The organism is Sulfuricella sp., from assembly GCA_041651995.1.
GTDB lineage: Bacteria > Pseudomonadota > Gammaproteobacteria > Burkholderiales > Sulfuricellaceae > Sulfurimicrobium.
Genome location: JBAZID010000004.1, coordinates 57,672 through 173,014 on the forward strand (window position 1 = coordinate 57,672; position 115,343 = coordinate 173,014).

The following is a 115,343-nucleotide window of genomic DNA, read 5'->3' on the forward strand; positions in this document are numbered from 1 at the left end:
ATTCAGGCCGGCACTGACGAAACGCAGGCCGGGGCTGTAGCGTTCAGGCGGAGTATAGGGTCGATGGCCGGCGATGATGTAACCCCACTCGCCGAATGAAGGCACCAGCGCATGGTAGGGCGCTGTTTTGAGACCGACGCTGCGCAAAGTCTGGTCTATGCACCAGAATGATTTGCGGGCGTAAAGCGGGGAAGTTGCCTGGATCACGGCCAGGCCGTGCTGTGAAAGATGTTTTTCCAGCAGACGATAGAAGGTATTGGTGTAAAGCTTGCCCAGCATGAAGTTGGTGGGATCGGGAAAATCCACCACAATGAAGTCGTAGAAATCATTGCTCTGGTCCAGCCACTGAAAACCATCGGCATTGACGATGCTGACTTTGGGAGAGAGTAGCGCATCTTGGTTCAGGGCGCGCAGCATGGGCAGACGTTTGAAGAGATCTGTCATGTGAGGATCGAGATCCACCAGGGTAATGTGTTCGACGCCTGGATATTTGAGGATTTCACGTACGGCCAGGCCGTCGCCGCCACCCAGCACCAGCACCTGGCGCGGCTGCTTGATGGCCTGCAGGGCAGGGTGGACCAGCGCTTCGTGGTAGCGGTATTCGTCGCGCGAGGAAAATTGCAGGTTGCCGTTGAGGAACAGGCGGATATCGTCTTTCCAGCGGGTCAGGACGATGCGCTGGTAGAGCGTGGTTTCGGTGTAGATGATCTCGTCGGCGTAGAGATTTTCCTCCGCCAGGCTGGTCAGGCGCTCGGCCCCCAGCATGCCGCTGAACAGCAAGGCGGTCACCAGGAAGCACTGCGCGGCCAGGGCTTTTATCCCCGCAAGCTGGTTGCGGAACAGCCAGATCGCCCATGCCGCCACCAGTGCATTCATCAGTCCGAACAGTAAACTGGTGCGGATCAGGCCCAGATGCGGTGCCAGCAGCAGGGGAAAGGCCATGGATACCGCCAGCGCGCCGAGATAGTCGAAAGTCAGCACCTGGGATACCAGGTCCTTGAGACCGTAGTGCTGCCTGAGAATGCGCATCACCAGCGGGATTTCCAGGCCCACCAGCGTTCCGGTCAAGAGCACCAGGCCATACAGCACCAGCTTGAAAGGCCCGCCGGCCCAGGCAAAAACCATGAACAGCAGAACGGCGGAGAAGCCGCCCACCAGCCCCACCAGCAACTCCACCTGGATAAAGCGCGCCACCAGTCCCTTGACGACAAAACGGGAAAGATAGGAACCGATCCCCATGGCAAAGAGATAGGTACCGATAATGGTGGAAAACTGGGTGACGGAATCGCCCAGCAGGTAGCTCGAAAGCGCGCCGGCAACCAGTTCGTAGGCCAGCCCGCAGGAAGCGACGACAAAAACGGAAATCAGCAGGGCGATGCTCATGGGCGTTTAGTCAATAGAAACCCCGCCATTGTAGGTCGGGTTTTAACCCGACATGTCGGGCTGCACCCGTTAAGGGCATCCCCGCCGGGAATGGATGCTTCGCATCTCGTTCCGGCGAGAAAGCCCGACCTACATCTATGGAATTCAACTCAGCCATGGATTGCGGAAGCGACAATCAGTGCGATTCCCAGGCACATGGAGGCAACCACGATGGCGAGCGACATGTTTTTTTCCTCGACAATTTCCTTCCACAAGTTGTAAGGCGTGAATTTGTCGATGATGATGAAACACATCCAGAAGACAAATACGCCAAGGAACGAGTAGAGCAACGAATTGACGAGATAAACAGGGTTCAGGATTTCCATGAAAAGCTCCTTGTGAATTACTTGTGATAGGCGCTGCGAGCCACGCCTGGCTGGGGTTTGCTTTCGCTGACGCTCCACACGCTCCAGCCATGATACTGGGCGTAGCTGAACAGGCTGAGTGCCAGAAGTCCTGCTGCAACGTAGGTTTTGAACATTATTATTTCTCAGTCATCATCTGAATCATCGTCAGATGAAGATGCGTAATCGCTTTCCGCCCAGCGCCGGCTTTCGAAGGAATGGCTGCGCCACCACTTCAGCAGCGGGAAAAGGGCCAGCCCCAGCAGGGTGAGGAAAAAATTGCTCCATTGCGGCACATCCCGTACCACCACCAGCCGGTCTGAAATCTGCGCTCCGCCACCCGCGGGCGTTTCCGCCTGGATTTGCAGCAAATACTCTCCTGCCGGCACGTCCGAGAGGACAACTTCGTCGCGTGAATTGCCTTCGGACCAGGATTCTCCGCCATCCCGGCCGTAGTAGTAACTGATGTCGCGCCCGAAGGCGAAGCTGCGTCCACTGTTGCGCTCGATCAGTTCCATGTCCAGATAAAGCCAGTCATTGCTCAGGCTGGTCTGGTTGCGCACCACCAGATTGCCAGTGCCGCTGACGGGAAACACCTCGGTGGTGAGCGAACTCGCCGCGCCGTTGCGCTCGAATTCGAGGCTGTTCTGGTACACCGTCCTGTTCTGCGAGGTGATCATGAATCCGGTCTGGATCAGCAGCGCACTCAGGGTAAAGGCAGCAAAGGCTTTCCAGTAAGGCAAGACCTTGCCCCGATGCGGTGAGGGCTGGTTAGGGGCAACGCCAATCGGCCTCTGCAGGGGCTGTTCCAGCTTGAATGCGGCGGCAATTTCTTCCGGCTCGACATATTCCGCCACTGACCAGGTGATTTCCTTGCCCGTTTTTTCCTCGCTCAGCATCAGCGGCGGGGCAACATAATCCGACACCTGTGCTTCCTCTCCAACCGACACCCGCCAGTTGAACTCGCCCAGCACATAAGTGACCTTGGCTGTGGCGGTCTGGAAATGCTGATATGCCGTGCCGAGAAAAATGGCTTTGGGCTTGGTCAGGCCGGGCGATACGATGGGCGTGCGCGTGGTGGTCTTGATGAAATTCCAGTGTCCGTCGTATTCGGACAGCCAGCGGAATCCTTCCTTCTCGCTGTAAAGCAGATATTCGCTCCAGGGGTAATCGACGTTATCCACCGTCACCTGGCGGCGCAGATAGCCCACCACGTCATAATCCGCACCACGCAGATGACCCTGGCTGCCGGGGAGCAGTTTGGGCGTATGCGTGTTCTGGATGCGAAAGCGCGAGAGGATCTGGTGATTTTCATGCGCGGCATCCACCACCGAACCGCAATTTCCGCAGGCGACGCTTTCCGTGCCCGTAGCGCGAATTTGCAGTGGGGCGGCGCAACTGGGGCAGTTGAAGGATTTGACCTGTGCCTTGCCTGCCATGGCCTCGCGCTCGCGCAGCCCGGTCATGCCCAGCGTGCCGAGCTCTACTTGCTCGCCGATAAACAACAATGGCGGCGCCTCGCTGTAATCGAGGGTGGCAAAATTCTGCTGGTTGGAGAGATCAATGACAGGCGCTTCATAACCCGCGCCAACCTTGAACGGCAGCTCACCTTCGCCAGCGATACAGGTGGAGCTTTCCTTGTTGATGATCTGGAAAGCCTGCCCGTGCAATTGCAGGGAGTGCCCTACTTCAAGCTCATCGAAAGCAGGAATGTTTTCCGGCGCGGGGGTGGGGAAGGTCAGGACATATTTGCCATTGGTTTCGGACAGCCAGCCGCTTTGCTGGTTGTCGAACAACAGATGCCACTCGTTCCATACGCCCTGCTGGTAGCGCAACTGGATGCGGCCGATCAGCGCGAAATGACCATTCTTGTAACGGCCTTCCGCGCCCAGTTGCAGGGGGGAAGCATCCTCCAGCAGATCCGCCATCCGGCCCAGGTTTTCCAGGTCCAGATCGTGGCGGATCAGGGTGCTTTTGCAATAGCCGCACACCGCCAGGATCGAGGCGGTGGAACGGAATACGACTGGAGCGCCGCAGGAAGGGCAGTTGGCGGTTTTCATTTACTTGTTTTAACCACGGAGATCACGGAGTGCACGGAGAGTAAAAGAACTGTTCATCTTCGTGCTCTCCGTGTACTCCGTGGTTAATAGCTTTTTAAACCAGCTTCTTCAGCAGTTCGGCCTTCTTGGCCTCGAACTCTTCCTGGCTGAGGATGCCTTTGCTCACCAGCCCGTGGAGCTTTTCCAGCAGGGCGGGGATATCCTCCGGCGCCTGTGCGGCCGGGGCAGCAGGCTGCGCAGTTTGCGTCATGCCGGCGGCCATTGCCTGACCCATGGCGATGCCGGCACCCAGACCAACGCCGGCACCCGCCACGCCGCCTTCGTTGGCAGCTGCAACGGGAATGGCATTGGCCGTCTGATACTGGGTATATTTGCCGAGATCGCCCACCATGTTCATGCCGATGCGTTGATCCAGCACGTGCTGCAATTCCTCCGGCAAGGAAATGTTCTGCACCACCAGGTTATCCAATGCGAGGCCGTAGCGGTCGAACACCGGCAGCATTTTTTCTTTCAAACGTGCGCCGAATTCATCCTGATTCGCCGCCATGTCGAGGAATGGCACGCCGGATTCGGCGAACAGGTCGGTCATGGAGCCGATCAGGGTATTGCGCAACTGGCCGTCGAGATCGTCCACGGTATAGGTTTCGCGCGTGCCGCTGACTTCGGTATAAAACTTCTTCGGGTCGGTCATGCGATAGGAATAGATGCCGAAGGCACGCAGCCGGACGATGCCGAATTCCTTGTCGCGAATGGTGATGGGATTGGGCGTGCCCCATTTGCGGTCGAGTTGCAGGCGGGTGCTGAAAAAATACACATCGGACTTGAAGGGGGACTCAAAAAACTTGTCCCAGTTCTTCAGGTAAGTCAGGACCGGCAGGGTTTGCGTGGTGAGGGTATGTCGTCCGGGCTGGAACAGGTCCGCCACCTTGCCTTCATCGACGAACAGGGCAAGCTGGGATTCGCGCACCGTGAGCGAGGCGCCGTTCTGGATTTCCATGCCGGACATGGGGAAGCGGTAAGCCAGGATGCCATCTTCAGGCTCGGTCCAGTGGATGACATCAATAAACTGCTTGGCGACGAAATCGAACAGGCCCATGGTGCGCTCCTCAGATTGAGATTTTTGCCCATTCTACCCATAAAGGACGGCTATAATCCAACCATCATGAAACCAATCGATAGCATCGACGGCCTGCACTTGATGGGCAATCTTTACGGCTGCGGAGGGGAAGGCCAACTGCTGCGGGAAATTAATGCCCTGCGCAGTTTCTGCCTTGAACAGGTCGGCAACTGTGACCTGACTGCGGTAGGTGAGTGCTTTCACCAGTTCGGCGCTTCAGGTGGCGTTACCGGGGTGGTGATTCTGGCCGAATCCCACATTTCCGTTCACACCTGGCCAGAAAAGCGTTTCGTGACGCTGGACGTATTCGTCTGCAATATGCAATGCGACAACCGGGCCAAGGCACATCAGCTTTTCGATGCGCTGGTGGCGGCCTTTGAGCCGGAGGAGAAGCGCTATTACGCGGTAGAAAGATTCTGACTCTTTACAGCTGTAAAAAAGTGACTTTCCGCAAATTCAGGGCTGATCGATGCCGCCAGGCTTCTCATCGGGATGACGCCTCAGCCTGCGCCGATCCAGCCACCAGGCCAGCAGCGGTAACAACAACAATCCTCCCGGCAGCAGAATGGCGGCCACATAGGGGCTCAGGTGGATCAGGCTGCGTATCTGTTTCCTGATAAGGCTGCGATCCTGGCTGGTCCAGTGAAAGCCGTTACGCTGTTTCATGAGCAGCGGCATGAAGCCGCGTATTTCAGTGAAATCCGCCAGCAGTTCCGAGCGCTGCCGATTCTGCAGCGTGACAAGCTGCGAATAGCCGCGCTGAATAGGATAGATAGCAATGGCGGGTACGTCACCGAGCCGGCGAATCAATTTTGCTGTCTGTTTGGGCACGGTTTATGGATACGCTTGAAGATTATGATTCAAGCATACCGCCCGCATGGATATTCGCGCAAGGATCGCTTCAGCAGCACACCAGGGCCAGCTCGCCCCAGTCCGTGGTGTAGCAGGGCGGCTTGCTGTGAAGCCAAATTCTGGCTGAAGCCCGCGCCCAGAGTGGCGGAGAGTGATGGTTTTGACTCGCGCATCCTGCGCGAACTGCTTCAGGTGGTGGAACAAAATGCCGAACTGATTGAAAGGAGTTGGAATGAGCACTTCCGCTAAATCCGTGCGCTTTGACGACAACAGCATCTGGGTCGATCTGTCCGATGGACGCATCATCGCTGCGCCCCTCGCATGGTTCCCACGACTGCTGCACGCCACACCCGAGCAGCGTGGGCGGGTGGAGATCAGCTTGAAGGGCTTGCACTGGGACGAACTCGACGAAGACATTTCCGTCGCCGACTTGCTGGTGGGAATAGGGGATCTTTCTCAGCAGACGCCGATGGCGGTTTGATGCTCTCAGTCCACCGCCGGGCAGCACAGCCAAGCCGGGGGCGGTCGGCGAGGGCTGCGAGAACTGCTCAATGCTACGAATCTAGACCCGACCCTGTGCCTCCGCTGCGTCCGACGTTTGACAGCGTGCGTCCTGCGCAGCGCAGTAAATAACAAGTAGGTAGTCAAATAGTCAGGAGTAAGCAAACCATCTTCGATAGAAAATTGTTTATCTTGGTGAGCGACATGAAATTTATTTTCACAAGCATCCTTTTATTACTCCTCACCGGCTGCGCTTCCTTAACAGGTAAGAACGTATATCCATCTTCGTGGTCTGAGTTGGAGCTAAAACCAACAGCTGATGGTTGCCCCCGACTTTCTGGTACTTATAACAACTTTGGGAATGGTTTTTTTCCTCGTGAGCTCGGAAAGCCGCCAAGCCTGACGGAGATATTTAGACGAATGTCTCTGGCTGAAGGCAGCTTTAGCCCAAAGGCAACGGGACGTACATGGGATATACCGACTGAAGCAAGAGCTGTCTCTATTGATCAAACGCCAGAGACTTTAAAAGTGACTTTCTTTGGTAATGAAGGCCCATTGAGCAGCTTGAATTTCCGACGATACCACTACAGCCTTTCTGAAACCCGCTTTGATGACTTATTTACTTGTTATGTCAGCGAAAATGGAATACGCCTTCGTTTCTTTCCAGAGACGGATCGTAATGTATTACTCGTACCAAACCTGTATTTGGGTGGAGGCGCCACGCTCACCTTCCTCCTTCGAGCTACTGACGGCTCGCTGGTAGTGCAGTTACGTAGTGACTCATTGGGATTTTCCGCTGTTGTCGTTGGAACGTATCTCAGCTTCGATAGCATATGGTTTCGCTACCCCAAAGCAGAGATGAGTGAAAAGGATTAGTTCAACTGGCCATCCACACAGCATGCGTAGTTCAACGTTATTAAATGTCCGAAAAGGGTCGATCTCCGAACTTGACCTTAGCGGTTGCAATGTCTGTTTGTATGCAAGCAATAGCCATTAGCCCTGCTTGATTACTAAATGGATTTTCCAGTTCCCAGATTTGTTTGAATTGGCGAGCCAGGCTGGCCCCGAACATCGGCGGTATAAATAACAGTTTCTGGCAGTTTCGCCCCCCCGTTCACCCCCTAACCTCCGCCAACTCCCCCCAGTCCGTAGTGTAACAAGGCGACCGATTCCCCTGCTTCATTCCCCATCCCTTCATAATCCCCGAACTCGCCAGAAACAGCGTGTCCTTCCCCATCTTGCGGTTGATGCCATCCAGCACCTGCATCAGCCGTGCAGAGCGCTTCTCCGCCCCCTCGTCGCTGAACAGCGTGTGCTGCCGGCTGCCTGCCGGGCTGAGTTCCATCAGCATCACTCCCGCCTTGGCATAGCGGTAGCCGGGACGATAGATCTGCTTCAGTCCCCATTGCGCGGCACGAATCAGCTTCAGCGTGTCGTCGCTGGCTTCCGGCAGCGGAATGGTGATGCCCTGGCTGTACTGCGGGTCTTTTTCCCTGAACGGGCTGGTGCTGATGAAGACATGGATGGCCCCGGCGACGGAGGACTGGCGCCGCAGCTTTTCCGCTGCCCGTGTCGCATAACTGCTCACGGCTTCCCTTAATTCCGCCAGGTGCAGCACGGGCTGGCCGAAGGAGCGGCTGCACACGATCTGCTGTTTGTTGGGGGCGATTTCTTCCAGCCCCAGGCAGGAAATACCCCTGAGCTCCAGCACGGTACGCTCCAGCACCACCGAGAAGCGGCGCCGGATCAGTGCGGTGTCGGCCTGCTTCAGCGCCAGCACGGTGTGGATGTTCATGGCGGCCAGCTGTTCGCGCAGCCGTCTGCCCACGCCCCAGACCTCGCCCGCCTCAATATCAGCCAGCAGTTCATTCAGCCCGGATTCCTGGAGACTTCCCAGGTCGCATACGCCGTTCCATTCCGGCCGCTTCTTGGCGACATGGTTGGCGAGCTTGGCGAGGGTCTTGGAGGGTGCGATGCCGACACAGACGGGAATACCAATCCATTGCCTCACCCGCTGCCGGATTTCCTGCCCGTAGGTGGTCAGATCCCGGCTGAATCCGTCCAGCCCGAGAAAACATTCATCGATGGAATAGACTTCCTGGTGGGGCGAGAACTGCCTCAATAGCGACATCATGCGGTTGCTCATGTCGGCATACAGCGTGTAATTGGACGACAGGGCGATGATGCCGTGCTTCCTGGCAAGATCCTGCATCTGGAACCAGGGGGTGGCCATCTGGATCCCCAGCGCCTTCACTTCGGCGGAGCGCGCCACCGCGCAGCCGTCGTTGTTGGATAGCACCACCACGGGCTTGCCTTCCAGGGCGGGGTTAAATACCCGCTCGCAGGAAACGTAGAAGTTATTGCCATCGACCAGGGCGAAGCTGGCGTGCTGTTTGGCGTGAAACGGGATATTAGTCATACCTGCTTGATGATTCTGGTGACCACGCCCCAGATCAGCATCTCCTGGCCATCCCTGAATTCGATGTCCGGGTATTTCGGATTCTCGGCGATGAGCTTGACCAGGCCATCGCGCTGGAAAAAGCGCTTGACGGTGAGTTCGCCATCCACGGCGGCAATGACGATGCGGCCGTGTTCCGGCTTGATGGCGCGATCCACGATCAGCTCGTCACCATCGTCGATGCCTGCGTCCACCATGGATTGCCCCTTTACCCTGAGGAAGAAGGTCGCCTCCCGATGCTGGATGAGCTCTTCATTGAGATCGATGCGCTTCTCGACGTAATCGTCGGCAGGGGAGGGGAACCCGGCCCGGACGGAATGCCCCATGAGGGGAAATTTCTGCCTGGGCGGGTGTTCAGCGAACGCGAAGATTTCCATCCCGGACGGGATGCGGAACCCGGCCTGCCGCTGTTGCACGAAATCGAGCACCGCCGCCTTCTGGCTGATCGGCACCCGGATGGTGGTGGTGGGGTCTGGAGAGGGTTTGCGGCCTGCGCCGGCGCGCGCGCCGCCGCGTGTGGATTGATTCATGGCTCTATATTGAATAATGTAACGGTATTCAATATAGGGGGTGGCAGAGGGGTTTGTAAAGCAAATAATCATAAGTGCGCGTGGTCATTGCGAGCGCAATGACCACGCGCACTTGTTCAGGCCTTCCTTAAGCGCAAGCTATTGCTGCCGGCTCTTGCTAATCAAATCGTAAGCAAGCTGCACTTCCTTGGCCTGCTCGGTAGCCACCGCAATCATGTCTTCCGGCACCCCCTGACCCATCAGCTTGTCGGGGTGGTATTGGCTCATCAGTTTGCGATAAGCCCGTTTGACCTCCTGGTCGCTGCTTTCCTTGCTCACGCCCAGAGCTTTATAGGCATCGTCCAGCGAAGTGGCGGAAGCGGCCTGACCGCCGGCAAAGTGCGACTGGTTTAAAACCATGTCCAGCATGTGCTTGAATGCAGCCTGGTCATAACCCAGATGGCGCGCAATATCTATCAGCAAGCGCTCTTCAGCTGAATCAATACGCCCGTCAGACAAGGCCATAACAATGAGATAAACCAGCAACACCTGTTTCAGGCTGTGGGTATGGCCACAAACGGACATGAATCGCTTCAAATTCGGCTCAACATCAAAATCCGGGGTAGAGCCTTGCTTGAAAAGCGCAATGGCTTGCTGCCTGTGCTCGGCAGACATTCCCAGTTTTTGGATAAAATCTTCGACATGCGCAATTTCATCTTTGGAGATATGACCATCTGCCTTGGCAAGTTTTCCCATTAAAATGAAAACCGTTTCGATAAAAACGGTTTGGCGCTGACCGCTGCTGAGCGGGTTAACCGCGCCCATGCCATACGCGCGATAACGGGCGACAATACTTCCCAGGAAATAACCAGCAAATGCTCCGAAAATCCCGAAAAAGTAATACCCTATCAAAGCGCCAATGAGTTTAAACAAGGTAACTCCTGAGGTTGCGTGTGAAAATACCGATTATAAACGCACAGTTCAATTGCGTTAAACCGCGTCTGGACTATAGCTGACGATGAACCCCGAAGATTTGCAGCGCCTGCTCACCACCGCCATGCCCTATGGCAAATACAAAGGCCACCTGATAGCCGACCTGCCCGGACGGTATCTCAACTGGTTTGCTCGTGAAGGCTTCCCATCCGGCGAAATCGGCCGTCTGTTGGCGCTGATGCAGGAACTGGACCACAACGGCCTGTCTTCGCTGCTTGACCCCCTGCGAAAAGGATAAATTGCTCATAACATGAGTGATAGGGGATAATGGCGCCATGAATGAACAACAACCTGTTTCTCCACGCCGTCGCCAGCAAGAACTTCTGGCCATTCCGGAACGGCAGCGAACCGACGCCGAGTGGGATGAGCTTAACGAACTGGAGATCACTCTGGCTTCCGTGAACCGCGTGGAAGCTCGTGAACCCAATGTTCGCCGATCTCCCCCCCCCGCAACCAACGACCAGCCCAAATCCGGCGACAGAACGCAAGGCAAGAGGCCGGCCAGGAAGTTCCATAAGCGGCCACCCAAGGCCAATACACCTTAAATAAGGTGTAAAAAGGGGAGGGCTCGGCTTCCCCATTCCCAGAAAAACCGGACCAGCGCTCAGCACATGATAAAGCTGACCGTTGCTCGTAACCATGGAATGCCCCCAAGCAATGAGCAAGGTTTCAAATCTTTATACTATTCTCCGGAATCCCGGAACTGTTGCAGCCACTCATTCTGGCTCGTTTCATGCGGACGAGGTATTGGCTGCAGCGAGTTTGCGGCTTGCAAACCCTTCGCTAACCATTCTGCGTACACGCGACCAGGCACAGCTGGACGCAGCAGATGTCATATTCGATGTGGGCCGTGTTTTTGACCCTGGTACTGGCCGGTTCGACCATCATCAACTGGATTTCAGGGAAGCGCGGGCAAATGGCATTCCTTTCAGCTCATTTGGCCTGATTTGGCGTGAGCTGGGAACAGAACTTTGCGGATCGGCTGCCGCTGCGGCCAGGGTCGATCGCTTGCTGGTGCAAGGCGTGGATGCGATAGATTGCGGGGTTACCTTGAGCAGGGAAACACCACTTGCAACCGTGATGTCCATTCCCTCGATTATTGGCGGCTTCAATCCCGGCTGGCAGGATGACGCCTCTCCGGAAGCCAGGAACGAAGCATTCGAACGGGCTGTCAGTTGGGCAAGCAGCGTCCTGAAAAACGCTATCCGCGAAGCCAGTGGGCTGGAAGCGGCCCGGGCCGTTGTAAAACAAGGCCTGTTGCTGGAAGAAGGGCGCCTGCTGGTACTGGATAACGGCGTGCCATGGAAGGAAGCCGTATTGGGATCGCCCGAGCACCAGCATCTCCTGTATGTAATTTCTCCGGACACCCAGACGAAATGGCATGTGCACACCGTGCCGGATTACGCGGGGAGCTTCAGTAACCGGAAATCCCTGCCTGCCGCCTGGGCTGGCCTGGATGGCGAAGAACTGGACAAGGTTATCGGCATGACAGGCTGCGTGTTTTGTCACCGGGCACGCTTTGTCGCAGGGCACACAACGAAGGATGGCGCCTTGAAAATGGCGCAGCTGGCGCTGCAGGATTAAGGTATTACCCCGATGCACCCGAAGCACCCGCCAAATTTCCTTGCCGGCTACCCGGTCTCATTGGCAGAGCAAGTGCAGCGGCTGATCGAACAGGATTTGCTGGCGGGCATACTGCTAAAAAAGTATCCGCTTGCGCACGCGGTGCGTACCGACAAGGCACTCTATGACTACGTGCTGGAAATCAAAGGTACCTATCTGCGCAACGCCGGGCAACTGAGCAAGGTGGCGTTCGACAGCAAGCTGCATGTCATCCAGCAAGCGCTGGGCATGCACACCAGAAAATCGCGGGTGCAGGGCGCAAAACTCAAGTCCAGGCGCGAGATCCGCGTAGCGGCAGTGTTCAAGGAAATGCCGCCTGAATTTTTGCGCATGATCGTTGTGCACGAACTTGCGCACATCAAGGAAAGTGAGCACGACAAGGCTTTCTATCAACTGTGCCAGCATATGGAACCCGAATACCACCAGCTGGAGTTTGATCTGCGCGCTTATCTCAGCCTTCTAGAAGCGACTGGCCGGCCACTCTGGTCGTCCGCGACGGCCGAGTAAAGCCGGAAGCGCTTTCAATTTCTCACAGCAGGTTGTGGCTTTTTTGAATATCCGGCCAATCCACGATTTTACATAATATACATTATACGAAGTGGACGATCTGAAACTCGAAGGAGTAACAGACGTGACCCAACCCGAAAAATTCGATTCACTTTGCACTTTTACCCTGACCAATAGCCAGAAATGCGCGGCGGCTGATGCGGTAAACAAAATGCTGTGCTCGTGGGATCGTGACCTCAAGCGATTTGCTCCCGGCACCCCAGAGCATTCCGACATCGAGCGCATGCTCGAATCGCTCCGCGATCTTTACGGCACGCTCCAGTGCTACTACAAGCTCGGCCCTCATGCCTTCACCCTCGAAGCCCAAGCCATCGCCTGCGGCTCTGATCTGCTGGGGGAATCCTGCCATGACTGAACCCATGACGGCGGCGACTTTCGCCCGGCTGCACGGCCTTTCGGAACGGTGCATTCTCAAGCATTGCCTAGCTGGGCGCATTATCGGCGCCCGCAAGCATCCCCTCACCAAGAAATGGTTGATCTTCCCGCCTGCCAAGATCGCACCTTCGCCCAGGAGCTTGCTTTGAATGCCTCCCCACAAAAAGCGGCGCGCACCTGGTCGAAAGCGGCCCAAGTTCTCGCCAGTCGATTCCGAGGCTTTCCGGGTGGCCCGGTTCACTGCCGGCCTGTCTCTGGAAGCGGCTGCGGCCTTCCTGCAAGTCACCACGCGCACGATTCGCAACTGGGAGAGCGGGTCTGTTCGCATCTCTTACCCGGCCTTCCGGTTGCTGCGTGTTCGAGCTGGCATGGCCATGCCCTTCGATGGCTGGGACGGCTGGCATGTTGGCAAGGATGGCACGCTGTGGAGCCCTGCCCGGCAGTCATTCAGGCCCAAGGATCTGGAATGGCTGTCGCTGGTGTTTGCACAAGCGAGGCAGTGGCGCAAAGATCGGGGCTTGACGTGACAGTCACGGCAAAGCATTCCGGCGGCAGCGCAGCGGCCAGCGGGAGGCGTTGCCGCCCTTCCTTCGGGGTTACGGTTACCGCTAACTCTTGTGAGTCCCCCCCTCCCTATAACAATAGGGGGACTCGTTTCACTTTGAAACAAAACGATCTTGCCCTATCGCCTTTACTGGCGCGGCTTTCCGGTCATTTCCGGCCTTTAATAACTATACCGCACATTGCCAATGGGTTTGCGGCTAGGTGGTTGCCATGATTTCAGTCGGTCAGGCGGCTAAAAAACTCGGGGTTTCTGCTCGCCGGGTTCGGGTGCTGCTCACTACGGGGCGGCTTGCTGGCTACAAGGATGCTCGTGAGGTCTGGAAGGTTAACCCCTTCCTGATAATTTCACCGGGCAAGCGCGGCCCAAGGATGAAATGCAAACAGCCGCCGAAGGCGTCCGGTATGGCGCAGCGAAGCGAAGCCATAGAGACCGCCGGAGAGCGGTTCGGGGTATGCGGCAAGGGTGATGCGCGTGAAGCGGTTTAAGCGCCCTCTCCGTCCCTTTGCAGACGGGTTTCCCGGTGGTGGTTGTTTCGGTTCTGCCGGTTTCGAAGAATTATGCTAAAAAGGAGGGGTTTCTATTCCGTGAAACATTCATTTATGATGTGATTTAGTGAAAACATTTCACAACGCATGATTTCCGCAAGAATGTAGTAAAACAGCGCGTTTACCAGATAAACACCAGAATCGTCCGCTTATACATTATACGAAGTCGAATTAGGGTGCACCGGATACAATAATTGTTTCATTCCGGACGAAATTAACGCTTGCCGCTCAACTTTCCCGCCCTGCTTTCATTGATCTAAAGGCTGCGATCCTCTATTCTTTGCCCATTTCAAATTAAACAACATAACTTATGAGCATTAGCATCAAGACAGCGGATGAAATCGAAAAAATGCGTGTAGCCGGACGGCTCGCTGGCGAGCAGCTCGATTACATCGGGCAGTTTGTCAAAGCCGGCATCACGACTGCGGAGCTGGACAGGATTTGCCACGACTACACCATTGACGTTCAGCACGCCATTCCTGCGCCGTTGAATTATGCGCCTTCGGGCCATAATCCTTATCCGAAGTCCATTTGCACTTCGGTCAATCATCAGGTTTGCCATGGCGTGCCCGGCGACAAGGCATTAAAAAACGGCGACATCATCAACATCGATGTCACCGTGATCAAGGATGGCTTTCATGGCGACAGCAGCCGCATGTTCTATGTCGGGGAACCTTCCATCCAGGCCAGACGCCTGTGCGAGATTACCTATGAATGCCTGTGGCTGGGCATCAAGGTCGTCAAGCCGGGCGCGCGCCTGGGCGATATTGGTCATGTGATCCAGCGCCATGCCGAGAACAATGGTTTCAGCGTGGTACGTGAGTTTTGCGGCCACGGCATCGGACGTAATTTTCACGAAGAACCGCAAGTGCTTCACTACGGCAAAGCCGGAACCGGCCCCAAGCTTGAACCCGGCATGATTTTTACCATAGAGCCGATGATCAACGCAGGGCGGCGCGATATTCGCCAGCTCGGTGACGGCTGGTCCATCGTTACCAAGGATCACAGTCTCTCCGCCCAGTGGGAGCATACGATTCTGGTGACTGACGGCGGTTTCGAGGTGCTGACGGTCTCCCCCGGCATGCCGCCCATCCCCGCTTCCGTTTCCTGACCTCATGCCCGTAGCCGCCATTCCGGGGCAGGATGTTGCCCACTGGCGCGCCCTTATTCAGGCCGGGCGTGTCACTCTTGCCGATCAATTCATTGACCGCCCTCATGCCATGACTTCCTTGCAACAGCATGCGCAGTTGGTGGATGGCGTGCTGCAGGAAATCTGGCGGGCCGGCGATATGCCTGAATCGGCCGCACTGGTCGCGGTGGGCGGGTATGGCCGCGGCCTGCTTTTCCCTCATTCCGATGTTGATTTACTGCTTCTGCTGGCATCCGAACCCGACACTGAAACTGCCTCCAGGCTCGAGCAAATGATAGGCTTGTTCTGGGACATCGGCCTGGACGTTGGCCACAGCGTTCGGACCGTAAGCGAGTGTCAGGAAGAATCCGCCAAGGATGTCACCGTCCAGACCAATTTGCTGGAAGCACGCCTGCTTGCCGGCAACACTGCCGTTTTTGAGCGTTTGCTGCATTCATTGCATGCCACGCTGGACCGTTCTGCTTTTCTCCAGGCCAAAATTCTGGAACAGCAGCAGCGTCATGCGCGTTTTCATGACACAGCCTACAATCTCGAGCCCAACCTGAAAGAAAGCCCCGGCGGCCTGCGCGATTTGCAGACGGTGCTGTGGATCAGCCAGGCACTGAAACTGGGTGGCACATGGAAGGAGCTGGTGGCCGAATCCCTGATCACTGCCCAGGAAGCACGCCAGATCCAGCGTAACGAGCAGTACCTGCAAGGCTTGCGAATTCGCCTGCACTATCTGGCCAAACGTCGCGAAGATCGCTTGCTGTTCGATTATCAGACGTCCCTGGCCGGGCAGCTAGGCTTCAAAAACCAGAAAAACCGCTCCGCCAGCGAACTGCTGATGCAGCGCTATTACCGTACCGCCAAGGCGGTCAGCCTGATGAACGAGATTTTGCTACAGAATCTCGGCGCCCGTCTGCACTCCGCACCAGAAGCCCCTCCCCTCCTCCTCAGCGATCGCTTCCGGGCGCGTAACCAGTTACTGGAAGCCTGTGAAGAAGCTATTTTTCAGCGCGAGCCAGGCGCCATTCTCGAGTGCTTTCATTTATTGGAGAGACATCCAGAACTAAAAGGTATATGCGCCCCGACGCTGCGTGCCCTGTGGCGCGCCGTGCCTCGGATCGATGCTGCGTTCCGGCGCGACCCGGTCAACCGAGCGCGTTTCATGGCCATTATCCGCGAGCCCGCCGGGCTGACACATATCCTCCGCAGAATGAACCAGTATGGCGTGCTGGCCCGCTACATTCCGGCGTTTGGACGCATTGTCGGCCAGATGCAGCATGACCTGTTTCATACCTACACGGTGGATGAACATACCCTGATGGTGCTGCGGAACCTGCGCCGCTTTACCGTCCCGGAGTTCGCTCACGAATTTCCCTTGTGCAGCCGCCTGATCCGCACTTTCGAGCGGCCAGAGGTACTGTATCTGGCCGCCCTGTTTCACGATATTGCCAAGGGCCGGGGCGGCGATCACTCCCAGCTTGGCAGGGCGGATGCACGGCGCTTCTGCCGTGAGCATGGACTGAATCAGGAAGATACGGAACAGGTTTGCTGGCTGGTTGAAAGCCATCTCACCATGTCTTCCGTGGCGCAGAAGCAGGACATCAGCGACCCTGAAGTGATTGCCGCATTCGGCAGCAAAATGAGCGATGAGCGTCATCTTACCGCGCTCTATCTGCTCACGGTGGCAGACATCCGAGGCACCAGCCCCAAGGTGTGGAATGCATGGAAAAGCCGCCTGCTGGAAAGTCTTTATCACGCCACCTGCCGTTTCCTGTGCGGCGCGACAAGCACCGGGGAGCAACTGGATGAAAGGCAACGTGAAGCACTGGGCATTCTGCGCCAGCACGCCGTGCCGGAATCCGCAGCCCATAAGCTCTGGGGGAAACTGGACGAGGGCTATTTCATGCGCCATGAAGCGCAGGAAATAGCCTGGCATACGCGAGTGCTCGGGCGGCTTGAAATCGATGGCACACCCTTTGTCCGGGCGCGCCTGGCACCCAGCGGAGAAGGCTTGCAGGTGATGATCTATACGCCGGACCGGGAAGATCTTTTTGCCCGTATTTGCGGTTTTTTCGAGCGAGTGGGTTTCAACATCGTCGAAGCCAAGATTCACACCACGCAGAACGGCGATGCGCTGGATAGCTTTGTCGTGCTGGACGAGGAAAAGCGAGCGACGCATTACCGCGATCTGCTGAACTACATCGAATATGAGCTGGCCCAGGAGTTACGCCAGGCCAGACCGCTGGAAGCACCTTCGCGCGGCAGGGTCAGCCGGCATCTGAAGCACTTTCCCATCACCCCGCAGATCAGCATCAAGCCGGATGAAAAAGGGCTCCATCAGGTGCTGTCTCTCATAGCCGGCGACCGTCCCGGCCTGCTCTACGGCATTGCCCGGGTATTCCTCGCCCACGGCGTTCATCTCCATACCGCCAAGATCAATACGCTGGGTGAACGTGCCGAGGACACTTTTCTCATCTCTGGCGCGCTGCTGGATAAAACCATGGTGATGTTGCAGTTCGAAACCGAGCTGCTGAAACAGCTTCAGTCTTAACCTTCCCCCTGTGCGAGCATCCGCTACGCGGATTGCCTGCTTGACCCGCTTCAGGGGAGGCGCGTTCCCTGGCTTGATAAGGGTTCGGGGCTTTCGCCGTGCTCCAGCCGGTACAGCCACGCCAGCAGCTCGGCTACCGCCAGATATAGTTCCGGGGGAATGTGCTGGTCCAGATCAACCTGCATCAGCAGGGAAACCAGGGCCGGAGATTCATGAACGTACACACCAGCCTCTTTGGCGCGCTCGATGATGGCATCCGCCAGCAAGCCTCGCCCCTTGGCCACCACTTTTGGCGCCGACTGGCCGGCGTTGTAAGCCAGAGCGACGGCAGTGCGGCGATCATCCGGCTGCTTCATGGCTCAGGAAGTTCCAACCTTGATTTCAGCCAGGCGCAAGCCGGATGTCTCCATCCCTTGCTGCAAGGCGGCTTTCTGTTCGTTCATCAGTTCCACCGTTGCGGATTCTGCCGCCCCGAGCTGGATGCGTATGCCCTGCGGGTGCAGGATCAATCTGGCGTTGATTTCTCCCAACTGAGGCAGCACCAGACGCAAGCTGGTCTGCCACTCAGGCTGTTCGCCCCCCCTCCCCTCCTGCTCGCGGGCTGAACGCTCCTCGATCTGCCAGTCCATCGGCTGCCCCGGCCAGACTTGACCCTGCCACAGCACCTGGCGGGTATCCAGTGCTTCCAGTTGCTGGCGCAGGATGGGCACAGTTTCGGGGTGAACGGGCTGAGTGGCGGCAAGCGCTTTTCCTCCCATCAGGTCAATCGGGTTCTGGGGGAGAGAAGAAGTTTGTTCTGTCTGCGCCGGATTGACCGCTGCCGGAGATAAACGTCCTTGCGGCTCATGCAGCAAATCGGTCAGAGGACGTTGACCAGCAACCCATTGCGCCTGATGAGATTCATAAAACAGCCCGCTTTGTGTCAGCGCACCGCGAAGGCTTTGGGCAAAATCCAGTGTTTTTCCCGGTGCGCCGGAAAGCAGCGGAGCCGTCTGTGCAATGCTGGCTGCCCTTGCTTGCGCCGGCTCTGATTGCGCGGCTTTTTCCAGCAGCCCGCCAAGAAAGCGCGCTGTGTCACTCAGGGAAACCTGTGGCTTACCGTTCGGGCTAGTGGTAGCGGCATTAGCCAGGTCGCTTGCCATAATGAAAGTCAGGCGCGGTTTGGCGGTAACGAAAACCAGTTCCAGCGTGTCGCCGGGCTGGGTGTTCCTGGGCAGATTCATGTCCAGCGTTTTGTCGGCGATCAGCACCTGGAAACGGCCATTGGGCAGATTGGCCACCACGTGGGCGGGTACCTTTTGCCCTGGCGTGAGCTGAGGCAGAGCCAGTTGCTGCTGGGAAACTTCCAGCAGCGGCGGAGCCGAAGTCTTGATCAGCAGTTGCAACTGACTCAGGACATCGCTGTGAATCATGGCGTGCGGGCCTGGTGCATGGCCACGATCAGTTCCGCTTCACCGCGTGAAATACCGCAACCGGCAGCAAGCTCATCCACGCTCATTCCCTGTTGTGCCATCTGAATAGCCTGACTGTAGGGAGAAGATGGGGGTGAAGTTGAATGAGTGTGCTGGGGCTGGGGGATGGGCCGGTCTTCCAGTTGCTGGTGAATGGTCAGAATCTGTTCACGCAACTGCTCGATTTCCGCCTCGAGTGCGGCCATTCTGGGCTGATCCGCCCCGGCATCGGGCTTCCAGCGCCTGAAACCGCGATTCGTGCGCAACAGCAGCAGCATCTCGGCAACATATACCGCAAGCACGACCGCCACGATAATCAGCAATTCACGCCATGTAATGACAAAGGAATCCAAGATTACATCCTTCAGTCAGCCCGGAAAGGCTTTAAATTTTCTGGGTCAGCGAAGACAAATAGTTCGAAAAATCACGGCTCAGTTCCGGATGCTTGAGCGCATGTTCGACGGTCGCCTTGAGGTAGCCCAGTTTACTGCCGCAATCATAGCGCGTGCCATCAAACTGGTAAGCAAGCACTTGTTGTTCATGGAGCAGTGAGGCGATAGCGTCGGTGAGCTGAATTTCCCCCCCGGCACCAGCCGGGATATTCTCCAGGTGATGGAAAATGCGCGGCGTAAGGATATAGCGGCCCACCACGCCCAGCGTGGAAGGCGCCACGTCCGGCGCCGGTTTCTCGACAATGCTGTCAACCCGAAATACCTGCTCCGACAGGAGCTGGGCATCCACGATACCGTATTGGCCGGTTTCTTCCCGCGCCACATTCTGCACCCCCAGCACGGAACACTGGTAATAGTTGAATTTATCCACCATCTGCTTCATCACTGGCGTCCCGGCATCGATCAGGTCATCGGCCAGAATCACGGCAAAGGGGGCGTTACCGATCACCGGCTTGGCGCACAGCACGGCATGCCCCAGGCCCAGCGCCTCCGCCTGGCGGATGTAGATGCAGGAAATGTGGCTGGGTATGACCGAGCGTATCATTTCCAGCATTTTGGTCTTGCCCTTGGCTTCGAGCTCGGCTTCCATTTCGAAGGCCTTGTCGAAATGATCCTCGATCGCCCGCTTGTTGCGGCCGGTAATGAAAACCATATCGGTGATGCCGGCGGCAATGGCTTCTTCCACTGCATACTGGATCAGGGGCTTGTCCACCACGGTCAGCATTTCCTTCGGACTGGCCTTGGTCGCGGGCAGGAAGCGCGTGCCCAGACCGGCAACAGGGAAAACGGCTTTGGTCACTTTTTGCATGAGTTCTGATTATCCTTTAAGTAATTCGAGCAGTTCGTCTTCATCCAGAATCTTGATACCAAGCGCCAGGGCCTTGTCATATTTACTACCCGGATCGGCGCCGGCCACCACGTAGTGGGTTTTTTTCGATACGCTGCCGCTCACCTTGCCGCCCAGCGCCTCGATCGCTTCCTTTGCCTGCTCGCGCGAAAGATTGGGCAGCGCGCCGGTAAGTACAAAAGTTCTGCCGCTCAGCGCGCCATTCGCCGGCCCCGCACCCACCTCTTCCGGCCATTCCACACCCGCACCGCGCAGCTGTTCGATCACCTCGCGGTTATGTGTTTCAGCAAGGAATTCCAGGATACTTTGCGCCACCACCGGGCCGATGTCCGCCACCTGCTGCAGGTCGGCCATATCCGCTTCCATCAGTCCTTCCAGATTGCCGAAATGGCGCGCCAGCTCCTTGGCCGTGGCCTCGCCCACGTTACGGATGCCCAGTGCGTAGACAAAGCGGGCCAGCGTTGTGCGCTTGCTCTTTTCAATGGCGTCGAGGGTATTCTGCGCGGATTTCTCCGCCATCCGTTCCAGGCCCGCCAGTGCCGGCATGCCGAGCCGGTATAGATCCGCCGGATTGTGGACGATCTCCTTGTCCACCAGTTGCTCCACCAGCTTGTCGCCCAGGCCCTCGATATCCATGGCACGGCGGCTGGCGAAGTGCAGCAGCGCCTGCTTGCGCTGCGCCGGGCAATACAGGCCGCCGCTGCAGCGCGCCACGGCTTCTTCCGGATCGCGCGCCACATGGGAACCGCATACCGGGCAGGCCGTTGGCATGACAAAGGCCACGGCCTGGGCCGGGCGTTTTTCCGGCACCACGCCGACCACCTCGGGAATCACATCCCCGGCACGGCGCACGATTACCGTGTCGCCAATGTGCACATCCTTGCGCCGTATTTCGTCCTCGTTATGCAGGGTCGCATTGGTCACCGTCACGCCGCCGACAAACACCGGCCTGAGGCGTGCCACTGGCGTCAGTGCGCCGGTGCGGCCAACCTGCACGTCGATGCCCAGCACCTCGGTCAATGCTTCCTGCGCCGGGAATTTGTGCGCCACGGCCCAGCGCGGGGCGCGGGAAACGAAACCGAGCTGCGCCTGTTGCGCGAGCGAATTGACCTTGTACACCACGCCGTCGATTTCATAGGGCAGGCTGTCGCGCGTAACGCCAATAGCTCGATAATATTCCAGCAAACCGGACACCCCTTGCACCACCTTGCGTTCGGGGCACAATGGAAAATGCAGGGCGGCAAGAAAATCCATGGCTTCGGAGTGGCAGCTAAAATCCGGCCCGCCTTCCACCACCCCAAGGCCATAGGCAAAGAAGGTCAGGCGCCGCCGGGCGGTAATTTTCGAATCGAGCTGGCGCAGGGAGCCGGCAGCGGCATTGCGCGGATTGGCGAATTCCTTCTCCTCGCGTTCGCGCTGGTCCTGGTTCAGCCTGGCGAAATCCGCCTTCTGCATCAGCACTTCGCCGCGCACTTCCAGCAGGGCCGGCACATTCGAGCCGTGCAGACTGAGCGGAATCGACTTGATGGTGCGCAGATTCGCCGTCACGTCTTCACCGGTAAAGCCATCGCCCCGCGTTGCTCCACTGACAAGTAAACCATTTTCATATGACAGACTGATGGCAAGGCCATCGAACTTGGGCTCGACCGCATACTCGATCTGCTCCTGTCCCAGCGCCTCGCACGCACGCCGGTCGAAGGCCGTGGCGTCCTCATCTTCAAAAGCGTTGTTAAGAGAAAGCATCGGCGTGCGGTGCTGCACCTGCTCGAACTGGGGCAGCGGCGCCCCGCCCACCCGCTGCGTGGGCGAATCCGGGGTCAGCAGTTCGGGGTATTGCACCTCAAGCTGCTGCAATTCAACGAACAGGCGATCATATTCGGCGTCGGGGATGGAAGGCGCATCGAGGACATAATAGAGATAATTATGGCGTTCGATTTCCTCGCGCAGGAGCCGCGCGCGTTCGGCGGCTTCATGGGGCAAACTCATCAGGCAAACAATCTTCTGCTGCACGGGCCGCCGGGGCTGATGCCGCGCTGCTCCATCTTGTGGTAGATGGCGGCCAGCTGCTGGCGGATCTTGTCGATGCCGGCGTCGGTCAGTTCGCGGCGGTTGTCATCCACCATCAGGGCAGACAGCGGCCCGGCAAACTGGCGCGCGGCCAGCAGCATCTGGTTGAAAGCCTGAATACCCCCTGCCGCCTTGGGTACGTCGAACAGGAAAGTCACGCCATGGGTGGCAAGGTGTTTCATCGCATCCGCACTGAATGGTACGGGTTCGAGATTGCCAAGCGAGAACAGCTGTGCGCCATCATCATTCAGGAAATGGAAGCTGCCGTCAGGCATCAGTTTCATGCCGGCAGATTCAGCCAGCCCGCGCAGCTTGGTGCCGGCGAAGGGCGCGCCATCCCTGGAGATGACATTGAAGCCGATGAGCACATCCACATCGGCACAGAACTGGTCCAGATCGGCAGCAGCAGCCAGCGCAAGCTGTTTGTCAGGATAGTTGATCACTGCATAAAGATTGGCGGCAACGGCCTGAGTCATGTCGCAAAAAGCATCCAGCTCTTCGCCGCTAACCGGGCCATTGCGGTCGGAAAGTTGCAGGCATGCGGCCAGTTTTACAAATTCCGCGCCGGGCACAGCCTGGGCAATCGCTTCCCAGTTGGTGTGGTGGTGACGCTGCCCCAGCCAGCGCACTGGCTTGCTGATGGGCTTCATTTGTTGCAGCACCAGCACCAAGGCATGCGCCGATATCGGGTCGCTGGCGCTAAGGCCTGCAACATACTCGGTCGCAGCATCGGGTTCCAGGGGAATTTCAGGCATGGGTAGCGGAGTTGGCGCTGCTGCAAATGGCTCGGGCTCGGGTTCCGCTTCAATCCGGGTGTGCTCCGTTGCAGGAGGCAGCACTTCTGTTTCTTCGCTTTCCTCCGCGACGGGAGGATTCCAGGCGGGCGGGCTATCCTGCCCAAACTCATCTTCGTACTCATCCGGCACTTCGATAGCATCGCGAGGCATCGCGTCCAGCATGGGCTCGACACGCTCCGGATGCGGCTCCGGATGCAGCAATATGTCATCGTGCCGAGACGTAAAACGCTGTTCGGCCTGGCGCCGGTATTTACGTTCCTGCCAACGGTTGAATGCCAGCACGGCAAAAATCACCACCACGCCAATGGCCAACAGGCTTACTTGCAGTTCATTCATATTCGGATTCTTTGATTGTCCTGACTATTTTAAGCGAGATTATACCGCCGCTGCGTCCTTGAGACGCACTGCTTCTTCCAGATCCACCGCCACCACTCTTGAAACGCCAGATTCCTGCATGGTCACCCCTACCAGCTGCTCGGCCATTTCCATGGTGATTTTATTATGACTGACAAATACAAACTGTATGTTTTGTGACATTTTTTTCACCAATTCGCAAAAGCGCTCGGTATTGCTGTCATCCAGCGGCGCATCCACTTCATCCAGCATGCAGAATGGCGCCGGATTGAGCTGGAACATTGCAAACACCAGCGCCAGCGCGGTGAGCGCCTTTTCGCCCCCGGACAGCAGCTGGATCGAGCTGTTTTTCTTGCCCGGCGGCTGGGCGAACAGCGTCACCCCGGCATCGAGAATTTCTTCCCCGCTCATTTCCAGGCGGGCAGTGCCGCCGCCAAACACCGCCGGAAACAACTCGCCGAAATGGCGGTTCACGGTATCGAAAGTTTCCTGCAGGCGCGAGCGGGTTTCGCGGTCGATGCGGCGGATCGCCTGCTCCAGCGTATCCATCGCCTCGGCCAGATCGTTTGCCTGAGCATCGAGATAGTGCTTGCGCTCGCGGCTGCTGTTCAGCTCCTCCAGCGCAGCGAGATTGACTGCTCCGAGCGCCTCGATTTCCTCCGCCAGCCGCTCTACCTGGACCTGTAACTCTGCTGCCCTGGCGCGTTTTTCCAGCAATGGCAGCAAGGCTGCAAGATCCGCAGCGGCAGCAAGCAGCTGTTCGTTCCACTGCTCCTCCGCCAGGCGCGCCTCCTGCTCCCTGAGACGCGCCTGTTCCAGGCGGTCGCGCATGGGGTGCAATGCCTGTTCGCTGGACAAGCGCTGCTGTTCCAGTTGTTGCAGGGCCTGGCTGACGCCGGCCAGCACATCGCGCGCCTCGCCCAGGCTTTTTTCCCGCTCCTGCCGCTGTTGCAGGGCTTGCTGCAACAGGCCGCCAAGGTCAACCAGCGTCTGTTCGCCGGTTTCCTGTTCGAGCTCGCCGATGCGTTGGCTTAGTTGTTCGCGTTGACTGGCAAGGGTAGCCAGAAAGCGTTCCTGCTCGTCAATTTTGCCGGCACAGTTGCTCTGCCGGAATCCGGCTTCCTGCACGGCGCGTTCGGCAGCCTGCACAGTCTGGCGTTGGCGGTTCACGTCGCTTTCAAGCCCGCCGCGCTCGTGCCTGGTATCTTGCAGACGTTCCTGCAGCAGCGAAATCTGTTCCTGCTGCATCTCGATGTTGTATTCGTGCTCGCGCGCTTGCGCCATCTCGATTTCCAGCTGGGCCGCAATATCGCTGCTCTCATGCTCGATCTGTTGGCGGCGTTGCAGGAGGTGCTGCTGCTGTTGTGCAAGCCGCTCCACTTCCAGGTGCAGGCGGTGATGGCGCTGCTGGTAATCGGCGCATTGCCCGCGTGCGACGGCAAGCCTGGACTGAAATGCTTTCAGTACCGATTCTGCCGTCGAATAATCTGCCTGTCGTGCCTGTACGTCCAGGCTGCCCCGTTCCATCTCATCACCGAGCGCTTCGATCTCGCGCTGCCGGGACAGCACGCCGTGCAACTCGGACTGGGGCGCATAGTAATTAACGCTGGAGCGGGTAAAAACATGCCCTTCAGGACAAACCAGATATTCACCAGCATGCAGTTGCTGGCGCTTGCTCCAGGCCTCGCCGCAGTCTGCAACGGTATAAACACCATGCAGCCATTCATCCAGCACCGCTGCCGGGCCTTGCACCATTTTCCGCAGGGGAATGAGTTCCGGACTGCATGAATCAAAAACTTCCTGCCGCGCCTCATACAGCGCAAGCGGGGCCGGTGGCGCGTCGGCCAGCCAGGCTTGTGCATCAGCCCTATCCGGCAAGGCAACGGCCTTGAGGCGTTCGCCCAGTATGCTTTCAAGCGCGTTTTCCCAGCCCGGCTCGATGCAAACCGCCTGCCACAGGCGCGTTAGCACATCCAGCTTGTGCTTCTCCAGCCAGGACTTGAGCTTGTGGTTGTGTTCAAGGCGGCTTTGCACCTGTTGCAAGGCATGCAGTTTGGCTTCGATCCGGGTGGCGTGCTGCTGGGCCGCATGCACGGCATGCTGGGCCTCGCGTTGGGCCAGCTCCAGGTCGGGCAATTCCGTGCGCAAAGCCTCTTGCCGGGATTGTGCCTGTTCAAGCTGGGCGGACAGTTCCGCCAGTTCTTCCTGGCGGCCGGACAAGCCCGCCTCGTCCGGCTGCGGCAGGGTGGAGATTTCCTGCTGCAAGCGCAGGTATCGTGCATCCAGTTGCTGTGCGGTCTTTTGCGCGTGGCTGCGATGCGTTTCCTCGATCTGCAAGGCTTGCTCGGCCTGAGTCAGCTCGCGCTGAATTTCGCTTAAGCGGTGCTGGCAATCGCGAAATGCAGTTTCCGCCAGGGGCAGTTTATCTTGCGCTTCTTCGATGGCGAGTGCAGTTTCTTCCATTCGAAGCAGCGCGATTTCCTGCTCATCGCGCCAGTGGGCCAGGCTCGCTTCGGCCTGCTGTTGCTGCTGCCGCAACTGGTTTTCCTGACTGTGCCAGGCCTCAAGCTGATGGACAAGGCGCTGTTGCGTTTCGCGCTGGTGCTGCAAGGCCTGCTCCACTCTGGCCACTTCGGCATTGGCGGCATAAAGCTCACCTTGCGCGGCATGCAGCGCATCGCCAGCGGCATAATGCCCGGCGCGAGCGGCTTCGAGCTGGCTTTCGGCTTTGCGTAGCGCGGCAGATTCCGCCTCCAGTTCGTTGAGCAGTTTTTCCACCTGTTGCCGGGCGCGTTCCCGCGTCAGCGCGGCTTCCTGTTTTTTTACCAGCCACAGCAAATGCCGGGTGGTCTGCATCTCGGCCTGCAGGCGATGGTATTGCTGCGCCACCCCGGCCTGTGTTTCCAGGCGCTGCAACTGTTTGTCCAGCTCCTGGCGCACATCTTCAAGCCGGGCAAGGTTTTCGCGCGTGTCCTTGAGGCGTGTCTCGGTTTCGCGGCGCCGTTCCTTGTATTTGGAGATGCCAGCAGCTTCTTCGAGGAAAATGCGCAAATCCTCCGGCCGCGCGTCGATAATGCGCGAGATCATGCCCTGCTCGATGATGGCATAGGCGCGCGGGCCCAGGCCGGTGCCGAGGAACATGTCGGTAACGTCGCGGCGCCGCACATGCAGGTTGTTGATGAAATACTGCGATTCGCCATTGCGGTGTAAAACCCGCTTGACACTGATCTCGGCATACTGCGACCACTGCCCTGCCGCCTTGCCCAGGCTGTTGTCGAATTTGAGCTCCACGCTGGCGCGCGACACCGCTTTGCGCGTGGCCGCGCCGTTAAAAATAACATCCTGCATGGAATCGCCGCGCAAAGCGGAAGCACGGGATTCGCCCATTACCCAGCGAACCGCATCGATCACATTCGATTTGCCGCAGCCATTCGGACCAACCACACCCACCCGCTGCCCCGGCACCGGGATGGTGGTGGGATCAACGAAAGTCTTGAAACCGGCAAGTTTGATGTGGGTGAGGCGCAAGAGTTCTAAACAGCAGTATTTATGAGTGACGCGGGTGAAGGCAAAGAAGCTAGCTTCCCAGAACTTTCATGTTTCTGGGTTTTCCCAGGTAGTAGCCCTGGGCGTAATCGACCCCGATCTGGCGCAGCATTTTCAGCACTGCCTCGCTCTCGACCCGTTCGGCAATAATTTTCTTGCCCATGAAATGGCCAATTTCGGTGATGGATTTTACGACGGCGAAATCATATGGATTCTGGTCCATCTTATCCACAAAGGTGCCATCGATCTTGAGATAGTCCACTGGCAGATTTTTCAGGTAGGAATAGGAGGATTGCCCGCTTCCGAAATCGTCAAGCGAGAAAGAGCAGCCGCTCTGCTTCTTCAATTCGCTGATAAATTCCGAGGCGCTCGACAGGTGAGAGATGCCTACCGTTTCAGTGATTTCGAAACAGACCTTATTCATCGGAATTTTGTAAGTTTCCGCCTGGCTGATAACAAAATCGATCAAGCCTTCCTCATTGAGGGAAGCGCCAGACAGGTTGATGGTCAGCCCGCCCAACTCATCCAGCCTGTCGCGGCGTTCCGCCATCCAGCGAAAGGCGTGTTCAATCACCCAGCGATCAACGCTGGACATGCGGCGAAAATGTTCGGCCGCCATGATCAGGTCAACCGGAGAGATCAGATTCCCATTACCATCCGGCACACGCAACAACACCTCGGAGTGATGCACGGCCACGTTGTTTCCGTTGATACTGACAATAGGCTGGCAGCGTAATTCGAAGGTGCTTTTGTCCAGGGCTTCGTCTATCCGGCTTACCCATTTGACGGTGTTGATATGGCGCGCCAGATTGGCTTCGTCAGGGCGATATACCTGTACGTAATTACTGCCCTTGGAGCGCGCAATTCGGCAGCTTGCTTCGGCTGCCTGCATCAACGATTCAATACTTTCACTTTCGCGGTTGATTTCCACCACCCCGGCACTGAAGGATAGGGACAGGCTTTTATCCCCCGAAGTAAAGCGGTAGGCCCGGAAAGCGCCAGTCAGGCGGGAAGTCATGCGCAACGCATCATCAAGGCTACAGTTCTCGATCAACATGGCAAATTCGTCGCCACCGATACGAGCCTGCAAGCCATCTTCACCCAATTCCTGTTTAAGCAGCCGGGATGTCTCGACCAGCGCGCGGTCACCCCCTTCGTAGCCGAAGGTGTTGTTGACTACGCTGAATTGCTCCAGGTCGAGATAGCACAGGATCGAAGACATGCCTGAGTCATGCACCCTGGTCAGGGTTTCCGCCAGGCGTTTTTCGAATTCACGGCGGTTGATGAGGCCGGTCAGTTGATCGTGCGTGGTTTCATGCAACAACTGGCGATGCATCTTTTGCAGCATGGTGGACTGCGCACGGTCGACCAGTTGTTCGTTGGCGTCATCCAGAACCTCAAGCTCGCTGGCGCGCAGGGATTGCGCAAGGTCATCCTGGCTGAGTGTTTCTTCCCTCAATCCCTGAGCATTGACGAAAACGAATTTATCCAGATTTTTGGCCACCCAGGCCAGTCGTACGCGTTTTTGCTGCTCGCCGCGCCCCAGCATCAGCCAGTTGCCGACTTTCAGCCGTCGCACATGCCTCCTGAATTCGTCCAGGGTTTCGTCTTTTTGGACTGGCGGCTCTTCGCCAGCCAGCTGTTGCAGCCCGTTCAGAAATTTCCCCAGCTTGCTCGTCATGTTTTCCGGTTTTTCAAGCTTTGCGCGCTGTTCCTCGGTTTCACAGCTGGCCACAAGGTCGCGGATATTCCCTTCATAAGCCTTGTGCTGGACATGCACCAGCAGGCCAACTTCCTTCAGCATTTTCTGCAGCAGGCCCGGCGTAACCTCATCGGCAGAGGAGATTTCCGCAAGCAAGCCGTCAATTTTCTTTCTGACCGCATTTTCGACCTTGGAGTCCGCGCTGAATAATTCCAGCTCGGCGATCTGGTTGATCAGTTGACGAGCGAGGTGCGACTTGTCGTAAAACAGCGAATCGTCGCGCAACGCCATTTTGATCAGCGGGATCGAAAGCTGGTTGAGCCAGGGCTTGACCGTGTCAGCCACCAGATTGTCGGCCAGCACCGAATCAAATAGATTGCCGCCGATTTGCAGAATATTGGTTTCACGGCTCGGCACTTCCCTTGCTTCGTCGCTCGGAGCGGCATCCGCCAGTTCCGACTGGAGCTTTTGCATGAAATCGTGATGAAAACTGTCACCCTGCTGCTTGCCGGGCATATCCATCCTGATTCGCGAGAGTGCCGACAACACTTCGTCCGTCGTGAAGTGAAGCGGTTCAACAGGCTGGCTTGCCATCGTGGCTTCGCTGCCTGGGCCGGGTGCGGGTGCTGGAATGAACCCTCCGCCTTCCGCAGATGCCGCCTGATAAGGTGCCGGCCCCTGGCCGCCTGAGTGTGCCGTTTGTACCGGCTGCCTGGCTGGCTGGGACGCAGGCACCGAAAGTTGCTGCTGCAACTGGCCAAGACCCTGGATCAGGCGATACCAGTCCTGTGACGATTGCTGCATGGCTGCGGGTGCCGCCGATGGCTGATCAGCGCCTGAAAAAGGAGGGGCTCCAGCCCCGGAAGCCACGGGTGGCATGGGTGGCATGGGTGGCATGGGTGGCATGGGTGGCATGGGTGGAAAAGGCTGCGCCACAGGCGGCAAGGGATTGCCGGACGAGAAGAAGGTGTCCGCGGGCTGTGCGGGTGGCACAGGCTGCCCGGTGATGCTCTCCTCGGATGCCGGATTGGCTTGCTGCAAAGTTTCCGTCTCGAACGGCGGGGGCTGCACCGGTTCTGCCCTGCGTGCCGAATAGGCCTGCTGCGGCTGTTTCTTTCCCTGAGGACGCAAGACGGGTAACACTCCAGCGTCGATCAAAAGCCGGTTGAGTGCGGCATACAGCTCACCGGTCTGGCTGCACAACACATTCTTGAAGACCTTGCAGCTGCTTGATGCAATCTTGCGCTCAAGCCCAAGCGTGCCCAGCGCTTCCTGAAAAATCTGGCTGATGGTGCCCGGTCCAAAGGGGTTGTTTTCCTTGTCGACGGGCTGCTGGAAGATGACGCTGAGGCGCCGCTCCAGCGCGTTAAGCTCTTCCTTGTGTTCAAGCTCGGCCGCGCGAGCCATGTCTGTAAAGGAAAGCCAGTCCTCGAAAACATCGTCTTCAACCAGCGAGAGCGACAATTCGCCACCGCTTCCCGATGTCTGGGCGCTCTTCCCGGCATTGCCGGCCAGCAATGGGGTCTGCCTCAAACGCGCCTGCATCCGCATCAGAAATTCGCGGCTGAACTCTGCACCGTCCTTGGTGAAAACGCTCGATGCGTTGTAACAGGCATTTTTCTCGGCAATGGTGCGGCCTTCTCCTGCAAGGTTGAAAAAATACTCTATTACCTGTTCCTGAAAAGCCTTCGCAATGGGTTCGAGTTGCTCCTCGACCATCTGGCCGCATGCCCTGAGAAGAGATTCACCAGCCGGGTCAATTTTGCCTGGAACATCCGTGCTTTCAGATTTTTTCCGGGTACTGCGAGCCCGCCCGGGTGGGGGGTTCCTGGTGTATTCATGGAGGACATGAAGGGCTTCGAAATCGGGATTGATAAAAGCAATCCCGGCGCTTTCATGGTCTGCCCTGGCGACCCGCCCCTGAAAGTGCAAGGCTTGAATGCCGCCGGATGTGGGCACCGAACAGCGAATCTCGATAATCTGGCCACGAACCGGGGCAGAATCAGGAGGATAAGGGAAAGAGAGAAATATCCCCCCGGGGCAGAAATCCAGAATCTCGATCGCGCAAACTGGCTGCTGCGGAATGGTACACTCACCCGCCAGGAAAATGGTATTGCGCGTGAAAGCGCGCTTTTCCCTGCCTGGTGAAGCCGACTGCATCTCATCCTGTGTGTCGCCAATCATCCAGTACCCATCCTCAAGTTATCAACAGTTGCATAACATCACCCGGATCAAGCAGGAGCTTCTGTTTTACGTTAACCAGCGCCTACCTGCATGATAACCAAGGTTTGCACGTCAATGCTATACGCTTGGAAGAGGTTGCAGCAAAAAATCCAGGCCAGGGCACCAGACTGTCCGGACGTTTCGTGAGCGGGCACACGCGTTATAATGCCCTTCATTTGACCCTCCGGAACAAGCCATGCCAACTCAACCCAGCAAGGAACTCGAAACTTTCGACAACCCCTATCCGGAACGTGATTACCATATCCACATGGAAATTCCGGAGTTTACCTGTCTGTGCCCGAAAACCGGCCAGCCGGACTTCGCGACCCTGATTCTGGACTATATCCCTGACCAGAAATGTGTCGAACTGAAAAGCCTGAAAATGTATATGTGGTCCTACCGCAATGAAGGTGCGTTCCACGAGGCGGTGACCAATCATATTCTGAATGATCTGGCGGCCGCCACCGAGCCGCGCTTCATGCGCCTGACGGCCAAATTCTATGTGCGCGGCGGCATCTTCACCAACGTCGTGGCGGAACAGCGCAAGCCGGAATGGCAGCCTCTGCCGCACGTTGATCTGACTGCATTCGGGGCGAATTCGAACACGCGCGGGTAAGAATTTCGGGACAGGAGAACCATCATCGACCAAGCACCGATCCCGCCTCACCGGTCCCGCCTCACCCCTCACGCCTTTTTAGGCATTGATTTCGGCACCACTGGCGCCCGCGCCATGGTGATTGATGATGCGGGAGAAATCCTTGCCCAGTGCCGCCATGATTTCCACGGCGAACAATCCGGCCCGCTGTGGCGTACTGCACTGTTCGAGCTGATTTCGCAAATCCCTTTTGAGCTGCGCAATGTCCTTCGCGCCATTTCCATCAACGGCACCTCCGCCACGGTGCTTTTGTGTGATGCGGCAGGCGAGCCGCTGAGCGCTCCCCTGCTGTACAACGACACCTGTGCCAGCAGGGAAGCCGAAGCGCTCATGCAAATGGCGCCCCGCAATCATGTCGCCGCCACACCCGCATCCGGGCTGGCGAAACTAATATGGTTCAGCCGCCAGCCGGAATTCGGCGCAGCCGCCAGTTTCATGCACCAGGCTGACTGGCTGGGCTTTCTGCTGCACGGCCAGTTGGGGATCAGCGATTACCACAATGCCCTGAAATCCGGTGGTGACCCCGAAACGCTCGATTATCCCGCATGGGTCAAGGCACTTCCGGTTTCCGCCCTGCTGCCTCAAATCGTCGAACCCGGCGCTGTCATCGGCACAATCAGCAGTCGCATCGCGCACCATTTCGCCCTGCCCAGGGATTGCGTGGTGCGCGCCGGTACCACCGACAGCATTGCCGCTTTCCTTGCAACCGGGGCAGGCAAGCCGGGCGAAGCGGTCACCTCGCTCGGCTCCACCCTGGTCCTGAAGCTGCTTTCCGAGCGGCGCGTGGAAAGCGCCCAGCACGGCATCTACAGCCACCGCTGCGGGAATCTGTGGCTCACCGGAGGCGCATCCAACAGCGGCGGCGCGGTGCTGCGGGCATTTTTCGATGACGCCGGGCTACACAGCCTGAGCCAGCGCATTGATCCAGGCCAGCCCAGCGGGCTCGATTATTACCCCCTGCTCCAGCCCGGCGAGCGCTTCCCGCTCAATGACCTGGCTTACCCGCCGCGCCTTGTTCCCAGGCCGGATGATGACGCCATTTTCCTGCACGGCCTGCTGGAAGGTATTGCCCGTATCGAAGCCCGGGGCTACCAGTTATTGCAGGAACTGGGCGCCACGCCGCTGGTTTCCGTCCGGAGCGCCGGGGGTGGAGCCAGCAACCCGGCCTTCAGCGCCATCCGTGCTCGCCTGCTGGGCGTACCCATGCAAGCGGCGCTCCACGCCGAGGCAGCCTATGGCAGCGCCCTTCTCGCCAGGGATGGCACGCAATTGTTATACTCCGGCCATGACAAATCAATCTGAGCCACAGGGTATTTTCTACGCGGCAGACCTGCCTCTGAGCTGGACCGCTCTCAGCCGCCTGCAGCCAGTGCAAACCGAACAATGGCAGCACGATACGGCAGCCCTGCTGCGCGCGCTGGCGGTGATCGAGGCCCCCGTTGTCGAGACGGACAGGGATATTTCCTCCTCCAGCGTGAAATCCATGGAAAGGCTGGAAGCGAAGCTGGACCTGGCTCTCAGCCTGATGATGCAGCTTGTGCGCCAGCAGGCCGAACTACCCACGCCAAGCCCCGTCATCCTGCGCGCCAATTCTGTGGAATGGCTTGGCACGAGCCTCCCCGAACCAGCCCAATTGATTCTGGTTTCCCTCCATCTCAGCCCCAGGCTGCCCCAGGCGCTGCACATTCCCGCCACCGTGGCTGCCGTGGAGCAGCTGGAGAATGGCGCCAGGGTGCATGCAAATTTCACCCATCTGAGCCAGGAAGTGGAAGAGTGGCTGGAGCGCACCCTGTTCCGCTTCCATCGCCGCAGCATTCAGCAAAGCCACTCCCGGCAGCACGGCGAAAACTGAATATTTCCAGCATGCGCGCCCTGATTCGCGGTAAACGCTTTGGCATGGCAACGGACGAGTACAGCCTCGCCAGATTCGAGAATTTGCGCGGCCACACGATTGCGCTTGGATTCACCGCAGTATTTCTGCTGTGGGGGCTCTGGGCATGGGCCTGGAGCATCGCCCCGGCTCACGCGCCGGATACACTGGGCTGGTTCCTTGTAATGGGGGCTTTACTGGCCATCTATCCCATTGCCCTGCTCAGCGGTTTATCCCTGCGCGCCCTTCCCTGGCTGCTTTATGCGCTGCTGATGGCGGCGCAGGGCATGTTTCTGTATATCCTGGTATTGCTGGGCGCAGCGGCCCAGGGGAGCGCCGGTTTTCTCTTCTGGTTCCTTGCGCCCCCGCTGCTGGCATTCATTTTCGGCTGGCGCATCAATCTGACCGGCAGCCTTGTGCTGCTACTCTTTCCCAATCTGCTGGTTGCTGTATTCGGGAAATTTTCCGGCTTCGATTTGCTGCAATTCAATCTGCTCGCCCTCCCGGCCATGACCATCGCCCTCTTTGTCAGCCACCTGGCAGACCAATGGCTGCGCCAGATCCACGACCTGCACAAACAGATCGCGTGGCGCAACGTCGCCATAGCCTCGTCGGGAGAAGCGCTGCTGGTCACCGGCCGGAACGGGCGGATTGAGCACGTCAACCCGGCTTTTACCGGGAGCACGGGTTATACGCCGGAAGAAGTCATCGGCAACAAGCCCTCGCTGCTCAAAAGCGGCTTCCATGACAGCGCCTTTTACGAAACCATGTGGACCACCCTGCTCAACGGCCAGGTCTGGCGGGGCGAAATCATCAACCGCCACAAGGACGACACATCCATCACCCTGTGGACGAACATTTTTCCGGTTGCGGGCCGCGATGGCAGCCCGGAAAAGTTTGTCGCCCTGTCGAGCGACATCACCTCGCGCAGGCAACTGGAGGAAGAAGTCGCTCTCGGCAACGCCGAACTGGAAGCCATATTCACCAATGCCGGGGTGGGCATCGCGCTGCTCGATTCATGGGGGCGTTTTATCAAGGCCAATGATTTCTGGCTTTCGATGTTTGGATATTCCCGCGAGGAAACGATTGCTTCGCTCAATCACACGGACATTTCCAACGATGATGACGTGGTGGATCACCGGCACCTTTTCGTCGCCCTCGCCAGCGGCGAACTCCCCAGCCACCACAGCGACCGGCGCTTCGTATGCAACGGTGGCAGGGTATTCTGGGGCCACATCTCGATGACACCGGTTAAAAACGAGGCGGGCTATATCCGCGCCATCATCGCCATCGTGCAGGACATCGACGAGCGCAAGCTGCTGAAAGACAAGCTTGAATCCATGGCGCATTACGATGCGCTCACCGGCCTGCCCAACCGTGCCCTGTTTTTCGACCGCCTGGGACAAGCCATTACCCAGAGCAAGCGCAGCCAGGGCCAGTTCGCGCTGATGTTCGTCGACCTGGACGGCTTCAAGGCGGTCAACGATACTTTCGGCCACGACACCGGCGACGCCCTGCTCAAGGCCGTGTCGGAACATCTGCTGGAGTGCGTGCGGGAATCCGATACCGTGGCACGCATGGGCGGCGACGAATTCACCATCATCCTGCGCGCCATACGTGGCCAGGAGGATGCCGCCCATGTGGCGGAGAAAATTCTCGCCACGCTATCCCACCCCTACCACCTGCTCGGCCATGAATGCCGTATCGGCGCATCCCTGGGCATCGTGCTCTATCCCCGGCACGGCAAAAATGCCGAGGACCTGCTGAGCCAGGCTGACAACGCCATGTACGCCGTCAAGAAAGCAGGCAAGAACGCCTACCGCTTCGCCGAGGACAATTCCGCATGACCCCCCAAGCATTCATTCAAAAATGGAAAGCCTCGCAACTCAAGGAACGCTCTGCCTCGCAGGAGCATTTCCTCGACCTGTGCCGCCTGATCGGCCAGCCCACTCCCGCCGAATCTGACCCCGATGGCAGTTGGTACACCTTCGAGCGTGGCGCACGCAAGACCGGCGGCGGCGAAGGCTGGGCGGATGTATGGAAAAAGGGCTGTTTCGCCTGGGAATACAAGGGCAAGCACAAGGACCTGACAGCCACCTTCGCCCAGCTCCAGCGCTACGCCATCGCGCTGGAAAACCCGCCCCTGCTGGTGGTTTCCGACATGGAAACCATCGTCATCCACACCAATTTCACCAATACCGTACAGGAAATCCACACCATCGCGCTGGAAGACATCGTCGCGCCGGAAAACCTGCAAAAACTGCGCCGGCTATTCAGCGATGCGGACCAATTCCGCCCCACCCGAACCACCTTCGCCGTCACCGAGGAAGCCGCCCAGCGCATGGGCGAAGTCGCCAAACGCCTGACCGGGCACGGTGAAGCGCCGCAAACGGTGGCCCATTTCCTGATCCAGTGCGTGTTCTGCATGTTCGCCGAGGACGCCGGCCTGCTGCCGCAAAAGCTGTTCGAAACCGTGCTCGACAAATCCAACCCTGATGGTTCGAAGGCCCAGTCGCGCCTCGCCGCCCTGTTCCAGGCCATGCAGGGCGGCGGGGATTTTGCGCTGGAAAACATCCCCTGGTTCAACGGCGGCTTGTTCAAGGAAATCGCCGTCCCCGCCCTGGAAACCGCCGACGTGGTGGCCCTGCTGGATGCGGCGCGCATGAACTGGAGCGCCATCGAACCCGCCATCCTCGGCACCCTGTTCGAGCGCGGCCTCAATCCCGACATGCGCAGCCAGCTTGGCGCCCACTACACCGACCCGGCCACCATCATGAAGCTCATCCGCCCGGTGATCGAAGCGCCGCTGCTGGCTGAATGGCAGGCCGCGCACCAGGCCATCGGCACCGCCATGGAAAAATACCTGCAAGGCGGCAAAGGATCGCAGGCCGCCCTCAAGGAAGCGCAAGCCGCCTTCATCGGCCATCTGGAACGGCTGAAAGCCTACCGCGTGCTCGATCCAGCGTGCGGGTCGGGCAACTTCCTCTATCTGGCACTGAAAACACTCAAGGACCTGGAACACCGCGCCAACCTCGAAGCCGAAGCCCTCGGCCTGCAACGCCAGATCGGCATCGACACCGGCCCCGCCAACGTGCTGGGCATCGAACTCAACCCCTACGCCGCCGAACTGGCCCGCGTCACGGTGTGGATCGGCGAACTGCAATGGATGCTGGGCCACGGCTACTCCGTGCCGCGCGACCCGATTCTGCGGCCACTGGATCATATCGAGCAGCGGGATGCGGTGTTGGAGTGGACAGCTGTCAGCGGTCAGCCTTCAGCAAATGCGCTGGAACCGGAATGGCCGGAGGTGGACGCCATTGTCGGCAATCCGCCGTTTCTGGGTGGAAGCAAGAAGCGAGGGGAATTGGGAGATGCTTATTTCGAAGCGCTCAACCGCGTTTATAAAAACCGCGTGCCAGGCGGCGCAGACCTGGTGACCTACTGGTTCGAGAAGGCGCGCGCGCAGATCGAGCACGGCAAGGCCAAAGCGGCAGGGCTGGTTGCGACCAACTCGATACGCGGCGGAACCAATCGCAAGGTGCTAGAACGCATCGTTTCCAGCAGCACAATTTTCGAAGCCTGGAGCGACGAGGAATGGGTCAACCAGGGCGCAGCAGTGCGGGTATCTCTGGTGTGCTTCGGGGCAAAAAGCCCCTCCACCCCCGGGGGAGGGGTTGGGGAGGGGGAAAATATTGAGCAGGGTAGAAACATTGCTTCCCCCAAACTACCATTATCTGAAAAAACAAAGGAATTCGCCCGCGCCTTACGCAAGAATGCAACAGATGCGGAAAACTTACTGTGGCAGCTATTGCGGAAAAATCAGCTACTCGGTTATGGTTTCCGCCGACAGCACCCGATCGGCCGCTGCATCCTCGATTTCTATTGCCATCAAGCAAAACTCGCCATTGAACTGGACGGAGGGCAACATGCCGAACCTGAGCAACAGGCGCATGACGAGAAGCGCTCGGCTTACATGGCTGACCAAGGTATCAGCGTGCTGCGCTTCTGGAACAACGAGGTGCTGGAGAATACGGAAGGTGTGCTGCAAAGTGTGTTTGATTGGCTGAGCGAATTTTCCCCCACCCCAACCCCTCCCCCGAAGGTGGAGGGGCTTTCTGCCATGCTCGACGGACAGTCGGTGGCTGCTATTCACGCTGATCTGACTGGGGGATCGTTAATCCACATTGGCAGTGGGATGAATTTAACTCTGGCCAAACCGCTCAAGGAAAATGCAGAAGTTTGTTTTGCTGGAACCAAAAAATACGGTGATTTCGACATTCCCGGCGAACTGGCTCGGCAGTGGCTCAAACTACCTAACCCCCATGGAAAATCAAATAGCGAGGTGGTAAAGCCATGGCGTAATGGGCAAGACATTACAGGCAGGCCATCGGATACTTGGATAATTGATTTTGGCGTGAACACCTCTGAGGAGGTTGCAGCTCTTTATGAGGCGCCATTCGCTTACGTGATTGAGCACGTTAAAAACACAAGGAAAGACAGCAAATGGTGGCTTCATGAACGGCCTAGGCCAGAGTTGCGCAAAGCATTACATGCAAAAATTAACAGTTACATAGTTACTCCTCAAACGTCAAAGCACCGGCTTTTCGCTTGGCTCCCAGTAGCTATACTGCCGGATCAAGCATTGAACGTCATAGCACATTCAGACGACGCAACCTTCGGCATACTCCATTCCCGTTTGCACGAGTTGTGGTCACTACGCTTGGGCACTTCACTGGAAGATCGCCCACGCTACACGCCCTCATTTACCTTCGAAACCTTCCCTTTCCCGTCGGGCTTCGCTCCCTCATTCCCAGCCCTTCTCCCGGCGGAAGAAGGGAGTCAAAGCCCCTCCACCCTCGGGGAGGGGTTGGGGTGGGGGAAAATATCGCCAGCGCCGCCCGCAAACTCGACCAACTGCGCAACACTTGGCTCAATCCGCCCGAGTGGGTGGACTGGGTGCGTACCCTGGAAGAAGAAAAGGCCGGATTCCCGCTGCGCCCCATACCCAAGCCGGGCCATGAGGCGGAACTGAAAAAGCGCACCCTGACCAATCTCTACAACGCCCGCCCCGCCTGGCTGGCCAACGCGCACAAGGAACTGGACCAGGCCGTGGCCGCCGCCTACGGCTGGGAGGACTACACCCCGGAGATGCCCGATGAGGAGATTTTGCGCCGCCTGCTGGCGCTGAACCTGGAGCGAAGTTCAGGGGTATTGGCGCCTATCCATCCCGACCGGGTTGTGAAACAATAAGCCATGCTGACTCCTGACGCCATTTATTCCGCCGTGCAAAAGCTGGTTGCAGCCGCGCAACCGAGCCGGGTGATCCTGTTTGGTTCCTATGCTCGCGGCGAAGCCGGGGAGGATTCCGATCTTGACCTGCTGGTGGTCGAGCAACAGGTGGAAAACCGGGGTGCGGAAATGGTGCGCTTGCGCCGCGCTATCGGGCGTGTGGGGACCGGTGTCGATGTCCTGGTGTATTCCGAGGCAGAAGTGGCAAGGCGCGGCAAAGTGCCTGGAACAGTGATTTACTGGGCGCTGCACGAGGGCAAAACACTGTATGACGCCCGCGCTTGAGGAGGCCTTGCGCCTGTTGCGCATAGCACAGGGCGACCGCGACGCTTTTCTGGTACTGAAGGATTCGCCCCATATCCGCTTGCCTGTCGCTTGTTTCCACGCCCAGCAAGCGGTGGAAAAGGCGCTCAAGGCGGTGCTGACGGTGAAGGGATTCCCCTTTCGCCGTACTCATGAACTTTCCGAACTGGCTCAGTGGGTATCGGATTGTGGCATTTCCCCGCCTGTGTCGCAGGATCAACTGGATGCGCTCAATCCCTATGCGGTGGTGTTTCGCTATGACGACACTGAAATCGAGACATTGAGCCGTGATGAAGCGCTTGATATTGTGAGTGGCGTGCTTGAATGGGCGGAGTGCGTTGTTCAACCCACATGATGTAAAAAGCCAGCATTAATAGCCTATTTCCGTAGTTTTACACCCCCCGCATCACCCACCACCACCCTGTCAGGGTAAAAAACGACAGAATCAGCCCCACTGCCACCATCAGGTTTGCCAGCACCGGATCAAGATCGTGCTCGGCGGCCACGATGGCGGCGGTGATCATGGGCGGCATGGCGGCTTCGAACAGCGTGACCTGGATGTGCTGGCCACTTGCGCCGAGCAGCGGCACATACAGCAGGAAGATTGCCAGCGGAGCAAGCAGCAGCTTGAACCCCAGACCGAGCGCGAGATTGCGGCCATTGCCGGCGATATGCCCCAGCCTCAGTTGCAGCCCTACCGACAGCAGGGCCAGCGGCGCCAGGGTATCGCCCAGCCGCCTCAGCAGCAGCGTGAACCATTCTGGATAGTCCACGGGAATCAGCGCCAGGGAGAGAAGCAGCGCGACGAAGGGCGGAAACAGCACGATACGCCGCAGGATGGCCCGGGCACTGGGTGCGCCGGAAGAATACAGCCCTGCCACGGTGATGCCGAGAATGGAGAGCACCAGAAAGCTGCCCAACTGGTCGGCGATCAGGCCGGTGACGATGGCTTCCTTGCCGTAATAGGCCTCGATCATCGGCAGGCCGAGGAAAGATGTGTTGCCCAGCCCGCCGGTCAGCATCAGCGCCCCCACGGTGGGACGCGGCAGCCCCAGCCATTTGCCCGCCTGCCAGAAAAATCCGGCCGCCAGGGCGAAATGGATCCATGCCATTGCAGCAATGAAAGCCACGTCCCCGCTCAGCTTGAGGTCGTGAATATAGAGCAGCGCCAGCGCCGGCAGCGAAACATGGATGACGAAGCTATTGAACGTGGCGGGTGCGTGCTCCGGCATCCGTCCAAAACGCCGCAGCAAGATGCCGGCGATAAAGCAGGTGACGAGGAGGATGATATTGTTCATGGCGGCATAGTATATGGCACAACATGAGGCATTTACCAAGGGTACGGTCCGCTTGATTTCATGTGGAAAGACTGGCTTGTCCGCCAGTCATCCGCAACGCATAATCACCTTACCTGCCGCAACCTTGGAACAATTCAAATGGATATACCGAACGGCCAGCAAACACCGGGCAAGAAACTGACACCCAGTGCGATCGTGAGCTACTTTGACCAGTATGTCATCGGCCAGGAAGAGGCCAAGAAGATTCTGGCCGTGGTGGTCTACTCGCATTACCGGAAGATGGGAAAAGCAAATCAGGGCCCGGTTGAAATCGCCAAGAGCAATGTTCTCCTGATCGGCCCGACCGGCACGGGCAAGACCCTGCTGTGCGAAACCCTGGCGCGCGCCATTGGCGTGCCTTTCGTCACCGCGAATGCGACTTCCCTGGCGCAATCGAAATACGTCAACGAGGAAATCGAGGCGGTCCTGCTGAGGCTGCTGGACAGGGCGGGTGGAGATATGGACAAGGCGCAGCGCGGGATTGTCTTTATCGACGAAATCGATAAATTGAAATCGACCGATAGCCAGCGCGCCACTTCCGGCGAACGCGTGCAGCACGCCCTGCTGAAGATCATGGAAGGCGCGCCAGTCAGGCTGGGAAGCACGCAGAGCATGGACACCACCAATATTCTGTTCATCTGCGCCGGGGCATTTTCCGGGCTGGATACCATCACCGCCAACACCCATGCCTTTGGCTTCATTTCCATTGGCGATGCGGACAACCAGAAGGTGCTCGACCGGCTGAATTCGCGGGTGAAACCTACCGACCTGTTCGAGTTCGGGCTGATCCCTGAATTCGCCGGGCGCTTGCCGGTAATTGCGAGCTTCAAGGATCTGTCCAAGGAGATGCTGCTGAAGATCATGGTCGAACCGAAGAACTCAATCTATAACCAGTTCCGGGAAATCCTGAAGAACGAGGGCGTCGAATTGAGCATCGGGCATCGGGTTTTCGAGCAGATCGCAGATCTGGCTTTCGAATACAAGGTAGGGGCCCGCAGCCTGCGGGGCATTTTCGAGGAGATGATCACACCCGTGCTTTACGTCACGCCGGATCGGCCAGAAATACGCAAGGTCGTCATCCAGTCATTGTTCGAAGAGCCTGATTTCATTACGGATTAGCCACCAGCTCCAAGGCATTGCCATCCGGATCACGGCAAAACAGGGCGGGACGGCCGGAACGGCTCATGGTGTAGGGAATGCCGGCCTGCTCTAGGGCGAGCTTTGCTTGCTCAAGGCTATCCACGCCCAGCGCAAGGTGGCGATCGCGCCCGCCATGTTCCGGCCGGCCAGTGAGTGGATCGGGATTGGGCAACACCAGCAAGTGAATCTGCTGTGGACCGATTTCATACCAAACGCCGTCAAACGACATTTCAGGACGGCTTGAACTGGGTGTCAATTTCAGTACACCCTCGTAAAAATTACGCGACTTGATCAGGTTTGATACCAGTATAGATGTATGAAGAAATTCAGTGACTTTCATGCATATCCTCATGCTGTTTTTCAAGTTTTCCGGAAAACAGGCTGGCAGCCACGATCATCGCGCCACCGATCCATTCTTGCGCTTTCATGACCTCTCCGGCGAGGAAATACGACGAAATCGCAGCCACCACCAGTTCAAACAGAAAGATTACGATGGCCTGATTGGCGGGGGTGTGGGCGAGACCGAATTGCACCGTCAGTGTGACGCAAAAAATAGCCCCGCCAATCAGCAGCAACCACAGCCATCCGCCCGGCGGCAGACTGAGCAGGGGGCTGGCCTCGGCTGGCGACCAGAGAATCGGCAGCAAGGAGAGCAGTGCCACCCCAAGCCAGATACTTACCGACTTGGTCTGGACATCCAGATCATGCGCCTTGCGCGCCAGCACATTGGAAAGCGCGAACATCAGCCCGGCGGAAAGGCCCAGCCACTCCGCCCGGTTCTGCGGCAGCGGCAAGCCGAATTCAGGGCGCCATAACATCACCACCGCGCCCGCCAGCGAAAGCACCATGACGCCGTAACCGGCGAGGATGGGTTTCTCGCGCAACAGCAGATGAGCAAAAATCACGGTCCAGAAAGGCGAGAGATAAAACAACAGCAGCACCCGCATGATTTCGCCGTCGATCACGGCCAGCACATAGGCCAGATTGGTCCAGCCCGCGCTGACTCCGATCAGGATGGCCAGCCATCCCGCGCGGGGAACCCGGTTGAAAGCGCCGCGAAAAAAAATCAGGCCCAGCGCCAGGGCCACAATGTAGGTCAACAGGCTGGAAAGTGAGCCGGAAATCCCGGCCTCGGCAAGCAGCCGATAGGGATACCAGATCACCCCCCAGACCACTGCGCCGGAGAGCAATCCGGACACCGCCAGAAATTTCTGTTTTGCAACCATGCTCAACACTTCTATAATTTCCAGTTTACGCCTTGGATGAATGCAGTCACTCGATGCAAATTCATGTAGGTTGGGTTAGCGGCCTTATCGCGCTTGTCCTCGGGTGATCTGGCCGGGGATAACCCAACAAACCCCAATATTCAAAACCGGCATTTTTAAGGAGATTGGGTCTGTTGGGTGCGCTACGCCTCACCCAACCTACATCTCTATTTCGCCATGATAATAAATGATGAAATAATTATAAAACATAATATTAAACATAAAATTTAAAGTGAATTCAAATATAAATCACCTGCATTCCTACCCCTTCCAGAAGCTGCGCGAGCTGTTTCATGGAACTGCGCCCAACGCCAAATACGCGCCGGTCAATCTTTCCATCGGGGAGCCCAAGCATGCCACACCGGCTTTCATCACCCAGGCGTTGACGGACAATCTTGCCGGACTGGCGAATTATCCCACAACCCAGGGCAGTGAAGCGTTGCGTCAGTCGATTGCCGGCTGGGTCTCACGCCGCTACAAGGTGCCAGCGCTGGATATCGCCAGGCAAATTCTGCCCGTCAACGGCAGCCGCGAAGCCCTGTTTGCCTTTGCCCAGGCGGTGATCGACACCAACCGGACGCAGCCGGTGGTGATCTCGCCCAACCCCTTTTACCAGATCTACGAAGGCGCGGCCTACCTTGCAGGTGCCACGCCCTACTATCTCAACACCCTGCCGGAAAACGGCTACAACATGGAATTTGACCGGGTGCCGGAAGGCATCTGGCAGCATACCCAGCTGGTATATGTGTGCTCGCCGGGCAACCCCACCGGCAAGGTCATGGATCTGGCGGCATGGGAACATCTGTTCGAGCTTTCCGATCGCTACCACTTCGTGATCGCTTCCGACGAATGCTATTCCGAAATTTATCCGGATGAAGCCAATCCGCCGCTGGGCGGACTGGAAGCGGCCTACCGCCTGGGCCGCCACGACTACCGGCGGCTGGTCATGTTCAGCAGCCTGTCCAAGCGCTCCAACGTGCCCGGCATGCGTTCCGGCTTCGTCGCGGGCGATGCGGCCATCATGGAAAAATTCCTGCTCTACCGCACCTATCACGGCTGCGCCATGAATCCGGCGGTGCAGGCAGCCAGCGCCGCGGCCTGGAACGACGAGGCGCACGTGGTGGAAAACCGTCGCCTTTACCGGGAAAAATTTGCCGCCGTGACGCCCATCCTGCAAGAAGCCCTGCCGGTGATGCAGCCCGACGCGGCGTTCTATCTCTGGGCCAGAACGCCTATCTCAGATACCGATTTCGCTCTGGGACTGTACCGGGATTATAATGTTACGGTTTTGCCGGGCAGCTTTCTCGCCCGCGAAGCGCGTGGAATCAACCCCGGCGAACAATTCGCGCGCATCGCGCTGGTCGCCCCGCTGGCGGAATGCCTGGAAGCCGCGCAAAGAATTCAAGAATTCGTTAACAAAGCCAAATAAAACCTTAGGAAAAATCATGCAAGAACTGCAAAGCATTATCGAAGAAGCCTTTGAACGCCGCGCCGACATCACCCCGCGCAATGTCGAAACCAAGGTCAAGGACGCCGTCGACAGCGTGCTGGAAATGCTCGACAAGGGCCAGCTGCGCGTCGCCTCCAAGATCGATGGCGCATGGGTCACCCATCAGTGGCTGAAAAAGGCCGTGCTGCTGTCCTTCCGTCTAGAAGACAACTTTTTCATCAAGGGCGGTTTCACCAACTACTTCGACAAGGTGCCCTCCAAGTTCGCCGACTACAACTCCAAGGATTTCCGCGAGGGCGGCTTCCGCGTGGTTCCCCCCGCCGCCGCGCGCAAGGGTTCCTTCATCGCCAAGAACGTGGTGCTGATGCCCTCCTACGTCAACATCGGCGCCTATGTCGATGAAGGCACCATGGTCGACACCTGGGCCACCGTCGGCTCCTGCGCCCAGATCGGCAAGAACGTGCACCTCTCCGGCGGCGTCGGCATCGGCGGCGTGCTGGAACCGGTGCAGGCCAACCCCACCATCATCGGCGACAACTGCTTCATCGGCGCGCGCTCCGAAGTGGTGGAAGGCGTGATCGTGGAAGATAACGTGGTGATCTCGATGGGCGTATACATCGGCCAGTCCACCAAGATCTACGACCGCGAAACCGGCGAAGTGTTTTATGGCCGCGTGCCTGCCGGTTCGGTGGTAGTGTCCGGCAACCTGCCCTCCAAGGATGGCAGCTACAGCCTGTACTGCGCCGTGATCGTGAAAAAGGTGGATGAGAAAACCCGCTCCAAGGTCGGCATCAACGAACTGCTGCGCGGGATTTGACACACGGAAAGGCGGGCCACCCCGCCCTTTCCGATCCCTCGATCTCCCGGAGGATACGCACATATATTGAGCGTCTCAGAAAATCTAGCCGAGCCAATTCGCCATCAAAACCAGTGTGCCGGTTGCAGCAAATCCCATGGGTAAAGCCAGCCTGTAAACTTGGTGTTCCGCATTCGTTTTGAGTAAAGCACAGCCCATCGCCACCCGAATGGGCGATAGCATCGTCAGATTGCTTCCCGCTGTATTCTGTATCGCCGCAATCCAATGGCTACTAACGGTGCTATGCGCAGACAGTGCCGTTTGCATGGGCATGAGCATGGCATTGGACGCCACATTACTGCCAGTCAGAAAGCCCGCAATGGCCGCAAAAACCGGGCTAGCCAAAACCGCCAGAGTACCTCCTGCTAGCCCCTCCCAGCTTTTGGCCAATTCCACCGCGATACCCGCAGAGGTCATGATTTGCGCCATCACGACAAAAACAAGTGTCACAACAACGGGAATCTTTGCGGCCGAAAGTGCGCCCCCCCCGATCAGACGCCAGCGCGGCCACGTTATCCTTTTCCCCGCGCCATAAAGCAAGGCAGTTGCCAGGAGCAAGAAGCTTACGTGGTAGAACACGGGAAAGGGCGGAAGATCCGGCAAAGGTCGAATAATCCATAGCCCCTTGAGAAACTCGCCAACTACCCCGATTGCCCGCGTGGCCAGCAAGATCCCAACAAGCAGCACATAGGGTAGTGCCAGTTTGAGCACCTGTAGCCAGCCCGTCAGTGTAGGCTGGCTATCACGCCAATACCGTAGAACCAACAGCACCCCCGCCGCAAACATACCGGCCGTCTCGACAGCCATGAAACGGTTGCATAAGTACAGTAGCAGGAATAACGCAACTACCCACAGGATGTCATCCACCTTTTGCAAAGTGTTTGCCCCCAAGCCCTGCTGCGAGGCGTACCGCCAAAACAGGAGTAAGTATGCTGCCAACAGAGGACCTGACAGCAAGGCGCTGTAGATGCCAAGTTGCGCCAACGGGATGCCTGCAATCCCCGCCCCAACCACGGTTCCTGTTGCCAGCGCCCCCCAGGGAACAAGTATCTGGCTGAATAGTCCGAACAAGACCGCGACTGGGCCGGATATTCCCATGCGGAGCAGGAAAGGAACGGTAATGATTAACCCCACCCCAAACCCCGTCGCAGACTCAAAGAAGGGGCCGAGCAAGAAGCACACTGAAAAAAGTGTGCGATAAGAAAATGGGGACGCCTTTTCCTGTACTTGCTCGAACAATTCGCTGGCGGCCTTAATGGTGTGGTAGAAAAATAGGCTGGCCAAAATCACGGATATGGCCAACCAAGCCAGCCACGCCCCTTTCGCCGCTTCCAGTACCAGAAATGACGAGAAGCTGACGGGCGCGTTCTTGGCCAGGTATGCCGCTGGCACCGTGAGCAACAACCCTACAATCCCGGCCTGGAGTAACGTGGCCTTGCGCAGGACAAGCAGCGCCATAACTGTGAGAAGGGGAAGCAGGTATAGAATTGTCATGCCCCATTCCTTTTCCCTTTTCCTGTCGCTGCACCAAACAAGTCGAGGAGTATCGAGGTAACGGGCCCGAGCATACCGTTTCCGACGGGGTATCCCCCATATTCGCAGACAGGAACAATTTCGGCATGCGTGCCAGTCAAGAATATTTCTTCAGCCACGGAAAGGTCGTAAGGCGTCAAATCCCTCTCCACCACTTGCAAACCAGCCTCGGACAGCAAGTCGAACGCCACCCTCCTTGTAATTCCTTCCAGTATCCCACTTGATGGTGCGGGCGTGAGGACGATGCCGTTCCTCACAATAAACACGTTAGCCACGGGCGCCTCAGCAACGAATCCCCGTGAATCGAGCAAAATCACGTCATCAACGCCCATGCGGTTAGCATCCAACTTGCCGAGTACCGTAACCAGATAATTTAGCGACTTTATTTGTGCCGTAGCGGAGTCCACCGCACATCGCCTCACACTGGAAAGGGCCGCCCGGATTCCATCTCGTTTCTGTCCATGCAAGGGCGGAATATCACGGACAATGAGGATTAGCTGTGGATTCTGGCACGGTGCCGGATCAGGCCCCATGGGGCCGACTCCCCTAGTGACCACCAGCCTGATGTACGCATCGTTCAGCCGGTTTAGTGACAGTCCCTCGCCAATCAAGTCCATCAGCTGCTCCCCCCGGACTGGCAGCTTCAAACCCAGGCAACGGGCAGATCTTTCCAGACGATCAAAATGTTGATCTGACATGAAAACCTGTTTCCCATATGCCCTCATGCCTTCGTAAACGCCATCACCGTACAGAAAACCATGATCAAACACAGACAGCCTGGCCTGTTCGACAGGAACCCATTCACCGTTCAAATACACGTGCTCGGCTGTTTCAAGCACTTTGGCAACCGGTATGTTATGCATGGCCTTCCCCCTCTTGAGTTGAGTGCAATTTTGCATCAGCAGCGGCGAATAGCGCGTCCAGCAACCGGTCAGGGCTTGTCGAAACGTAACTCAACCCCTCAGGCGCAGCGTGCGTCGAAAGCCACGAAACGGTTTGCCAGTCCCCCGCCTGCTCGCCCCCGAACCCTATTGTTAGCGGCCCGTTCCGGGAAGCCGTCCGCATCCGGCGCAACAGGCTGCAAATCGTGCTTCCGACGGTATCCGAATGCAACGTCAGGAATGGATTGGACGGAAGAATCCCGCTCTTGACGTAATGCGGAATAATGGCCCGGGTCGCATCATGCCGATTGAGATTCAAGGTCGCGGCGGTGAAATCATTACCGCCGACCAAGGCGCCACGGAATTCGATATACCTGCCTTTCTTGTTAAGGAATTTTTCAATGCTGTGATATGCCGCACTGGTTTCGACCATGATTGCGAGACCTGTTTCTGGCAGCCGAAGCCCTTCCTTGAGAAGCTTTCCGTAGGTTTCGTCGAATATTTCAATGTGAATGTTTATTTCTTCAGGGAAAGTCACCATTGCCACGAGGATTGTCAGCTGGACGTCGGCGCCAAGGCGAATTGCCTCATCGGCAGCACGGAGGACGGCTTCCGCCTGAAGCCTCAACAAATCCAGCCGGAGCATATGCAGCCTTGCGCCACGGCAACCGTGAAAAGTCTCCGACTCCCGCAAGGTCTCGCGGATTTGCTTCTCAACTTTTTGAGCATCGAGCCGATAGGATTCAGAGAGTGCTGCAATGTCCAGGCCGTCCGGAAACAGCTTGTTGAACGGCATGCAGAGCAACCGAACGACGGTCGGGCAGCCGCTGTTGGCGATAAAAATATCCCTAGTACAATCCGTTTCAAAACGCATTATGAGATTTTTTGCCTTTTCAAAATTGGATTTATCTATGCTGCCGCGTCCGAGCATTAACACTCTGAGCGCGTCCAGTTCTTCATTCCTGCGGTAAAAACGCTCGGTTCGCAGCAGGCCGATACCGGTAAGCTGGTCATGCAACGTGAATGCTATATCCCCATGCTCATCTGCCTCGATATCGGCAAATGCGAGCCGTGTTTGCACCGTCCCATCCACAGTATGCGCGGTGGCCATAACCCTAATGGGTGTGAGCTGCCGGGCCGCCTTGAGTGCTTGCTGAAATACCTTGAACTCATCATCCTTTGCCAGGTATACAAGCCTTGGCCGATATTGCTGATATAGAGGAGTTTCGCGGAACCGCTTCCACGCCTGCACCGGGCCAAATTGCTCAATCGCCACCACCATGATGTCAGTGAGCATTGAATGTATTTCCTTAGCTGCCGGGGTGATTGCCCCGATCAAACCTGCGTAGATCATCCCGGAATTTCCGTCAAGCGTGACAAGGTCGCCTTCCGTCATCCGAACGAGGCCATTTGGCCCTTCGATTTCCACCGTTCGCGCATGGATGGTCGCCTGGATCTGGCGCCCATCTGAAAAACTGAAATCCACATTGCGCTTTGATAGCTTGCCGCCGGGGCTAGAAAAAGAAGCCTGAACTCCGATCACGGACGGCAGGCCTTCGCTTTTCGCCTGCACGGCGCACCATGCATTCGGACTTGCGTTCGAGGACAGAAGCGCTTTCGAGAGGGAAAGTGGCTCCAAGTCGTTGCAGTCTCCTTCATCCACTCCATAAATGACGGGCAACCGGACCATGTCCTGCCCAAAAACAGAACGCAGATGGGCAATATTTTCGGGTTGGAAGATCAAGTAACCGGTGACAGTGCCGGGATGTAGCCCGATACCTTCGAACAAGGCTTGAGAGGGATTTTCTACGAGTGACGGGTTACACCATTTTCGAACCATGCCCTGAAGATGTTGCTTGCCCAAACCTTGTAGCTTTTCGTGCGAGACAGCCGCAGTTATCGCGTTCATGCTATTCTCCAAATTGATAATTGGTCATGTAAAGACAACAAATTACCCGATGCATGTTACATTCAAGTTTCACTATGGTGTATTAATTATATTTTAGTGAAAAAAAGAGATCATGAATTATGTTTGGCATTAAAGTTGGCGCTCTTCGGAAAAGCTCAGGGATGACGCTAAAGGATCTGTCGGCGGAAAGTCAGGTGAGCGTTTCAATGCTTTCGGAAATCGAGCGTGGCAATCGCCAGCCCACCATTGATGTTGCCTGCCGGATCGCTAAAGCCTTGGGAACGAGCCTAAGTCAGCTGGTTGATGAAAAACCATCGCTGACAAGGCTGGTCATTCGTGCGGAGGATCAACCCGTATTGGTTGACCCGAAATCTGGAATCAGGCGGATAAGTTTGTCACCGGTATCAGGCCAGGGAAATTTGGAGTTCTTGAGGTTTGAATTACCCCCGAAAGCGGCATCAGGGAGTTTCCCCCCCCACGAACCAGGGACCGTGGAATATGCCTCTGTTCTCAAGGGAGAGGTGATTGTTCGGCTGGAGGATGAGCAATATCATTTGCACGAAGGCGACTGTATCTATTACAAGGGCGACTGCGCGCATGGCTTCGAAAATCCAGCCAACAAGATTGCCTGCCTTCATGTAATCATCTATCGATCCTCGTCAAGCTATTGATCACGCAACACTAGATGCTAAGGGTAAAATGCCATTCCCAATCAAAGGACTCGATCAATGAGAATTGCAGAATTGTCCCCACATGCAGACTTGACTTTTTCGGTCGTCGCCAATGACGGGCGAGTCGGCCAATTTGATCTTCGCCCCTATCTTCAATATGAAGCGTTCGAAAAATTGAATGACCTTGCCGAATTCATGAAGATAAGAAACGGCGAGTATTTCGTTGAGTGGGAATGCGGCGTGGATCTCTCAGCAGATACGATTGAGGCCAAAATGCTCATTGTAGATAATGCGAACAAGCAACATTAGAACAACCAAATTTGAGTAATGCCATGTGCGGAATCTGCGGAGAACTGCGCTTTGACGGCGCCCCATCGGACATCGCCATCATCCGGCGGATGGCAGACAAGCTCGCGCGGCGCGGGCCCGACCACGAAGGCATCATTACCGACGGCCAGCTGGCCTTTGGCCACCGTCGCCTCGCCATCATCGACCTGTCCGAGCACGCCAACCAGCCGATGGTGGACAAGGCGCTGAAGCTGACGCTGGTATTCAACGGAACAATCTATAATTACAAAGAATTAAGAGCCGAACTTCAGGAACTGGGTTACGAGTTTTTTTCGGAAGGCGACAGCGAAGTCATCCTCAAGGCCTACCATGCCTGGGGTGAAAAGTGCGTTGAGCGCTTCTACGGCATGTTCGCCTTCGCCGTCTGGGACATGCGCCACCTCAGCCTGTTTCTGGCGCGCGACCGCTTTGGCATCAAGCCGCTTTACTACGCCCTGGACGGCGCCAGCCTGCGCTTCGCGTCGAACCTGCAAGCCTTGCTCGCTGCCGGCGGCATCGACACTTCGATAGACCCGGTCGCCCTGCACCACCATTTCACCCTGCACGCGGTCGTGCCTGCGCCGCGCACCCTCCTGAACGGCGTGAAGAAGCTGCCTCCGGCGATGACCATGACCATCAGCGCCGAAGGCCAGGTGACCCAGCGCAACTACTGGCACCTCAACGCCACCCGCCCGGCGTCTGAACTGTCCGAGCAGGACTGGCTTGCCGCCACCCGCACCGTGCTTGCCCGCGCTGTGGAGCGCCACCGGCTGGCCTCGGATGTGCCAGTCGGGGTGCTGCTGTCGGGCGGGCTGGATTCCAGCCTGCTGGTTGGGCTGCTGGCCGACCACGTGGACGATCTTTTGACTTTTTCGGTGGGCTTCGAGGATGTCGGCGAAGGGGCTGAAAAAGCGGACGAATTCGAGTATTCCGACCAGGTGGTGGAGCGCTTCAAGACTCGCCACCACAAATACCTCATCCCCAATGCGGAAGTCCTGAAACGCCTGCCTGAGGCGGTGGCTCAAATGGCCGAGCCGATGGTGGGCCAGGATGCGGTGGCTTTCTACCTGCTCGGCGAGAAAGTGTCGCAAGAGGTGAAGGTGGTGCTGTCCGGCCAGGGGGCGGACGAAGTTTTCGGCGGCTACTTCTGGTATCCGCGTATGGAAGCTGCTTCAGGCTCCGCCCTGGAACGCTTCCGTGAGCACTATTTCGACCGAGATCATGCCGAGTACCTGGAAACCGTCTCCCCGGCCTATCACGTTCCCGATGTTACTGCCGAACTGGTTGAGCGAGAATTAACCAAACCGGATGCCGACGGCTTCCTCGACCAGGTATTGCGCTTCGATGTCACCACGCTGGTCGTGGATGATCCGGTCAAGCGCGTCGACAACATGACCATGGCCTGGGGCCTGGAGGCGCGCGTCCCCTTCCTTGACCACGAACTGGTGGAACTGGCGGCGAGGATGCCCCCTTCTCTCAGGCTAAAGGAAGGCGGCAAGTTTCCACTCAAGGCTATCGCCCGCGGTCTGGTCCCGGATGCGGTGATCGACCGCCCCAAGGGCTATTTCCCGGTACCGGCATTGAAATACGTGCGCGGCGATTTCCTCGAATTCATGCGTGCCATCCTGATGTCGGAAACCTGCATCCGGCGCGGCCTCTACAATCGCGCCTACGTGGAAAAGCTGCTGGCCGAGCCGGAAGCCTATTTCACCCGCATCCAGGGCAGCAAGCTGTGGCATCTGGCGCTGCTGGAGCTGTGGTTGCAGATCAATATCGATGCCCACCATGCTTGAGTACTATCGCGACCTGGCGGTACAGCTCGCCGCCATGCCCGGCGGCCACGCCAATCTGCGCCAGGAATATTTCAACTCCGTCACCCTTCCCGATACGATCCCCGACATGGTCTTGTCTTCAGGCGAGATCATCGAAGGCTGGCGACTTCTGGAAGGTGGCGCCCTGATTCTGGTCAGCGCCAGGAATGGCGCCTCATTGCTCGTTTGGCTGAGGAAGGATGGCGAGAAAACCATTGCTGAATTTCCGGCTGAGCTGCGGGAAGCCGCCCGCGAGTGCTCCATCACCCCCCTCGGTCTGGCGCTCCTGGCTCTCGCCATGGGCGGCGTGGATGACGGTCTCCTCCGGAAACTGCTGCCCGATTTGCACAAGGCCGGCAAGGGGCTGCTTCTGATTGCTGCCTGCCGTCTGTGCGGCTAGCGCAAAAACCAAAGCGGCTTTGTTAACCCGGCCCCGATGTAGGAGGCCCGCCTCGGGCCGATTCAGCCTATCGCGGCGAGGGCGGCGCCTACCCGTGGGTTATTAATCGCGCGATTTCCTGGAATAACGCATTTCCTGTTCAAGAAATGCCTCTCTGACGGCGCCAAGGACTTCTCCGTCATTCCATGGCTTGGTGATGTATTTGTAAATCGCGCCTTGATTGAAGGCCTCGGCAATCAATTTCAGGTCGCTATGGCCGGAAAGGATGATGCGCCCCACCTCGGGGTACATCCGCTTGACTCTGCTCAGGAATTCAATGCCACTCATATCCGGCATGCCCTGATCGGACAGGATCACGCCGGCCTGATGGCAGGCAAGCAGTTCAAACGCCTCGGCCGGACTATGGGCAACCAGAATTTGATAACCCTCGATGCGAAACAGCCGGGTCAAGGCGGCGGTAACATTGGGTTCATCGTCCAGCAACAGCAGCGTGCGTTGCCTGCTTTCGTCAGCCGGGCCATTCTGCACCAGCTTTCGCCCGCTCCGCAGCATCTGCTCGAAATCACTGACAGGAACCGGACGGCTGAAGAAATAACCCTGTATTTCATCACAGCCGTGGCTACGCAGGTATTCCAGCTGCCCCTCCGTTTCCACCCCCTCGGCAATGACATTCAACCCCAGGCTGTGCGCCATGGTGATAATCGCGACGACGATGGCGGCATCACTGGGATCCCGCGTAATCTCCCGGACAAAGGATTGATCCACTTTAAGCTTGTCGATGGCAAATTGCTTCAGGTAACTGAGTGAAGAATAGCCGGTGCCGAAATCGTCAATTGAAATCGACGTCCCCGCCTCTTTCAGTTCCCGCAGAATCCTGATCACCCGGTCCGCATCCTCCATCACCGCGCTTTCAGTCATTTCCAGTTCGAGATAGCGGCCATCAATGCCCGTATCCAGCAGCACCCCGGTCGTCATCTTGACCAGTTGACGCTGCCTGAACTGATGCGCCGACAGGTTCACCGCCACGGTCGGCGTCATCACCCCGGCATCCTGCCAGACCTTGATCTGGGCACAGGCTGTCCGCATCACCCATTCACCGATCGGGAATATCAGGCCGCTTTCCTCTGCCAGCGGGATAAATTTCGCCGGAGAAACCAGCCCCATTTCCGGATGCTGCCAGCGGATCAATGCCTCCGCGCCGATGATCTCGCCGCTATGCAGATTGACCTGCGGCTGGTAGTAGAGCAGCAATTCTCCGTTATCCACCGCTCGGCGCAGGCTGGTTTCCAGGCTGAGTCTTTCGACTGAACTGGCATCCATGTTTTCGTCGTAAAAGCGGAACCTGTTGCGGCCGCGTTTCTTGGCCCGGTACATGGCCACGTCGGCATTTTTCAGCAATTCCTCGCCGCTATCGCCGTCCTTGGGGTACAAGCTGATGCCGATGCTGGCGCCAATAAATACCTCCCGGCCGGAAATGCTGAAGGGCCGGGTCATGGCATCGAGGACCCGCTGGGCAACCGGGATCGCGCTATCGGCCACTTCCATTTCCACCAAGATGACGAATTCATCGCCCCCCAGGCGAGCCACCGTATCGCTGTCGCGCATCAGATCGGTCAGGCGCTCCGCCATGCCACGCAACAGTTCATCGCCTGCACCATGGCCCAGGCTGTCATTGATTTCCTTGAAGCGGTCAAGATCAAGCAGCAACAGTGCCACCACGGATTTTTCACGTGCCGCCCGCTCGATCAGCAGGCCGATACGGTCATTGAGAATGGTGCGATTGGCCAGACCGGTCAGGGTGTCGTGCGTGGCCTGATGCGCCAGTTGCTCCTCGTGGCGTTTGCGCTCGGTGATGTCCTTGAAAGTCACCACGGCACCAGTCACTTTCCCGCCTTCAAACATGGGAATGGCCGAATAATCCGCATAAAAACCGCTGCCATCCTTGCGCCACAGCATTTCATCACTGCCTTGATGGCTAACGCCTTCTTCAACCGCCGCATGCATATGGCATTCGTCTATCGGAAACGGTGTGCCGTCAGCCTTGCTGTGGTGCGATGATTGATGCAGGGGCAATCCGAGCAACTCATCCACCTGGTACCCCAGCATGGATGCCGCCGCCGGGTTGACGAAGGTAATCATGCCTTTCCTGTCTACCCCGCAAATCCCTTCTCCGGCGGAGTCAAGAATCAACTGGTTGCGGTAGCCCAGATTTTCGATTTCCTGATTGGACTGCATAACCTGGTTTTTCCATGCCTCCAGATTGTCCGCCATCTCGTCGAAAGAGCGCGCCAGCTGACCAAGCTCCCCATCATCATGTGGCAACCCGGAGCGGACAGAAAGATCGCGCTGACTCATACGCCGGGTGGCACTGGACAGAACCCGGACACGCTTCAGCACCAGCACGTCACTACCCACCCATGCCAGCGCAAGCACCAGAAAGCCCACTCCCATCATCAGTGAGACATTGCGGACAAATGCCCGATTGACCTTCGCATACACTGCCTCGGCAGGAATGCCAACCACTGCATATGCACAGCAGCTGGGCCGGCTGAACAGGGGGGCAAATGCGAAAATCCGGTGGACGCCGTCGAGGCCGGCGCCGTCATAAGTTCCCTCGCCCTGCGACTGCTGAATTTTCTTGTACAGCGGCAGGGCTGATAGCGACTTGCCGACGTAATTTGCAGAATCGGGGTGGCGTGCCAGAATGTTTCCGCTACCATCAAGCAGAATCGCAACATCCCCTGTTTCCATATGGGGAGTTTCTGCCAGGCGTTCATTCAATCGGTCAATGTCGAGAAGAACGAATACTACCCCCCAGATCTGATTGCCGGTATTGAGTAGCGGATAGCCAAAATGAATGCCGCGCTTGGCTGCGATACGGCCAACCTGGTAGTCGCCGATGGAGAATTCCCGGGTTGCGACCGCGCGCTGAAAAAAGGCACGATCCGCCACGTTAACCGGCCCTGACAGCGGCAGCGCACTACACACCACGTCGCCGTTGCTGAGCGCGACACCGGCATTGGCGTAATCCGAGCTGAAACGCAGGATGCTCGCCAGCATCTTGTTGCAGGCGCCAGCCGATTGGGTGTCCGGGATTTCCGCCAAGGTCGATAGACCCTTCAGCATCTGACGCACGGACGAGGATGTGGCCCGGTGCCCTTCAGCTACCGTCTGCGCCATCTTCAGCGCTTCCCTTTCTGCGTATACTGCTGCTTCCCGCCGCTGCTCGAAGGTAGAATAGAGCACCAGCAGAAAGGCCGGCAATACAGCGACCAGGATCAGCAAAATCAAGCGGAAGCGCAGGCTCATAAAACGCTGAAACATACCCCTCCAAATATTATTGGTTGTGCTGCATGTTTTTTTTATCTTAGGTCATAATTGCTTAAGCTGATATGAATATAACCATTTTCAGGGAAAACCCTATCCGGGTTACATGGAATTGCTGACATCGACACTGAATAAAATATACACATGAAACTCTACGGCATCCCCAACTGCAACACCGTCAAGAAAGCCCGCGCCTGGCTTTCCGGACAAGGCATCACCCTGCCCTTCCACGACTTCAAGAAGCAGGGTATCAGTGAAGCGCTGCTCAAGCCCTGGCTGAAGCAGGCCGGCTGGGAAAAGCTGGTCAATCGCCAGGGCACCACCTGGCGCCAGTTGCCGGATGAAGTCAAGGCCGCCGTCTGTGACCAGGATAGCGCGATCCGGTTGATGCTGGAAAAACCCAGCGTGATCAAGCGCCCGGTACTGGAAAAGGACGGCAAGATCACACTCGGTTTCGATGAAGCCGTCTACCACACCTTATTTGGGACTAAATAATGCACAACAGCACTCTGGAACTGGCCCGGGAGCTCATCACCCGGCGCTCGCTCACGCCCGATGACGCGGGATGCCAGGAAATATTGATCGAGCGCCTGGAAAAAATCGGCTTCAAAATAGAGAAAATGCGCTTCGGCAACGTGGATAACTTCTGGGCCCGGCGCGGCATGACTGCGCCGCTGGTGTGCTTTGCCGGTCACACCGATGTCGTTCCCACCGGCCCGGTGGAAAATTGGGACAGCGATCCCTTCATCCCCACCCTGCGCGACGGCATGCTGTTCGGACGCGGCGCGGCGGACATGAAAACCTCTCTCGCCGCCTTCATCACCGCGATCGAAGCCTTTGTTGCCGAGCATCCCGATCATGCCGGCTCCATCGCCCTGCTCATCACCTCGGACGAGGAAGGCATCGCGCTGGACGGCACGGTAAAAGTGGTGGAAGCGCTGCAAGCCCGCGACGAGAAGATGGATTACTGCATTGTCGGCGAACCCACCTGCGTCGCCAAGCTCGGCGACACGCTGAAAAACGGCCGCCGGGGCTCCCTTTCCGGAAAATTGACGGTGAAGGGCATACAGGGCCACATCGCCTATCCCCATCTGGCAAGGAATCCCATTCACCTGGCTGCCCCGGCCATCGCCGAACTGGCGGCGACCCAATGGGACGCGGGAAACGAGTACTTTCCGCCCACCACCTGGCAGATATCCAACATCCACGGCGGCACCGGCGCGACCAACGTGATTCCCGGCACGGTGGAAATGCTCTTCAATTTCCGTTTTTCCACCGCCAGCACCGTGGATGAACTGAAATCCAGGGTTCACGCCATTCTGGACAGGCATGGTCTGGAATATGAACTGCTGTGGGAGCTTTCCGGCAAGCCGTTTCTGACACCCAAGGGCGATCTGGTGGATGCGCTCGCCGCCGCCATCAGCCAGGCAGTCGGCCTGGAAACCGCGCTATCCACCTCCGGCGGCACCTCGGATGGGCGCTTCATAGCCGACATCTGCCCGCAAGTGGTTGAATTTGGCCCCAACAACGCCACCATCCACAAGCTCAACGAATGTGTGGCGCTGGCGGACATCGAGCCGCTCAAGGAAATCTACCGCCTCACCTTGGTCAAGCTGCTGGCCTGACCATGTCACTTTCGTTCATCCTCTTCGTCGCGGCTCTGGCCGGCCTGCTCGTGTTCCTTTATGTTCGCGCTGGAAGGCAGCGGGAAAAAGGCTCAAACGGGGGTGATGCAGGGGGCGCTGGTTTCAATTCTGACTCGGACAGCCATTGCGGCGACTCCGGCTCGGGCGGCTGCGGCGGGGATGGCGGCGGAGGCGGGGACTAATAATCATGCAGGGTGGGTTAAGCGAAGCGAGCCCACTGCAACAAACAAGGAAAACCCAAATGTTCGACCAGGCAAAAACCCAACTTTCCACCGTGCGCGACCTGCTGCGCTTCGCGGTCAGCCGCTTCAACGAAGCCAATCTGTTTTTCGGCCACGGCACTCACAACGCCTATGACGAAGCAGCTTATCTCATATTGCATAGCCTGCATCTGCCGCTCGATACCCTGGAGCCGTTTCTCGACGCCCGGCTGACCAGCGGCGAGCTGGAAAGTTTGCTGCATACGCTGGAACGGCGGGTCACGGAGCGCATTCCCGCCGCTTACCTCACGCACGAAGCCTGGCTGGGCGATTTCCGCTTTTACGTGGACGAGCGCGTGATCGTGCCGCGCTCCTTCATTGCGGAGCTGTTAAGGGAGCAACTATCACCCTGGGTGGAAGACCCGGAAGTCGTCACTTCCGCGCTTGATCTGTGCACCGGCTCGGCCTGCCTGGCGATTCTCATGGCTCATGTCTTCCCCAACGCGGAAATCGACGCTGCCGATTTGTCTCCGGACGCGCTCGAGGTGGCCAAACGCAACGTCGCGGATTACGCCATGGAAGAGCAGATTCGCCTGGTCCAGTCCGATCTTTTTGCCGCCCTGGAGGGGCAACGCTATGACGTGATCGTGAGCAACCCGCCCTATGTCAACGCCCCATCGGTGCAAGGGCTACCGCAGGAATACCGGCATGAACCGGAGATGGCGCTCGGTAGCGGGGAAGATGGTCTGGATGCCACCCGGGCCATTCTGCGCGATGCGCCAAAACATCTGAATCCGGGCGGGATATTGGTGGTCGAAATCGGCCACAACCGGGCTGCACTGGAAGCCGCATACCCGGAACTGCCGTTTACCTGGCTCGAAACCAGTGCCGGGGATGAATTCGTATTCCTGCTCAGGCGAGAACAACTGGGGAAATAATCCACAGAAGGCATAAGGAACACTGCCCAGCGGTATTTTATTATGAAGCGTTCCGAAAATCGTTTTTGCTGAAATTTAATCTAGCGCCATCCATAAAAAAACCGCCGTAAGTGGCGGTTTTTTTATGGAATTATTTGGGGTGGCTGATGGGGCTCGAACCCACGACAACCGGAATCACAATCCGGGACTCTACCAACTGAGCTACAGCCACCACTGGTGAAACAGACCTAACTGGCCTGCCCGACAGGAATCGAACCTGTAACCCCCAGCTTAGAAGGCTGGTGCTCTATCCGGTTGAGCTACGGGCAGATTGTCGGACAAATCCTGGTCGGGGTGGAGAGATTCGAACTCCCGACATCCTGGTCCCAAACCAGGCGCGCTACCAGGCTACGCTACACCCCGAAGACGCGCACTATACATGGCAGATAACGAAACGTCAACTTCGTATCCAGAGCTTTGCATCCTGAGCAAAACCGCTTTAAAGTGTCACTTAATTCCATTTTCATTTGAATAAAACAGCCCCTACCATGTCAGCACAGATTATTGATGGCAAAGCAATCGCAGACCAACTCCTGCAACAAATCAAACAGCGTGTCGAAGCACGGGTAAGCGCCGGCAAACGGCGCCCGGGTTTGGCTGTTATTCTGGTTGGTGATGACCCCGCTTCCTCCATCTATGTCCGCAACAAGCGACGGGCCTGCGACACCACCGGCTTTCATTCCGTTTCCTATGACCTGCCAGCAACCACAAGCCAGAATGAATTGCTGGATCTGATCGACAGGCTCAATGCCGACCCGGCTATTGACGGCATTCTGGTCCAGATGCCTGTGCCTACGCACATCGATAGTGAAGAAATTGTTGAGCGCATTCATCCAGACAAGGATGTGGATGGATTTCATCCCTACAACATCGGACGTCTTGCACTGCGAATCCCTGTTCTAAGACCATGTACCCCGCGAGGTGCAATGACTCTGCTGCGCAGTACCGGTGAGGAGTTAAGAGGCAAGAATGCAGTCGTAGTGGGCGCATCGAACACTGTGGGCCGTCCAATGGGACTCGAGTTGCTGCTGGCTGGTTGTACTGTAACAACCACGCATCGCTTTACCCGCGATTTGGCTTCTTATGTCAATGAGGCAGAAATTCTGATTGTAGCGGTTGGCAAACCCGGATTGGTCAAAGGGGAATGGGTACGAAATGGCGCCATGGTGATTGATGTGGGCATAAATCGCCTGCCAGATGGCAAGATATGTGGTGATGTTGAATTTGCCACCGCCGCGCAGAGAGCTGGCTGGATTACCCCGGTGCCAGGTGGAGTTGGTCCGATGACTGTTGCCACATTGCTCGAAAATGCAATTGATTCGGCAGATAAATTACATGTTTAATCATAATGTAGTGTAGTTTATATAAACTGGTATATTAACTTTTAGGGAGTGCATATGGGGTCCAGAAAGTCGGCTGCTTTAAACAAAATATTTGTGCTGGACACCAATGTATTGATGCACGACCCCACCAGCCTGTTCCGCTTTGAGGAACACGATATTTACCTGCCGATGATGACCCTTGAAGAGCTCGACAACAACAAGAAAGGGGTTTCTGAAGTAGCGCGCAATGCCCGCCAGGCCAGCCGTTTTCTGGATGAAATCGTTAGCAGCAGTAAAGATGCTATTGAACAAGGCATTCTGCTCAAAGACCATAGCAGTAGCAGCGCTACCGGCAAGCTATTCCTGCAAACCGAGGCCATTTCAGGTGAATTGCCGGTTAATTTTCCGATAGGCAAGGCCGACAATCAAATTCTCGCCGTAGTGATGCACCTGCAACGCCAGCACAGCAAGCGCAAGGTCAGCCTCGTCAGCAAAGACATCAACATGCGTATCAAGGCCCGCGCGCTGGGCCTTGCGGCAGAAGATTATTTCAACGACAAGGTACTTGAGGATACCGACCTTCTCTACACTGGCGTGCATGAACTCCCGGATAATTTCTGGGACCGGCACAGCAAGGATATGAAATCCTGGCAGGAATCCGGACATACCCTGTATAAATTAACGGGCCCCTTATGTTCCAGCCTTTTTATCAATGAGCTGGTCTATCAGGAAGACCCCAAGCCCTTCTATGCCATTGTAAAAGAGCAGCAAGGCAACTCAATGGTGCTGGAGACCCTGAAAGACTTCAGCCACCACAAAAACGCTGTCTGGGGCATCCATGCCCGTAACCGCGAGCAGAATTTCGCCCTCAACCTGCTAATGAATCCGGATATTGACTTTGTCAGCCTGCTGGGTCAGGCCGGCACAGGAAAGACGTTGTTGACTTTGGCTGCCGCTCTGCAACAAACGCTTGATCAGAAACGCTATTCTGAAATCATCGTCACCCGGGTTACCGTGCCAGTTGGAGAGGATATCGGCTTCCTGCCTGGCACAGAACAGGAAAAAATGAGCCCCTGGATGGGCGCGCTTGAAGACAATCTGGAAGTGCTTAACAAAACTGACGAAGAGGCTGGCGAATGGGGGCGCGCCGCGACCCAGGATCTGATCCGTTCCAGAATCAAGATCAAGGCCCTGAACTTCATGCGCGGTCGCACGTTTCTGAGCAAATTCCTGATTATTGACGAGGCGCAGAATCTCACGCCAAAACAGATGAAAACGCTGATCACCCGAGCTGGCCCCGGCACCAAGGTGGTTTGCCTCGGCAACATCGCACAGATCGACACACCCTACCTGACCGAAGGCAGTTCAGGCTTGACCTATGTCGTGGATCGCTTCAAGGGGTGGGCGCACAATGGCCATGTCACGCTATTGCGAGGCGAGCGCTCCAGGCTGGCAGATTACGCCTCTGAGGCGCTCTGAGAAGAACACCAGAGCCCTCGCCTTGGATGACTCGGCAACCCCTGAATACTCTGCCGGCAGGCTATCAGAAAAGTGTTGGCACCATCGCAAAGGGCTTCGATACTTGCGCGAGTGTTTTAACTGCCGTCCCCGGCATCATCGAGGTAGCGCTGGTATTGATTCGCAAACATGGCTTCCAATTCATCAATGACGTCTGCCGCAGGCTTGCCATGAAGCAGGTGTGAAGTCATGTGCTGGGATGTTTCATTGAACAGTCTGTTCTGGTCCAGCATAGGGTAAGTCGCCCGCAAACGCCTGATGGCCTTGACCACGCTTTCTTTATCCGGACGAGGGGTCATGTTCGGCAGCAGAAGTTTGTTTTCTGGCTTATTTTCACCCTGGCTCAGCAAAAAACCCATGAACGAGATCACGGTCTGCTGCTGCGCATTGTTTAATGCACGAAATAATTTTAGCGTCTCTTTCTCAAGGGGTTTTAGAGAAGCACCACTGCGTATCAGCATTTACTATTTACTATCAATCTAATCTTTTAACTTGTTGACAGCGTAATCAAGAAAAGCCTGTAACAGCCGTGATCTGAATTTTCCATCCGTGTACACCACTGACAATGGGCGAATCAGCGGCGGATTAAGTGAAACCGCTACCAGATCACCAAGCTTGAGCTCTTTCAGGATGGTTGAGCGTGACACAATTGCAACACCCAGTCCTGCCTCAACCGCTCCCTTGATCGCCTCTAAACTCCCCAATTCCATCATGATATGAAGATCATCCGGTGAAACATTGGCCCGGCGAAAATACTCATCTATCACGTTGCGTGTACCCGACCCCGTTTCACGGCTGATATAGGGCTGCTCAGCCAACAGTGCAGGTGCAATCTCGGACAGTTTTGCCAAATGATGCTGGGGCGTGCAAATCATCACCAGCTCATCTTCACAGCACACGGTACTTTTTAGTTGGGGATGGTGCGATGGCGCCTCAATCAAACCAACATCCAGGGTGTGATCAGCAACCTTGAGTTCAATATTATCCGAATTGGCGACAGTCAGGCGCGCCTGTACCTGAGGGTACTTCGCCATGAATTCTCCCAGTTTTCTCGGCAGCATGTATTCCGCAATCGTGGTGCTGGCGCCCAACATCAGAACACCGCTCACCTGACCCGTCATCTCCCCCATTCTGGTTTCCATTTCAGCCGTCAGGTTAAGAATCCGCTCGGCATAATCCAGAACCAGTTCGCCCGCTGGGGTGAGCGAAATTTTGCTGTGGCTGCGCTCGAACAACCGTGTATTGAAATGCTCTTCCAGTTGCTTGACCTGGAAAGTCACCGCTGGCTGAGTCATAAACAACAATTCAGCCGCTTTGGTAAAGCTGAGTTGTTTGGCAACCGTATAGAAAACCTGTAATCGGCGATCCGCCATGCTAATCCCATGCTTGTGTTAATCTAGACCCCGTATTCAATCATAAATCGGCATTTATGAATAGAATTTATTGGCTATAACAGGCAACCTTATCTGCTTTCATGACATACGACCACACCCCGGAACAAATCGACTTATTCATGGCTCACGCACTAGACCTTGCAAAGCAAGGAGCGGCGCTCGGAGAAGTGCCCGTGGGTGCAATCGTTGTTTACCAGAATCAGATCATTGGCCGCGGCTTCAACGCCCCGATCAGCCTGAGGGATCCTAGTGCCCATGCCGAGATTCAGGCTATACGCGATGCTGCGCAACACCTTGACAACTACCGTCTGGTTGATTGCAAACTATTCGTAACCCTCGAACCATGTGTGATGTGTGCAGGAGCAATCATGCATGCACGCATCAGGCATTTATTCTATGGTGCGAGCGACCCTAAAACCGGTTCCTGCGGGAGCATTACCAATCTTTTTATGGAGCAGCGTCTGAATCATCACACCAAGGTCACGGGAGGCGTCCAGGCAGCGCAATGCGGAAAATTACTATCAGATTTTTTTGCCGGCCGGCGACAACATAAAGCTGAAAAAAACAAACAGGTTGAATAGTGCAGGTGGACCAAATCCGGCGCGAGTTGCAGCCAGAGTCTCGCTACGTTGCGCTCCATATACCCGCGTGGGACCCACCTGAAGCGATCAAAGTGAGGGGTTTCGTTTTTTTGGCATGAAAAAGTTATCCAGATAGATTCCAGGGCAGCTTAAAAACAAAAAGGCCAATCACAAGATTGGCCTAAATGTTTGTTTTACTGGTCGGGGCGAGAGGATTTGAACCTCCGACCACTTGCACCCCATGCAAGTACGCTACCAGGCTGCGCTACGCCCCGAAGGCCGCAATTATAGCCAAAAACGACGATGATGGCTAGTTGCGTAGCAATTCCAGAATCCCTTTAATTTCGTTCCGAATGTGCGCAAGGTTGAAGTCGGATGAGTGCGCATAAGAACCTGAATCTTTTCCAGTAACGATATCGTTTTTAAAACCGGGGGCTTCATCAAGACGATTGCGGGCACCGCTAATGGTAAACCCTTGTTCGTAAAGCAGCTCTCGAATATGACGAATCAGCAATACTTCATGATGCTGATAATAACGGCGATTACCGCGCCGCTTCACCGGCTTGAGCTGGGTGAATTCCTGCTCCCAGTAACGAAGCACGTGTGGTTTTACGCCACACAACTCACTCACTTCGCCAATGGTGAAGTAGCGCTTCGCAGGGATCGGAGGGAGTTCAGCCTTGGACGCTGTTTCCTGCATATGCTTCTTCCACTAGTGCCTTGAGTTTCTGGCTGGCATGAAATGTCACGACACGTCGTGCGGTAATCGGGATTTCTTCGCCGGTTTTTGGATTGCGGCCTGGGCGCTGTGGTTTGTCACGTAATTCAAAATTGCCAAAACCGGAGAGCTTAACGCCATCTCCACTTTCCAATGCCATGCGAATTTCTTCAAAGAAAGATTCGACCATGTCTTTTGCTTCACGCTTGTTCAGGCCAACTTGTTCAAACAGCATATCAGCCAACTCGGCTTTGGTGAGCGTCATCAATTATTCCTCATGCCCGGAGTGTCGCATCGAAACGAGTAGCAAGAATATCCTTGATATTTGCCATTACCGTTTCAACTTCATCATCAGTTAAAGTTTTCTGAGTATCTTGCATCAGCACCTTGAATGCAAGACTTTTTTTACCTAAATCAATGCCTTTGCCACGATACACGTCAAACAACTTGAGATCTGTAACTGTCGCCGGAAGATGTTTTCTCATACCATCCAGCAAATCTTGAACATTTACGGCGTCATCGACAACAACGGCCAGATCACGCCTGACAGTAGGAAATTTGGAAATTTCACTAAATACAGGTAGTTTCCGCTGCATCAGGGCGGCAAGATCGATCTCGAACATGACCGCTGGCTGAGGCAAATCATATTTCTGCTGCCAGCGCGGGTGCAAAACGCCAATCCAGCCGACCGGCACTTCATTCAACAGTATCTGGGCCGATTGTCCTGGATGGAGTGCAGCATGGGTAGCTGCTACGAAGCCAAGTTCAAGTGGATAGCACAGCGCTTCGAGATCCGCCTTGACATCAAAAAAATCAGCTTGGCGCAATGCCTCGCCCCATTGCTCCGCCTTGACGCTGCCGAAGCACAAGGCAGCAACATGCTGTGGCTGATCATAGCCGCCCTCCCCGGCAGCAAAACAGCGACCGACTTCAAATATCCTTACCCGCTCATGTTTGCGGTTGAGATTAAAGCGCAACACATCCAGCAGGCCACCCAGCAACGTGGATCGCATCACTCCAAGCTGGCTCGCAATTGGATTCTGCAGTGCGACAGGGTTTTCGTTTCCGGCCAGGTCGGTCTCCCATTCTTTGTCAACAAAGCTGTAGGTCACCACTTCCTGAAAGTCACGGGCAATCAGCAACTGCCGAATTTGACTCTGCTCCTGCAACGATTCTTTTTGAGGGAGCAGACTCAGTGTGCTGTGCGGCGGCAAAGCCGGAATATGATCGTAGCCGTGCAACCTCGCCAGTTCCTCAATCAAATCCACCTCGATAGACAAGTCAAAGCGATAACTGGGCGCTGTCACGTGAAAATCACCATTCAGCTCAGTGAATTCGAAGTTCAGACGCTGCAGAAGTGATGCAATTGTATCCACACTCAGATCAACACCAAGCACACGCCGCGCGCGACCGCTGCGCAACACGATGACTTCGCGTTGCGGCAACTCTCCTGACGTTTCAGTGACTTCACCCGCATAGCCACCGCAGATTTGCTGAATCAATGCAGACGCACGCTCAAGAGCGATGCGAGTAGCAGAAAAATCCACGCCACGCTCAAAACGATAGGAGGAGTCTGTTGACAGGCCAAAACGACGCGCTTTTCCGGCAATTGCATCTGGGCTGAAAAACGCACTTTCAAGAAAAATATCTGTCGTGCTGTCTGATACTGAGCTGGTTTCGCCGCCCATGATACCCGCCAAAGCCAGCACAGCCGATTCATCGGCGATCACCAGCATATCCGGGTCCAATTTTACGTTCTGCTGGTTAAGCAGCATCAGTTGCTCGCCAGGACGGGCAAAGCGAACCTGAATGCGCCCCTTGAGCTTGGCCAGATCAAAGGCATGCAGCGGTTGGCCCAATTCCAGCATGACGTAGTTGGTGATATCCACCACGGAATTAATACTTCGCACCCCAGAGCGTTCCAGGCGGCGGATCATCCAGTCTGGTGTTGCCGCGGTCAGGTTCACGCCACGCATCACTCTGCCGCAATAGCGTGGGCAAGCGACAGACTCCAATACTTCAATTTCCAGCTTATCTGCAACAGTAGCCTGAACAGGCGCCATATTCAGCCCCAGTTCGAGTCTGGTTCCGGTCACAGCCGCCACCTCTCGCGCCACTCCAAGCATACCGAGGCAATCACTGCGATTAGGCGTCAGTTTGAGCGTAAACAAATGGTCATCGAGTTCAAGATAGCTGCGAATGGAAGTGCCCACAGGCGCATCGGCGGGTAACAGCATCAAGCCACTGCTTTCCCCTGCCAAGCCCAGTTCCTTGGCAGAACATAGCATGCCGAAAGATTCCACATTTCTGACCTTGGCCTGTTTGATCGAAATTCCGGGCAGTTCGGCTCCAACCAGAGCACATGGCACGCGTGCGCCTGCATGGACATTAGCCGCGCCACACACGATTTGCAGCGGCGCAGCCGCACCCACATTGACCAGGCATACATTAAGCCGGTCGGCATTGGGGTGCTTCTCCAGAGAAAGGACTTCCGCCACCACGATTTTTTCAAAAGCAGGCGCTACGGGCTCCAGCCCTTCTACTTCAAGACCGGCCATGGTCAAAGCATGGGCCAGTTGATTGCTATCGAGAGCGGGACTAACGTAAGTACGTAACCAGTTTTCCGAGAATTTCATATCAATTATTACCACGGAGAACACGGGTCACACTGGGCATTGGAGCAGATGGAGGCTTCCCCTACTCCCTATGCCCCCCCGTGGGTCAATCAGTTAAATTGCTTAAGGAACTTAAGATCATTTTCAAAAAACAATCTTAAGTCATTGACTCCATAACGTAACATCGCCAAACGCTCGACGCCCAAACCAAAGGCGAAGCCGATGTATTTTTCGCTGTCGATATTCACGTGCTTCAGAACATTGGGGTGGACCATGCCACAACCACCAATCTCAAGCCAGCCACCATTCCAGCTCATATCCATTTCAGCCGAAGGCTCGGTGAACGGAAAGAAGGAAGGGCGAAAACGTACCTGCAGATCATCGCGTTCGAAAAAACGTTGCAAAAAATCCTGCACAACACCCTTGAGATTGGCGAAGCTGATCTCTTCATCTACCCACAGACCTTCCACCTGATGGAACATCGGTGAATGGGTAGCATCGGAATCGACACGGAATACACGTCCCGGCGCGATGATTTTCAGTGGCGGCTGATTAACTTCCATATAGCGCACCTGCACAGGAGATGTATGGGTACGCAACACGTGCCGGGCATCCACATAAAATGTATCGTGCATTGCACGTGCAGGATGATTTTCCGGAATATTGAGCGCGGTAAAGTTGTAGAAGTCAGTCTCTATTTCAGGACCTTGAGCGACTTCAAAGCCAATAGAATGAAAAAGGGCCTCAATACGCTCCAGCGTACGCGTCACCGGGTGCATTCCGCCTCGACCGGCCCCACGTCCAGGCAGGGTTACATCCAGAGATTCCTTGGCCAACTGGGCGTGCAACTGCTGCTCCCGGAGCGCTTCGCGTCGTGCGGCAAGAGCCTGTTCAAGCTTGTCCTTGACCTCGTTGATGCGTGCGCCCGCAGCCGGGCGCTCATCTGCCGACAACTTTCCCAAACCTTTCAAAAGCTCTGTCAGGGCGCCATTTTTTCCGATAAAGCGGGATTTTACCTGATCCAGCTCAGCCGGGTTGTCAATGGCTTCAAAAGCCGACAAGCCCTGATTCAGTATTTCTTCTAGTTTTTCCATATTCGGGTCGTACTGCCTCACCGGGCGGTTCAAATAAAAAAGGAGGCCTGAGCCTCCTTTTTTAGGTTTTGCTGCTTAAGCGCTGAGGCTGGCTTTGGCTTGTTCGGCAATCCTGGCAAACGCCGGCTTGTCAAACACGGCCAGATCGGCCAGCACTTTGCGGTCCATGTCGATCGCAGCCTTTTTGAGGCCGTTGATGAATACGCTATAAGTCATGCCCAGTTCGCGAGCTGCCGCGTTGATACGGACAATCCACAGAGCGCGGAACTGACGCTTGCGCTGACGGCGGTCGCGGTAGGCATATTGACCCGCCTTCATCACCGCTTCTTTAGCGATACGGTAGACGTTCTTGCGGCGGCCGCGGTAACCCTTGGCCATATCCAGTACTTTTTTGTGACGGGCGCGAGCCGTTACACCACGTTTAACTCTTGACATTTCACGTCCCCCTTATGCGTACGGCATCATGGCGCGAACTTGGCGCATGTTGCTTTCTGCAACCATGGTCGTGCCGCGCAACTGGCGTTTACGTTTGGTGGTTTTCTTGGTCAGGATATGACGCAAGTGGGAATGGGTGCGCTTGACGCCGCCACCACCCAGAGCATTGAAGCGCTTTTTGGCGCCGCTCTTGGTCTTCATCTTAGGCATTTACAACTCCTGCTTTTATAACATGGATCTGGGCGTTCTCCGACGGAGACACTTATTGGCCTGGATACCACTTGTTTTACCCGCTAAGGGGCTTTCTACCAGCTACTTTTTCTTCGGTGACAAAACCATCACCATCTGACGGCCTTCCATCTTGGGAAACTGTTCAACCACACCAAATTCGGCCAGATCTGCTTCGACCCTCTTCAGAAGGCGCATGCCAAGTTCCTGATGGGTAATTTCACGCCCACGAAAGCGCAGGGTAATTTTAGTCTTGTCGCCTTCTTCGAGAAAACGAATCAGGTTGCGTAACTTAACCTGATAGTCGCCTTCGTCGGTTCCCGGACGGAACTTTACTTCCTTGACCTGGATCTGCTTCTGCTTCAGCTTGGCTTCGTGCTGTTTCTTGCTCTCGCTGTATTTGAACTTACCGTAATCCATCAGGCGACAGACTGGTGGTTGCGCGGTAGGCGCAATCTCTACCAGATCGATCTCTGCATCTTCTGCCATCTGCATGGCAGTGGACAAACTTACGATACCGAGCGGTTCACCTTCAACACCAACCAACCGGACTTCCTGAGCGGTGATTTCACCGTTGATCCGGCTTTCTTTTCCCTGAGCGATAGCTAAATCTCCAAATCAATTAAAAACTAAGCCGCGCTTCCCTTTTCGGCCAGATCCTTGGATAACCGCGCCAGCAACGCTTCCAGCGGCATCTGGCCAAGGTCTTCGCCCGTACGGGTCCGCACGGCAACTAGATTAGAGGCAACCTCCTTATCCCCTACAATCAGAAGATATGGCAGCCTCTGCATGCTATGTTCGCGGATTTTATAGGTAATCTTCTCATTTCTCAAGTCCAGATGGACGCGGAAACCATTTTGTTTCAAGCGTTCCGCCACTTGGTGCGCATATTCCGCCTGGGATTCCGAGATATTCAGTATCGCCATCTGAACTGGAGCCAGCCAAACCGGCAATGCTCCGGCATGGTTTTCAACCAGAATGCCGATAAAACGCTCCAGTGAGCCCAGTATCGCCCGGTGCAACATCACCGGAACCTTGCGTACATTATCCTCATCGACGAATTCAGCACCAAGGCGGCCCGGCATGGAGAAATCCACTTGTATCGTACCGCACTGCCAGGAACGGCCAATAGCATCCTTGATATGAAATTCGATTTTCGGGCCATAAAAAGCCCCTTCACCCGGCAACTCGTCCCACGTCATGCCCGAAGCGCGCAAGGCGGCGCGCAAGGCATTTTCAGACTTGTCCCATATTTCATCAGAGCCCACCCTGCTTTCCGGTCGCAGCGCCAACTTCACCGCCACATTGTTAAAGCCAAAATCCTTATAGACCTTCAACACCTGCGAATTAAAAGCCGTCACCTCAGATTCGATCTGCGCTTCAGTACAAAAAATATGGCCGTCGTCTTGCACGAAACCGCGCACCCGCATCAGACCATGCAGGCCTCCGGATGGCTCGTTGCGATGACATGAGCCAAACTCACCATAGCGCAGTGGCAATTCACGATAAGAACGCAGATCGGAATTGAACACCTGGACGTGGCCTGGGCAGTTCATCGGCTTGATCGCATATTCGTGTTTTTCTGACTCTGTGGTGAACATGCCGGCCTTGAAATGTTCCCAGTGTCCGGATTTCTCCCAAAGCGCACGATCTATGATTTGAGGGCAGCGAATTTCCTTGTAACCGTTATCCAGGTACGCACGCCGCATGTATTGCTCAATCACCTGCCACATCGCCCAACCCTTGGGGTGCCAGAACACCATGCCCGGCGCCTCATCCTGCATGTGGAACAGATCCTGCGCCTTGCCAATCTTGCGGTGGTCGCGCTTTTCTGCCTCCTCAAGTCGATGCAGATAAGCTTCCTGATCTTCCTTTTTTGCCCATGCTGTGCCGTATATGCGCTGCAGCATTTCATTTTTAGAGTCGCCGCGCCAATAGGCACCGGCCACCTTCATCAGTTTGAACACCTTGAGCTTGCCGGTCGAAGGCACATGTGGGCCGCGACACAAGTCGGTGAAATCACCCTGCGTATACATCGACAAGTCTTCTTCGCTGGGGATGGACTCGATAATCTGGGCTTTATAATGCTCGCCCAAATTCTTGAAAAAATGGATTGCATCCGAACGCGATACCACCTTGCGCTCGATTTTCAGATCAGCCTTGACGATTTCCGCCATCTTTTTCTCGATGGCCTGCAAATCTTCCGGAGTAAAAGGCCGTTTATAGGAAAAATCGTAGAAAAAACCATCCTCGATCACCGGCCCGATCGTGACCTGCGCTTCAGGAAATAGTGATTTGACCGCCTGGGCCAGCAAGTGTGCTGCGGAATGACGGATCACATCCTGTCCTTCCGCATCCTTGTCGGTCACGATAGCCAGTTCAGCATCGCCCTCAATCGAAAATGATGTATCAACCAGCTTGCCATCGACTTTGCCGGCCAGCGCTACCCGAGCCAGGCCGGCACCGATATTGGCGGCCACCTCGGCTACAGTCACTGCTTGTTCAAACTTGCGCTCGGAACCATCAGGTAAACGAATTACAGGCATAGAAATTAAGTCCGGAAACAAAAAATGCGGCAAGGCCGCATTTTAGGAAAAGCTGGTAGGCGCGATTGGACTCGAACCAACGACCCCCACCATGTCAAGGTGATGCTCTAACCAGCTGAGCTACGCGCCTAAGGGTGGCCGAATTATACGGAGAAGTTGGCGACAATACAACGAAAACCTTTTCACTTGAGGATAGGTATCGTTTTTAACCCACCCACTTTCGTGCATTGCGGAACATGCGCAACCATGGGCCATCTTCGCCCCAGCCATCGGGCTGCCAGGAATGTTGCACGGCACGGAACACCCGCTCAGGATGCGGCATCATGATGGTGAAGCGGCCATCCTTGGTGGTCAGGCCGGTGACACCTTGCGGCGAGCCGTTCGGGTTGGCCGGGTAACCTTGCGCGGGCTGGCCGCGATGATCGACGTAGCGCAACGCTACTTGTGCATTCTGCATGGCAGAGGCCGAAGCGAATTCGGCATAACCTTCTCCATGCGCAACCACGATAGGCATACGGCTGCCGGCCATGCCATCCAGGAATAGTGAAGGGTTCTTCGGCACTTCAACCATAACAAAGCGCGCCTCAAACTGCTCCGACTTGTTGCGCACGAAATGGGGCCAGTTTTCCGCGCCAGGTATGATGGAGTGGAGATTGCTCATCATCTGGCAGCCGTTGCACACTCCGAGGGCGAAGGAATCGCCACGCTGAAAAAAGGCCTCAAATTCACCACGTGCACGCGCATTGAACAGTATTGATTTGGCCCAGCCCTCCCCTGCACCCAGCACGTCGCCGTAGGAGAACCCCCCGCACGCCACCAGCCCTTTGAAATCCCGGAGCGACACTCGTCCGGCGATAATGTCGCTCATGTGCACGTCCACAGCAGTGAAGCCGGCACGATCGAAAGCCGCTGCCATTTCGACCTGACCGTTAACGCCTTGCTCGCGCAAAATCGCCATGGCTGGGCGAACGCCGCTATTGATGAAGGGCGCAGCGATATTCTCGTTGACGTCAAAAGTAAGAGCGGCCTGCAGTCCGGTATCGGTCTGGTCGAGAATACGGTCGAACTCCTGCTGCGCACATTCCGGATTGTCGCGCAACTTTTGCATCTGACTGGTGGTTTCCGACCAGGCGCGCTGCAAATCCACGCGACTTTCGCTGAACACTTCCACATCACCGCGCAGGATGCGCAGACGGTCAACTTGATTGAGCGTACCGATAACGTGGAATTCACTGCGCATCCCGGCATCAAAGAAAGTCTGCATCACCACTGGCGTGTCTGAACGGCGTACCTGCAAAACCGCACCCAGTTCCTCGTTGAACAATACGCTGAAAATTCGGCTCGAATAACTACCGGCGGGAATTTCAGGTTCGGACTTGCCATTTTCCTCCACATCGCTGCGAATCTGCTCGTAGCACAACTCGTCCAAATCGAGGGTGACACCGACATGGCCGGCAAACATCATTTCGCACAGGGAGGTAAACAGGCCACCGTCGGAGCGGTCGTGATAAGCCACAATTTTTTCGTCGCGATTGAGTTTCTGCACGGTCTCGAAAAACGCCTTGAGATGCCCGGCAACCAGCACGTCTGGCGCTTCATTGCCCACCTCCCCATAGACCTGGGCTAGAGCGGAACCGCCGAGGCGGGCGCGGCCACGGCCAAGATCGATCAAAATCAGATCGGTGTCACCCAGATCAGTGCGCAACAAGGGTGTCAGCGTACAACGCGCATCCGGAGTGGGTGCGAAGGCAGTAATGATCAGCGATAGCGGCGAAGTCACCGATTTCTTGACGCCATCTTCTTCCCACACGGATTTCATCGACATCGAATCCTTGCCCACCGGAATGCTCACGCCCAGTTCCGGGCAGAACTCCATGCCAATCGCGCGCACCGTGTCATACAGGGCAGCATCTTCGCCAGGGTGGCCGGCAGCAACCATCCAGTTGGCGGAAAGCTTGATGTCACCGATGTTGTCGATCAGGGCAGCGGCGATGTTGGTCACTGCCTCGCCGATCGCCATGCGCCCGGATGCGGGGGCATCCAGCAAGGCCAGGGGAGTGCGCTCACCCATGGCAAAGGCTTCTCCGATATAGGTGTCATAACCCATGGTAGTCACGGCCACGTCTGCAACAGGAACCTGCCACGGCCCGACAAACTGGTCGCGCGCGGTAAAGCCGCCCACGGTGCGGTCACCAATACTGATGAGGAAAGTTTTATCCCCGACGGCGGGCAGGTGCAACACGCGGTAAGCTGCGTCCTTCAATTCCAGTTTTTCAACATCAAACGCAGCAAGAGCACGCTGCGCATGAGCCACGGTACGGGTCATGCGCGGCGGTTTACCGAGCAGAACGTTCATGTCCATATCCACCGGCTTATTGCCAAAATGACTGTCATCCACCACCAGCTGCTGTTCGGCCGTAGCCTCACCAAGCACCGCATAGGGACAGCGCTCTCGATCACACATATCCGCAAAAAGTTTCAGGCTGCCTGGCTCAATAGCCAGAACATAACGCTCCTGCGATTCGTTGGACCATATCTGCATTGGCGACATGCCCGGCTCCTCCGAGGGCACATCACGCAAACGGAAATGACCGCCTCGACCCGAGCCATGTACCAGTTCCGGTAGTGCATTGGAAATACCACCCGCGCCGACGTCATGGATGGAAAGAATCGGGTTGGCCTCACCCATCTGCCAGCAACGGTCGATCACCTCCTGGGCACGATGCTGCATTTCCGGGTTACCGCGCTGCACCGAATCGAAATCCAGATTCTCGGCATTGGCGCCGGTGTCCATACTGGAGGCCGCGCCCCCGCCCAGGCCGATCAGCATGCCGGGACCACCTAGCTGGATCAGTAGTGCACCAGGCGTGACCTCGCCCTTAAATGAATGCCGGTCGGAAATATTTCCCATCCCCCCGGCGAGCATGATGGGCTTGTGGTAGCCGCGCATCTCCCCGGCAACTTCTTCCTCAAAAGTGCGGAAATAACCGGCCAGATTGGGGCGGCCAAATTCGTTGTTGAAAGCAGCCGCGCCGATCGGACCTTCGAGCATGATTTGCAGGGCCGAAACGATGCGCCCTGGCTTGCCATATGAGTGAGGAGTGGAGCGGTCGCCATAGATTTCCCAGGGCTGGACAAAGCCGGGGATATTGAGATTGGACACCGAAAATCCGCACAGGCCCGCCTTGGGCTTGGAACCGGTGCCGGTCGCGCCTTCGTCGCGTATTTCGCCACCCGAACCCGTAGCTGCGCCGGGAAAAGGTGAAATCGCGGTGGGATGATTGTGGGTTTCCACTTTCATCAGGATATGCGTTTTTTCGCTGACGTAACGGTAACGCTTGCCATCGGCATCAGGGTAGAAGCGTGCAATTTCGGCGCCTTCGATCACCGAGGAATTGTCCGAATAGGCAACCACCGTACCGCGCGGCGCCTTGGCATGAGTGTTGCGGATCATGCCAAACAGCGAGTAGGATTGCGGCTTGCCGTCAATTACCCAATCGGCATTAAATATTTTGTGGCGGCAATGTTCTGAATTGGCCTGTGCGAACATCATTAACTCCACGTCAGTGGGGTTGCGCCCAATGCGGGTGAAATTCTCCACCAGATAATCGATTTCGTCTCCCGACAGCGCCAGTCCCCATTCCCTGTTTGCCCGTTCCAGCGCAACTGCGCCGCCCACCAGGATGTCCACCGTCCGCAATGGCTGCGGCTCCACATGATGGAACAGCTTTTCCACCTGAGCAAAATCCGTCAGAACCATATCGGTCATGCGATCATGGATCAGCGGCAAGAGCACAGACTTTTCCTCCACCGTCAAAGTCGATCCATCACTTTTATGCACATAAAAAGCGATGCCGCGTTCGATTCGTTCGACCATTTCCAGTCCGCAATGCCGCGCGATATCCGTAGCCTTGGATGACCATGGCGAAATGGTACCCAAGCGTGGCGTCACCAGCAGCAATTCACCTGCAGGCAGCTCTTCCTTCGCAGCCGGACCATAACTCAGAATCTGCTCAAGTCGTTCCTGCTCGGAGGTATCCAGTGCGCGCTCGACCGTAACAAAATGCCAGTATTCGGCGTAAATATGGGAGATGAAAGGAGCGTTTGCGGCGATTGGACGCATCAGCTTGTCGTAGCGAAACGGGGAAAGTGCGTTGCGACCGCGTAGTGAAATGGCTTGAGACATGGGCAATCCGGGCAGATACGGGAAAGTTGGATTTTAACTCAAAACCACCCTTGATTAGGAGTCTGCCTGTGAGTTATTGCCATGCCAATTATTAGCCCTGCCGACTGGGCGGCAGGGCTAATTTCTTTTGGATATTTTTAGTTGTTACTTGAGATGACAAGTTGTGCACAAGGCACTTTGAGCATTTGTCATCCGCAAAAAAACCCCGATATTGGCATTATGCGGGTCGTGGCACGTCGCGCATTCGACTTTTCCGTTATAAAGCTTCAAGCCAGCGGCGGTGACATTGCCAACGGGGTTCAGACCTGTATTAATTGTATCGTCATAAGCCATGTTGACAGGATGTTCGTTGCTCAGATCGGTACCCAGGAAAGCGGCGCGCACTGCGCGTATTGTTGGACTAGCCCCGGCGCTGTGACACTGTCCGCAGGAATCCGCCGACGCATCAGTGCTCATACGAGCATGAATCGTGCTTGGAGTGAAAGGCTGATTGGGCATGTTCACCAGGGTATCCACGGCGATTGTACCGTCGTGGCAGGACAAGCATAGCGCAGAAGAACTCGTAGCCCCAGTGGGCTGTGAAGTCGTCAGCTTTGCAGTAGGTGAGCTGTACAGGGTATAGGTGGCAGTTGAGAAAGGCTTGTTCCAGAGCAACTTACCTCCATTGTCTTTATTGGAATCATGGGGCGTGTGGCAATAAACGCAGACCTGACCATAGTCATTAAAAACCAGGCCGTGATCATAGGCTGCGCCCATTCCAGCACTTAAATCATGCCGGGAGCCAACGATAGTCGCAAATGTTGTCAACGGAAGTATGATTAACCCGACAAGCAGCAGGAAGGATAACGTTTTAGAACGAATATTTAAAAATGAAATATGCATAAATAGCCCCGAATTCCAGAGAATCACAACCCATCACCAAACAATTAAAATAAACCTTATCGTCATGTAACCCGCCATTTAATCGAGTAAATGGCATGCTCAAATGTATACACATAAGGTTTTATAATATACGCATAGAAACATTCTATACCATTGATGACGAATGTGTAAAAAATATGTCAAGGAACAAGGGAATAAAGATTAAAAAAATTCATGTTACCGGGATCAGGCTGGCTGTTTTTTTATACAAAGCCAATATGCCCTTAATACCTCAGGCATCCAGAACATAAATATTTTTAGTGACTGCAGAAAGAGGGCGGTCTATCGCCCGGGAGGATTTTGAGATTCAGGGGGTGCTGACATGGCCCTGCCTGTGATGTAATCCCCGTTTTCAGGGTCATTTTCCAGCAAGTGACTGTATTGCTCCAGCGCCTCGGTGTGTTTTTCCTGCCAAGCGAGTATGCGCGCCAACAGGAAGCGGGCTTCCTGGTCCTCCGGATGAGTGGACAGCCATTGCCGCAACATTTCCTCTGCATCGCTCAGGCGGGCATTCTCAACCATCACCCGGCCCTGGTCGAATAATCCGGAAGCGCCATACACCGGGAATGCGGTAACCAGGCTAGCTCCGAGCAAAAAAATGGCGAATACTGAAAGTTTCATGATCATGGATTATTAATTTAGCGAAAATCCATCAGGGAGTTGGAGACTCAGAACCAGATCCAACAGCTTGAGTTTCCACCACTCGGGCAAGCGCCCCATCCCAATCCAGCCCCAGAAAATCACAACTCGAAATTATGAACACCCCTTATCGCAAAAAACTTTCAATGTCATTGCGCCTCACTTCTACCGGATGTGTTCGTCTTTTGCACGCCACAGCCCGAGGCATTCGAGTCCGCAAAAATGATGCACATAATCAGTTCCCTCGACACTCTGCGCTACGCTGGCCGGGATCTCGGTCATGCATACCTCGCACTGCACAATTTCGCACACATCATCATTCATGCAGGACACCACACGCGCACCCTCATGAGTAATATTTTCCATGATTCCTCCTCAGCAGGTGTTCCCCTTGTCTTAGGCACATAATAGACTAGGCACTCGGACAGGAGGCTCACCCATGCTCGTTGCAGGATTGACCCATAGCCAACCCCTTTTTCGCGGCCACGAATTCCGCCTCATCGAACAGGCAGCCGCGATGCCCCCCTCCACCCCGGCTCTTATGGAGCGCGCCGGAAAGGCAGCATCAGAATTGGCAACACAACTATTAGGCAATGGCTATAAAGTATTAGTTCTCGCCGGCCCTGGAAATAATGGTGGTGATGCCCTGGTGGCAGCGCGCTTCCTGCGAGAGCAAGGCTACCGGGTAACCGTGGTTTTGTCAGGTGAGCCTGCCAGACTGCCATTGGATGCCGCAGCGGCGCTTCTGGCCTGGCGCGAGGGTGAGGATGCAGATGAAGTGTTATCCGCCATTCCCTCAAACGGGCGCTGGGATCTTGTGATTGACGGCCTGTTCGGCATCGGCCTGGAGCGGGATCTCGATGAAAAATATCTCGATCTGGTAAAGCAGGTCAACCGGATGAAAACGCCAGTTCTGTCACTCGACATTCCCAGCGGTCTCGACAACGAAACTGGTCAGCCATTTCGAGCTGCCGTGCGGGCTGATCACACTCTTACCTTTATCGGCCTCAAGCCCGGACTCTTCACCGCCTATGGCCCGGATTTTTGCGGCCAGATTTACCTCGATACCCTGGATTTGCCCACTAGATTGCTGCCAGCCGCCAAAGGACAGTTGATCGGAGCAGAGGATGTATCAAGCTATCTCAAGCCGCGCCCGCGCAACAGCCATAAGGGCATGCAGGGAAGCGTCGGCGTGCTGGGCGGCGCCGAATCCATGACCGGCGCTGCCATTCTGGCCGGCAGGGCCGCGCTCCTGCTGGGTGCGGGCCGAGTATACGCTGGCCTGCTGGCAGGGAACGCCCCCGCTGTTGATCTGTTACAGCCTGAACTGATGCTGCACAGTTCTGATGCGTTGTTTCAGATGGATTTGGACTGCCTTATCATCGGCCCTGGAATGGGGCAGTCGGCACAGGCGCTTGGCTATCTTCAGCAGGCGCTGCAAAGCGATTTCAAGCTGATCATTGATGCTGACGCCCTGACACTGCTTGGCGCCCATGCTGAATTACAGAATCAACTTAAAATCCGCAAAGCCGCGAGCATTCTCACCCCTCACCCCACTGAGGCCGGTCGGCTGTTGGGTTGCAGCAACCACGAAATCCAGCAGGATCGTATCGGTTCAGCCCAGGTATTGGCCAGCCGCCTCAACAGTCTGATCGTGCTCAAGGGAGCTGGCACGGTGTGCGCTTTTCCTGACGAAACCTGGCATATCAATCCGACTGGCAATCCGGGCCTGAGTAGCGCCGGCATGGGAGACATTCTGTGCGGCATGATCGGCACCCTTCTGGCGCAGCGCCTTTCCGCCGAAAAAGCCACGCTTCTGGCGGTTTATCTTCATGGCCTGGCTGCGGACGAACTGGTAAAAAAAGGCACGGGCCCTATAGGTTTAACCGCATCTGAAGTGGCCGTAATGGCACGTAGCCTGCTTAACCGGTGGGTATATCCATAAGTAAAATGGCTTGACGGCCTCAAATTGTCTCCCTATAATGCGCAGACTTTTTGCTTCGAGCGACAAAGCGGACAAGATGAACCGGCTTGGTGTAGCAGCTTCTTACCTCGGTTTTTTCTGTACAGTTGTTGGCCTGGCGGTGGGTTTCTATCATCTGCCATCAGGAGATAGTGAAATAATTGGTTTTTGGTTAGCGTGGGTTCCGGTCGGTTTTATCTTGTTGCTTACGGGCATAACGACTACCCAACTGACAAAGAAGTAAAGCTTTAGTCCCTATCGTCTAGAGGCCTAGGACATCGCCCTTTCACGGCGGTAACACGAGTTCGAATCTCGTTGGGGACGCCAGAACAAAAAGGCTTGGGTCAAAGACCCAAGCCTTTACTTTTTTATGGCGGGCCTCCCCGCATTGCAAGGTGGTGAATCTGGTCAGGGGCGGAAGCCAGCAGCCACAGCCATTTATTGCAAGTGCCGGGGGTCAGGCTCGCCACCCTATTTCGTTGCAGCAACTTGATTACACAACCTCTACCCGCGTCCCTGCGGGCACCAGCTCAAACAACTCAACCATATCCCGCATTCGCATTCTTACGCAGCCGTGGGAAGCCGGTCTGCCTATGGCATCCTCGTGTGGCGTGCCGTGGATGTAAATGTAGCGTCGCATCGTATCGACCTCACCCAGGCGATTGAAACCGGGTTCACAACCGGAAAGCCAGAGAATTCGGGCTAATATCCAGTCCCGCTCGGGAAATTGCCGTCCCAGTTCCTCGCTATAAATCTCACCCGAGGGGCGACGGCGCACGAACACGGTATTTTCCGGCAGGCCCGCACCGATCCTGGCACGCACTACATGCCTGCCGCGCGGGGTGCAAAAACTGCCAGATACCTCCCCTACCCCATTTATTGCGGTAGAAACCGGATAGCGCCTGACCAGCCGGGATTCATCCAGCAATTCAAGCGTCTGTTTTTCTGTGTCGATTCTGATTTTGAGCAATTTAAAAGTCTGGATTCTAAAAGTGAAACCGTCTTGGGCCGGTACTGACTGGAGAGCCCGCATACCACTGCCTGACAACATTGGGCAAACAGACTAGATGCTATCATAGCCATTGAATTCAGTATTCCTTCCCCCTCACCAAATGGCCGATGCCTCATTAAATTCCCGCTAGTGGTGCAAAAATGACTCCGGTGCCCCGACAAGCGACAAACACAGCCATGGCAAGCAGGCTGAAACCCCCGCCATCGGTGGCGGCTGCAGCCCTCTGCAAGCGCTGGCCGGGTTTTGCACTGTTCATGGCGCTTGCTATCGCCGTTACTGCACTGAGCGGCCTACCAGCTGAGGCACAGGAGATTCCCGATGCCAGTGACAAACGCCCTGTTGTTCTGACCTCTCCCGAGACAGTACGAGAATTTCTGAAGACCCATTTCGAAATACCCGCCTTACCCCTGCAGGATGAGACTGAGCGTGCCACCTTCCTGCGCCGGGCGCAGCTGGAGATCGGCGAGCTGTTGGCAACCGAGGGCTATTTCACGCCAAAAATAAGCTTGCGCCCTGCCACAGACATTGAAGCGTCTACGCTGGAAGTCATGCCAGGCCAGCGCACGCTGGTAAGTGCGGTCAACATCGAATTCCGCGGCTCCATCACCAGCGGTACGCCTGGGCAGCAAGCCCTGATCGAGCGCTTGCGGGCGGGCTGGCGCTTGCCTGCGGGCAAACCCTTCCGCAGCCCTGACTGGGAAGAAGCCAAGTCTGCCCTGCTGGCCAGAGTCTCGCGCAGGGAGTATGCCGCGGCACGCATCGAAGAAAGCCGGGCAGAAGTTGACCCCGTTGGCGCAAATGCCAGATTGTCTCTGGTACTGGATTCTGGGCCAGCCTTTCGCTTTGGCGAACTGGTAATAAGCGGTCTTGAGCGTTACGACGAAACGCTAATAACACGTCATGCGTCATTTCGTGCCGGCGACCCTTACCACCAGGACAAACTGCTCGAATTTCAGGCCCGCTTGCAAAGCCTGCCACACCTTAATTCGGTCATTGTCGGCATCGAAACGGACCCCGCCCTGCACGAAGCAGTACCGGTACAGATCATGCTCAGAGAGGCCAAGACGCGCCATGTTTCATTCGGAGCCGGCTACAGCTCCAACAACGGCGCTCGGGGAGAGATGACATACCGTGATTACAACCTGCTCGACCACGCCTGGAATCTGGGCAGCGGACTGCGCCTGGAACAGAATCGCCAGAGGCTGTTCGCCACCATCGACACGTTGCCCAACACCATCGGCTACCGCCTTTCCTGGGGCGCACGTATCGAAAAAACCGACATTCAGGGGCTGGAAACCGCAAACCATGCGCTGAGCGTGGCACGTAGCCGCACACAGGGGCAGATTGAAACGTGGCTCGGGATCAACTGGCAGCGGGAACAGCGCAAACCGGAAGACGGCATCCAGGAAAGCAATCAGGCACTGGTACCGGAGTGGCGCTGGATTCGCCGCACAGTGAACAACCCGCTCTACCCGCGTCGCGGCGATGTAACTGAAGTGCGTATTGGCGGCGCCAGCCAGCGGCTGCTTTCGGACCAGGATTTCCTTCGCACCCTGCTGCGCTATCAGGTCTGGTGGCCGATAGGTAAACGCGACACCCTGTCGCTACGCGGCGAGGCTGGTTTTACCGCAGCTCCATCGCGCTTCGGCATTCCCCAGGAATACCTGTTCCGCGCTGGCGGCTCTCAATCTGTGCGCGGATATCCCTACCAGAGCCTGGGTATGCAAGAAGGTTCCGCCGTGGTGGGTGGGCGCGTGCTGACTAGCGGCAGTCTCGAATACACCCATTGGTTCAGCCGCGACTGGGGTGCCGCACTGTTCATCGATTCCGGCGGCGCTGCCGACACCTGGCGCGACTTGCGCCCGTCTACAGGCTATGGCGCCGGCGCGCGCTGGCGCAGTCCGGCCGGCCCGCTGGCGCTGGATCTGGCCTGGGGGCAGGAGGCTGAAGCCTTGCGGCTGCACTTTTCACTCGCTGTGGCCTTCTGATGGGCACCCCGGCCAGCACAAACTCTTTTCCACAAACCCCGGCAAAATTCCGGCGCAAGTGGCTGCTCTCCCCGTTGTTTTTCATCATTGCCCTGACGGCAGGCTCCGCCTGGCTGCTGGCCACCTCATCGGGGCTCCAGTGGCTGGCATCCATGGCAGCCCGCAGCAGTGGCGGCACCTTTACCCTGCAGGGCACTGGCGGCACGCTGCTGGGGCCGCTGGGCGCACGGGTTCTGAGCTACAGGGATGGCAGCATGCGCGTCACCATTCGCGATATCCAGCTCGACTGGCGGCCTGCCGCACTGCTGGCGGGGCGGCTGGATATCGCAACACTGACGGCGCAAAGCGTCGAAGTGCTGTCGCCCCCGTCCGGCAAGCCACTGACGCTGCCTCAGGACTTGCGCCTGCCGCTGCCGCTTTCCCTCGACAAGATTGGAATTGCTTCATTGCAGGTGTTCAGCAAGATGGGAGGCAAGCCGGATTTTGCTGCAACCCGGCTGACCGCAAGACTGGAAAGCAACGGCCGCCAGCACCACCTGAGCGAGTTGCGCGCCAGCCTGGAGTACGGCGAGCTGAGTGCATCCGCCCAGATGGATGGCGCCCGCCCCTTTGCCCTTCAAGCCCGAGCGGATCTTGCCGGCCAAGGATCAAATCCAGCGCGCATCGCCGTCAACGCCAGCGGCAAGCTGGAAAATATCACCTTGAAGGCCCAAGGCAGCGGCGCGGGGCTCAGCGGGCAAGGTGAGGCGATATTGCAACCGTTCGCCCCTTTTCCACTCGCTGCGCTGACGCTCTCGGTGAACGGCCTCGATCCGCGCACCTTCTCGCCTGATGCGCCGCAAGCCAGCCTCGCGCTGCAGGCGCAACTGCGCCAGAATGCCGCCGGCCAGCTTGAGGGTGACGTGACAGCGAAAAACACCTCCCCTGCGCCCCTCGATCAAGGCGGCCTGCCCCTGCGCGAAATACACAGCCGAGCGACGCTTTCTGCCGAAAAATTGCAGTTTGATGCGCTGAACCTGATTCTGAGCGGTGGCGGACGCATCTCCGGACACTTCAACTGGCAATTGAAACAGGCAACGGGAGCCGCAAATCTGACCATCAGCCAGCTCGACCCGGCCGCACTGGATACACGGCTGCGCCCCGCCCGCCTCGCCGGCAAGGCCACGCTCAGCGGCGACACCCAGTCCCAGCACGGCTTGATCACCCTCGCTGACGGCAAACTGGGTCTGGATACCAGCCTGGTGCGCAGCGGCGACACCCTAACCCTGGACAGCCTGCGCCTCGTCCATGGCCAAGCGGCGCTCACCGGCCAGGGCCGGCTGGGTTTTGGCGGAGGACGGCCTTTTGCTTTCAAGGGCGAACTCCAGCACTTCGATCTCTCCGCTTTCCTGCAGGCGCCGCGATCGGATCTGAATGCCAAACTCGAACTTGCTGGCGAACTGACGCCCCAGGCAAATGGCACACTGAGTTTCACCCTGGCCAACAGTCAATGGGCAGGCCAGATTGTGAGTGGCGGCGGCCAGATCGATTTCAGCGGCATGAGCCGGTTTAACGGCAAAGCCGAGCTGCGGCTGGGCGACAATCTCCTCAATGCCCATGGCGCTTACGGCACACCAGGGGAACGGCTGGAACTGTCACTTGCCGCACCGGCGCTGTCCCAGCTCGGCCCTGGATTTGGCGGCGCGCTCAACGCCCACGCCATGCTGGCAGGCAGCCCGTCAAAACCGGATATTGCTTTCGAAATGAAAGGCAAGCATCTCATCCTGCCCGGCGGGCATCATCTGACCAGCCTCAGTGCCGGCGGCAGCCTGCGTGGTGAAGCGGTTAATTTCAAGATAGATGCCGCCGGTTACCGGAGAACAGCGGAAGTCCTGATGCAAAACCTGACGCTTGCCATTCAGGGCAGCCGTTTGCACCATGATTTCATGGTAAACGCACTGCTCGCCAATGATACAAATCTGGATTTGCACGCCTCCGGGGGGCTCACTGGCCCGGCACCGGGCTGGCGCGATGTGCAATGGCATGGCGTGCTGTCAAAACTCAGCGCCACCGGCCGGATACCCTTGCACCTTCTCGCCGCCACAACTGTCACGCTTGGCCGGGAGCGCATCTCGCTGGGCAAGGCCGAATTTACCGTGGCAGGTGGCAGGGCACAACTCGCCAGTACGGAATGGACACCCAGAAGCTGGAATAGCCGTGGCAGCTTCAATGCTATCGGATTGCGCCACATCAGCGCAGCAAGCGAAATCCAGAACACCCTGCGCCTAGCCGGTGATTGGGACATCTCGGCTGCGCCAAATCTGGCTGGCAAGCTTCGGATAAGGCGCGAAAGCGGCGACTGGATGCTGCCGGGAGACCAACCGCTTTCCCTGGGTATACAGGAGTTTCAGCTTAGCGCACAAGCCAGTGATAACCGCCTTTCTGCTGAACTGAAAGCGCGCGGTACACGCCTTGGCGAGTGGCGTGCCAATATTGCTCTCCCCCTGGCGCGAAGCGGTTCAGGCTGGACCGTACTGCCTGAATCGCCCCTCAACGGAAAAATACACATCGACGTGGCCGACCTCTCCTGGGTCGGACCTGCTCTCGATAGCAACATCAAGAGCAGCGGCCGTTTGTCCCTGGCTGCGGATGTGGCTGGCACCTTTGACCAACCCCATCTGCGCGGCCTGCTAAACGGCAATGATCTGGCCGTGACCTGGCTAGATCAAGGCATTCGGCTGCAACAGGGGAAATTAACAGCCCGACTCGATCAGACCCGGCTGCACATCGACCAGCTCAGCTTTGTTGCCCCGCATAATCCGCCGCCCCGTGACCGTTTGCTGGCAGGGCTGAAACTGGCAAAAGAGCCGGGCAACGTCACCCTGTCCGGCATGATTGACCCTATGGAAAAACGCGGCAATCTGGAACTGAATGCCAGCCGCCTGCCTCTCGCGCAACGTACGGATCGCTGGATTATCGCCTCCGGACATGGCCGCATCAGCTTCGAGCAGGACACCCTTACCCTCGGTGGAAAAATTACCGCCGACGCCGGCCTGATCTCGCAACCAGCGGCGGGCCGGCCTGAACTATCCGGCGATGTGGTGATCACCGGGCGACAGGCGCCTGCCCGCAAAGGGCCGCGCATCACCATCGATGCCATTCTGGATCTGGGCGAGCAATTCTATCTGCGTGCTTCCGGCCTGGAATCACGTCTGGCAGGACAGCTCCACCTGCAATCAACTTCCGCCCAGCCCCTGCGTGCCACAGGCACCATCGCCACCCACAACGCCACTTTCAAGGCTTACGGCCAGAACCTTGTTGTTGAGCGAGGCATCGTTAATTTCCAGGGTTCGCTCGATAATCCGGGCCTCAATATACTCGCCCTGCGCAAGAATCTTCCTGTGGAAGCCGGCGTGACGGTAAAGGGTACAGTGCGCAGACCAACAGTGAGGCTGGTATCCACTCCCAACGTGCCGGACCCGGAAAAACTCTCCTGGATCGTCCTTGGGCGCGCGCCCGATGCGGGCGGCACCGACACCTCGCTCTTGCTCACGGCAGCCGGGAGCATTCTGGGCGGACAATCTGGCGGCATCACCGGCCAGCTTGCCCAGGCACTTGACGTGGACGAACTATCCCTGAACCAGGCGCAAAATGGCGACCCCCTGGCCAGCCAGATCGTCACCGTCGGCAAGCGCCTTTCAGCGCGGGCCTATCTCAGCTACGAACAGGGATTGACGGCGGTGGCGGGCACCACCAAGCTCACCTACAGCCTGACCCCGAGGATATCCATCGTCACCCGGGCGGGCTCCGATAATGCCATCGATGTGCTCTACACGTTCCATTTCGATTGAGGCGCCGCTTCCGCATCACTTCGGCCAAACCGGGGCTATGCTATGATCAAGTTGAATCGGTATCGAGTGGTACGTGACCGCATGCTCTATCATTTCAGGCAAAAGGAGTAAATGGATCATGCAGCTAATCCTGATCTTCGGCATTGCCATTGCCATTGGCGCTGTCATGTTCGCCCTGCAAAACAACGTGCAGGTAACGGTCAACTTCGCCCTCTGGCGTTTTGACAGCTCCCTCGCCATGGTACTGCTGCTGGCACTGGGTCTGGGCGTGATCATCGCCGCCCTGTTGTCGTCGCCAACCGTGATCAGGCGGCAATGGACCGCATCCCGCCTGCGCCGGCAGATTTCCGGCCTGGAAGAAGAGAAGTCGGCGCTCGTACAACGTGTCAGGCAACTGGAACTCGAAGTTGCTCGCATCAGCCCCTCCCCCATTCCGGAAGCAGAAGAGCCGAAACCCTACGTCGGGCTCAAGACCCTGTTAACCTGCGGAAGCAGCAACAAATCCGAAGACAAATAGTCGCCGGGCCAGATACAGTAATCACTCATGGAATACGGATAACATGCACGAAAAATTAAGGAAAAAGATCATTCCATCCACAGCGGAGGCCGCCATGCCTGCACCTGCGAACACCATCGATATCATCCGGAACGCGGAGGTCGCCGTCACTTCCGAATCCGAAAATTCACCTCTGGATAATATCGTTGACGGCAGCACGGGGCCGGGCAGCTCACAGTGGGTGGCGGGGTCCACTGGACCTCAGACCCTGATTTTTAAATTCGACGCCCCCCAGAACATCACCGCGATCATTTATGAAATCGAGGAGCGGGAAATCGCGCGCACACAGGAAATCTGTTTCGAGGTTTCCACCGATTCCGGCGCCCGCTTCCGGGAAATTCTGCGGCACGAATATAATTTCAGTCCAGATGGGAGCACATTCCAAAGAGAGGAGCTGAAACTGGATCTTTCTCAAATCACAGACCTGAAAATGACCATCAAGCCGGACAAGGGAAACCTTAACTGCCGGGCGAGACTGAACCATATCGCATTCCAGGGGTAATCAGGGCCACGCCATGTTTACGCTACTGCCTTATTGACTGTGGCCAGAGGGTACACGCAGGACATGAGCCGATGACTTTCCTGCATCGTTATGTTGTGCAAGTTCACTGATCGACTCGTCACACATTACTCATTGCGGCCGCGATCCCGATCCCGATCCCGATCCCGGCCTCGCTCCTGCTCTTGTTCCTGCTTACGTTTTGGCTCACGCGTGGCGTCCTTGCCATACTGTCTTTCATCCCGGGCCTGTGATCTTGGCATTTGTTGATCACGCCGATCACGCTGCTCTGGAGACTGCCTGCGATTTTCAGCTTCCCCACGCCCCTGTTGTGGAGAGGCCGGAATGGATCTCTGAACATCTCTATCTCCCCTTTGCGGCGGCTGAGAGCGCGGGGTGGCTGAATCATCCTGCTGGCGCGGTGCAAAACGCTGCATATCGCGCTGCCTGTCACCTCTTTCTTCAGGCGCTCCCCGTCTTTCCTGCTGAGCAGGCGCTCTTTTCCATGCCCGCTCCTGATAGTGTTGCCGTACTACGGGGTCCCGCGGCTGGTAACGGTAATGCTGCTGCTGAAGCTCTTGCTGCTGTTCCATTTGTCGAGGATAGCGATCCCCTGAATACTGCCGCTGGTAGGCAGGCAACGGGGCTGCCGGAACAGCGCGCCGGTCCCATTTGTCCCAACCGTGCCGGCGCTGTTCCCATTCCCGGCCCCAGTGATGCCCCCAACGTGGCGGTGCATCCGGCCGCCACCCGAAGAAGTACGCAGGAGGCTGGCGGTAGAAGCGCACGGGGATACGCAGGACGAAGAGCGGCACAGCCTCTGGGCCCACAAGCCCCCAGGGCCCGTTGTACCAGGAACTCGCGTACCAGTTATCATCCTGGTAAACCCAGTACATGCTGTCGTAAAAGAAGAAGTTTGCGTCCAGCCGTGGGGCGTAGTAGACCGGGTAACCAGGCACCCGAACAAGTTCCGGGTATGCGGGCAGGTTGATTCCGATGCTTACATTTGGCAGTCCGATGCCAATGCTTACCTGAACAGCAGAATAAACCGATGAAGAAAGAAGCATCCCCAGTGCAACGAATAAGCAGCGAATTTTCAGCATTTTGTGGCCTCCAGTTCGATAAACAGAGTTGGAGTCATGGCCTGTCAACTGAATGTGACGCCGACTCTAACCATTTATATGCTACCCGCTTTTTGAAATCTTCCATGCACTATCGCATACGCACAATAAAAAACCCCTTGGATTAGCGCAAGGGGTTTGCTGGTTTTCGGATGGCTGCCGATAGTCGCGGAAAGACGCTATATCACTCCCACTCAATCGTTCCGGGTGGTTTGCCGCAGATATCATAAACAACGCGGTTGATCCCGCGCACTTCGTTGATGATGCGATTGGACACTTTCCCCAACAGCGTATAGGGCAATTCAGCCCAGTGAGCAGTCATGAAGTCCTGGGTCTGCACTGCGCGCAATGCGACCACATAGTCATAAGTACGGCCATCGCCCATCACCCCGACTGCTTTCACGGGCAAGAATACGGCAAAGGCCTGCGAGGTTTTCTCGTACCAGCCTGAAGCGCGCAACTCCTCGATGAAAATGGCATCGGCGCGGCGCAACAGATCAGCGTATTCCTTCTTCACTTCGCCCAGGATGCGCACCCCAAGACCCGGGCCGGGGAAGGGATGGCGGTACACCATGTCGTGCGGCAGTCCCAGGGCGATGCCCAATTCGCGTACCTCGTCCTTGAACAGCTCGCGCAGTGGCTCGCAAAGTTTGAGGTGCAGCGTGTCCGGCAGTCCGCCGACATTATGGTGAGACTTGATGGTATGGGCTTTCTTGGTCTTGGAACTGGCCGATTCGATCACGTCCGGATAGATGGTTCCCTGCGCCAGCCACTTGGCATTAGGCAGCTTGGCAGATTCGCTCTGAAACACCTCGACGAATTCACGGCCAATGATCTTGCGCTTTTGTTCTGGATCGTTCACCCCTTCCAGATGCTTCATGAATTCAGCGCTGGCATCGACGTGGATAACCTTGACGCCAAGATTATCCGCAAAAGTCTTCATCACCTGCTCGGCTTCGTTCAGGCGCAGCAGACCATTATCCACAAACACGCAGGTCAGTTGATCGCCAATGGCACGATGCAGCAACGCCGCCACGACCGAAGAGTCAACACCACCAGACAGACCGAGAATGACTTCATCCGAGCCCACTTCGGAGCGGATCTTGCCGATCGCTTCTTCCACGTAGTCGGGCATGTTCCAGTCATAGCCGCAGCCGCAAATGTCATGCACGAAGCGCTCGAAAAGTGCTTTGCCCTGCAGGGTGTGGGTCACTTCCGGATGAAACTGAACGCCGTAAAAATGGCGCGCTTCATCTGCCATGGCGGCGATGGGCGTTGAGGCATTGGAGCAGATTACCTTGAAGCCGCCCGGCAGCTCCGTCACCTTGTCGCCGTGGCTCATCCATACGTCGAGCAGGCCGTGGCCTTCCTCGTTGCTGCGGTCCTGAATATCGCGCAGCAGCGTGGAGTGACCTTGTGCCCGCACTTCGGCATAGCCGAACTCGCGGTGTGAAGCATTTTCCACTTTGCCGCCCAGTTGCGCTGCCATGCTCTGCATGCCGTAACAAATACCCAGCACGGGGACCCCAAGCTGGAATACCACGTCCGGAGCACGCGGGGTTTCTTCCTCATACACCGAGGATGGTCCACCGGAGAGAATGATGCCCTGCGGCTTGAATTTTCGGATGAACTCGGCGCTGACGTCGTAAGGATGCAGTTCGCAATAGACGCTGGACTCACGCACGCGGCGGGCGATCAACTGGGTATATTGGGAACCGAAATCGAGAATGAGGATTTTCTGGTGCATGGTAATTCCGTGAGGGGTGAGAAGTTAGGCGGGAGGGGGAAAAACGGAGAGGCAGGCTTTGCGCCTCACCCCTCACCCCTTTCGCCTCACGTTTTAATCAACGTGATAATTCGGTGCTTCCTTGGTGATCTGCACATCATGGACGTGCGATTCACGGATACCCGCATTGCTGATTTCCACAAACTCCGCCCGGGCGTGCATCTCGGCGATGTTTTTGCATCCGAGGTAGCCCATGCTTGAGCGCAAGCCGCCCATCAACTGGTGAATCACGGTCAGGACACTGCCTTTGTAGGGCACACGGCCCTCAATGCCTTCCGGCACCAGTTTGTCGGCATTGGCTTCATTGTCCTGGAAGTAGCGGTCCTTCGAACCCTGCTGCATCGCCCCCAGGCTACCCATGCCGCGGTAGGACTTGTAGGAACGCCCCTGGAACAATTCGATTTCACCCGGCGCTTCTTCGGTACCGGCAAACAGTCCGCCCAGCATCACCAGATGTGCGCCTGCGGCAATGGCCTTCGAGATGTCGCCGGAATAGCGAATACCACCATCAGCGATTAACGGGATACCCGTATCGCGCAACGCCTGTGCCACGTTGTCCACTGCGGTAATTTGCGGCACGCCGACACCCGCCACGATGCGCGTGGTACAAATTGAGCCGGGGCCGATACCCACCTTGACTGCATCAGCGCCATGGTCAACCAGGGCGAGTGCCGCAGAACCGGTAGCGATGTTGCCGCCAATCACCTGAACCTGAGGGAAATTTTTCTTGACCCATTGCACGCGCTCCAGCACACCCTGAGAGTGGCCGTGTGCCGTATCCACCACGATAACGTCAACACCGGCTTCCGCCAGCAATTCCACGCGCTCCTCGGTGCCGGCACCCACGCCCACAGCCGCGCCCACACGCAGACGACCCAGGCTATCCTTGCAAGCCAGCGGATGCTCGGTGGATTTCTGAATATCCTTGACTGTAATCAAACCGCGCAAAGCAAAATCGCTGTTGATAACCAGCACACGCTCAAGGCGGTGTTTATGCATCAACGCAAGCGCTTCCTCGCGCGATGCACCTTCCTTGACTGTAATCAGACGTTCACGCGGCGTCATGATATTCTTGATCGGCTGATCGAGGTTACTCTCGAAGCGCAGATCACGATTAGTGACAATGCCTACCACGAGGCCATTTTCCACAACCGGCAAGCCGGAAATCCTGTGCTGGCGAGTAAGCTGGAGAACATCGCGCACGGTCATGGAGGGCGAAATGGTAATGGGGTCCTTGACCACGCCACTCTCGAAACGCTTGACCATCGATACCTGAGCGGCCTGTTCCTTGGAAGTAAAGTTCTTGTGAACAATACCAATACCGCCCTCTTGAGCCAGGGCAATCGCCAGGCGGCCTTCCGTAACCGTATCCATGGCGGCGGAAACCAGCGGCAGATTGAGCGTGATTTCCTTGGTAAGCTGGGTGCTCAGGCTGACATCACGGGGCAATACGGAGGAGTGAGCGGGAATCAGCAGGACATCGTCAAAGGTTAGCGCTTTTTGAACGACACGCATGATTTTCTTATCCTTATTTACAAAGAAGCCATTATACGGGTTTGACCTGACACGGTAAACCAGCGCTCATGAACTGAAACGGGACATGCAGCATGGATGCCAGCCAAGTTTGACGAATTGACAGCAAACCATTATGTTACCTCCCTGCGCCAGATGCCAGAAATGTGCCCAAAGAAGCCCATACCTGCATCCGGCCTGAAAAACGGAAACAACATTCACTTACATGTCAGAGGAGTCGACACTTTATGCAAAAAATCATGCTCACGTTCGCAACAGCCGGTCTGCTGATCCTGAGCGGCTGCGCAAGCACCACGCCAGCAACTCCGGAAGCCGCCAAGGCCCCTGTCAAAACCGAAGCCCCTCAGGCACAACTGTCGGAAGAAGCAAAACAGGCGTTAGCCCGGGCAGAAGCAGACATCAAGACTGCACAGGAGAAAAAAGGCCTGTGGACAACCGCCCAGGATGCGTTGAAAAAAGCCAGGGAAGCTGCCAAGAAAAACGACAGTGCGGCAGTCATTAAATATGCCAAAGAAGCCAGTGAAGGCGCGAAGCTAGGCATCGCACAAACACAATATCCTCGCACCACAATCAGTAAATAGTTAATTATTAAAATTAAAAAAGGGAGCCCAGGCTCCCTTTTTTAATTGCACATTGTTTCAGAACACGCCGGCAAGCCAGATCTCCACGCCACGGTGAGGCACTATCGAGGCAGCGGGAATGTTCTCATGCGTGCGCCACGCCTGCACGGCTTCCCGCTTATCCTGCCCCGTTACCAGAAACCAGACCCTTGCGGCATGACTGAGGCGCCAAGCGCTGAGAGAAACGCGATCCAGCGGCGGCTTTGGCGCATCATGCACTGCGAGCACCGCTGCCTGTGTTTCTTCCCTGCCCCATTCCTGCCCCGGAAACAGGCTAGCCGTATGTCCATCCTGTCCCAAGCCCAACAGTACCAGATCGAAATTTTCAATCTCTTCCAACACGGTCGAATACCGCAATGCTGCTGCTTCGGCTCCCAGTTGCACCGGAATCCGGTGGATCTGGGCATCTGGAATAGGCACATGTCCAAGCCAGCATTCACCGGCCATCACGCTATTGCGTTCCGGATCATCAACAGGCAAACAACGTTCGTCACCAAAATAAACATGCCAGGCCCGCCACTCGGTATGGATATGGCGCAAGTGCTGATACACCGCCCGGGGTGTGCCTCCTCCGGCCAGAACAATGCTGAAAGCACCCTGGCGGGCAATGGCCTCAGCCGCTACACGTTCGATGCCTTCAGCAGCACGCTGGTAAAGCAGCGCGACATCGGGATATTCATGCCATATACAGATCTGAGGAAACACCACATGACCTCATTTTTTCAGAATTGATGGGGGGGCGGGAGATTGAGCAGGGCAACTTGAGTACAGCGGAGATTTACAACCAGCGACAGGCTGTTTCAAACTTGTGTAGCAGTCGCCGCCAAAACGCCACCCAGGCGGTGGCGCAGTTTCTGCGCCACACGCCAGACGAACCACCCACGCTTTATCCAGCTAAAAGCCTTGCGAGGCCTTAATGCAACCAGCAGGCCAACGCCCCCGGCCACCAGCGCCGGATGCTGCTGCAGGTAACGCACGGCCATGACACCCTTGTCAGCAATGGCGCAACCGGTCTTCAGAGGCGACAGCTTGCGGGAAAACTCAGAACGTTGAAGAGCCGCAAGGGCAACCAGCCGTTCACGACGTTCGGCCAGTTCGATCAGTCGCTTGCTCATGGGCGCAAGTGCTCCTGATCCTTGGAAAGCTCGGCAAGACTCACCGAAAACAATTTAGAGCCACTGCGGGCTTGTTTCAGCGCCATGACAAGAGCAGATACCCCGACACCCAGGAACAGCAGAGTAAACATACCGAGCACCAGCAGGCGATGGCTTTCCCAGAACGCTACAGTCAGCAGCACCGCGGCAAAAACAATCCCTAGCCCGATAAAAAAAAGCGCCGCAACCCCCAGCGCTAGCAGGGAGAGGAGGCGCTCTTTTTCTTCCGCCAGTTCGGTGGAAAAGAGGTCAATGCGGGTGCGGATAATCGCCACGCCGCCAGCGGCCAGACCCTTGACCGCATCAAAAAGGCTGGAATGGCTACCGCTCCCGGGTGTAGGGCCGCCAGACATCAGATCAGCGGCGACCCACCAGCAGGCCGATAATGAACCCCGCACCTGCGGCGATACCTACAGCTCTCCAGGGATTGGCACGAACATAGTCATCGGTCGCCTTGGCCGCAGCCTTGGTGCGTTCGACAATAGCGGCTTCAGCCCTCGCAAGGCGGAGTTTTGCATTACGCAGATTCTCTTCTGCCTTGACCCGGATTGCTGCGATCTTTTCACCCGCCTGATCAGCTGTTGCACGTAACAACTCTTCGGTGTCCGCGATGACAACTTTCAGATCAGCCACCAGCTTTTCGCGTGTTACTACATCCATCATTTCATTGTCTTCGATTTCGGTGTACATGGCAGTCTCCGCTTTAGTGTTGATGAACCCATGCCATTAGATTACTCGTTTGGTGACGCTGAATCAACCGCCATTCAAGGCCTAGGGAGCAGTCGTTTTTTTTGCGGATTGCCTGAAAGGGGTCTTTTTTGTCACCCGTGGCGTGCGTGGAGGTTGCGAACGCGATTTGCGCTCCGCACTCTGCTTGTCGACAACGGGAGCCGCCTTGCGCCCTTCTCCCTGCCTCGGCGCTTCCGGCAGGGCAATGCCCGCCCAGTGCAACACCTCCACCACCTGCGCGGGCTCCAGCTCAAGCCAGCGGCCACGCTTGACCCGGGATGGCAGGCTCAGGATGCCGAAGCGAACGCGCATCAGGCGGCTCACGGTCAGCCCCATCATTTCGAACATACGCCGCACTTCCCGGTTTCTGCCTTCCTTGAGCACGCCGCGATACCAGTGATTGCTGCCTTCCCCGCCTTCGTCCACCAGGCTCTCAAATCTGGCCGGACCATCTTCCATCTGGATGCCCTGGCGCAGCTGTTGCAGCTGGTCCGGCGTCAGTTCTCCGCGCGTGCGCACCGCATATTCACGTTCCACCTCGAAACGGGGGTGCATGAGGTGATTCGCCAGCTCGCCTGAAGTGGTAAAGATCAGCAAGCCGCTGGTATTGAAATCCAGCCGCCCCACCGCAATCCATTTGCAACCACGGATTTGCGGCAGCATGTCAAACACGCTTTCGCGTTTTTCCGGGTCATCTCGACTGACAATTTCACCATCCGGTTTATGATAAAGCAGGATTTTTGGCAGTTTGGATGCCATGCGAAAGCGCACAGGGCGGCCATTGACCTTGACCAGGTCTTCTTCATCAATTTGTGCGCCGATTTCGGCCACCTGGCCGTTGACCGTCACTTTCCCGCCACGAATCAATTCTTCCATTTCGCGGCGCGATCCCAGGCCCGCCTGGGCCAGCATTTTATGTAATCGTTCAGACATTTTCTTCAATTCCGGCAGCGTTATTCAAAGCAGCCAATTCTTCCAATGGAGGCAATTCACCCAGCGAACGCAGATTAAGGTCATCCAGAAATTTTCGTGTAGTCGCATACAAAACCGGGCGCCCCGGCACGTCACGATTCCCTACGCCATCAATCCAGCCGCGTTCTTCCAGTGATTTTATTACATACGTGGAAACCGCCACCCCGCGAATTTCTTCGATATCGCCGCGCGTCACCGGCTGACGGTAAGCGATGATTGCCAGCGTTTCCATCACCGTCCGCGAATAGCGCTGGGGCTTCTCGGGATTCAGCCGCTCCAGATATTTCTGGAATTCCGGCCTGGTCTGGAAACGCCAGCCGCCTGCCACGCTGGCCAACTCAACGCCACGCCCGGCCCAGTCGCGGCGCAGTTCTTCGAGCAATTTACGCAAAATTTCCGAACCCAGATCCTCGTCAAAGAGTCTGCTCAACTGGCTCAAGGTCAACGGCTCCTGGCTGGAAATCAGGGCGGTTTCCAATATAATTTTTATTTCATTCAGGGGCATCATTCCAAATCAGCACCCGTACCAGCCAGCTTAACATAGATCCCCGAAAATGCTTCCGCCTGGCTGATTTCCACCAGCGACTCGCGCCCCAGTTCAAGCAGAGCGAGAAAAGTAACCACCACTTCCGGCAAGCCTTTGCCGGCCTCAAACAGCGCCTCGAACTCGACGAACCCCCTCCCCTGAAGCCGGCGCAGGATAAGGCTCATGTGCTCGCGTACCGACAGCTCTTCGCGCGTCACGCGATGATGGCGATGCGCCCTTGCGCGTGCCGCCACGCCCAGCCAGGCCTGACGCAAATCTTCAGGACTCACTTCAGGCAGGCGTTTCTCGATGCTCTGCTCCAGCCACACCTGAACCAGCGCAAAATCGCGTCCGGCCTGAGGAAGCGCGTCCAACTGCTGCGCCGCCAGCTTCATGCGTTCATATTCGAGCAAGCGGCGCACCAGTTCGGCGCGCGGGTCCTGCTCTTCATCCTGATTAGCAACCGGACGTGGCAACAACATGCGCGACTTGATCTCGATCAGCAAAGCTGCCATGAGCAGGTAATCCGCAGCCAGTTCGAGCTGTTTCTCGCGCATCACATCCACATACTGCATGTATTGCCTGGTCACTTCCGACATCGGAATATTGAGCACATCGAGATTCTGGCGCCGGATCAGGTACAGAAGCAGGTCCAGCGGCCCCTCGAATGCATCGAGAAAAACCTCCAGCGCATCAGGCGGGATATAAAGATCCCGTGGCAGCTCAACCATCGCTTCGCCGTAAACCCTGGCGACAGAATAATTTTCCATCACGGACTCACTCCTCACTCCTCACTCCTCACTCCTCACCCAATTATGCCTATTTTTTACGCATGCCGCCTTTCTAATAGCGTCTGCACCTTCTGGTATAATTTCGGGCTTCGAATTACACACATAAAGAAACACACATGGAAGCAGAACAGCTTAATGCCATCGAAAACCATCTGGCTGACCTGACGAAGCGCAGCCAGGACCTTCGGGGGTATCTTTGACTACGAAGTCAAGCAGGAGCGCCTGACCGAAGTCGTCCAGCTGCTGGAAGACCCGGCCATCTGGAACGATGCCAAGCGCGCCCAGGATCTGGGCAAGGAACGGCGCGAATTGGAAAATGTCGTCGACACCCTGACACGGCTGGATCAGTCGCTACGGGATTCCAGCGAGCTCTTTGACATGGCGCGCGAGGAAGGCGATGACGATTCCCTGGCCAGCATCGAAAGCGATGCCGGTGAGCTGGAAAAAATCGTCGGCGGCATGGAATTCCGCCGCATGTTCTCCCACCCCATGGACCCCAACAACTGCTTCCTCGATATCCAGGCCGGTTCCGGCGGTACCGAGGCGCAGGACTGGGCTTCCATGCTGCTGCGCATGTACGTGCGCTACTGCGAGCGCAAGGGCTTCAAGACCGAAGTGCTGGAAGAATCCGAGGGCGAGGTCGCCGGTATCAAAAGCGTTTCACTCAAGATCAGTGGCGAATATGCCTTCGGTTATCTGCGCTCGGAATCCGGCGTGCACCGCCTGGTGCGCAAATCGCCGTTTGATTCCGGCAACCGCCGCCACACTTCCTTTTCCAGCGTATTCGTCTATCCCGAGGTGGATGAATCGATCGAAGTGGAAATCAATCCGGCCGATCTGCGGGTGGACACCTACCGCGCTTCCGGTGCCGGCGGGCAGCACATCAACAAGACCGATTCGGCGGTCCGCATCACCCACTTGCCCACCAACATCGTGGTGCAGTGCCAGAACGACCGCTCGCAGCACCGCAACCGCGCTGAAGCCATGGCAATGCTGAAAGCGCGTCTGTATGAACTGGAACTGCGCAAGCGCAATGAGGAAAAACAGAGCATGGAAGATTCCAAGACCGATATCGGCTGGGGTCACCAGATCCGCTCCTACGTGCTGGACCAGTCGCGCATCAAGGATCTTCGCACCAACCACGAAGTCGGCAATACCCAGGCAGTCCTGGATGGCGACCTCGACGACTTCATCGAAGCAAGCTTAAAACAAGGGGTGTAATATTTCCGCCTTATCTGGGAGATCACTATGTTCCTGAAATCAGTCACTATCCAGCATTACAAAAGCCTAGCGGAAGTTGAGATCGCAGACCTGAAACCATTGACTTTGCTGGTGGGTGCAAATGCGGTCGGAAAAAGCAATATCGTGGATGCACTCAAATTCATTCGCGACATTGCCGTAGACGGGTTGGACCACGCAATGAGCACCCGTGGTGGCATAGGCATCATTCGTCAATATTCTCCTACGCGTCCGTTCCAGATTTCAATTAAAGTTAATTTCATTCAACTGTTTGACAATGAAGAACTGCATGATGGCAGCTATGAAATCACCATTTCAAGCTTGAAAGGGGGTAATTACCGAGTTGAGCACGAGGCTGCTACATGGTGGGATGAGGTCACTCATTTTATTGAGCCCGAAAATACGTGGGTAAACGAAGGGATATCCCAAAGCTCATTCACACGAAATGCGTTGGGAGAAGTTCGATTTAATAAGGATTCGGATGAACCCCAATTCCCTCAAGATGTGGCGGTACTAGGCACACGGGTATATCACATACATCTTCTCAGTTCGTTCTTTTCCCGCTTTCGTTTTTCAACCATTTTCCCCAACACGCTACGCGAACCCTCTCGCCCCGATACCGATCGTGCATTGAAAGAGTCTGGCCAAAATTGGGCTTCCGTACTAAAAGCGCTGAAAAAGACCACCGCAGGCCGGCAATCTCTAGAACGCATCAAGGAAACGATGCAAGTGGTTATGCCAGCGCTACAGGACGTAACAGTTAAAAGCGTGGGTGGTTATCTAGTTCCCCAGTTCAGAGTTCAAGATAACGACGATGCCAATGCCCACGATTTTGACCCGGTTCAGCTATCCGACGGCACATTGCGGATTTTCGGCATCCTGCTTGCCTTATATCAAACCCCACCGCCGCCCTTCCTTGCATTGGAGGAGCCTGAACAAACGGTACACCCCGCCATTCTCGCCACGCTCGCCGAGGCCTTCCGAGAAGTATCCGAACATACCCAAATATTCGTTACCAGCCATAGCCCGCACTTCGTGGATTTTTTCCAGCCGGAAGAAATTCGAGTGGTATCCATGGAAAAAGGCAAAACACTTGTTTCCCCCATCCGGCGTGCGCAAATGGAATCGATCAAGGAACGCTTGATTTCCCTTGAGGAATTAATGATGTCAGAAGGCTTGCAACCGGAGATGCTATGAACCGGATCTTGCCCATTGTCGAAGGTGATGGCGACCTGAAAGCAGTTCCCATATTGCTTCGCAACCTACTGACTTTTCATGGCTTACATGAAACTCAAATTCTGCCACCGCATAAGCGCGGCGAACTACCAAAAGTGACAGCAGGATTTGACAATTATTTCCGTATGGCGCTAAAAGAAAATGCCGCCATATTGCTGGTGCTCGATTTCGACTGCGAGTATTGCGATTGTCCTTATCAGGAGGCTGAAAAACTCTACCGGCGCGCGCAATCCATCCGAAATAATTGGCCATTCAAAATCGCATTTCTAGTCAAGGAATTTGAAAGTCTATTTTTGGCAGAGACACAAGCTGCAAAAAATGTTCTCTCACTGCCCCCTGACACCGGGTTTCCCGAAAATCCAAGAGCTATTCGCGATGCCAAGGGCTGGCTAAGTAAGGCACTTCCAAAGGGTTCATCCTACAAACCAACTGTTCACCAAGCCAAAATTACCGCTCACCTCAAGTTCGAAAAATTGCGCGATACATCATCGGATTTTCGGCATCTGGAAAATGCGCTACTTCATCTTGCACGAACAAATCCGGCTTAATTTTTCAACTTTAACATTTTAATTCAAGCAGATACTACCATGTCTAATGAGAATCAGATCATCACCCCTCCACAGGACGAAAACCAGATCATCGCCGAGCGCCGCGCCAAGCTGGGCGAGCTGCGCAAGGAAGGCATTGCTTTCCCCAATGACTTCGACCGCACCCACATGGCGTCGGATTTGCAGTTTCTGTATGGCGACATGCTGAAGGAAGACCTCGACGGCCAGAACATCGAGGTTGCCGTCGCCGGACGCATGATGCTCAAACGCGTCATGGGCAAGGCCAGCTTTGCCACGGTGCAGGACATGGGCGGCCGCATCCAGTTCTACATCAATGACGAGGGCGTGGGTGCAGAGGTGCATGAAGCCTTCAAGCGCTGGGACATGGGCGACATCATCGCCGCGCGCGGCACCCTGTTCAAGACCAACAAGGGCGAGCTTTCCCTGCGTGCCAGCCAATTGCGCCTGCTGACCAAATCCCTGCGCCCGCTGCCGGAAAAATTCCACGGCCTGACCGACCAGGAGCAGAAATACCGCCAGCGTTACCTCGACCTGATCACCAACGAGGAAACGCGCAAGACCTTCATGGTGCGCTCCAAGGTAATTCAGGGCATCCGCACCTTCCTGGTCGAACGCGGCTATCTGGAAGTGGAAACGCCGATGATGCACCCGATTCCGGGCGGCGCATCGGCGCGCCCCTTCAGCACCCATCACAACGCCCTGGACATGGAACTGTTCCTGCGAATTGCACCTGAACTGTATCTCAAGCGCCTGGTGGTGGGCGGCTTCGAAAAGGTGTTCGAGATCAACCGCAACTTCAGGAACGAAGGCCTCTCGACGCGCCACAACCCCGAATTCACCATGATCGAGTTTTACGAGGCCTACCGCGATTACAAATACCTCATGGATCTCACCGAGAACATGCTGCGCGACGTGTCGAAATCCGTTCTGGGGCATGCCGTGGTGCAATACCAGGGGCACACCATCAACCTGGCGCAGCCTTTCGACCGCCTCACCGTCATCCAGGCCATCCAGAAATATCACGCCGGCAGATACAGCGATGAACAGTTGCACGACCGCGGCTTCCTGCTTGCCACGCTCAAGGAAATGAACGCCGCGCATCACCCCACCGATGGCGTGGGCGGCCTGCAGCTTTCCCTGTTCGAGGAAACCACCGAACATCTGCTGATCCAGCCCACTTTCATCATCGACTACCCGGCGGAGACCTCCCCGCTGGCGCGCCGCAACGACCAGAATCCGGGCATCACCGACCGTTTCGAGCTGTTCATCGTGGGGCGCGAACTGGCCAATGGTTTTTCCGAGCTCAACGATGCGGAAGACCAGGCGGAACGTTTCATGGACCAGGTGCGTCAAAAGGAGTCAGGAGATGCGGAAGCCATGCATTACGATGCGGACTACATCCGCGCCCTGGAATACGGCCTGCCGCCCACGGCCGGCGAGGGCATCGGAATCGACCGGCTGATCATGCTGCTGACTGACAGCCCCAGCATTCGCGACGTCATCCTGTTCCCGCAAATGCGCCTGGAATAGCAAGGGCAGCATTTGTAGCCACACAAAGGAGATTCAATCATGACTGCCTCCCTGCCCCGTATTACCCGGCTTGTGGTTACTGCTGACGTGCTGCAGGGCCTGAACGCGACTATTCCTGCATTTTGCACTCAGAAGGGCTGAGTGCCCGGCATGAAACATATCGAGCTGTCCATTGCGGGCATGACCTGCGCCGCCTGTTCCACCCGGCTGGAGCGCAATCTCAACAAGCTCCCCGGTGTCACCGCGGTGGTCAACCTTGCGGCTGAAAAAGCGCGCATTGAATTTGACGAGAATCTGAACACCCCGGCTGATTTCGTCACGGCCATCGCAAAGTCTGGCTTCACCGTACCGCTCAACTCCACCGAATTGCAGATCACCGGCATGACTTGCGCCGCCTGCGCCACACGCATCGAAAAAGTCCTGAACAAGCTCGATGGCGTGGAGGCCACGGTCAATTTTGCCACGGAGAAGGCGCATATCCGCTACCAGCCAGCTCTGGCAACAATTTCCACCCTATCCGATAGCATACGCAAGGCCGGATATGACGCCTACGAAATCGCCGGCACCAGCCGCGCCGCGGAAAAGGCGCGCAAGGAGACGCAATTCAGGGCCGAGCGCCGCATGTTCTGGATCGCGCTCGCACTGACCCTGCCGCTCATCGCCCAGATGCCCTACATGTTGTTCGATGCGCACGCCGACCTGTTGCCGCGCTGGCTCCAGTTTGCGCTGGCCACACCGGTGCAGTTCTGGGCCGGCAAGCGCTTTTATGTCGGCGCCTGGCATGCCTTGCGCGGCGGCGGCGCCAACATGGATGTGCTGGTGGCGCTCGGCACCAGCATGGCCTGGCTGTTCAGCACCGTCGTTACGGCATGGAGCCTGCCGCAGCATGTTTATTTCGAAGCCGGAGCGGCAGTCATCACCCTGGTGCTCATGGGCAAACTGCTGGAAGCCCGCGCCAAGGCCAGGACCTCCTCCGCCATAGAAGAACTGATCAAGCTGCAGCCGCGCACGGCCTGGGTGGAACGCGACGGCGTCATGGTGGAAGAAAAAATCGAACAGGTTCAGACAGGCGACATCTTCGTGGTGCGCGCCGGCGAAAACATCCCGGTGGATGGCGAAGTCATCGACGGCCGCTCCAGCGTGGTCGAAGCCATGCTCACCGGCGAAAGCATGCCCGCCGGCAAGACCCCGGGGAACAAAGTATATGCCGCCACGCAGAACCAGGAAGGCATGCTGCGCTGCCGCGCCACCGGCGTCGGCTCCCACACCCTGCTTGCCGGCATCATCCACATGGTGGAGCAGGCGCAAGGCTCCAAGGCGCCGATCCAGCGCCTGGCGGACACCATTTCGGGCATCTTCGTGCCAGCGGTCGTCACGGTCAGCCTGGTGACCTTTGCGCTCTGGCTATGGCTGGGCGGCAGCTTTACCATCGCGCTGGTCAACGCGGTCGCCGTGCTGGTGATTGCCTGCCCCTGCGCCCTCGGCCTCGCCACACCCACGGCCATCATGGTCGGCACCGGTATCGGGGCCAGGATCGGCATCCTGGTGAAAAACGCCGCCGCCCTCGAAAGGGCAGAAAAAATCCGTACCCTGGTAGTCGACAAGACCGGCACCCTGACCGAGGGCAAGCCCACGCTCAGCGACATCCTGCCAATGGAACCGCACTCGTCAAAGGATTTGCTGCGCCTTGCCGCCGCGCTGGAACAGGGTTCACAGCACCCGCTGGCGCAGGCCATCCTGGCTCGGGCAAAATCCGATGCACTCGAACTCCCGGCCATATCCCAATTCCAGTCCATCTCCGGTAAAGGCGTGAGCGCTGAAATCGACGGCACAGGTCATTATCTGGGCTCCCCTCTCTTCATCACTGAAAACGGCCTGATACCGAATGCCGAAATTCTGAGCAAGATGCAAGCGCAAGGCAAAACAGTCGTCATCGTGGCAAACAAATCAACCATTCTGGGATATATCGCGATCTCCGATCCATTGCGCGCCAGCTCGGCCCAGGCCATCGCACGGCTACAGAAATTGGGGATAGAAGTCATCATGCTCACCGGCGACAATCTCGCCACGGCACAGGCTATCGCTCGCGAAGCCGGGATAAAGCGCTTCCGCGCCGAAGTGCTACCCCAGCACAAGGCAGAAGAAGTCCAGAAAATCAAGGCGCAAGGTGCCGTGGTCGGCATGGTGGGAGACGGCATCAATGACGCCCCCGCACTTGCCGCGGCAGACGTCAGCTTCGCTATCGGCGCGGGCTCCGACGTGGCAATCGAAGCAGCGGACATCACCCTGATGCGCAATGACCTGAACAGCGTGGCCGATGCCATCAGCCTGTCGCGCGCCACCCTGGGGAAAATCCGCCAGAACCTGTTTTTTGCCTTCATCTACAACGTGCTCGGCATCCCGCTGGCCGCCTTCGGGATGTTGAGCCCGGTGATTGCCGGGGCGGCAATGGCCATGAGTTCGGTATCTGTGGTAAGCAACTCGCTGCTGCTGAAAAAATGGAAGCCTAAGGCTTAGGCGCAACATCTTTGTGCTCCGTTTCCAGTATTTTACGGAAACGTCGAACTCCATTTTTTCAACCTGCCTCACGTGAGTATTTTGTGGGCAGAGATGTGGATAAAATAAAAAAGCGCCCCAGCGGGCGCTTTTTTACTACAGTACTGGCGGAGAGGGCGGGATTCGAACCCGCGTTAGGATATTATCCTAAACACGCTTTCCAGGCGTGCGACTTAAACCGCTCATCCACCTCTCCTGAAGGAAGGCGGCAATTATATGGGTGAACAGGGCTTTCGTCCAGCCTTACCTGTTGCTCAATATCCGGATTGTTACTGCTCCGGCTCCCATGGTTGTAATTCGTAGCGTGCCGGCTGGCCAATGTAATACAGCACCACACCACAGCTGGCGAGGAAAAAGATGATGGCGAGCAGACTTGCAACCACCGGGTCGGAGCCTCCTCGTATGGGGTAAACGTAGGCAAACATCAATATAGTTGCAATGGAACCCACAAAAGACAGCACGGAAAATCCAAATGCTATTTTTTTACCGATACTTCTCTTCAATGTGCTTCTCCCTTCATTTGCCAGTTTAACTGCATGGGGCGAACTTCAGCCCGCCCTGCAACCCGGATTCCCGTCTGTTCCGGCCTAGTATGCGCTATTCCTAGCTACCGTAAAAATGTTTAACAAAGGGTTTGCGAAATTCCTGGTGACAGTTGTAACAACTGGTCTGAAGTGTCTGGAAAGCATTGATTACCGCCCGCCCATCCCCGTTCTTAGCGGCTTGAGCCAGTACATGCGCTGCGTTATGGGTTTCTCCATCATAGGACTTGAATTTCCCCATTTTACTGCCCATGAAACCGATGATGCGTGTTTTCTCGGCAACGGGTGGCTGCGGGTGTTCGCCGATCAAAGGGGCCGTTTTCTCGACCAATGCCCAGTCTTCTCGGGAAATACCATCAGTGATGGTCTGCATGTGCTTGCCCAGGTCTTTCATGACTTTCTGAAGCGCCAGGGGTTCGGCGCCCGGGTTGACGTTTTCGGCAATGGCACTTTGGCTTGCCGCGCCCAGGATAAGCGCTGCCAGAAGGGTCGAAATTGCAGCAGAAGATAATTCCATGGTTTCAATTCTCCAGTTTCAATATTAACAAAATCATTCAAACGCCCGTCCTTCGCCGGCCTCTTCATGCGTACGGCCATCGCGGATGTGATAAATGCGCCTGAAGGTCGGGATGATTTTTTCGTCGTGCGTGACGACGATGATGGCGGTTTGATATTGCTGAGCCATCCTGTTGAGGATGCGGATAACGGCCAGCGCCCGCTCGCTGTCGAGCGGTGCGGTGGGTTCGTCGGCAAGGATGACCGGAGGGCGGTTGACCAGCGCGCGGGCAATGGCAACACGCTGTTGCTCACCCCCGGAGAGCTGCGACGGCATGGCCTTGGCGCGATGTGCGACATCCAGCGCTTCGAGCAGTTCGAGCGCGCGCTGGCGCGATTCTGCATTGGGACGCCCGGCCAGCATGGGCAGCAGGGCGACATTGTCAGTCACATCGAGAAAGGGGATCAGATACGGCGCCTGAAACACGAAGCCTATTTTGTCGCGGCGCAAAGCGCGCAAATCCTTGATCTTCCAGCCATCCTGGTAAATGACGTCGTTGCCCAGCTTCATGCTCCCGCCACTGGGCTCGATCACCGCACCCAGACACTTGAGCAGGGTCGTCTTGCCGGAACCGGACGGCCCGACCAGCCCCACCACCTCGCCGGGTGCGACCTGCATATCCACGCCCCGGAGCGCATCGACGGCGGTATCGCCAGCGCCGTAGCGCTTCCTCAGCCCCTCGATATGGATGCCGTTATTAAGTCCGTCAGCCACCGATCGCCTCCGCCGGATCAACCTTGAGTGCCGCACGAATCGCCAGCACGCTTGCCAGCGCGCAGATGATCAGCACCGCAGCGAAACCGCGTGCCGCATCGCCGGGTTCGAGCAGGACATATTTGGGAAACATTGGCGCCCAGAGAGTGGCGGAAATCTTGCCCACCACAAAACCGATAAAACCGAGGCCCAGGGCCTGTTGCAGGATCATGCCGGCGATGGTGCGATTGCGCGTGCCTATCAGTTTCAGCACCGCGATTTCGCGAATCTTGCCCAGGGTCAGGGTGTAAATGATGAAGGCCACGATAGCCGCGCTGACGATGGCGAGAATCACCAGAAACATGCCGATCTGCTTGGATGAGGTAGCAATGAGCTTGGCCACCAGGATTTCCTCCATCTGTGCGCGTGTATAGACCTGCAAGCGCTTCCAGCGGCGGATGGGCTCAGCCACCTCTTCTGCTGCATGGCCGGGCTTGATCTGCACCAGCACCGCGTTCACAAAGGAATTGTTGCTCTGCGAGGCAATCACCGCATCCAGCAGGCCCGGCACGCCGGGACGGTTGAATGCCGGGTTGGCCGCAGTACGGCGGCGCTGCTGGATAATGACATCATTGTCCTTCAGGAACTGGGCTTCCTGGGCGTCCTTGAGCGGGATGAACACCATCGGGTCGCCGCTCGACGACACCATGCGTCGCGTCAACCCAACCACGGTGTAATGATTGCGGCGAATCTGGATGCGCTCGCCGAGCTTGAAACCCGTCGCCATATCGGCCACGGCCTCGTAATGTCCGCGGGTAATCTGGCGCCCGGCAACCAGATAAGCAGGTTCGCCCGGCTCGCCCGGAACAATGCCGACAGCCATGGCCCGGACATCGCGTTCACCAAGACGCACCTGCATGGTCAGATAGGTCACATTGGCTGCACGCGCCACGCCCGGCATGCCGAGAATGCCGCGATAGACATCGTCGTAAATGCTCGACGGCTCTGCATAAGGGCCGAGGGTATCCTTTTGCACCACCCACAGATCCGCGCCACTGTTGCCGAGCAACACCTTGGCGTCATCCACCATGCCGCGATACACCCCGGCCATGGTGAGCGTCACGCCAATCAACAGCCCCAGCCCGATACCGGTAAACACGAATTTGCCCCAGGCATGCAGGATATCGCGCCCTGCCAGGCTGATCATGGCGCTACCAGATGATCGACAATCTTGATGCGGCTCCGCGAATTGATTTCGCGCTGGCTGTACACCACTACGCGATCACCGGCCTTGAGCCCCTGCGTGATCTGCACCCGGCCATCCAGATCCGAGGCACCCGTCTGCACCGGCACAAAACTGAGCTCATCGGATTCGACCAGCCAAACGCCGATTTTGCCATTCTGGCGTTTCAGTGCGGCATTCTGCACCACCGGAGCAGCCGGCAATTCGGGCTGTGCCACCGTGACTTCTGCCAGCTCACCAACAGGTGGGAGCGATTCAGGTGCGTTAACGAAAACCACCTTGGCCAGGGCTTCTTCGGTTACAGCATCCGCGCGCGGTTCCACCCGCTCCACCCGGCCCGCCATTTTTTGCTGGGCCTGCGAGCGCAGCACGATGGTAGCGGGCAGCGCAGCGCGCAGGCCGGATGCGCGTAATTGATCAAAGCGCACATTGACCCACAGACTTGCAGGGTCGATCACCTCCACCACTGCCTGCCCCGCCACTACAGTCGTGCCTGATTCGGCATTGCGCGCCACCACCAGGCCACTCACCGGCGCAAGCAGGCGCAGGTTGGCGCGTTGCTGGATCATGCCATCCCGGTCGGCGCGGATGCGCGCCATATCCTGCCGGGCCCCGTCCCTGTTGGCGCTGGCAGAGGCGAAGGCGGCTTCAGTCACAAGGCGCTCCTGTCGTTTGGCTTCGACCGCTTCATCGCTGACAAAGCGCTTCAGCAATAATTGTTCATAACGGCGCACCTGGGCTTCGGCATACGACTTCCGCGCTGTCGTGTCTCGCACCTGGGCTTCGGATGCGAGCACGGCAGCCTGCGCCCGGGCAAGTGCCGCCTGCTGCGAGCTCACACGTTCATCCAGATCCACCGGGTCCATTTCAGCCACGACCTGGCCGGCCTGAACCCGGTCACCCACCTGCACGCTGACCTGTCTGACCCGCCCGGAGACTGTCGGACCGATCAGGTAGGCGTAGCGTGCCTCGACCGTGCCGACACCGAACAGGGAAGGCGAAACGGTTTCCTGCCGTACGCTCTGCACCGTGACGGGAACAGGCGCCAATGGCCCGGAACGCAGGGCTACATAAGCAAACAGCGCCACTAGCAGGACGATAAAAACGATCAGGGAAAGCTTGCGCCGGTTGGCGAATAATTGTTTCATTAAGTTTTCTCAATCCCATGGCGAAAGATGGCAAATACATTCGGCGCTTCCACCAGCATATGCCTGGTGTTTCCTGCCAGTATGGACTGCATGACCAATCCCTGGATCATGCCGATGAACAGGGTGGAAGCAGCGTCAACATTCACCTGCGCGTCCAGCTCGCCGCACGCCCTGCCAGCTTCAATCAAGCCTGCCAGACGCTCCGCATAACGACTGGTCAGGGTGCGCGCCATGCGTTTGGCCACTGAATCCGCGGGGCGCTGCAATTCACCAAACATCATGCGCGGAACACCGGGATGCATGGCAACGAATTCGATATGCGCCAGGAAAACAGCTTCCAGCGCCGCCAGAGGGCTTGCAGCCGAATCGACAGCCTGATCCACACGCGCCATCAGGCGCTCGGCCACCCACTCCATGACTGCCTGCCAAATTGCATCCTTACTGGGGAAATGACGAAACAGCGCGCCCTGGGTCAGGTTCATCTTTTTGGCTATGGCTGCGGTGGTGATATCGCTGGGATTCTGCTCCGCAGCCAGTTTCACGACGGTTTCCACCGTAACAATCCGGCGTTCATCCGCCGGCAGGTGTTTCGAGGTGACTTGCATGGAAATCCAAAGATAGTAATTGATTACTATCTTAGTTCAAACAAAAGCCGCACGTCAATCCACTTGATTTGCGCTCAGCCTTCCACCTCATCCGCCCACACCAATGCGTCAACATGAGCCGCATTGACTTTGGCGGCACCCAGACCGCAGATTGCAGCCAGCACCTCGATCTGGTCCTGCTCGAATTCCTCGCAAGCAATCGCGAGATCGAGATAAGGCGCATAGATCCCCTCTCCCTTCAGCAGGGCAAGCGTTACCTGCTGCGGGAGATGAAACCCATCAAGCGCCGTTTCCATGGGGACATTGAGGAGCGCTTCCAGTTGAGAAAGAATGCCGACCAGAAACAATCCATCCTGATCCGCCACGGGTATTTTTTCCCTGCCAAGCAATTCCACCATGCGAGCCCGCACCAACGCGTTTTTCAGCAATACCTGACTGCGCGGATCGGGTTTCTCGCTGGTAAACAGCAGCAGGGTCAGCCAGCGGTAAAGCTGGTCGTAGCCCAGCAGCGTCATGGCATGTGCAATGGAGCGGATTTCCTGTTGCAGGGCGTTCACGGGCGAGTTGATGTAACGCAGGATTTTGAAGGTAATGGCCGCATCGCGCTTTACGCTCTCCTCCAACTCCTTGATCTCGGCGTGGCTGCGCACCAGGTTGAGCAATTCAATAACCTTGAGGCGGTGGTTATCCAGACGATGAGGGGCGGTGAGTTGCGGTTTGGCAAAGTAATAGCCTTCAAAATAATTGAAGGCCAGTTTGCGGCAGGCTTCGAGATGTTCTTCCGAATTTACGCCCACTGCAATCAGGGGGCGCACTGCTTCCTTCAGGAGCGCGACGATTTCCTTGCCCAACTCCAGCGCATCGGTACGGGAAATATCGAAGCGGACATAATCTGCAATCTGGCACCAGGGGACATATTCGGGACGGTTGCGCGGATTATCCACGGCAAACTTGAAACCTTGCTCCTTCAATTGCTGGCAACGCGCCAGAATCTGATCGGCAAATTCCACCTGCGGCTGTAGCACAAGCACCACGTTTTTACCTGGCAGGCGCTCCAGCAGCGGGTGATCCAGAACAACGGGAGAGATATTGATGAAAGCCAGCTTGCCCTGCAGCAAGCGTTCGATGCCCAGGTCCAGAATGCTTTTGATGAGCATCTGGTCGTGCATCAGCATCACTGTTTCATCCGGCATTTTATCCGCCAGCGATTGCCGGTTGCGCAGCGCCAGTTCATAGCCGATCAGGTGCTCGGAGCGATCCAGCACCGGCTCGCGCCGCAGGAATCGCAGCCGTAGCGCCACTGCATCGTTACGCTGGCCGTTGGTTTCAATGTCGAGCAAACTGGTTATCACCCCCTGTGCGGACGTTTCGCCTGTATCCACCCGTTTGGCGTCAAAGGGCGAAGCATCAGGTTTGCCCTCGTCGTGAGGCAGTTCCGGCAAAGGCGTCTGCACGATTGCCTTTTCTTCGATGCCAAGCTTTTCAGCGGGCGTCGCATTGAAGATGGATTTCAGTTTTTCAAACATGGTTGCAATTCCTTTCGCCGCTCGCAGGCGCATTCAGCCAATTGTGCCGGATGCGTCTGGCATGTCAAGCAAGGGTCATGAACAATACAAGATCGAGCCTGTAGAACTTGTTGCGTTGCTGACATGTCAGAAGTATATTGAGAACCATTCCACCATGATTCGGCCGGATTCATGAAAATTTTCTTCACCCGCCTGCTGCTTGCTTTCATGCTCGTATGGCTGCCCTTGCAGGGCTATGCCGGGGAGGCCATGTCTTTTTGCCTGCACCAGCATGAAGATACCGCGCTGCAAATGGCCGCAGGCGAACATGAAGGATGCCACGGGCAGAAAGCCTCCGCGCAATTTGATGAAACCCTGGCCGGCAATGGTACAACATGCGACAACTGCTTCTCGTGTCACCTGATCGCCCAGCCCGCGCTGATGATGGCCCCTCTTGCCCTTGGCACGGACAGCGGCAGATTGTTTCACCCCCCCTTGATACACTCCTTCTCCCCGCTCTTTCCTGAGCAACTGCAACGCCCGCCTCTCGCATTTTTTTCCTGAGTCTTTCAGTTTCATCCTGAAGCCATGCTGCGGCATCTAGCGCCGATTGCGTGGATGACGCATCACATCAAGGAAAAAAATCATGAACAAAGCGCTGAACGTCTTCATCGCCGCCTTCGCCATGCTGGCGGCCTTCTCCCTCCATGCTGCCGATGTGGCAAGCGGAATCGGTAAAGTCAATAAAATCAATAATGATTCTGGTTTTATTAATCTTTCACATGAAGCGATTCCCGCTCTCAAGTGGCCAGCCATGACCATGGACATCAAGGTTGCCGACCGGAAAATTCTGTCTGGCGTCAAACCCGGCCAGGTGGTTTCCTTCGGCCTGGTCAAGGATCCCAAGGCCGGCTATGTGATTTCGCACATCGAAACCGTCAAGTAAACCCGGCAAGCGGGTGGCCTTGCGCTGCCCGCCTGCCAACCTTGGAGTACACGGTCATGAAACCCAAACACCGTATCATCACAGCGCGAACAGCGGCTTTTCTCGCCCTGCTGCTCGCGCTGTCCGCAGTTGCAGAACCCTTGCCGGGCGCAAATGTGGAAAGTCTGCTGAAGCTGGCACGCGACGTTAATCCCGAACTCTCCGCCATGCGGCATGAAGCGCAGGCCGCCGCTGAACGGACTTCTTCCGCCGGCACCTTGCCTGACCCCATGCTGCGCACAGAATTAATGGACATCACGCGGCAAGGTACGGCCTCCGGCATCAATTTGCTGCCGGGCACGGCTGGCAGCACCAAATACACGCTGATCCAGACAGTCCCTTTCTGGGGCAAGCGCGACCTCCGGCGCGAACTTGCTGAAGCCGAGTCACAACAGGCCCGGAGCCGGGTCAACACAAGCTGGGAAGATCTGGCGGCACGCATCAAGACCAGCTATGCACAATATTATGTTTTTTCCCGCGCCGAAATCCTTACCCGTGAATTGCTCGACCTGACACAGCGCCTGGAAAAAGCCGCCCAGGCACGCTATGCCAGCGGCCTCGCGCCGCAACAGGATGTCATCCGGGCACAACTTGAACAGACCGGCATTCGCAGTGATCTGGTGGAACTGGAAAAAGCGGTTCACCACAGCAGAATTGAACTCAATGCCCTGCTCTACCGCCCGGCCACGTCACCGCTGGCCGAGCCGGTCATGCTGCGCAAACTGCCGGCAACGGCGAAGCTGGATCAAACCGTGCTGCAGGACAAGCTGCGTGCCCATAACCCGCAACTGTCCACCGAAGCGGCGCGCGTCTCTGCTGCCGCGAAGAGACGCGAACTGGTTTATCGAAACCGCTACCCGGATTTCAACCTTGGCATTTCACCGTTACAGTCTGGCGGACAAGTCAAGGAATGGGGCTTGATGGTCGAGTTCAACCTCCCGCTGCAACAGGAGAGCCGCCGCGCCCAGGAGCGCGAAGCACAGTCCATGCTGGCGGCAGCCGAATCCCGCAGGGATGCTACCCAAAACCAGCTCCTTGCCGATCTGGCGGAAAACCTTTCCGAGCTGGAAGCTGCACGCCGGATCGAGAACCTCGCGCAGGACAGCCAGTTGCCACAGGCGGAACTGAGCTTCAAGGCCGCGCTGGCCGGATATGAAAACGGCAAGGTGGATTTTTCCACCCTGCTCGATGCCCAGCGCCAGATGCTCATAGCCAGACTGAATGCACTCAAGGCCCAGGGCGAAGCACAGAAACGCCTGGCCGGAATCGAACGCCTGCTGGGAGAAGATCTATGAAAACCAGAACAATCATCGTGCTGCTGGTGCTCGTGAGCAGCATTGCACTTGGGGCTGGCTACTGGCTGGGCATGAAACAAACCGGCGCAGCCCCTGCCACTCCGGATGCCGTCAAAATTGAACGCAAAGTTCTCTATTATCGCAATCCCATGGGGCAACCCGACACCTCGCCCGTTCCCAGGCAGGACGAGATGGGCATGGACTACATCCCGGTCTATGCCGATGAAGCAAGTGGCAACCCGGACATGGCCGGACAGGTGACAATCAGCCCCGAAAAAATCCAGAAGCTCGGGGTACGCACCGAGGCCGCCGCCCTGCGCGAGCTGGCGCGCACGGTGCATGCCGTCGGCCGGGTCGAAGCTGACGAGCGCCTGACCTACACCATCTCGCCCAAATTCGAGGGCTGGATCGAGCGCCTGCACGTCAATACCACTGGCGCCCTGGTGGTGCGCGGCCAGCCTCTGCTCGAGGTATACAGCCCGGAACTGGTTTCCGCGCAGAAAGAATACGCCATTGCCCTCCAGGGCCAGCAATCCTTGCTTAACGCCAGCCCTGAAGCGAGGGCCGGCATGAAACAACTGGCCGATGCCAGCCTGGCGCGCATGAAAAACTGGGATATCTCGGCTGAGCAACTGAAAGCCATGAGCCAGAACCCGGAAACGCGACACACCCTTACCTACCGCTCCCCGGCCAGCGGCGTCGTCATGGAGAAGAAAGCCGTGCAAGGCATGCGTTTCATGCCGGGCGATGTCCTATACCAGATTGCCGACCTGTCCTCGGTCTGGGTTCTGGCAGATGTATTCGAGCAGGACATGGCCCTGGTCCGGCCAGGGCAGATGGCCAGGGTCAGATTCAACGCCTATCCCGGCAAGGGATTCGAGGCCAAGCTAACCTACGTCTACCCCACCCTGAATGCCCAGACACGCACCATTCCGGTCCGCCTGGAAATGGCCAACCCCGGCATGCAGCTCAAACCCGCCATGTACGCCGACATCGAACTGAGCGTGCCTGGCAGGGGCAAGGTGCTGACCATCCCCGCCTCCGCCGTCATCCACGGCGGCCAGCGCCAGAGCGTGCTGGTGGAACTGGCTGAAGGCCGCTTCGAACCGCGCGACGTCCGGCTCGGCAGTCAGGGCAATGATTATGTCGAAGTGCTGGAGGGACTGGGAGAAGGCGAAAAAATCGTGGTCTCCGCCAATTTCCTGATCGACTCGGAGAGCAATCTCAAGGCCGCTTTCAGCAGCCTGGTAAGCAAACAGTCCAAGCCTGACGCGAACAAGGAGCACTGAAATGCTCAATCGCATTATTGAGTGGTCGGCGCGCAATATCTTCCTGGTGCTGCTCGCCACTGCCGCCATCATCGGCGGCGGAATTTATGCGGTCCTCAGGACGCCGCTGGACGCCCTGCCGGATCTGTCCGACGTGCAGGTCATCCTCTACACCGAGTACCCCGGCCAGGCGCCGCAGGTGGTGGAGGACCAGGTCACTTACCCCCTCACCACGGCCATGCTCTCGGTGCCGAAATCCAGGGTGGTGCGCGGCTTTTCCTTCTTCGGCGCGTCCTTTGTCTACGTTATTTTCGAGGACGGCACCGACATCTACTGGGCGCGCTCGCGCGTGCTGGAATATCTCACCTCGCTTTCAGGGCGCCTGCCGCAAGGCATCACTCCCCAGCTCGGCCCGGATGCGACCGGCGTGGGCTGGGTGTACCAGTACGCCGTGCTGGGAAAAAACCGCACACTGGCAGAATTGCGCACGCTCCAGGACTGGTATTTGCGCTACCAGCTCAGCAAGGCGCCGGGCGTGGCGGAAGTGGCCAGCATCGGCGGCTTCGTCCAGCAGTACCAGGTGATCGTCGATCCGCGCAAATTGCAGGCCTATGGCGTGCACATCACCCAGGTCAGCAAGGCCATCCGCGACTCCAACCGCGATGTCGGCGGGCGCGTAATCGAAATGGCCGAGGCGGAATTCATGGTGCGCGGCAAGGGCTACCTGCGCGGCAAGAACGACATCGAAATGCTGGTCATCAAGAGCGAACGCGGCATCCCTGTCCTGCTGCGCGATGTGGCCCGGGTGGAACTGGGTCCGGACGAACGGCGCGGGCTGTCCGAACTCAACGGCGAGGGAGAAGTGGTGTCTGGAATCGTGATGGCGCGCTATGGACAGAATGCGCTGGAGGTCATCCACAACATCAAGAACAAGATCGCCGAAGTGGCCAGCGGCCTGCCGGAAGGCGTGAAGATCGAAACGGTGTATGACCGCTCCGACCTGATCGAACGCGCCATCGCCAATCTCAAGACCACGCTGCTGGAGGAAAGCCTCATTGTCGCCCTGGTGTGCATGGTGTTCCTGCTGCACGTGCGCAGCGCGCTGGTCGCCATCGTCATGCTGCCGGTCGGGGTGCTGATCGCCTTCATCGCCATGCGCCTGCTCGGCATGAACTCCAACATCATGAGTCTGGGCGGCATCGCCATCGCCATCGGCGCCATGGTGGACGCGGCCATCGTGATGATCGAGAACGCGCACAAGCATCTTGAGCGGCTGGAAGGCAACCCCAACCCCTCCCGGCCTCCCCTTGTCAGGGGAGGAGTGGTAACACCCTCCCTTGACAAGGGGAGGGATGGGGAGGGGTTGGGGTTTGCCGTACGCACCCAAGCCATCATCGCCGCCTGCAAGGAAGTCGGCCCGGCGCTGTTTTTCTCGCTCCTCATCATCACCGTCTCATTCCTGCCGGTCTTCACCCTGGAAGCGCAGGAAGGCCGCCTGTTCGCGCCGCTCGCCTGGACCAAGACCTTTGCCATGGCCGGCGCGGCTTTGCTGTCGGTGACCCTGGTGCCGGTGCTGATGCTGCTGTTCATCCGCGGCCGCATCCTGCCCGAAGCGAATAATCCGGTAAACCGCCTGCTGATCTGGCTGTATCGCCCCGTCATTGCCTGGGTGATGCAGTGGAAAAAGCTGACCATCGCTTTGGCCATTGCCGCGCTGGGTATCAGCCTGTATCCGGCTGCGAAGCTCGGCAGCGAGTTCATGCCCACGCTCAATGAAGGCACCCTGTTCTACATGCCGACCGGCCTGCCCGCCATGTCGGTCACCAAGGCCGCCGAAACCCTGCAAACCCAGAACAGGATCATCAAGGGCTTCCCCGAAGTCGCATCGGTCTATGGCAAAGCCGGGCGCGCCAACACCGCCACCGACCCTGCCCCGCTGGAAATGTTCGAAACCATCGTCAACCTCAAGCCTGAAAGCGAATGGCGGCCCGGCATGACCATCGACAAATTGATCGCGGAACTGGACGCGGCCCTGCAGATGCCCGGTATCTCCAATTCCTGGACCATGCCCATCAAAGCCCGCATCGACATGCTCTCGACCGGCATCCGCACCCCCATCGGGATCAAGGTGTTCGGCAAGAACCTGGCCGAGATGGAAAAGCTGGCCAAGGAAATCGAAAGCGTGGTCAA

Annotated in this window: 107 protein-coding genes, 7 tRNA genes and 1 other RNA gene (2 of these 115 cut by a window edge); 53 read left to right on the forward strand and 62 right to left on the reverse strand. The window is 56.8% G+C overall.

The features are described from left to right. The 5 genes from WC392_07780 to WC392_07800 all read right to left on the reverse strand — a co-directional run. Positions 1 to 1,383 carry the 5' portion of a polyamine aminopropyltransferase gene (locus WC392_07780; GenBank protein ID MFA5242259.1) on the reverse strand. It extends 117 nt beyond the left edge of the window, so 1,383 of the gene's 1,500 nt are visible here — the first part of the coding sequence; it begins with the start codon at positions 1,381 to 1,383; its stop codon lies off the left edge, out of view. Between the two features lie 149 nt (positions 1,384 to 1,532). Then, complete coding sequence (locus tag WC392_07785) at positions 1,533 to 1,748, reverse strand: DUF350 domain-containing protein (GenBank protein ID MFA5242260.1); 216 nt, start codon at positions 1,746 to 1,748, stop codon at positions 1,533 to 1,535. A 17-nt stretch (positions 1,749 to 1,765) separates the two neighbouring features. Continuing rightward, a complete protein-coding gene (locus WC392_07790; protein ID MFA5242261.1) occupies positions 1,766 to 1,903 on the reverse strand; it encodes a hypothetical protein in 138 nt (45 codons plus the stop codon). 9 nt (positions 1,904 to 1,912) lie between these two features. Next, positions 1,913 to 3,826 (reverse strand): DUF4178 domain-containing protein, encoded by a 1,914-nt coding sequence (locus tag WC392_07795; protein MFA5242262.1) that lies wholly within the window; start codon positions 3,824 to 3,826, stop codon positions 1,913 to 1,915. Between the two features lie 94 nt (positions 3,827 to 3,920). Beyond that, positions 3,921 to 4,922: an SPFH domain-containing protein gene (locus WC392_07800; GenBank protein MFA5242263.1), complete on the reverse strand. Its 1,002-nt coding sequence runs from the start codon at positions 4,920 to 4,922 to the stop codon at positions 3,921 to 3,923. A gap of 66 nt (positions 4,923 to 4,988) precedes the next feature. Between WC392_07800 and speD the strand changes: the two genes are divergently transcribed. Further along, positions 4,989 to 5,363 carry an adenosylmethionine decarboxylase gene (gene speD, locus WC392_07805; protein MFA5242264.1) on the forward strand — a complete coding sequence of 125 codons (375 nt, stop codon included), beginning with the start codon at positions 4,989 to 4,991 and terminating at the stop codon, positions 5,361 to 5,363. 36 nt (positions 5,364 to 5,399) lie between these two features. Here the strand turns inward: speD and WC392_07810 are convergent, their stop codons facing one another. Then, complete coding sequence (locus WC392_07810; GenBank protein ID MFA5242265.1) at positions 5,400 to 5,774, reverse strand: hypothetical protein; 375 nt, start codon at positions 5,772 to 5,774, stop codon at positions 5,400 to 5,402. Positions 5,775 to 5,798: 24 nt separating this feature from the next. On the opposite strand from WC392_07810, the gene WC392_07815 reads away from it, so the two are divergent. From WC392_07815 to WC392_07825, 3 genes are all read left to right on the forward strand, one after another. Beyond that, the gene (locus WC392_07815; GenBank protein ID MFA5242266.1) at positions 5,799 to 6,044 is read left to right on the forward strand and encodes a DUF4160 domain-containing protein; all 246 of its coding nucleotides are present in this window, start codon (positions 5,799 to 5,801) and stop codon (positions 6,042 to 6,044) included. Further along, on the forward strand, positions 6,028 to 6,276 hold the full coding sequence (locus WC392_07820; GenBank protein ID MFA5242267.1) for a DUF2442 domain-containing protein: 249 nt from the start codon (positions 6,028 to 6,030) through the stop codon (positions 6,274 to 6,276). Before WC392_07815 ends, WC392_07820 begins: the two co-directional genes overlap by 17 nt. A gap of 224 nt (positions 6,277 to 6,500) precedes the next feature. Then, positions 6,501 to 7,172, forward strand: coding sequence for a hypothetical protein (locus tag WC392_07825; GenBank protein ID MFA5242268.1), 672 nt, complete (start codon positions 6,501 to 6,503; stop codon positions 7,170 to 7,172). A gap of 238 nt (positions 7,173 to 7,410) precedes the next feature. Here WC392_07825 and WC392_07830 read toward each other — a convergent pair whose 3' ends face one another. The 3 genes from WC392_07830 to djlA form a co-directional block, all read right to left on the reverse strand. Beyond that, on the reverse strand, positions 7,411 to 8,715 hold the full coding sequence (locus tag WC392_07830; GenBank protein ID MFA5242269.1) for a Y-family DNA polymerase: 1,305 nt from the start codon (positions 8,713 to 8,715) through the stop codon (positions 7,411 to 7,413). Beyond that, the gene (gene umuD, locus WC392_07835) at positions 8,712 to 9,284 is read right to left on the reverse strand and encodes a translesion error-prone DNA polymerase V autoproteolytic subunit (GenBank protein ID MFA5242270.1); all 573 of its coding nucleotides are present in this window, start codon (positions 9,282 to 9,284) and stop codon (positions 8,712 to 8,714) included. Before umuD ends, WC392_07830 begins: the two co-directional genes overlap by 4 nt. Positions 9,285 to 9,422: 138 nt before the next feature. Further along, positions 9,423 to 10,196, reverse strand: coding sequence for a co-chaperone DjlA (gene djlA / locus WC392_07840; protein ID MFA5242271.1), 774 nt, complete (start codon positions 10,194 to 10,196; stop codon positions 9,423 to 9,425). Between the two features lie 85 nt (positions 10,197 to 10,281). Between djlA and WC392_07845 the strand changes: the two genes are divergently transcribed. The 10 genes from WC392_07845 (at position 10,282) to WC392_07890 (ending at position 17,620) form a co-directional block, all read left to right on the forward strand. Continuing rightward, a complete protein-coding gene (locus tag WC392_07845; protein ID MFA5242272.1) occupies positions 10,282 to 10,494 on the forward strand; it encodes a DUF3820 family protein in 213 nt (70 codons plus the stop codon). A gap of 37 nt (positions 10,495 to 10,531) precedes the next feature. Further along, entirely contained in the window at positions 10,532 to 10,801 is a 270-nt protein-coding gene (locus tag WC392_07850; protein MFA5242273.1) for a hypothetical protein, read from the forward strand. 112 nt (positions 10,802 to 10,913) lie between these two features. Further along, complete coding sequence (locus WC392_07855) at positions 10,914 to 11,840, forward strand: MYG1 family protein (protein ID MFA5242274.1); 927 nt, start codon at positions 10,914 to 10,916, stop codon at positions 11,838 to 11,840. Between the two features lie 12 nt (positions 11,841 to 11,852). Then, a complete protein-coding gene (locus WC392_07860) occupies positions 11,853 to 12,386 on the forward strand; it encodes a YgjP-like metallopeptidase domain-containing protein (GenBank protein ID MFA5242275.1) in 534 nt (177 codons plus the stop codon). A gap of 124 nt (positions 12,387 to 12,510) precedes the next feature. Next, on the forward strand, positions 12,511 to 12,801 hold the full coding sequence (locus WC392_07865) for a hypothetical protein (GenBank protein ID MFA5242276.1): 291 nt from the start codon (positions 12,511 to 12,513) through the stop codon (positions 12,799 to 12,801). Continuing rightward, positions 12,794 to 12,970 carry a hypothetical protein gene (locus tag WC392_07870; GenBank protein MFA5242277.1) on the forward strand — a complete coding sequence of 59 codons (177 nt, stop codon included), beginning with the start codon at positions 12,794 to 12,796 and terminating at the stop codon, positions 12,968 to 12,970. The genes WC392_07865 and WC392_07870 overlap by 8 nt, the downstream gene beginning before the upstream one ends. Continuing rightward, positions 12,971 to 13,348 carry a VC1465 family Xer recombination activation factor gene (locus tag WC392_07875; GenBank protein MFA5242278.1) on the forward strand — a complete coding sequence of 126 codons (378 nt, stop codon included), beginning with the start codon at positions 12,971 to 12,973 and terminating at the stop codon, positions 13,346 to 13,348. A gap of 247 nt (positions 13,349 to 13,595) precedes the next feature. Continuing rightward, on the forward strand, positions 13,596 to 13,871 hold the full coding sequence (locus WC392_07880; GenBank protein MFA5242279.1) for a hypothetical protein: 276 nt from the start codon (positions 13,596 to 13,598) through the stop codon (positions 13,869 to 13,871). Between the two features lie 370 nt (positions 13,872 to 14,241). Further along, a complete protein-coding gene (gene map, locus WC392_07885; GenBank protein MFA5242280.1) occupies positions 14,242 to 15,042 on the forward strand; it encodes a type I methionyl aminopeptidase in 801 nt (266 codons plus the stop codon). A 4-nt stretch (positions 15,043 to 15,046) separates the two neighbouring features. After that, positions 15,047 to 17,620, forward strand: coding sequence for a [protein-PII] uridylyltransferase (locus WC392_07890; GenBank protein MFA5242281.1), 2,574 nt, complete (start codon positions 15,047 to 15,049; stop codon positions 17,618 to 17,620). 50 nt (positions 17,621 to 17,670) lie between these two features. Here the strand turns inward: WC392_07890 and WC392_07895 are convergent, their stop codons facing one another. Genes WC392_07895 through WC392_07930 form a run of 8 tightly spaced genes read right to left on the reverse strand, consistent with a single transcriptional unit; the run spans position 17,671 to position 31,020 of the window. Next, complete coding sequence (locus tag WC392_07895) at positions 17,671 to 17,976, reverse strand: EscU/YscU/HrcU family type III secretion system export apparatus switch protein (GenBank protein ID MFA5242282.1); 306 nt, start codon at positions 17,974 to 17,976, stop codon at positions 17,671 to 17,673. A gap of 3 nt (positions 17,977 to 17,979) precedes the next feature. After that, a complete protein-coding gene (locus WC392_07900; GenBank protein MFA5242283.1) occupies positions 17,980 to 19,032 on the reverse strand; it encodes a flagellar hook-length control protein FliK in 1,053 nt (350 codons plus the stop codon). Beyond that, positions 19,029 to 19,424, reverse strand: coding sequence for a DUF2802 domain-containing protein (locus tag WC392_07905; protein MFA5242284.1), 396 nt, complete (start codon positions 19,422 to 19,424; stop codon positions 19,029 to 19,031). The genes WC392_07900 and WC392_07905 overlap by 4 nt, the downstream gene beginning before the upstream one ends. A gap of 31 nt (positions 19,425 to 19,455) precedes the next feature. After that, complete coding sequence (gene galU / locus WC392_07910) at positions 19,456 to 20,331, reverse strand: UTP--glucose-1-phosphate uridylyltransferase GalU (GenBank protein ID MFA5242285.1); 876 nt, start codon at positions 20,329 to 20,331, stop codon at positions 19,456 to 19,458. A gap of 9 nt (positions 20,332 to 20,340) precedes the next feature. After that, a complete protein-coding gene (ligA, locus tag WC392_07915; GenBank protein MFA5242286.1) occupies positions 20,341 to 22,356 on the reverse strand; it encodes an NAD-dependent DNA ligase LigA in 2,016 nt (671 codons plus the stop codon). After that, positions 22,356 to 23,570 carry a cell division protein ZipA C-terminal FtsZ-binding domain-containing protein gene (locus WC392_07920; GenBank protein MFA5242287.1) on the reverse strand — a complete coding sequence of 405 codons (1,215 nt, stop codon included), beginning with the start codon at positions 23,568 to 23,570 and terminating at the stop codon, positions 22,356 to 22,358. The genes ligA and WC392_07920 overlap by 1 nt, the downstream gene beginning before the upstream one ends. 39 nt (positions 23,571 to 23,609) lie before the next feature. Beyond that, on the reverse strand, positions 23,610 to 27,116 hold the full coding sequence (smc, locus tag WC392_07925; GenBank protein ID MFA5242288.1) for a chromosome segregation protein SMC: 3,507 nt from the start codon (positions 27,114 to 27,116) through the stop codon (positions 23,610 to 23,612). 49 nt (positions 27,117 to 27,165) lie between these two features. Then, entirely contained in the window at positions 27,166 to 31,020 is a 3,855-nt protein-coding gene (locus WC392_07930) for a DUF1631 family protein (GenBank protein ID MFA5242289.1), read from the reverse strand. Positions 31,021 to 31,255: 235 nt separating this feature from the next. On the opposite strand from WC392_07930, the gene queF reads away from it, so the two are divergent. The 8 genes from queF to WC392_07970 all read left to right on the forward strand — a co-directional run bounded on the left by queF (position 31,256) and on the right by WC392_07970 (position 39,531). Further along, positions 31,256 to 31,675 (forward strand): preQ(1) synthase, encoded by a 420-nt coding sequence (gene queF, locus WC392_07935; GenBank protein ID MFA5242290.1) that lies wholly within the window; start codon positions 31,256 to 31,258, stop codon positions 31,673 to 31,675. An 84-nt stretch (positions 31,676 to 31,759) separates the two neighbouring features. Continuing rightward, positions 31,760 to 33,016, forward strand: coding sequence for an FGGY-family carbohydrate kinase (locus WC392_07940; protein ID MFA5242291.1), 1,257 nt, complete (start codon positions 31,760 to 31,762; stop codon positions 33,014 to 33,016). Beyond that, a complete protein-coding gene (locus WC392_07945) occupies positions 33,000 to 33,566 on the forward strand; it encodes a PilZ domain-containing protein (GenBank protein MFA5242292.1) in 567 nt (188 codons plus the stop codon). The genes WC392_07940 and WC392_07945 overlap by 17 nt, the downstream gene beginning before the upstream one ends. Before the next feature lie 11 nt (positions 33,567 to 33,577). Next, positions 33,578 to 35,431: a diguanylate cyclase gene (locus WC392_07950; protein ID MFA5242293.1), complete on the forward strand. Its 1,854-nt coding sequence runs from the start codon at positions 33,578 to 33,580 to the stop codon at positions 35,429 to 35,431. Continuing rightward, the gene (locus tag WC392_07955; GenBank protein MFA5242294.1) at positions 35,428 to 38,616 is read left to right on the forward strand and encodes a DUF559 domain-containing protein; all 3,189 of its coding nucleotides are present in this window, start codon (positions 35,428 to 35,430) and stop codon (positions 38,614 to 38,616) included. Before WC392_07950 ends, WC392_07955 begins: the two co-directional genes overlap by 4 nt. After that, positions 38,541 to 38,834: a hypothetical protein gene (locus WC392_07960; GenBank protein ID MFA5242295.1), complete on the forward strand. Its 294-nt coding sequence runs from the start codon at positions 38,541 to 38,543 to the stop codon at positions 38,832 to 38,834. Before WC392_07955 ends, WC392_07960 begins: the two co-directional genes overlap by 76 nt. 3 nt (positions 38,835 to 38,837) lie before the next feature. Next, positions 38,838 to 39,158, forward strand: coding sequence for a nucleotidyltransferase domain-containing protein (locus WC392_07965; protein MFA5242296.1), 321 nt, complete (start codon positions 38,838 to 38,840; stop codon positions 39,156 to 39,158). After that, positions 39,142 to 39,531 (forward strand): HEPN domain-containing protein, encoded by a 390-nt coding sequence (locus tag WC392_07970; GenBank protein MFA5242297.1) that lies wholly within the window; start codon positions 39,142 to 39,144, stop codon positions 39,529 to 39,531. Before WC392_07965 ends, WC392_07970 begins: the two co-directional genes overlap by 17 nt. Positions 39,532 to 39,568: 37 nt before the next feature. On the opposite strand, the gene WC392_07975 is transcribed toward WC392_07970, so the two are convergent. Then, on the reverse strand, positions 39,569 to 40,474 hold the full coding sequence (locus WC392_07975; protein ID MFA5242298.1) for an AEC family transporter: 906 nt from the start codon (positions 40,472 to 40,474) through the stop codon (positions 39,569 to 39,571). A 138-nt stretch (positions 40,475 to 40,612) separates the two neighbouring features. On the opposite strand from WC392_07975, the gene WC392_07980 reads away from it, so the two are divergent. Next, a complete protein-coding gene (locus WC392_07980; protein MFA5242299.1) occupies positions 40,613 to 41,632 on the forward strand; it encodes an AAA family ATPase in 1,020 nt (339 codons plus the stop codon). Here WC392_07980 and WC392_07985 read toward each other — a convergent pair. Then, entirely contained in the window at positions 41,622 to 41,993 is a 372-nt protein-coding gene (locus WC392_07985) for a VOC family protein (protein ID MFA5242300.1), read from the reverse strand. The two genes, WC392_07980 and WC392_07985, sit on opposite strands and share 11 nt — an antisense overlap. After that, positions 41,980 to 42,879: a DMT family transporter gene (locus tag WC392_07990; GenBank protein ID MFA5242301.1), complete on the reverse strand. Its 900-nt coding sequence runs from the start codon at positions 42,877 to 42,879 to the stop codon at positions 41,980 to 41,982. Before WC392_07990 ends, WC392_07985 begins: the two co-directional genes overlap by 14 nt. 271 nt (positions 42,880 to 43,150) lie before the next feature. Here WC392_07990 and dapC point away from each other — a divergent pair, with 271 nt between their 5' ends. Beyond that, the gene (gene dapC, locus WC392_07995) at positions 43,151 to 44,347 is read left to right on the forward strand and encodes a succinyldiaminopimelate transaminase (protein ID MFA5242302.1); all 1,197 of its coding nucleotides are present in this window, start codon (positions 43,151 to 43,153) and stop codon (positions 44,345 to 44,347) included. Positions 44,348 to 44,363: 16 nt separating this feature from the next. Next, positions 44,364 to 45,185 carry a 2,3,4,5-tetrahydropyridine-2,6-dicarboxylate N-succinyltransferase gene (gene dapD / locus WC392_08000; protein MFA5242303.1) on the forward strand — a complete coding sequence of 274 codons (822 nt, stop codon included), beginning with the start codon at positions 44,364 to 44,366 and terminating at the stop codon, positions 45,183 to 45,185. 84 nt (positions 45,186 to 45,269) lie between these two features. On the opposite strand, the gene WC392_08005 is transcribed toward dapD, so the two are convergent. The 3 genes from WC392_08005 to WC392_08015 are packed head-to-tail and all read right to left on the reverse strand — an operon-like array spanning position 45,270 to position 49,547. Next, positions 45,270 to 46,718 carry an L-lactate permease gene (locus tag WC392_08005; GenBank protein MFA5242304.1) on the reverse strand — a complete coding sequence of 483 codons (1,449 nt, stop codon included), beginning with the start codon at positions 46,716 to 46,718 and terminating at the stop codon, positions 45,270 to 45,272. Next, on the reverse strand, positions 46,715 to 47,620 hold the full coding sequence (gene ilvE / locus WC392_08010) for a branched-chain-amino-acid transaminase (protein ID MFA5242305.1): 906 nt from the start codon (positions 47,618 to 47,620) through the stop codon (positions 46,715 to 46,717). The genes WC392_08005 and ilvE overlap by 4 nt, the downstream gene beginning before the upstream one ends. Further along, entirely contained in the window at positions 47,613 to 49,547 is a 1,935-nt protein-coding gene (locus WC392_08015; protein ID MFA5242306.1) for a putative PEP-binding protein, read from the reverse strand. The genes ilvE and WC392_08015 overlap by 8 nt, the downstream gene beginning before the upstream one ends. A 119-nt stretch (positions 49,548 to 49,666) precedes the next feature. Between WC392_08015 and WC392_08020 the strand changes: the two genes are divergently transcribed. The 4 genes from WC392_08020 to WC392_08035 are packed head-to-tail and all read left to right on the forward strand — an operon-like array spanning position 49,667 to position 52,756. Continuing rightward, a complete protein-coding gene (locus WC392_08020) occupies positions 49,667 to 50,218 on the forward strand; it encodes an XRE family transcriptional regulator (protein ID MFA5242307.1) in 552 nt (183 codons plus the stop codon). Between the two features lie 57 nt (positions 50,219 to 50,275). Beyond that, positions 50,276 to 50,527 carry a DUF2442 domain-containing protein gene (locus WC392_08025; GenBank protein MFA5242308.1) on the forward strand — a complete coding sequence of 84 codons (252 nt, stop codon included), beginning with the start codon at positions 50,276 to 50,278 and terminating at the stop codon, positions 50,525 to 50,527. Positions 50,528 to 50,550: 23 nt separating this feature from the next. Further along, complete coding sequence (locus tag WC392_08030; GenBank protein MFA5242309.1) at positions 50,551 to 52,338, forward strand: N-acetylglutaminylglutamine amidotransferase; 1,788 nt, start codon at positions 50,551 to 50,553, stop codon at positions 52,336 to 52,338. After that, positions 52,322 to 52,756: a hypothetical protein gene (locus WC392_08035; protein MFA5242310.1), complete on the forward strand. Its 435-nt coding sequence runs from the start codon at positions 52,322 to 52,324 to the stop codon at positions 52,754 to 52,756. Before WC392_08030 ends, WC392_08035 begins: the two co-directional genes overlap by 17 nt. A 102-nt stretch (positions 52,757 to 52,858) precedes the next feature. Here WC392_08035 and WC392_08040 read toward each other — a convergent pair whose 3' ends face one another. After that, positions 52,859 to 56,080 (reverse strand): EAL domain-containing protein, encoded by a 3,222-nt coding sequence (locus WC392_08040; GenBank protein ID MFA5242311.1) that lies wholly within the window; start codon positions 56,078 to 56,080, stop codon positions 52,859 to 52,861. A 147-nt stretch (positions 56,081 to 56,227) separates the two neighbouring features. On the opposite strand from WC392_08040, the gene WC392_08045 reads away from it, so the two are divergent. The 3 genes from WC392_08045 to prmB all read left to right on the forward strand — a co-directional run bounded on the left by WC392_08045 (position 56,228) and on the right by prmB (position 58,867). Beyond that, on the forward strand, positions 56,228 to 56,578 hold the full coding sequence (locus WC392_08045) for an ArsC family reductase (protein ID MFA5242312.1): 351 nt from the start codon (positions 56,228 to 56,230) through the stop codon (positions 56,576 to 56,578). After that, complete coding sequence (gene dapE, locus WC392_08050) at positions 56,578 to 57,708, forward strand: succinyl-diaminopimelate desuccinylase (protein ID MFA5242313.1); 1,131 nt, start codon at positions 56,578 to 56,580, stop codon at positions 57,706 to 57,708. The genes WC392_08045 and dapE overlap by 1 nt, the downstream gene beginning before the upstream one ends. 262 nt (positions 57,709 to 57,970) lie before the next feature. Beyond that, on the forward strand, positions 57,971 to 58,867 hold the full coding sequence (gene prmB, locus WC392_08055; protein ID MFA5242314.1) for a 50S ribosomal protein L3 N(5)-glutamine methyltransferase: 897 nt from the start codon (positions 57,971 to 57,973) through the stop codon (positions 58,865 to 58,867). Positions 58,868 to 59,002: 135 nt separating this feature from the next. Here the strand turns inward: prmB and WC392_08060 are convergent. The 3 genes from WC392_08060 to WC392_08070 form a co-directional block, all read right to left on the reverse strand. Next, positions 59,003 to 59,078 (reverse strand) — tRNA-His (locus WC392_08060). Between the two features lie 21 nt (positions 59,079 to 59,099). Then, positions 59,100 to 59,176 (reverse strand) — tRNA-Arg (locus tag WC392_08065). 16 nt (positions 59,177 to 59,192) lie between these two features. Continuing rightward, positions 59,193 to 59,269, reverse strand: a tRNA-Pro gene (locus WC392_08070). A 125-nt stretch (positions 59,270 to 59,394) separates the two neighbouring features. Between WC392_08070 and folD the strand changes: the two genes are divergently transcribed. Further along, positions 59,395 to 60,249 carry a bifunctional methylenetetrahydrofolate dehydrogenase/methenyltetrahydrofolate cyclohydrolase FolD gene (gene folD / locus WC392_08075; GenBank protein ID MFA5242315.1) on the forward strand — a complete coding sequence of 285 codons (855 nt, stop codon included), beginning with the start codon at positions 59,395 to 59,397 and terminating at the stop codon, positions 60,247 to 60,249. Positions 60,250 to 60,303: 54 nt separating this feature from the next. Beyond that, positions 60,304 to 61,707: a PhoH family protein gene (locus WC392_08080; protein ID MFA5242316.1), complete on the forward strand. Its 1,404-nt coding sequence runs from the start codon at positions 60,304 to 60,306 to the stop codon at positions 61,705 to 61,707. 116 nt (positions 61,708 to 61,823) lie between these two features. Here the strand turns inward: WC392_08080 and WC392_08085 are convergent, their stop codons facing one another. Beyond that, positions 61,824 to 62,207 carry a hypothetical protein gene (locus WC392_08085; GenBank protein MFA5242317.1) on the reverse strand — a complete coding sequence of 128 codons (384 nt, stop codon included), beginning with the start codon at positions 62,205 to 62,207 and terminating at the stop codon, positions 61,824 to 61,826. 18 nt (positions 62,208 to 62,225) lie between these two features. Further along, positions 62,226 to 63,119, reverse strand: coding sequence for a LysR family transcriptional regulator (locus WC392_08090; protein MFA5242318.1), 894 nt, complete (start codon positions 63,117 to 63,119; stop codon positions 62,226 to 62,228). 101 nt (positions 63,120 to 63,220) lie between these two features. On the opposite strand from WC392_08090, the gene tadA reads away from it, so the two are divergent. Continuing rightward, entirely contained in the window at positions 63,221 to 63,721 is a 501-nt protein-coding gene (tadA, locus tag WC392_08095) for a tRNA adenosine(34) deaminase TadA (GenBank protein MFA5242319.1), read from the forward strand. A 198-nt stretch (positions 63,722 to 63,919) separates the two neighbouring features. Here tadA and WC392_08100 read toward each other — a convergent pair. The 14 genes from WC392_08100 to WC392_08165 all read right to left on the reverse strand — a co-directional run bounded on the left by WC392_08100 (position 63,920) and on the right by WC392_08165 (position 77,469). Continuing rightward, positions 63,920 to 63,996: transfer RNA gene (locus WC392_08100), tRNA-Pro, on the reverse strand. Positions 63,997 to 64,031: 35 nt separating this feature from the next. Further along, complete coding sequence (locus WC392_08105; GenBank protein MFA5242320.1) at positions 64,032 to 64,421, reverse strand: MerR family transcriptional regulator; 390 nt, start codon at positions 64,419 to 64,421, stop codon at positions 64,032 to 64,034. After that, positions 64,396 to 64,704, reverse strand: a complete 309-nt coding sequence (locus WC392_08110; GenBank protein ID MFA5242321.1) for an integration host factor subunit alpha — start codon at positions 64,702 to 64,704, stop codon at positions 64,396 to 64,398. The genes WC392_08105 and WC392_08110 overlap by 26 nt, the downstream gene beginning before the upstream one ends. Before the next feature lie 10 nt (positions 64,705 to 64,714). Next, positions 64,715 to 67,075, reverse strand: coding sequence for a phenylalanine--tRNA ligase subunit beta (pheT, locus tag WC392_08115; protein MFA5242322.1), 2,361 nt, complete (start codon positions 67,073 to 67,075; stop codon positions 64,715 to 64,717). Between the two features lie 89 nt (positions 67,076 to 67,164). After that, positions 67,165 to 68,148: a phenylalanine--tRNA ligase subunit alpha gene (pheS, locus tag WC392_08120; GenBank protein MFA5242323.1), complete on the reverse strand. Its 984-nt coding sequence runs from the start codon at positions 68,146 to 68,148 to the stop codon at positions 67,165 to 67,167. Positions 68,149 to 68,223: 75 nt separating this feature from the next. Continuing rightward, entirely contained in the window at positions 68,224 to 68,583 is a 360-nt protein-coding gene (rplT, locus tag WC392_08125; GenBank protein MFA5242324.1) for a 50S ribosomal protein L20, read from the reverse strand. A 12-nt stretch (positions 68,584 to 68,595) separates the two neighbouring features. Further along, positions 68,596 to 68,793 carry a 50S ribosomal protein L35 gene (gene rpmI / locus WC392_08130; protein ID MFA5242325.1) on the reverse strand — a complete coding sequence of 66 codons (198 nt, stop codon included), beginning with the start codon at positions 68,791 to 68,793 and terminating at the stop codon, positions 68,596 to 68,598. 102 nt (positions 68,794 to 68,895) lie between these two features. Further along, positions 68,896 to 69,414: a translation initiation factor IF-3 gene (gene infC / locus WC392_08135; GenBank protein ID MFA5242326.1), complete on the reverse strand. Its 519-nt coding sequence runs from the start codon at positions 69,412 to 69,414 to the stop codon at positions 68,896 to 68,898. A gap of 26 nt (positions 69,415 to 69,440) precedes the next feature. Next, positions 69,441 to 71,357: a threonine--tRNA ligase gene (thrS, locus tag WC392_08140; protein ID MFA5242327.1), complete on the reverse strand. Its 1,917-nt coding sequence runs from the start codon at positions 71,355 to 71,357 to the stop codon at positions 69,441 to 69,443. Between the two features lie 53 nt (positions 71,358 to 71,410). Further along, positions 71,411 to 71,487 (reverse strand) — tRNA-Val (locus tag WC392_08145). A 75-nt stretch (positions 71,488 to 71,562) separates the two neighbouring features. Further along, positions 71,563 to 75,543, reverse strand: a complete 3,981-nt coding sequence (gene purL, locus WC392_08150; protein ID MFA5242328.1) for a phosphoribosylformylglycinamidine synthase — start codon at positions 75,541 to 75,543, stop codon at positions 71,563 to 71,565. A gap of 144 nt (positions 75,544 to 75,687) precedes the next feature. Continuing rightward, the gene (locus WC392_08155; GenBank protein ID MFA5242329.1) at positions 75,688 to 76,425 is read right to left on the reverse strand and encodes a cytochrome c3 family protein; all 738 of its coding nucleotides are present in this window, start codon (positions 76,423 to 76,425) and stop codon (positions 75,688 to 75,690) included. Positions 76,426 to 76,746: 321 nt separating this feature from the next. After that, positions 76,747 to 77,085 carry a tetratricopeptide repeat protein gene (locus WC392_08160; protein MFA5242330.1) on the reverse strand — a complete coding sequence of 113 codons (339 nt, stop codon included), beginning with the start codon at positions 77,083 to 77,085 and terminating at the stop codon, positions 76,747 to 76,749. Positions 77,086 to 77,268: 183 nt separating this feature from the next. Continuing rightward, entirely contained in the window at positions 77,269 to 77,469 is a 201-nt protein-coding gene (locus WC392_08165) for a DUF3330 domain-containing protein (GenBank protein MFA5242331.1), read from the reverse strand. 73 nt (positions 77,470 to 77,542) lie between these two features. On the opposite strand from WC392_08165, the gene WC392_08170 reads away from it, so the two are divergent. The 3 genes from WC392_08170 (at position 77,543) to ffs (ending at position 79,537) form a co-directional block, all read left to right on the forward strand. Continuing rightward, complete coding sequence (locus WC392_08170; GenBank protein ID MFA5242332.1) at positions 77,543 to 79,048, forward strand: NAD(P)H-hydrate dehydratase; 1,506 nt, start codon at positions 77,543 to 77,545, stop codon at positions 79,046 to 79,048. A 269-nt stretch (positions 79,049 to 79,317) separates the two neighbouring features. After that, positions 79,318 to 79,393 (forward strand) — tRNA-Glu (locus tag WC392_08175). A gap of 45 nt (positions 79,394 to 79,438) precedes the next feature. Continuing rightward, an RNA gene (gene ffs, locus WC392_08180) (signal recognition particle sRNA small type) lies at positions 79,439 to 79,537 on the forward strand. 22 nt (positions 79,538 to 79,559) lie between these two features. Here ffs and WC392_08185 read toward each other — a convergent pair. Then, a complete protein-coding gene (locus tag WC392_08185; GenBank protein ID MFA5242333.1) occupies positions 79,560 to 80,036 on the reverse strand; it encodes a L,D-transpeptidase in 477 nt (158 codons plus the stop codon). A 218-nt stretch (positions 80,037 to 80,254) separates the two neighbouring features. On the opposite strand from WC392_08185, the gene WC392_08190 reads away from it, so the two are divergent. From WC392_08190 to WC392_08205, 4 genes are all read left to right on the forward strand, one after another. Next, positions 80,255 to 82,066, forward strand: coding sequence for an autotransporter assembly complex family protein (locus WC392_08190; protein MFA5242334.1), 1,812 nt, complete (start codon positions 80,255 to 80,257; stop codon positions 82,064 to 82,066). Then, positions 82,066 to 85,896, forward strand: a complete 3,831-nt coding sequence (locus WC392_08195) for a translocation/assembly module TamB domain-containing protein (GenBank protein MFA5242335.1) — start codon at positions 82,066 to 82,068, stop codon at positions 85,894 to 85,896. Before WC392_08190 ends, WC392_08195 begins: the two co-directional genes overlap by 1 nt. Before the next feature lie 118 nt (positions 85,897 to 86,014). Then, positions 86,015 to 86,413: a LapA family protein gene (locus WC392_08200; protein ID MFA5242336.1), complete on the forward strand. Its 399-nt coding sequence runs from the start codon at positions 86,015 to 86,017 to the stop codon at positions 86,411 to 86,413. Positions 86,414 to 86,507: 94 nt separating this feature from the next. After that, positions 86,508 to 86,954 (forward strand): discoidin domain-containing protein, encoded by a 447-nt coding sequence (locus WC392_08205; protein ID MFA5242337.1) that lies wholly within the window; start codon positions 86,508 to 86,510, stop codon positions 86,952 to 86,954. A 125-nt stretch (positions 86,955 to 87,079) separates the two neighbouring features. On the opposite strand, the gene WC392_08210 is transcribed toward WC392_08205, so the two are convergent. The 3 genes from WC392_08210 to guaB form a co-directional block, all read right to left on the reverse strand. Continuing rightward, entirely contained in the window at positions 87,080 to 88,054 is a 975-nt protein-coding gene (locus tag WC392_08210) for a hypothetical protein (GenBank protein MFA5242338.1), read from the reverse strand. A 202-nt stretch (positions 88,055 to 88,256) separates the two neighbouring features. Beyond that, positions 88,257 to 89,819, reverse strand: a complete 1,563-nt coding sequence (guaA, locus tag WC392_08215) for a glutamine-hydrolyzing GMP synthase (GenBank protein ID MFA5242339.1) — start codon at positions 89,817 to 89,819, stop codon at positions 88,257 to 88,259. Between the two features lie 93 nt (positions 89,820 to 89,912). Continuing rightward, positions 89,913 to 91,373 carry an IMP dehydrogenase gene (gene guaB, locus WC392_08220; GenBank protein ID MFA5242340.1) on the reverse strand — a complete coding sequence of 487 codons (1,461 nt, stop codon included), beginning with the start codon at positions 91,371 to 91,373 and terminating at the stop codon, positions 89,913 to 89,915. Positions 91,374 to 91,618: 245 nt separating this feature from the next. Here guaB and WC392_08225 point away from each other — a divergent pair, with 245 nt between their 5' ends. Continuing rightward, positions 91,619 to 91,972 carry a hypothetical protein gene (locus WC392_08225; protein MFA5242341.1) on the forward strand — a complete coding sequence of 118 codons (354 nt, stop codon included), beginning with the start codon at positions 91,619 to 91,621 and terminating at the stop codon, positions 91,970 to 91,972. A 57-nt stretch (positions 91,973 to 92,029) separates the two neighbouring features. On the opposite strand, the gene pgl is transcribed toward WC392_08225, so the two are convergent. From pgl to WC392_08260, 7 genes are all read right to left on the reverse strand, one after another. Continuing rightward, positions 92,030 to 92,716: a 6-phosphogluconolactonase gene (pgl, locus tag WC392_08230; GenBank protein ID MFA5242342.1), complete on the reverse strand. Its 687-nt coding sequence runs from the start codon at positions 92,714 to 92,716 to the stop codon at positions 92,030 to 92,032. Positions 92,717 to 92,811: 95 nt separating this feature from the next. Beyond that, the gene (locus WC392_08235) at positions 92,812 to 93,126 is read right to left on the reverse strand and encodes a YqjK-like family protein (protein MFA5242343.1); all 315 of its coding nucleotides are present in this window, start codon (positions 93,124 to 93,126) and stop codon (positions 92,812 to 92,814) included. After that, positions 93,123 to 93,518, reverse strand: a complete 396-nt coding sequence (locus WC392_08240) for a phage holin family protein (GenBank protein MFA5242344.1) — start codon at positions 93,516 to 93,518, stop codon at positions 93,123 to 93,125. Before WC392_08240 ends, WC392_08235 begins: the two co-directional genes overlap by 4 nt. Before the next feature lie 4 nt (positions 93,519 to 93,522). Continuing rightward, complete coding sequence (locus WC392_08245) at positions 93,523 to 93,855, reverse strand: DUF883 family protein (protein MFA5242345.1); 333 nt, start codon at positions 93,853 to 93,855, stop codon at positions 93,523 to 93,525. An 81-nt stretch (positions 93,856 to 93,936) separates the two neighbouring features. Beyond that, a complete protein-coding gene (locus WC392_08250) occupies positions 93,937 to 94,827 on the reverse strand; it encodes a pseudouridine synthase (GenBank protein ID MFA5242346.1) in 891 nt (296 codons plus the stop codon). Beyond that, positions 94,820 to 95,374 (reverse strand): SMC-Scp complex subunit ScpB, encoded by a 555-nt coding sequence (scpB, locus tag WC392_08255; protein MFA5242347.1) that lies wholly within the window; start codon positions 95,372 to 95,374, stop codon positions 94,820 to 94,822. The genes WC392_08250 and scpB overlap by 8 nt, the downstream gene beginning before the upstream one ends. Next, positions 95,371 to 96,162, reverse strand: a complete 792-nt coding sequence (locus tag WC392_08260; protein MFA5242348.1) for a ScpA family protein — start codon at positions 96,160 to 96,162, stop codon at positions 95,371 to 95,373. The genes scpB and WC392_08260 overlap by 4 nt, the downstream gene beginning before the upstream one ends. A 137-nt stretch (positions 96,163 to 96,299) precedes the next feature. Here WC392_08260 and prfB point away from each other — a divergent pair. The 5 genes from prfB to WC392_08285 all read left to right on the forward strand — a co-directional run bounded on the left by prfB (position 96,300) and on the right by WC392_08285 (position 103,274). Continuing rightward, a protein-coding gene (prfB, locus tag WC392_08265; protein ID MFA5242349.1) for a peptide chain release factor 2 occupies positions 96,300 to 97,404 on the forward strand; the annotation gives its coding sequence in 2 pieces (ribosomal slippage) (positions 96,300 to 96,380 and positions 96,382 to 97,404; 1,104 coding nt in all). A gap of 27 nt (positions 97,405 to 97,431) precedes the next feature. Further along, on the forward strand, positions 97,432 to 98,619 hold the full coding sequence (locus WC392_08270; protein MFA5242350.1) for an AAA family ATPase: 1,188 nt from the start codon (positions 97,432 to 97,434) through the stop codon (positions 98,617 to 98,619). Further along, positions 98,616 to 99,206, forward strand: coding sequence for a DUF4276 family protein (locus tag WC392_08275; protein MFA5242351.1), 591 nt, complete (start codon positions 98,616 to 98,618; stop codon positions 99,204 to 99,206). The genes WC392_08270 and WC392_08275 overlap by 4 nt, the downstream gene beginning before the upstream one ends. Before the next feature lie 39 nt (positions 99,207 to 99,245). After that, the gene (gene lysS, locus WC392_08280) at positions 99,246 to 100,757 is read left to right on the forward strand and encodes a lysine--tRNA ligase (protein MFA5242352.1); all 1,512 of its coding nucleotides are present in this window, start codon (positions 99,246 to 99,248) and stop codon (positions 100,755 to 100,757) included. Between the two features lie 150 nt (positions 100,758 to 100,907). Beyond that, on the forward strand, positions 100,908 to 103,274 hold the full coding sequence (locus tag WC392_08285; GenBank protein MFA5242353.1) for a heavy metal translocating P-type ATPase: 2,367 nt from the start codon (positions 100,908 to 100,910) through the stop codon (positions 103,272 to 103,274). A gap of 144 nt (positions 103,275 to 103,418) precedes the next feature. Here the strand turns inward: WC392_08285 and WC392_08290 are convergent. The 8 genes from WC392_08290 to WC392_08325 form a co-directional block, all read right to left on the reverse strand. Next, a tRNA-Ser gene (locus WC392_08290) sits at positions 103,419 to 103,509 on the reverse strand. Positions 103,510 to 103,582: 73 nt separating this feature from the next. Further along, positions 103,583 to 103,738 (reverse strand): hypothetical protein, encoded by a 156-nt coding sequence (locus WC392_08295; protein MFA5242354.1) that lies wholly within the window; start codon positions 103,736 to 103,738, stop codon positions 103,583 to 103,585. 178 nt (positions 103,739 to 103,916) lie between these two features. Then, positions 103,917 to 104,372: a cytochrome c gene (locus tag WC392_08300; protein ID MFA5242355.1), complete on the reverse strand. Its 456-nt coding sequence runs from the start codon at positions 104,370 to 104,372 to the stop codon at positions 103,917 to 103,919. A gap of 33 nt (positions 104,373 to 104,405) precedes the next feature. Further along, the gene (locus WC392_08305; GenBank protein MFA5242356.1) at positions 104,406 to 105,125 is read right to left on the reverse strand and encodes an ABC transporter ATP-binding protein; all 720 of its coding nucleotides are present in this window, start codon (positions 105,123 to 105,125) and stop codon (positions 104,406 to 104,408) included. Beyond that, on the reverse strand, positions 105,118 to 106,311 hold the full coding sequence (locus WC392_08310) for an ABC transporter permease (protein ID MFA5242357.1): 1,194 nt from the start codon (positions 106,309 to 106,311) through the stop codon (positions 105,118 to 105,120). Before WC392_08310 ends, WC392_08305 begins: the two co-directional genes overlap by 8 nt. Next, the gene (locus tag WC392_08315; protein ID MFA5242358.1) at positions 106,308 to 107,495 is read right to left on the reverse strand and encodes an efflux RND transporter periplasmic adaptor subunit; all 1,188 of its coding nucleotides are present in this window, start codon (positions 107,493 to 107,495) and stop codon (positions 106,308 to 106,310) included. The genes WC392_08310 and WC392_08315 overlap by 4 nt, the downstream gene beginning before the upstream one ends. Next, entirely contained in the window at positions 107,495 to 108,100 is a 606-nt protein-coding gene (locus tag WC392_08320; protein ID MFA5242359.1) for a TetR/AcrR family transcriptional regulator, read from the reverse strand. The genes WC392_08315 and WC392_08320 overlap by 1 nt, the downstream gene beginning before the upstream one ends. 74 nt (positions 108,101 to 108,174) lie before the next feature. Then, positions 108,175 to 109,626, reverse strand: coding sequence for an EAL domain-containing protein (locus tag WC392_08325; protein ID MFA5242360.1), 1,452 nt, complete (start codon positions 109,624 to 109,626; stop codon positions 108,175 to 108,177). 171 nt (positions 109,627 to 109,797) lie between these two features. Here WC392_08325 and WC392_08330 point away from each other — a divergent pair, with 171 nt between their 5' ends. The 5 genes from WC392_08330 to WC392_08350 all read left to right on the forward strand — a co-directional run. Next, positions 109,798 to 110,169: a hypothetical protein gene (locus WC392_08330; GenBank protein ID MFA5242361.1), complete on the forward strand. Its 372-nt coding sequence runs from the start codon at positions 109,798 to 109,800 to the stop codon at positions 110,167 to 110,169. Between the two features lie 82 nt (positions 110,170 to 110,251). After that, positions 110,252 to 110,551: a copper-binding protein gene (locus tag WC392_08335; protein MFA5242362.1), complete on the forward strand. Its 300-nt coding sequence runs from the start codon at positions 110,252 to 110,254 to the stop codon at positions 110,549 to 110,551. 56 nt (positions 110,552 to 110,607) lie between these two features. After that, entirely contained in the window at positions 110,608 to 111,885 is a 1,278-nt protein-coding gene (locus tag WC392_08340; GenBank protein MFA5242363.1) for a TolC family protein, read from the forward strand. Continuing rightward, entirely contained in the window at positions 111,882 to 113,174 is a 1,293-nt protein-coding gene (locus WC392_08345) for an efflux RND transporter periplasmic adaptor subunit (GenBank protein MFA5242364.1), read from the forward strand. The genes WC392_08340 and WC392_08345 overlap by 4 nt, the downstream gene beginning before the upstream one ends. 1 nt (position 113,175) lies before the next feature. Continuing rightward, positions 113,176 to 115,343 carry the 5' portion of an efflux RND transporter permease subunit gene (locus tag WC392_08350; GenBank protein ID MFA5242365.1) on the forward strand. Its footprint extends 1,057 nt past the window's final position, so the window shows 2,168 of its 3,225 coding nt (coding positions 1–2,168); its start codon is at positions 113,176 to 113,178; the stop codon falls past the right edge of the window.

Coding starts and splice junctions, on each gene's coding strand:
- WC392_08300 (MFA5242355.1), bottom strand. CDS start 104,372: ATGGAATTATCTTCTGCTGCAATTTCGACCCTTCTGGCAGCGCTTATC.
- scpB (MFA5242347.1), bottom strand. CDS start 95,374: ATGATGCCCCTGAATGAAATAAAAATTATATTGGAAACCGCCCTGATT.
- WC392_08210 (MFA5242338.1), bottom strand. CDS start 88,054: ATGCTGAAAATTCGCTGCTTATTCGTTGCACTGGGGATGCTTCTTTCT.
- prmB (MFA5242314.1), top strand. CDS start 57,971: ATGTTCGACCAGGCAAAAACCCAACTTTCCACCGTGCGCGACCTGCTG.
- lysS (MFA5242352.1), top strand. CDS start 99,246: ATGTCTAATGAGAATCAGATCATCACCCCTCCACAGGACGAAAACCAG.
- WC392_08310 (MFA5242357.1), bottom strand. CDS start 106,311: ATGATCAGCCTGGCAGGGCGCGATATCCTGCATGCCTGGGGCAAATTC.
- WC392_07785 (MFA5242260.1), bottom strand. CDS start 1,748: ATGGAAATCCTGAACCCTGTTTATCTCGTCAATTCGTTGCTCTACTCG.
- WC392_08245 (MFA5242345.1), bottom strand. CDS start 93,855: ATGTACACCGAAATCGAAGACAATGAAATGATGGATGTAGTAACACGC.
- WC392_07890 (MFA5242281.1), top strand. CDS start 15,047: ATGCCCGTAGCCGCCATTCCGGGGCAGGATGTTGCCCACTGGCGCGCC.
- WC392_07800 (MFA5242263.1), bottom strand. CDS start 4,922: ATGGGCCTGTTCGATTTCGTCGCCAAGCAGTTTATTGATGTCATCCAC.
- WC392_07825 (MFA5242268.1), top strand. CDS start 6,501: ATGAAATTTATTTTCACAAGCATCCTTTTATTACTCCTCACCGGCTGC.
- WC392_08085 (MFA5242317.1), bottom strand. CDS start 62,207: ATGCTGATACGCAGTGGTGCTTCTCTAAAACCCCTTGAGAAAGAGACG.
- guaB (MFA5242340.1), bottom strand. CDS start 91,373: ATGCGTGTCGTTCAAAAAGCGCTAACCTTTGACGATGTCCTGCTGATT.
- WC392_07790 (MFA5242261.1), bottom strand. CDS start 1,903: ATGTTCAAAACCTACGTTGCAGCAGGACTTCTGGCACTCAGCCTGTTC.
- WC392_08275 (MFA5242351.1), top strand. CDS start 98,616: ATGAACCGGATCTTGCCCATTGTCGAAGGTGATGGCGACCTGAAAGCA.
- WC392_08005 (MFA5242304.1), bottom strand. CDS start 46,718: ATGACAATTCTATACCTGCTTCCCCTTCTCACAGTTATGGCGCTGCTT.
- galU (MFA5242285.1), bottom strand. CDS start 20,331: ATGCAAAAAGTGACCAAAGCCGTTTTCCCTGTTGCCGGTCTGGGCACG.
- WC392_08200 (MFA5242336.1), top strand. CDS start 86,015: ATGCAGCTAATCCTGATCTTCGGCATTGCCATTGCCATTGGCGCTGTC.
- WC392_07820 (MFA5242267.1), top strand. CDS start 6,028: ATGAGCACTTCCGCTAAATCCGTGCGCTTTGACGACAACAGCATCTGG.
- WC392_07845 (MFA5242272.1), top strand. CDS start 10,282: ATGAACCCCGAAGATTTGCAGCGCCTGCTCACCACCGCCATGCCCTAT.
- WC392_08160 (MFA5242330.1), bottom strand. CDS start 77,085: ATGAAACTTTCAGTATTCGCCATTTTTTTGCTCGGAGCTAGCCTGGTT.
- WC392_08030 (MFA5242309.1), top strand. CDS start 50,551: ATGTGCGGAATCTGCGGAGAACTGCGCTTTGACGGCGCCCCATCGGAC.
- WC392_08025 (MFA5242308.1), top strand. CDS start 50,276: ATGAGAATTGCAGAATTGTCCCCACATGCAGACTTGACTTTTTCGGTC.
- WC392_08325 (MFA5242360.1), bottom strand. CDS start 109,626: ATGTTTGAAAAACTGAAATCCATCTTCAATGCGACGCCCGCTGAAAAG.
- WC392_08295 (MFA5242354.1), bottom strand. CDS start 103,738: ATGTTTGCCTACGTTTACCCCATACGAGGAGGCTCCGACCCGGTGGTT.
- WC392_08080 (MFA5242316.1), top strand. CDS start 60,304: ATGGGGTCCAGAAAGTCGGCTGCTTTAAACAAAATATTTGTGCTGGAC.
- rpmI (MFA5242325.1), bottom strand. CDS start 68,793: ATGCCTAAGATGAAGACCAAGAGCGGCGCCAAAAAGCGCTTCAATGCT.
- pheS (MFA5242323.1), bottom strand. CDS start 68,148: ATGGAAAAACTAGAAGAAATACTGAATCAGGGCTTGTCGGCTTTTGAA.
- WC392_08035 (MFA5242310.1), top strand. CDS start 52,322: ATGCCCACCATGCTTGAGTACTATCGCGACCTGGCGGTACAGCTCGCC.
- WC392_07975 (MFA5242298.1), bottom strand. CDS start 40,474: ATGAACAATATCATCCTCCTCGTCACCTGCTTTATCGCCGGCATCTTG.
- WC392_07955 (MFA5242294.1), top strand. CDS start 35,428: ATGACCCCCCAAGCATTCATTCAAAAATGGAAAGCCTCGCAACTCAAG.
- WC392_08345 (MFA5242364.1), top strand. CDS start 111,882: ATGAAAACCAGAACAATCATCGTGCTGCTGGTGCTCGTGAGCAGCATT.
- WC392_07880 (MFA5242279.1), top strand. CDS start 13,596: ATGATTTCAGTCGGTCAGGCGGCTAAAAAACTCGGGGTTTCTGCTCGC.
- WC392_07950 (MFA5242293.1), top strand. CDS start 33,578: ATGCGCGCCCTGATTCGCGGTAAACGCTTTGGCATGGCAACGGACGAG.
- WC392_07990 (MFA5242301.1), bottom strand. CDS start 42,879: ATGGTTGCAAAACAGAAATTTCTGGCGGTGTCCGGATTGCTCTCCGGC.
- WC392_07900 (MFA5242283.1), bottom strand. CDS start 19,032: ATGATTCACAGCGATGTCCTGAGTCAGTTGCAACTGCTGATCAAGACT.
- WC392_07930 (MFA5242289.1), bottom strand. CDS start 31,020: ATGATTGGCGACACACAGGATGAGATGCAGTCGGCTTCACCAGGCAGG.
- rplT (MFA5242324.1), bottom strand. CDS start 68,583: ATGTCAAGAGTTAAACGTGGTGTAACGGCTCGCGCCCGTCACAAAAAA.
- WC392_08170 (MFA5242332.1), top strand. CDS start 77,543: ATGCTCGTTGCAGGATTGACCCATAGCCAACCCCTTTTTCGCGGCCAC.
- tadA (MFA5242319.1), top strand. CDS start 63,221: ATGACATACGACCACACCCCGGAACAAATCGACTTATTCATGGCTCAC.
- purL (MFA5242328.1), bottom strand. CDS start 75,543: ATGTCTCAAGCCATTTCACTACGCGGTCGCAACGCACTTTCCCCGTTT.
- WC392_07895 (MFA5242282.1), bottom strand. CDS start 17,976: ATGAAGCAGCCGGATGATCGCCGCACTGCCGTCGCTCTGGCTTACAAC.
- WC392_08040 (MFA5242311.1), bottom strand. CDS start 56,080: ATGTTTCAGCGTTTTATGAGCCTGCGCTTCCGCTTGATTTTGCTGATC.
- WC392_08155 (MFA5242329.1), bottom strand. CDS start 76,425: ATGCATATTTCATTTTTAAATATTCGTTCTAAAACGTTATCCTTCCTG.
- WC392_07985 (MFA5242300.1), bottom strand. CDS start 41,993: ATGAAAGTCACTGAATTTCTTCATACATCTATACTGGTATCAAACCTG.
- ligA (MFA5242286.1), bottom strand. CDS start 22,356: ATGAGTTTGCCCCATGAAGCCGCCGAACGCGCGCGGCTCCTGCGCGAG.
- WC392_08225 (MFA5242341.1), top strand. CDS start 91,619: ATGCAAAAAATCATGCTCACGTTCGCAACAGCCGGTCTGCTGATCCTG.
- speD (MFA5242264.1), top strand. CDS start 4,989: ATGAAACCAATCGATAGCATCGACGGCCTGCACTTGATGGGCAATCTT.
- WC392_08015 (MFA5242306.1), bottom strand. CDS start 49,547: ATGAACGCGATAACTGCGGCTGTCTCGCACGAAAAGCTACAAGGTTTG.
- WC392_08260 (MFA5242348.1), bottom strand. CDS start 96,162: ATGGAAAATTATTCTGTCGCCAGGGTTTACGGCGAAGCGATGGTTGAG.
- WC392_07850 (MFA5242273.1), top strand. CDS start 10,532: ATGAATGAACAACAACCTGTTTCTCCACGCCGTCGCCAGCAAGAACTT.
- thrS (MFA5242327.1), bottom strand. CDS start 71,357: ATGCCTGTAATTCGTTTACCTGATGGTTCCGAGCGCAAGTTTGAACAA.
- WC392_07965 (MFA5242296.1), top strand. CDS start 38,838: ATGCTGACTCCTGACGCCATTTATTCCGCCGTGCAAAAGCTGGTTGCA.
- WC392_07855 (MFA5242274.1), top strand. CDS start 10,914: ATGAGCAAGGTTTCAAATCTTTATACTATTCTCCGGAATCCCGGAACT.
- WC392_07815 (MFA5242266.1), top strand. CDS start 5,799: ATGATTCAAGCATACCGCCCGCATGGATATTCGCGCAAGGATCGCTTC.
- WC392_08205 (MFA5242337.1), top strand. CDS start 86,508: ATGCCTGCACCTGCGAACACCATCGATATCATCCGGAACGCGGAGGTC.
- WC392_08105 (MFA5242320.1), bottom strand. CDS start 64,421: ATGCAGGAAACAGCGTCCAAGGCTGAACTCCCTCCGATCCCTGCGAAG.
- umuD (MFA5242270.1), bottom strand. CDS start 9,284: ATGAATCAATCCACACGCGGCGGCGCGCGCGCCGGCGCAGGCCGCAAA.
- map (MFA5242280.1), top strand. CDS start 14,242: ATGAGCATTAGCATCAAGACAGCGGATGAAATCGAAAAAATGCGTGTA.
- ilvE (MFA5242305.1), bottom strand. CDS start 47,620: ATGCATAACATACCGGTTGCCAAAGTGCTTGAAACAGCCGAGCACGTG.
- WC392_07875 (MFA5242278.1), top strand. CDS start 12,971: ATGCCTCCCCACAAAAAGCGGCGCGCACCTGGTCGAAAGCGGCCCAAG.
- WC392_07830 (MFA5242269.1), bottom strand. CDS start 8,715: ATGACTAATATCCCGTTTCACGCCAAACAGCACGCCAGCTTCGCCCTG.
- pheT (MFA5242322.1), bottom strand. CDS start 67,075: ATGAAATTCTCGGAAAACTGGTTACGTACTTACGTTAGTCCCGCTCTC.
- WC392_08090 (MFA5242318.1), bottom strand. CDS start 63,119: ATGGCGGATCGCCGATTACAGGTTTTCTATACGGTTGCCAAACAACTC.
- WC392_08285 (MFA5242353.1), top strand. CDS start 100,908: ATGAAACATATCGAGCTGTCCATTGCGGGCATGACCTGCGCCGCCTGT.
- WC392_08235 (MFA5242343.1), bottom strand. CDS start 93,126: ATGAGCAAGCGACTGATCGAACTGGCCGAACGTCGTGAACGGCTGGTT.
- WC392_07920 (MFA5242287.1), bottom strand. CDS start 23,570: ATGAATGAACTGCAAGTAAGCCTGTTGGCCATTGGCGTGGTGGTGATT.
- WC392_08270 (MFA5242350.1), top strand. CDS start 97,432: ATGTTCCTGAAATCAGTCACTATCCAGCATTACAAAAGCCTAGCGGAA.
- WC392_08250 (MFA5242346.1), bottom strand. CDS start 94,827: ATGTCTGAACGATTACATAAAATGCTGGCCCAGGCGGGCCTGGGATCG.
- WC392_08340 (MFA5242363.1), top strand. CDS start 110,608: ATGAAACCCAAACACCGTATCATCACAGCGCGAACAGCGGCTTTTCTC.
- WC392_08315 (MFA5242358.1), bottom strand. CDS start 107,495: ATGAAACAATTATTCGCCAACCGGCGCAAGCTTTCCCTGATCGTTTTT.
- folD (MFA5242315.1), top strand. CDS start 59,395: ATGTCAGCACAGATTATTGATGGCAAAGCAATCGCAGACCAACTCCTG.
- WC392_07980 (MFA5242299.1), top strand. CDS start 40,613: ATGGATATACCGAACGGCCAGCAAACACCGGGCAAGAAACTGACACCC.
- WC392_07795 (MFA5242262.1), bottom strand. CDS start 3,826: ATGAAAACCGCCAACTGCCCTTCCTGCGGCGCTCCAGTCGTATTCCGT.
- dapD (MFA5242303.1), top strand. CDS start 44,364: ATGCAAGAACTGCAAAGCATTATCGAAGAAGCCTTTGAACGCCGCGCC.
- WC392_08320 (MFA5242359.1), bottom strand. CDS start 108,100: ATGCAAGTCACCTCGAAACACCTGCCGGCGGATGAACGCCGGATTGTT.
- WC392_08335 (MFA5242362.1), top strand. CDS start 110,252: ATGAACAAAGCGCTGAACGTCTTCATCGCCGCCTTCGCCATGCTGGCG.
- WC392_08195 (MFA5242335.1), top strand. CDS start 82,066: ATGGGCACCCCGGCCAGCACAAACTCTTTTCCACAAACCCCGGCAAAA.
- dapE (MFA5242313.1), top strand. CDS start 56,578: ATGCACAACAGCACTCTGGAACTGGCCCGGGAGCTCATCACCCGGCGC.
- WC392_08045 (MFA5242312.1), top strand. CDS start 56,228: ATGAAACTCTACGGCATCCCCAACTGCAACACCGTCAAGAAAGCCCGC.
- WC392_08330 (MFA5242361.1), top strand. CDS start 109,798: ATGAAAATTTTCTTCACCCGCCTGCTGCTTGCTTTCATGCTCGTATGG.
- WC392_08190 (MFA5242334.1), top strand. CDS start 80,255: ATGGCAAGCAGGCTGAAACCCCCGCCATCGGTGGCGGCTGCAGCCCTC.
- guaA (MFA5242339.1), bottom strand. CDS start 89,819: ATGCACCAGAAAATCCTCATTCTCGATTTCGGTTCCCAATATACCCAG.
- WC392_08240 (MFA5242344.1), bottom strand. CDS start 93,518: ATGTCTGGCGGCCCTACACCCGGGAGCGGTAGCCATTCCAGCCTTTTT.
- WC392_08165 (MFA5242331.1), bottom strand. CDS start 77,469: ATGGAAAATATTACTCATGAGGGTGCGCGTGTGGTGTCCTGCATGAAT.
- WC392_07945 (MFA5242292.1), top strand. CDS start 33,000: ATGACAAATCAATCTGAGCCACAGGGTATTTTCTACGCGGCAGACCTG.
- WC392_08020 (MFA5242307.1), top strand. CDS start 49,667: ATGTTTGGCATTAAAGTTGGCGCTCTTCGGAAAAGCTCAGGGATGACG.
- queF (MFA5242290.1), top strand. CDS start 31,256: ATGCCAACTCAACCCAGCAAGGAACTCGAAACTTTCGACAACCCCTAT.
- WC392_07860 (MFA5242275.1), top strand. CDS start 11,853: ATGCACCCGAAGCACCCGCCAAATTTCCTTGCCGGCTACCCGGTCTCA.
- WC392_07970 (MFA5242297.1), top strand. CDS start 39,142: ATGACGCCCGCGCTTGAGGAGGCCTTGCGCCTGTTGCGCATAGCACAG.
- WC392_08110 (MFA5242321.1), bottom strand. CDS start 64,704: ATGACGCTCACCAAAGCCGAGTTGGCTGATATGCTGTTTGAACAAGTT.
- WC392_07870 (MFA5242277.1), top strand. CDS start 12,794: ATGACTGAACCCATGACGGCGGCGACTTTCGCCCGGCTGCACGGCCTT.